Origin of the sequence: Enterobacter cloacae complex sp. 2021EL-01169 (genome assembly GCF_020733125.1) — a bacterium.
Lineage (GTDB): Bacteria > Pseudomonadota > Gammaproteobacteria > Enterobacterales > Enterobacteriaceae > Enterobacter > Enterobacter roggenkampii.
Map to the genome: position 1 here is coordinate 172522 of NZ_JAJFTC010000005.1, position 91023 is coordinate 263544.

Consider the following 91023-nt stretch of genomic DNA (forward strand, 5'->3'; position numbering starts at 1 on the left):
GTGCTCACCAGCATACGGCGCAGCGCTGCCGCACGACGCGGTACGCGAAGCTTGCCCGGCAGAACGCCTTCGGTGGTGATCCCGCGCTCAATACCGCCGCGCATCACTTCCCAGACGTTAGCGAAGTGCTGTTCCAGCTCCTCTTTGCTGTGCAGCGCCAGCTCGTTTTTCATCATCAGACCGGAGAGGGAAAGGCCCGTCTCCTGGCAGTGGCGCTGGAGGTCTGCCGCCGTTTTGTACGGATACGGCACCTCGACAGAAGAGGTACTGGTTTGACCAAAGTGGTCTTCGTCGACGATAAAACCGCCGCCGATAGAGTAGTAAGTCTGGCTGTATACCGCTTTGTCGCCGGCCAGCGCGGTAATGCGCATGCCGTTTTCGTGTAGCGACAGGTTGTCCGCATGGAAATTCATGCAGTGGTCAACCGGGAATTCAACCTCATGCTCGCCGTTCGCCAGCAGCAGGCGCCCGTGGGTGTTCACGTCCTGGATAAAGCCAGGGATCGCATCAATATCAACGGTATCCGGCAGGTTTCCCGCCAGGCCCATGATAATGGCGATATCGGTGTGGTGGCCTTTCCCGGTCAGGGAAAGTGAGCCATATACATCGACAACCACGCGGGTGATGTCGTGCAGGATGCCGCGTGCAATCAAGTCATCCGTGAACTGCTTACCGGCTTTCATCGGTCCGACGGTGTGAGAGCTGGAAGGACCAATACCGATTTTGAAGATATCGAATACGCTAATCATGATGCGTCCATTGCTTTCAGTCAGAGAGGAGGGTGTGCGCCGTCCGGGGACGGCGCGGGTGAGAATCAGAACATGGTGTACAGGGAGTAGAAGATCGCAGAGATAGCGATAAGCCCCATGATAACCACAAAGACGTTGCTGACATGACCGCTGTACTTACGCATAGCCGGGACTTTCTGAATCGCGTACATCGGCATCAGGAACAGAATCATCGCGATGACCGGGCCGCCCAGGGTTTCAATCATGCCCAGGATGCTTGGGTTCAGCGTCGCTACCGCCCAGGTGGTGAGCAGCATGAACAGTGCAGTGATTTTGTTCAGCTTGTTGATTTCAATGCTCTTGCCTTTACCGCGCAGAGATTTAATCACCATACCGTTGAAGCCTTCACGTGCGCCGAGGTAGTGGCCCAGGAAGGATTTGGTGATGGCGATCATCGCGATGATCGGTGCCATCCACGCAATCAGCGGTGCGTTAAAGTGGTTCGCCAGGTAAGACAGAATTGAGATGTTCTGCTCTTTCGCTGCCGCCAGGTCCGCCGGGGAGAGGCTCAGTACGCAGCTGAAGACGAAGAACATAACGGTCAGTACCATCATGATGTGAGCGCGTGCCAGGATACTGGAGCACTTCTTCTCTGCGCCATTACCGTACTCTTCACGTTTCGCCACGGCGAAAGAGGAGATGATTGGGGAGTGGTTGAAGGAGAAGACCATTACCGGGATCGCCAGCCACAGGGTCATCAGCAGGCCGTTACCGGTTGCAGACGCGCTGCTCAGGGACAGGGTTTCCAGCGCTGCGCCGTTCCACTGTGGGATCAGGTAGCAGGCCAGCAGCATCAGTGCGGCTACAAACGGGAACACCAGCACGCTCATCGCTTTCACAATCATCTGCTCACCGAAGCGCACGATGGTCATCATGCCGACAATCAGGATCAGAGACAGGATGGCACGCGGTGGCGGCGTCATGTGCAGCTGGTGCAGCATGAAGCTTTCAACGGTGTTGGTGATCGCCACGCTGTAAACCAGCAGGATAGGGTAAATCGCAAAGAAGTAGAGCAGGGTAATCAGTTTACCTGCGCCCACGCCGAAATGCTCTTCAACCACTTCAGTGATGTCTTCGCCCGGGTTTTTACCGGACAGCACGAAGCGGGTCAGACCGCGGTGTGCAAAGAAGGTCATCGGGAAAGCAATGATAGCCATAATGATCAGCGGAATCAGACCGCCGACGCCTGCGTTGATAGGAAGGAACAGTACACCAGCGCCGATTGCCGTGCCGTAAAGGCCAAGCATCCACATGGTATCCGTTTTGCGCCAACCACTTCGGGATTCAATCGAAGCAACGGTGCTGGTTTGAGTGGTTTCCATCTGTATCTCCTGGAGGAAGCAAATTGTCAGGTTTTTAGTCAAATCCGATGAAAAAGTGCCTGACGGTAATATGAAATTCGTTCAGTGACGGTTTTTTAATAATTTTCGCCCGTAACTATTGGCGGGCGGAAAGATACATTCTCGTTACGAATCTATCAGTGATCGCGATCCCAAATGCAATAATCCACTTATGATGTGGGCATCTTTAGACCATTTATCTGTTAAAAAAACATCAAAGAGAATTTACGCGCGCGAAGGCTACCACCAACGACATGTGCGCTGAAAGACTGGCCCTTGATATAGGTGTCTTTCGCTGTAAAGAAATGGGTTTTTAGTATTTTCTGGCAGGTAATTTGGATTAAGGCTGATAATTTACGGTTGAAAAATACAGGTAATCGTTTGCGTTTGTGGCGATTTTGTAAAAGATATAAGTGATGCCTATGAATTACATCAGGAATAAAAAAAGCCGGAACGCGCGACAGGGCGACCCGGCTTTGATGAGATGCCGCTAAGCGTTATGTGCAGATTTCGTAGCAAGGAATATAGGCGGAGCCTGGCAGCTTCATGCGGTGCTGGGCGACAAAGCCCTGCAGCATGTCATCCATGCGGCGCATCATCTCCGGGTCGCCGTGGATCTTGTACGGACCGTACTGCTCAATGGCGCGGATACCGACCTCTTTGACGTTGCCCGCCACAATCCCGGAGAAGGCGCGACGCAGATCGGCGGCCAGGACTTCCACCGGCTGGTCCGGGTAGAGTTTCAGGTTCGCCATGTTCTCGTGTGAAGGCTCGAACGGGATCTGCAGGTCCGGCGCAATGCGGATTGACCAGTTAAAGCTGTAGGCATCCCCGGTATCGCGACGGTTCTCCTTCACCAGCGGCATCGCTTTTTTCATCTGGCGCGCCACTTCCGCAGCATCGTCGATGATGATGCGATAGTGACGACGCGCGGCTTCACCCAGCGTGTGTACGATAAACTCGTCCAGCACGCGGAAGTAGTCGGCGCTCTCTTTTGGTCCGGTCAGGATCAGCGGCAGGACCTGATCTTTGTTGGCCGGGTTCATCAGAATACCCAGCAGATAGAGCAGCTCTTCCGCTGTCCCCACGCCGCCCGGGAAGATGATGATGCCGTGGGCGATACGAACAAACGCTTCAAGACGTTTTTCGATATCCGGCATGATAATCAGCTCGTTAACCAGCGGGTTAGGTGGCTCAGCGGCGATGATGGACGGCTCGGTCATGCCGATAAACCGTCCCTCTTTGTAGCGTTGCTGCGCGTGACCCACTGCGGCACCTTTCATTGGCGCTTCCATCGCACCCGGACCACATCCGGTACAGATATTCAGCTCGCGCAGGCCAAGCTGGGTGCCCACCCGACGCGCATAAAGGTATTCGGTTTCGTTAATGGAGTGACCGCCCCAGCAGACGACCATGTTCGGCGCTTCACCCACGTGCAGGGCACGGGCGTTGCGCAAAATAGAGAACACCAGGTTGGTGATATGGACCGAACTTTCCAGGTCGAGATGCTGGAAGCGGCCTGCGTTGTGGATCTGCCCGTTAACAAACAGGATGTCACGCAGCACCGCAAACAGGTTAGCCTGAAGTGAACGGATGATGCGTCCGTCGACGAATGCCTCTTCCGGCGGGTTGATGACTTCAAGCTTCACGCCGCGCTCGCGGCGCAGCACGTTGATATCAAAGCTTTCGAAGCGGGACAGCAGTTCTTTACTGTTATCTGTCAGGCTTCCGGAGTTCAGAACGGCAAGTGAACAGTTACGAAACAGTTGATAAAGATCGCTGCTGGCCGTGCGTTTAAGCATGTCCACTTCCAGCTGCGACAACATATCCATTGAGCCAAGCGGGCTAATATGTGTAATCAAGTGAGCTCCTTACGGGACGATTATCGTCTTTCCCTGTTGATTACAATAGCCCTGCCGCGTGACGTTTCACAACCTAAAGCGCGGAAGATACCGCGCATATTGTGAAAATATTTATATTACTGACGCACCAGCCGGCCCGTCGCAGGCACAAAATCGGTGTTGGTACGCCACGGGTTGATGTCCAGGCCGCCGCGGCGGGTGTAGCGCGCGTAAACGCTCAATTTTTCTGGCTGGCAGAAGCGTTGGATATCGCTAAAGATGCGCTCCACGCACTGCTCGTGGAATTCATTGTGATGGCGGAACGACACCAGGTAGCGCAGCAGCTTTTCCCGGTCGATTTTTGGCCCGCGATACTGGATCTGCACCGAGCCCCAGTCCGGCTGGTGGGTAATCAGGCAGTTGGATTTCAGCAGATGGCTCACCAGCGTCTCTTCAACCACCTTGCCGCTCGCCGCGTTTTCGAGGTAATCGGCGCTGAATTCATAATTCTCCACCTCGATATCCTGATCGTCGATGCAGGTCCCGTTGAAGTGGGCGACTGGCTGGCCTTCCAGCTCGTGCAGGCGATACAGTGATACGCTCACCTTTCCCTGCGCGCAGGCGCTTAAATCACGTTCCAGGGTGCGCTGAACGTCGTCCCAGCTGTTGAATTTGGTCTGGTTAAAACTGTTGAGATAGAGCTTAAAGCTTTTGGACTCGACGAGATTCACGCTGGCATAGTCCAGCTCAACGTGTCCCACCGCCACCTGCGGCAGGCCGCGCGCGTTGAGCCACGAGAGTTCGTACAGCGTCCAGATATCGCCACCCACGAACGGCAGCGCGTCCGCGTGCAGTCCCAGAGGGTCGCGGTTCAGGCTACGCGGCACGCCCTGCAGCAGGCTTGCATCGTAGGTATCGCGGTAATCGGTCGATTTACCCAGCGTTAAGCCGGTTAACGCCTGATGATTTTCGTAAGACATGTTTCATAGCCACTTTACAGGTACACTTATGGCCTGAGTTTATCCTGTCTGACAAGAAGAGAGAAATCGGTGGACATCGAAACTGCAAATGCCCTCACTACCTTCACGACCCGCTACTGCGACGTATGGCATGAAAAGCAGGGCACGTGGCCGCAAAGTGCTGATTTATATGGCGTCCCTTCGCCGTGCATTATCTCTTCGCTTGAGGATTACGTGATCTGGCAGCCGAAGCCGAATAACGGTGAGCAGAATGTAAATGCGGTTGAACGGGCAATGGACATTGTGGTACAACCAGCGGTTCATGCGTTTTATGCCACGCAGTTTGCAGGGGATATGCCCGCGCGCTTTGCGGACATGACGCTGACGCTGTTGCAGACCTGGAGCGAAGACGATCTGCAGCGTGTTCAGGAAAACCTGATTGGTCATCTGGTCACGCAAAAACGTCTTAAGCTTTCTCCGACGCTCTTTATTGCCACGCTGGACAGCGAGCTGGACGTTATCTCCGTCTGTAACCTGTCAGGCGAAGTGATTAAAGAGACTATCGGTACCTGCAATCGCGAGACTCTCGCCCCTTCTCTTGCGGATTTCCTCACCCGACTTGAGCCCCTTCTGTAATCCATGCTGCTACAGCGCGTGTGAGAGATCTCTTACAAGGTTTGTGAGAGATCGCTGGAACATTCAGTATTACCTCATTAAATTCAGATTAATATCACTCTATTTTTCAACGAATTAGTTGTTCCTCCTATTATTTTTAGGGAGTCCCCGCGTCTTACAACTCTGGCTGAGTGGGTTGTAAGACGAAGCGGAATAGCGGATTCTATCTCCGTCGACAGGAAGCCGACACGAGAAACGAACATCAGGATGATGGCGTTTCTCACACAGGACTCGTCAGGATGGCGCAGCAGGAAGGCTTCTGGATGAAGCGAAGTGGATAACGCAGGATGCGTAAGGGACACCTCCAGGAAGGAGAACGAGAGCCGGTCAGGATGGTCGGTGGGTCAGGAAGGCCAGGACGTTTCAGGATGAAACAAACACGTCAGGAAGATGTGTGCAGGATGCGAAAGGTAGACGGATGACCAGGCCTTCGGGCTTCAGGAAAAGTTGTCACGGATGAGCAGGGAGCACGAATTGTAGCTGGAATGCTGCGGAACGAACCGGGAGCACTGTTTTTACAGTGCTCCCTTTTTTTATTTCTGCCTTTCGCAATGCTATGCTGCGCGCCGTTCACATTTTCAGTTGAGGTTACTATGACGCAACACGATAGCGTTCGTGCTCAGTTGCACGCCATCGAAGCCCTTTTGCGCCAACATCAGCTGTGGCAGGAGACCGCGCCGCAGCCAGAAGCGTTCGCCAGCACCCAGCCCTTTTGCCTGGATACGCTGGCCCCTTTCGAGTGGCTGCAGTGGGTGTTAATTCCGCGCATGCACGCCCTGCTTGAGGGGGGGCACCCCTTACCCCAGGCGTTTGCTGTCTCTCCCTATTATGAAATGGCGCTCGACGCGACGCACCCTGCGCGCGACGTCATGCTGGTCGAACTGGAAAAACTGGATGCCCTGTTTGCCGGTGAAGATGCATGACGCTTGAGATCCTCTATCAGGACGAGTGGCTGGTGGCGGTGAATAAACCGTCAGGCTGGCTGGTGCACCGCAGCTGGCTGGATCGCGATGAGAAAGTGGTGGTGATGCAGACCGTTCGCGACCAGATTGGTCAGCATGTGTTTACCGCCCATCGCCTCGACAGGCCGACCTCCGGCGTGCTGCTGATGGGGCTTTCCAGCGAAGCTGGCCGTCTGCTGGCCCAGCAGTTCGAACAGCACCAGATCCAGAAGCGCTACCACGCGATCGTGCGTGGCTGGCTGACCGAGTCCGCCACTCTGGATTATCCGCTGGTGGAGGAGCTGGACAAAATCGGCGATAAATTTGCCCGGGATGACAAAGGCCCGCAGCCGGCCGTGACGGATTATCGCGGCATGGCAACCACGGAAATGCCGGTGGCCACCAGCAAATTTCCGACCACACGCTACAGCCTGGTCGAGCTTCTGCCGAAAACCGGGCGCAAGCACCAGCTGCGACGCCATCTGGCGCATCTGCGCCACCCGATTATTGGCGACAGCAAACACGGTGATTTGCGCCAGAACCGCAGCGCGGCCGAACACTTTGGCTGCCATCGTCTGATGTTACACGCAAGCGAGCTGAACTTGATGCACCCGTTTACCGGCGAGCCGCTGACTATCCGCGCGGGGCTGGACGACGTCTGGATGCAGGCGCTGTCACAGTTTGGCTGGCTGGGACAACTCCCCGAAAATGAAAGGGTTGAGTTTGTATCGGGCAACGTTCAGGATAAAGAGTAAGCGCATTCACTATGGGAAAATAGCATGGCTGAAGTAGGCATTTTTGTCGGCACAATGTACGGCAACTCGCTGCTGGTCGCGGAAGAGGCGGAGGCGATTCTGGCAAGCCAGGGTCATAAAGCCACGGTCTATGAAGACCCGGAGCTGGCGGACTGGGAAAAGTATAAAGATAAATACATTCTGGTGGTGACCTCCACTACCGGGCAGGGCGATCTGCCGGACAGCATCGTGCCGCTGTTCCAGGGCATTAAAGACCAGCTTGGCTATCAGCCAGACGTTCACTACGGCATCATCGCCCTCGGCGACAGCGCTTACGCCAACTTCTGCGGCGGCGGCAAGCAGTTCGATGCGCTGTTGCAGGAGCAGAGCGCCCAGCGCGTCGGCGAGATGCTGCTGATTGATGCGGGTGAGCACCCGGAGCCAGAAAGCGAATCAAACCCGTGGGTGGAGAACTGGGCCTCACTTCTCAAATAACACTCTGCCCGGCGGCGCTTCGCTTGCGCGGGCCTGCGGGTTTTACAGGCCGGGTCAGGCGTAGCCGCCACCCGGCATCACACTCCGCACCAAACGCCATTTCCGTGAACCACCTTCCACTCCTCTGGGCTTATGCCCTAAACAACCTCCCTCACGCCCTTTAATACTGTGTTTTTGCACGGTGAGGTGAAGAGGCACTCCTTCATATACTTTTCCGGTCACGATAAAACGGCTTCAGGCCGTACCAAAACGACAAAAACCAATCTCATTCTGCTTACCCTACCGGTGCTGTACAGAATGAACCAGGCGAAAGCTATGTTTCAGGAGTGCAACAATGAGTTCATTAAGCCACGCAGCGAGCAGCGCTGAAAAGCGCACCAATGCCCGCTACTGGATAGTGGTGATGCTGTTTATCGTCACGTCCTTTAACTATGGTGACCGCGCCACGCTGTCGATTGCCGGCTCGGAAATGGCAAAAGATATCGGCCTTGATCCCGTGGGCATGGGTTACGTTTTCTCCGCCTTCTCGTGGGCCTACGTCATCGGGCAAATTCCTGGCGGCTGGCTGCTCGACCGCTTTGGCTCGAAACGGGTCTACTTCTGGTCCATCTTCATCTGGTCTGCCTTTACTCTGCTGCAGGGCTTCGTCGATATCTTCAGCGGCTTCGGCATTATCGTCGCGCTCTTCACGCTGCGCTTCCTGGTGGGCTTAGCGGAAGCGCCTTCCTTCCCGGGCAACAGCCGCATTGTGGCGGCCTGGTTCCCGGCGCAGGAGAGGGGAACGGCGGTGGCGATTTTCAACTCCGCACAGTACTTCGCGACGGTGATCTTTGCGCCCATTATGGGCTGGCTAACCCATGAGGTGGGCTGGTCGCACGTGTTCTTCTTTATGGGCGGACTCGGGATCGTCATCAGCTTTATCTGGCTCAAAGTGATCCACGAACCCAACCAGCACCCTGGCGTAAACAAAAAAGAGCTGGAGTACATCGCTGAAGGCGGCGCGCTGATCAACATGGATCAGAAATCCTCGACGGCGAAAGTGCCGTTCAGCCAGAAATGGGCGCAGATCAGGCAGCTTGTCGGATCGCGCATGATGATCGGGATCTATCTGGGCCAGTACTGTATCAACGCCTTGACCTACTTTTTCATCACCTGGTTCCCGGTGTACCTGGTGCAGGCACGCGGCATGTCGATTCTGAAAGCGGGGTTTGTTGCCTCGGTCCCGGCCATCTGTGGCTTCGTGGGGGGCGTGCTCGGCGGGGTGATTTCCGACTGGCTGATGCGCCGCACGGGTTCACTGAACATCGCGCGTAAAACGCCCATCGTGCTCGGCATGCTGCTCTCCATGACCATGGTGTTCTGTAACTACGTCAATGCCGAGTGGATGATTATCGGCTTTATGGCGATGGCCTTCTTCGGCAAAGGCATTGGCGCGCTGGGCTGGGCGGTAATGGCGGATACGGCCCCGAAAGAGATCAGCGGCCTGAGCGGCGGTCTGTTCAACATGTTCGGCAACATCTCCGGGATTGTGACGCCCATCGCTATCGGCTACATCGTCGGAACCACCGGCTCGTTCAACGGTGCGCTAATCTACGTGGGTGTGCATGCGCTGGTGGCGGTCCTGAGTTACCTGGTGCTGGTGGGGGATATCAAACGCGTCGAACTTAAACCTGTTGCGGAGCGTGGCTGATGACAACGCAATTGAGCCCAACCGTCACCGAGATGAAGGTCATCCCGGTGGCCGGACAGGACAGCATGCTGCTCAATATTGGCGGCGCCCATAACGCCTGGTTTACCCGTAATATCGTCGTGCTAAAAGACAGCGCAGGGAATACCGGCGTGGGCGAGGCCCCTGGCGGAGAGGTGATTTACCAGACGCTGGTCGATGCCATTCCGCTGGTGGTGGGGCAGGAGATTGCCCGTCTGAACAAGGTGGTTCAGCGGGTGCATAAAGGCAACCAGTCGGCAGACTTTGAGACGTTCGGTAAAGGTGCCTGGACGTTTGAACTGCGCGTCAATGCGGTCGCCGCCCTGGAAGCGGCTCTGCTTGATTTACTGGGTAAGGCGCTCAATGTCCCGGTCTGCGAACTGCTGGGGCCCGGCAAACAGCGCGATGCGGTCACCGTGCTGGGCTATCTGTTCTACATTGGCGATCGCAATAAAACCGATCTCCCCTATCTGGCTCGATCCACGGGCGATCACGACTGGTATCGCCTGCGCCACCAGGAAGCGCTCTCCAGCGACGCGGTGGTGCGGCTGGCCGAGGCGGCGCAGGATCGCTACGGCTTTAAGGATTTCAAGCTGAAGGGCGGCGTGCTGCCCGGCGAGCAGGAGATTGAAACGGCTCGGGCGCTGAAAAAGCGCTTCCCGGATGCGCGGATCACCGTTGACCCAAACGGTGCATGGCTGCTGGATGAAGCCATTAGCCTGTGCAAAGAGCAGGGGGATGTCCTGACCTATGCGGAAGATCCCTGCGGCGCGGAACAGGGCTTCTCGGGCCGCGAAGTCATGGCCGAGTTCCGTCGGGCCACCGGGCTGCCTGTCGCGACCAATATGATCGCCACCAACTGGCGCGAAATGGGTCATGCGGTGATGCTGAACGCCGTGGACATTCCGCTGGCGGATCCGCACTTCTGGACGCTCTCAGGCGCGGTCCGCGTGGCGCAGCTGTGCGATGACTGGGGACTCACCTGGGGCTGTCATTCTAACAATCACTTTGATATTTCGCTGGCGATGTTTACCCACGTTGGCGCCGCTGCGCCGGGTAACCCGACCGCCATCGACACGCACTGGATTTGGCAGGAAGGCGAAGCCCGCCTGACGAAAAATCCGCTGGAAATCATCAATGGCAAGATTGCCGTACCGGATGCGCCGGGCCTGGGCGTGGAGCTGGACTGGGATCGGATCCATAAAGCCCATGAGGCGTATAAAAAATTGCCGGGCGGCGCGCGAAACGATGCGGGCCCGATGCAGTACCTTATTCCCGGCTGGACATTTGACCGTAAGCGCCCTGTTTTCGGACGTCACTGATAAAAGGATTACACGATGAGTACTTTTACGACCCCTGTCGTCACTTCCATGCAAATCATTCCGGTTGCGGGCCATGACAGCATGCTGATGAACCTGAGCGGCGCGCACGCGCCGTTCTTCACGCGCAACATTGTCATCATCAAAGACAATGCTGGCCATACGGGCGTGGGCGAAATTCCGGGCGGGGAGAAGATCCGCAAAACGCTGGAGGACGCCATTCCGCTGGTGGTGGGCAAAACGCTGGGTGAGTACAAAAATGTCCTGAACACCGTGCGCAACACCTTTGCCGATCGCGATGCCGGGGGCCGGGGTCTGCAGACCTTCGATCTGCGCACCACTATCCACGTGGTGACCGGCATTGAAGCCGCGATGCTGGATCTGCTGGGCCAGCATCTGGGCGTTAACGTTGCGTCGCTGCTGGGCGAGGGGCAGCAGCGCAGCGAAGTGGAAATGCTGGGCTATCTGTTCTTTGTCGGCGACCGCAAGCTGACGCCACTGCCGTATCAGAGCCAGCCTGATGAACAATGCGACTGGTACCGGCTTCGCCACGACGAGGCAATGACCCCGGATGCGGTGGTGCGCCTGGCGGAAGCGGCATACGAAAAATATGGCTTCAACGATTTCAAACTGAAGGGCGGCGTGCTGGCCGGGGAAGAAGAGGCGGAAGCCGTCACCGCGCTGGCAAAACGTTTCCCGCAGGCGCGCGTGACGCTCGATCCGAACGGGGCCTGGTCCCTTGATGAAGCGATTGCGATCGGCAAGCAGCTGAAAGGCGTGCTGGCCTACGCGGAGGACCCGTGCGGGGCTGAGCAAGGCTTCTCTGGCCGTGAAGTGATGGCGGAATTCCGTCGCGCTACGGGGCTGCCGACCGCGACCAATATGATTGCGACCGACTGGCGTCAGATGGGACACACCTTATCCCTCCAGTCAGTCGATATTCCGCTGGCTGACCCGCACTTCTGGACGATGCAGGGTTCGGTGCGCGTGGCGCAGATGTGCCATGAGTTTGGCCTGACCTGGGGTTCGCACTCCAACAACCACTTCGATATCTCGCTGGCGATGTTCACGCACGTCGCCGCCGCTGCGCCGGGCTCGATCACTGCTATCGACACCCACTGGATCTGGCAGGAAGGTAATCAGCGTCTCACTAAGCAGCCGTTTGAGATCAAAGGTGGCATGGTGCAGGTGCCTTCTACGCCGGGGCTGGGGGTTGAGCTGGATATGGATCAGGTCATGAAGGCCCATGAGCTGTATCAGAAACACGGTCTGGGCGCGCGCGACGATGCGATGGCGATGCAGTATCTGATCCCTGACTGGACATTCGACAATAAACGCCCGTGCATGGTACGATAAACGCATTGGGACCGCTCCCATGAGCGGTCTTTTACGTGGTGTATGCTTAACGTAACGACTATGCGTAAGGATGGCTTATGAAAATTGTTATCGCACCGGACTCGTATAAGGAAAGTTTGAGTGCGCTTGAGGTTGCGACAGCGATAGAACGTGGTTTTCGCGAGATCTTTCCCGAGGCGGTTTACGTGAAGCTGCCGGTCGCGGACGGTGGCGAAGGGACGGTTGAGGCGATGATCGCGGCAACGCAGGGAAGCATTGTGCATGTTCCGGTGACCGGCCCGCTGGGCGAGCGCGTGGAGGGGTTCTATGGCTTGTCCGGAGATAAGCAGAGCGCCTTTATTGAAATGGCGGCGGCAAGCGGCCTGGAGCGGGTTGCGCCTTCGCAGCGTAATCCGCTGAAAACCACCTCCTGGGGCACGGGCGAACTGATTCGTCACGCGCTGGATGTGGGCGTTAAGCATATTATTATTGGCATTGGCGGCAGCGCTACCAACGACGGCGGCGCAGGGATGGTGCAGGCGCTGGGGGCGAAGCTGCTGGACGACAATGAACAGCCTCTTGGGCAGGGCGGGGGCGAGCTGGGAAAACTCGCGCGTATCGACCTGAGCGGGCTGGACAAGCGTCTGGTGGAATGCCGGATTGAGGTGGCCTGCGATGTAACCAATCCGCTTACCGGGAAGGATGGCGCGTCAGCGGTATTCGGCCCGCAGAAGGGCGCCACTCCCGAGATGATCGTCACCCTGGACAACGCGCTTGCGCACTATGCAAGCGTGATTGCCCGGGACCTGGATATCGACGTGCTGAACCTTGCTGGCGGCGGCGCGGCGGGGGGAATGGGCGCGGCGCTCTACGCCTTTTGCGGCGCGCAGCTGCGCCAGGGCATTGAGATCGTGACCGATGCGCTACACCTGGCCGACCAGGTGGCCGATGCGGATCTGGTGATCACGGGGGAAGGCCGCATTGACAGCCAGACGATCCACGGCAAAGTCCCGGTGGGGGTGGCGAAGGTGGCAAAACGCTTTAACAAACCCGTTATTGGCATTGCAGGCAGCCTGACGGCGGACGTTGGCGTGGTACACGATCACGGCATTGATGCCGTGTTTAGCGTGATTTACACCATCTGCACGCTGGAAGACGCGCTGGAAAATGCCGGCGAGAACGTCAGGATGGCCGCAAGGAATATCGCGGCGGTGCTGAAAGTGGGGCAGGCATTTTAGCTGTGATTGCCGGGTGGCGGCTTCGCCTTACCCGGCCTACGTTAGTGCACCTGTAGGCCCGGCAAGCGTAGCGCCACCGGGCTTTTACCTCAGCTCCCCAACACCTTCATCGCTTCCCGCGTCACGTTATCCATTTCATCCAGCAGCTCCAGGAACTCCGGTTCAAGCTCCGATTCCGGCGTACCGGCACGCAGCTGTTGCTCCAGAAGCTGACAGAGGTTTTTCAGCCGCGGTACGCCGCTGTACCCGCAGCTGCCGTGCAGCTTGTGGATTGCGTCCAGCAGATCTTCCGGGTTTTCACCCACCAGCTGCTCTTCCACCTTGTTGCGAATTTCCGGCAGAAACGCGACCAGCATTTGCAGCATGTCGCGGGCCAAATCGGGTTTACCTGCCGCCTGGCGCAGCGCGAGCTGCCAGTCAAAGGTGGCGTTCTGATTAACGCTTATCTCAGCCTGCTCGCTGGAAACCGTGTACGTTCCGCCAATATGACCCGGCTTGTAGCGCAACAGCAGGCTATGAAGTTTCTCTTCATCGATGGGCTTTGCCAGATAGTCATTCATCCCGGCGCTCAGCAGCTTCTCCTTCTGGCCCGCCATCGCGTGCGCGGTGACAGCAATAACCGGCGTTTGCTGCTGATGCGGCAACTGGTGGATCAGCTCGCAGGCCCGAATGCCGTCCATACCCGGCATCTGAATATCCATCAGGATTAAATCGAACTGCATCTGCTTAGCCTGTTCAACCGCCTGCGCGCCGCTGGTGCACAGCTCCACATGCTGAACCTGGTCCTCAAGCAATGCGCCAATGAGCTTCAGGTTGGCCGGATTATCATCCACCGCCATCACGCTCATCGGCAATTTTTGCTCATCGTTAATCAGCGGAAGGGCATGCTGGCTAAGACGGCAATATTCCGTGAGGGCTGGCAGCAAACGGGTTGCGGTCAGTGGTTTCAAAAGGCACGCGGCCGCGCCGTCGTTTTTCAGTTCTTCCGCGTTGAGCTGCCCATGGCACGGTAGCGCCAGCAGCAGGTAGTCGGTCATCGACGCGGCTTTCGCCAGGCGCTCCTGCTGCATGGTCAACTCGCCGGTGAAGGTGACCGGAATGCCCATCAGCAGAATATCGTAATGCTCTACGGCAAGCGCCGAGAAGGTGGGGCTGTAGACCACCTCCAGCGGCGTGGTGCTTAAGATGTCGAGCGTACACTGCGCCGCCGCAGCGTTAGGCTCAACGTAGGCCAGACGCTTGCCTTTCAGGCAGTCCGTCACCGGGCCATCGGTCAGCACGTTCGGATTAAGGTCCAGATTAATGTGGAACCAGAAGGTTGAACCGCGGTTTGGCTGGCTGTGGAAAGAGATATCGCCGCCCATCTCGTTCACCAGACGCTGGGTGATCACCAGCCCCAGACCGGTACCGCCATGACGGCGGGAGATGCTGGCGTCCGCCTGACGGAACGCCTGGAACAGACGCGACTGGTCGCGCTCCGGAATACCGATGCCGGTATCGCGGATCTGGACTTCAATCTGGACCTTATTGCTGCTGATCGAGCGTTTCTCTACCAGGATGTCGATATTACCGCTTTCGGTGAACTTAATGGCATTCCCGACAAGGTTGGTTATGACCTGCTGCAGGCGCAGCGGATCGCCAATAACGTTATCCGGCACGTCGTTTTTAATATTAAGCGTCAGCTCCAGGCCTTTGTCGTGCGACGAGTGCGCGAGCAGCGTCACCACTTCATCCAGCGTGCTGCGCAGCGGGAAGGGGATACTCTCGAGGATTAGCTTGCCCGCTTCCAGCTTGGAGAAGTCCAGCACGTCGTTAATGATCGCCAGCAGGTTGTTGGCCGAGCGTTCAATGGTGTGCAGGTGATCCCGCTGAGTGGGGTTGAGCTCGCTTTTCAGGGTCAGACGGGTAAAGCCGATCACGCCATTGAGCGGCGTGCGCAGCTCGTGCGACATATTGGCAAGGAATTCCGATTTAATACGCGCCGCTTCCTGAGCGCGCTTTTTCGCCAGATCCAGCTCAACGTTCTGGATCTCCATCTGCTCCAGCGTTTCGCGCAGGTCGGACGTCGCCTGGTCAACGTTGTGCTGCATCTCTTCGTGATACGCCGCCAGCGACATCGCCATCGAGTTGATGCCGTTTTTCAGCATATCCAGCTCGCCCAGCATAAACCCTTCCACACGGCTGTCGAGCTGTCCCCGGCGAATGCGGTCAACCGTGTTAACCATGTTGCGGATGGGACCCGTCACGTCGCGCATCAGGCGCCAGCCGAAGATCAGCGCAATGCCGATGCAGAACAGCATCATCACGCCGGAAATGAAGATCTCTTTGTACTGCTGTAGCCGGACCGACTTGAGATCCAGCTCCAGCGCCACATATCCCAGCATATTATTGCTGGATTTGGCGTCGGACTGTGCAGACTCATCGGGGGAATAGCTTTCCGACACGATCGGCGTGCGCAGGATCATGATATCGCCGCGCCGCAATACGGTGAGGTGGCGCGGGAACGGCGTACCGTCCGGGATTTTCAGTGCTGCCGGATCGAGATGAAAGTTTGAGGTCACAAACAGGCGGTTATGTTCGTCGTAAACGGAAATGGCGCGTACGATGTCCGAGTGACGACGGTGGAGTACGCTGATTAACTGCCCAATGGATTCGCGGTTTTGCAGGTTCATGCCGTACTCGCTGGAGACGGCAAGCGGTTCGATAATGCTGGCGCCTGCATCTTCCAGCTGTCGCTGCAAATCGTTATAGCGGTGCACCACAAAGAAGATACTCAGCAGCAAACCGATGAGAACGGTGGGGGCGAGGATCAAAATCATCATGCGCGCGCGCAGGCTGTAGTTGGTCATGGCGTTCCGTTATGGGACAATTAAGATAATTATGGTTATGTGAGAAAAATCTCGGCGATGGCGCAATTCTACTCTGCAAAGCGACGCGTGACGACGCGTCAAATCATCACTGTTGAGGCCACGGAACTCGATCCGTTTGGCCAGGGAGTGGCACGCCACAATGGTAAGGCTCTGTTTATAACAGGTTTACTGCCAGCAGAACGAGCAGAAATTACGCTAACGGAAGATAAACGCCAGTTTGCGCGCGGGCAGGTAAAGCGTCGCCTCAACGATAGCCCGGAGCGTGTGGCACCCCGCTGCCCCCATTTTGGCGTGTGCGGCGGCTGCCAGCAACAGCATGCGAGCACAGAATTACAGCAAAAAAGCAAAAGCAACGCGCTGGCGCGTCTGCTCAAACATGACGTTAACGAAATTGTTGCGGATGAGCCCTGGGGCTATCGTCGTCGCGCGCGCCTGAGCCTCAGCTATCAGCCAAAAACGGAGCGGCTGGAGATGGGGTTTCGCAAGGCCGGCTCCAGCGACATCGTTGACGTGAAGCGGTGCCCCATTTTGGTGCCCCATCTTGAGGCATTGCTTCCGGAAGTGCGCATCTGCCTCTCCGGGCTGGACGGCGTACGCCATCTTGGGCACGTCGAACTGGTCATGGCAAACAATGGCCCGCTGATGGTGCTGCGTCATACCGCGCCGTTGTCGAAGAAAGATCGCGAAAAACTGGAACGCTTTTCGCATTCCCACGACCTGGCGCTTTTCCTTGCACCACAAAGCGAGATACTTGAACAGGTTACCGGTGAGGCGCCCTGGTATGCGTCAAACGGGCTACGCTTAACGTTCAGCCCGCGGGATTTCATTCAGGTGAATGATGGCGTTAATCAGCAGATGGTGGCGAAAGCGCTGGCGTGGCTGGACGTTCAGAAAAGCGACCGGGTGCTCGATCTGTTCTGCGGAATGGGCAACTTCACGCTGCCGCTAGCGCGAGAAGCGGCCAGCGTCGTCGGCGTGGAAGGCGTTGAGGCGCTGGTGGCGAAAGGGCAGGAGAACGCGCGGCAGAACGGCTTGCAAAATGTGACATTCTTTCATCAAAATCTTGAGGACGATGTCACCCAACAACCGTGGGCAAAGCAGGGCTTTGATAAAATTTTGCTCGACCCGGCGCGTGCCGGTGCCCCGGGCGTGATGGCACATATTATTAAACTCGCGCCAAGGCGTGTGGTCTATGTTTCCTGTAACCCGGCAACGCTTGCCCGGGACAGCGAGGCACTGCTCAGCGCGGGTTACCAGATTCAGCGTCTGGCAATGCTGGACATGTTCCCGCACACTGGGCATCTGGAATCGATGGTGTTGTTCGAGCACATCTAATTTGTTTGGCTTGTCGACTTCGACAGGCCCTGGTCCCTAAAGGAGAGGACAATGGTTGCGGTAAGAAGTGCACATCTCAATAAAGCTGGGGAGTTTGACCCACAAAAATGGATCGCAAGTCTGGGAATTTCCAGCCAGCAGTCGTGTGAACGCTTAACCGAAACCTGGGCCTATTGTCTGCGCACCACGCAGGGGCTTCCCGACGCCGATCTTCTCCTGTGGCGCGGCGTGGAGATGGTTGAAATCCTGTCCATGCTGAACATGGACATCGAAACGCTGCAGGCCGCGCTGCTCTTCCCCCTCGCGGATGCGGACGTGGTCAGCGAAGACGTGCTGCGCGACAGCGTCGGAAAATCCGTCGTCGCGCTGATCCACGGTGTGCGCGATATGGCAGCCATTCGTCAGCTCAAAGCCGCGCATACGGATTCCGTCTCCTCAGAGCAGGTCGATAACGTTCGCCGGATGCTGCTGGCCATGGTGGATGATTTCCGCTGCGTGGTCATCAAGCTGGCCGAGCGTATTGCCCACCTGCGAGAGGTGAAGGATGCGCCGGAAGACGAGCGCGTGCTGGCCGCCAAAGAGTGTACAAACATCTATGCGCCGCTGGCGAACCGCTTAGGGATTGGTCAGCTGAAATGGGAGCTGGAAGATTACTGCTTCCGCTATCTGCACCCGGCGGAATACAAACGGATTGCCAAACTCCTGCACGAGCGCCGCATCGACCGCGAGCATTATATCGAGGAGTTTGTCGGCGGCCTGCGCCAGGCGATGAAAGAAGAGAACGTGCGCGCTGAAGTCTACGGTCGACCAAAGCACATCTACAGCATCTGGCGCAAGATGCAGAAGAAACACCTCGCCTTTGACGAGCTGTTTGACGTGCGCGCCGTGCGTATCGTGGCGGAGCGTCTGCAGGACTGCTACGCCGCGCTGGGGATAGTGCACACGCACTTCCGCCATCTGCCCGATGAGTTTGACGACTATGTCGCCAACCCCAAACCGAACGGCTATCAGTCAATCCATACCGTGGTGCTTGGCCCTGGCGGTAAAACGGTCGAGATTCAGATCCGCACCAAACAGATGCACGAGGACGCCGAGCTGGGCGTTGCCGCGCACTGGAAATACAAAGAAGGCACGTCCGGCGGGGCGCGTTCAGGCCACGAAGACCGCATTGCCTGGCTGCGTAAGCTGATTGCGTGGCAGGAAGAGATGGCCGATTCCGGCGAGATGCTCGACGAAGTGCGCAGCCAGGTCTTTGACGATCGCGTCTACGTCTTTACCCCGAAAGGGGACGTTGTCGACCTGCCGGCCGGCTCTACGCCGCTCGATTTTGCCTACCACATCCATAGCGATGTGGGGCACCGCTGCATCGGGGCGAAAATTGGCGGGCGTATCGTACCGTTCACCTATCAGCTGCAGATGGGCGACCAGATTGAAATCATTACCCAGAAGCAGCCGAACCCGAGCCGGGACTGGCTTAACCCGAACCTGGGGTATGTCACCACCAGCCGCGGGCGCTCGAAGATTCACGCCTGGTTCCGTAAACAGGATCGAGACAAGAATATCCTTGCCGGTCGCCAGATCCTTGACGACGAGCTGGAGCATATCGGGATCAGCCTGAAAGAGGCGGAGAAATTCCTGCTGCCGCGCTACAACTTCAACGAGCTTGATGAGCTGTTAGCGGCGATTGGCGGCGGTGATATTCGTCTGAATCAGATGGTGAACTTCCTGCAGGCGCAGTTCAATAAGCCAAGCGCGGAAGAGCAGGACGCGGCGGCGCTGAAGCAGCTGCAGCAGAAAACCTACGCGCCGCAGCAGCGCAGCAAAGACAACGGCCGCGTGGTGGTCGAAGGTGTCGGTAACCTGATGCACCACATTGCCCGCTGCTGTCAGCCAATCCCAGGCGACGATATCGTTGGCTTTATCACCCAGGGGCGCGGAATTTCGATTCACCGTTCCGACTGCGACCAGCTTGCCGAGCTGCAGTCCCATGCGCCGGAGCGCATCGTGGAAGCGGTCTGGGGCGAGAGCTACTCCGCCGGCTACTCGCTGGTGGTGCGCGTCACTGCCAACGACCGCAGCGGCCTGCTGCGCGACATCACGACCATTCTCGCCAACGAGAAGGTCAACGTGCTGGGCGTCGCCAGCCGCAGCGATACCCGCGAGCAGCTTGCCACCATCGATATGACCATCGAAATCTATAACCTGCAGGTGCTGGGCCGCGTGCTCGGCAAGCTGAACCAGGTGCCGGATGTGATTGACGCGCGTCGTCTGCACGGCGGCTAAACATCCTCTTCCGTAGGCCGGGTAAGGCAACGCCGCCACCCGGCATTTTTTCTTCAGGACAGAACTATGACTCAAATCGACCGCCTGCTCGGCATCATGAAACGCCTGCGCGACCCGGAAAACGGCTGCCCGTGGGACAAAGAGCAGACTTTCGCCACCATCGCCCCGTACACCCTTGAAGAGACCTACGAGGTGCTGGACGCCATTTCCCGTGAAGATTTTGACGACCTGCGCGGCGAGCTGGGCGATCTGCTTTTCCAGGTTGTGTTCTACGCGCAGATGGCGCAGGAAGAAGGGCGCTTTAACTTTGACGATATCTGCGCTGCCATCAGCGACAAGCTTGAGCGCCGCCATCCCCATATTTTCGGTGACGCTACCGCAGGAACCAGCACCGAAGTCCTGGCCCGCTGGGAGCAGATCAAAAGCGCCGAGCGGGCAGAAAAATCCCAGCACTCCGCGCTGGACGACATTCCGCTGAGCCTGCCCGCGCTGATGCGCGCGCACAAAATCCAGAAACGCTGCTCCGCCGTGGGGTTTGACTGGACCTCCCTCGGCCCGGTGCTGGATAAAGTGCACGAAGAGATTGACGAGGTGATGCACGAAGCGCAGCAGGCGGTGGTGGATGAAGCAAAGCTTGAGGAAGAGATGGGCGATCTGCTGTTTGCGACCGTCAACCTTTCTCGCCACCTGGGTGTAAAAGCGGAAACGGCGCTGCAAAAAGCCAACCTTAAGTTCGAACGCCGCTTTCGCGAAGTGGAGCGGATTGTCGCCTCGCGAGGCCTGGAAATGAGCGGTATTGACCTCGACGCGATGGAAGAAGTCTGGCAGGAAGTAAAGCGCCAGGAATCTGATCTCTAACGAAATTTTGCGATCAAGCGCAATTTGTGTGATTTTTTAAATGACAAGCGCTTGATTTGCGTCAAAAACATTTACCCAAAAGGGGCTATTTTCTCACTCCTTATGTTTGTCATGGCCTGGAATGGAGACGGAGAATGAAAGTTTGTGGCGCTCGCCGTGTTCGGGTATACTACTTTCCCGTCCTGGTTATTCCATCGTTTCACCCTAACTTCTCAGGTTCAGCATGACAACGAACTATATTTTTGTGACCGGCGGGGTCGTATCCTCTCTGGGTAAAGGCATTGCCGCAGCCTCCCTCGCAGCCATTCTTGAAGCCCGTGGCCTCAATGTGACCATGATGAAACTGGATCCGTACATCAACGTCGATCCTGGCACCATGAGCCCAACCCAACACGGGGAAGTGTTCGTTACTGAAGACGGCGCTGAAACCGATCTGGATCTTGGCCACTACGAGCGTTTCATTCGTACCAAAATGACCCGTCGTAATAACTTCACGACTGGCCGCATCTACTCTGACGTTCTGCGTAAAGAGCGACGTGGTGACTATCTGGGCGCGACCGTGCAGGTTATCCCACACATCACTAACGCCATCAAAGAGCGTGTCCTTGCCGGTGGCGAAGGGCATGACGTTGTGCTGGTTGAAATCGGTGGTACCGTGGGTGATATCGAATCCCTGCCGTTCCTCGAAGCGATTCGTCAGCTGGCGGTAGACATTGGTCGTGAACACGCGCTGTTCATGCACCTGACGCTGGTGCCTTACATGGCGGCGGCAGGTGAAGTGAAAACCAAACCGACCCAGCACTCTGTTAAAGAGCTGCTCTCTATTGGTATTCAGCCTGACATCCTGGTTTGCCGTTCCGATCGCGCCATTCCGGCGAACGAACGTGCGAAAATTGCATTGTTCTGTAACGTGCCTGAAAAAGCCGTTATTTCAATGAAAGATGTCGATTCCATTTATAAAATCCCGGGCCTGTTGAAATCACAGGGTCTGGACGATTATATTTGTAAACGATTCAGCTTGAACTGTCCGGAAGCTAACCTGTCTGAATGGGAACAGGTTATTTACGAAGAAGCCAACCCGGCAGGCGAAGTGACTATCGGTATGGTCGGCAAGTACATTGAGCTGCCGGATGCCTATAAGTCCGTGATCGAAGCGCTGAAACACGGTGGTCTGAAGAACCGTGTCTCCGTGAACATCAAGCTGATTGATTCGCAGGATGTTGAAACGCGTGGCGTTGAAATCCTGAAAGATCTGGATGCTATCCTTATCCCTGGCGGCTTCGGCTACCGTGGTGTAGAAGGCAAGATCGCCACCGCGCGTTATGCGCGTGAAAACAATATTCCATACCTCGGCATCTGTCTGGGTATGCAGGTTGCGCTGATCGAATTTGCGCGCAACGTAGCGGGAATGGAAAACGCGAACTCTACGGAATTTGTGCCAGACTGTAAGTACCCTGTTGTGGCGCTTATCACTGAATGGCGTGATGAAGACGGTAACGTCGAAGTCCGTACCGAGAAGAGCGATCTGGGTGGCACTATGCGTCTCGGCGCACAGGCCTGCCAGCTGACTGACGATAGCGTGGTTCGCAAGCTGTACGGCGAGCCGGTCATCACCGAGCGCCATCGTCACCGCTATGAAGTCAACAACATGCTGTTGAAACAAATTGAAGCTGCGGGTCTGCGTGTTGCGGGCCGCTCCGGGGATGATCAGTTAGTCGAGATCATCGAAGTGCCAAACCATCCGTGGTTTGTCGCCTGCCAGTTCCACCCGGAATTTACTTCAACGCCACGTGACGGGCATCCGCTGTTTGCAGGCTTTGTGAAGGCCGCCAGCGACTACCAGAAGCGTCAGGCGAAGTAAAAAAAGTTAGAACGGCAACGCGTACCTTTGGTACGCGTTGTTTGTCTGGAGTTTTAGTTTAACTTGTACTGAGGAAAATCTAATGTCCAAAATCGTTAAAGTCATCGGTCGTGAAATCATCGACTCCCGTGGTAACCCGACCGTTGAAGCCGAAGTTCATCTGGAAGGTGGTTTCGTCGGTATGGCAGCTGCTCCATCAGGTGCTTCTACCGGTTCCCGCGAAGCGCTGGAACTGCGTGATGGCGACAAATCCCGTTTCATGGGCAAAGGCGTACTGAAAGCGGTTGGCGCTGTTAACGGTCCTATTGCTCAGGCTATCGTTGGCAAAGATGCCAAAGATCAGGCTGGCATCGACAAGATCATGATCGATCTGGACGGTACTGAAAACAAATCTAACTTCGGTGCGAACGCAATCCTGGCCGTTTCCCTGGCGAACGCCAAAGCGGCTGCGGCGGCTAAAGGTATGCCACTGTTCGAGCACATCGCTGAACTGAACGGCACCCCAGGCAAATACTCCATGCCTGTACCAATGATGAACATCATCAACGGTGGTGAGCACGCAGACAACAACGTTGATATTCAGGAATTCATGATTCAGCCAGTTGGCGCGAAATCCCTGAAAGAAGCAGTACGTATGGGTTCTGAAGTGTTCCACAACCTGGCTAAAGTTCTGAAAGCTAAAGGTATGAACACGGCTGTGGGTGACGAAGGTGGCTATGCGCCAAACCTGGGTTCTAACGCAGAAGCACTGGCTGTTATCGCAGAAGCGGTAAAAGCAGCGGGCTACGAGCTGGGCAAAGACATCACCCTGGCGATGGACTGTGCAGCATCTGAATTCTACAAAGACGGTAAATACGTTCTGGCTGGCGAAGGCAACAAAGCGTTCACCTCCGAAGAGTTCACTCACTTCCTGGAAGACCTGACCAAACAGTACCCAATCGTGTCTATCGAAGACGGTCTGGACGAGTCTGACTGGGCTGGCTTCGCATACCAGACTAAAGTACTGGGCGACAAAATCCAGCTGGTGGGTGACGACCTGTTCGTAACCAACACCAAGATCCTGAAAGAAGGTATCGAGAAAGGCATCGTTAACTCCATCCTGATCAAATTCAACCAGATCGGTTCCCTGACCGAAACGCTGGCTGCGATCAAAATGGCGAAAGACGCTGGCTACACCGCGGTTATCTCTCACCGTTCTGGCGAAACTGAAGACGCGACCATTGCTGACCTGGCTGTGGGTACCGCTGCTGGCCAGATCAAAACGGGTTCTATGAGCCGTTCTGACCGTGTTGCTAAATACAACCAGCTGATTCGTATCGAAGAAGCGCTGGGCGAAAAAGCACCATACAACGGTCGTAAAGAGATCAAAGGCCAGGCGTAATCGCCTAAGCCTTAACATGAAAATGCCAGTCGAATGACTGGCATTTTTTTTGGCTATTTAAAATCGACCGCCATTTGCTCCGGAATGGTCAGCCCCCGGGTGGTTTGCACGCAGCGGGCAATATAATCCGTAAACCGGGGTGGCTTCGGCATCCCCATGCTCAGCAGCTTATCGTTGCTGAATCGCACGTTAAGCGTGGCAAACGCACCGTATAACCGCATGGCTCTCAGCATCAGACGTTCGTTGCACGGGCCAAAAATCGTTTTCAGTTCACGGCGCATTCTGACCAGCGTTTCGTAGCTGACCTGTGCGTACTTATCGCCGACGGGTGCTTTCTCCAGCGCCTGCGCCATCGCATTATCAATATCCGCAAAGCGAACGCTGTTCTCTTCTCCGGCCGAAATGTGTACCACTTCCCCCGGACGCGCGTTGCTGTTGAGCAGCATTAACAGCGCGTCGGCGCAATAATCCACCGGGACAACGTCGATCCGGTCCTCCATCGAGCACATAAACTTCTGCAGCATCAGGCCCATGCTGAAGACCCAGAAAATACTGCTCGAGGGCGTGCAGCCGTGGCGGGTATGGCCGACAACGATGGACGGACGCGCGATGAGCAGCGGCAGGTTCGGACATTCCTGGCGCATCAGCTGTTCGATGGTTGACTTCGAAAACGTGTATTCCACCAGGTGTTCAGCATTCTCTCTGAATTCGGCGCTTTCGGCGACCAGGGAATCCTGCTCCGGCGTACATGACATTGCCGTGCCCACGTGGAGGAAGCGTTGTAGCGTTGAAACCTGCTCCATGCGGCGCGCCAGTGCCAGCGTTCCTTCCACGTTGACCTTCCAGATGAGCGGGTTGTTACCAAATGAGGCAACAGCTGCACAGTTCACGACATGCGTGACCTGGTCCAGACGCGGATCGTTCAGGAAGGCTTCAGGCTGGCTGAGATCGCCAATGAGGATATTGTCCACGCTCAGAGTGGCCAGTTTGTCCTCAGGAACGTTGAACTTGCGCATGTTCTCCAACACGCGCTCCAGCCCGCTCTGCGGATCGCTGGCACGCGCGAGCAAAAGCAGTTTTACGGATTGATCGCTGGTCAGAATTTTTTCCAGTACTGCACCGCCCAGAAATCCCGTCACACCTGTAATCATTAACATCTTCATTAATACCGTCTCATTATGATTGATGAGGCGGATTGTAGGCGTGCAAAAGTAAACGGCATTTAAATAATAAAACGCCGAAATAGACAGCATCTTAAGCTTATTTTAAGGAAAGGAATTCAGGTGGAGATATTGGACATTACAGGCAGGGTGAAAATTCAATTTATTAAAATGAATATTTCAACGTGATGATTTTAAAGTCCTTTTTGTGGTGCTTATCGGGTGGTGAATTTAATTCTAAATGTAATAAATATAATACTTTGTTACACCAAACATTTACCGGATAAATGATTTAAACACCACTTAACTTAAATCAGGCGACATTAAGCGCAGGCTATTTTATTTAGCCTGCGAAGGGTTTTTAGAGTAACAGAGGAAGCGTGGCGCTGGCCGTTTGCTGGCTAACGTCGCCGTAACGGCCATCCAGCGCAATCAAGGACGTGGTCAGCAGTTCGACCAGCAGCATGACCCCAACTTTGGCATTGAGCGCGCCCGCGCTAAGCGGCCCCTCTGGCTTGGCGGCCACCAGCTGCATGTCGCTCAGGGACGCCAGCGGGCTACGAGGCGTATTGCTGAGTGCCAGAACCTTAGCGCCGCGCTTGCGGGCAAGCTTCACCACGTGGAGTAGATCCCGCGTTGAGCCGGAACTGGAGATAGCCACCACCAGGGTTTCTGACGAAAGCGTTGTCGCATTCATTGCCGCGCGATGCATATCGCTAAACAGCTGTGCGGGTTTGCCCAGCCGCAACAGCTTGTAGTGCAGATACTCCCCGAGGATCGCGCTGGCCGCAACGCCATAAATCTGCACCGACTGCGCCTGATGCAGCGCCAGCGCGGCCTTTTCAAGCAGCGTGCGGTCAAGGAGCCGGGCGGTGTCCTGCAAAGCCTGCACCGACTCATCCACGACGTTATCAATCTCATCCCCCGCCTGACGCGCGGGCTGGCCCTGCTGAATATCCAGCGCAAGCGCCATTTTAAATTCGTTATAGCCCTTGCAGCCCAGCGTGCGGCAAAGACGCGTCACGCTGGCCTCGCTGGTGTGGCTCTCGCGCGCCAGTTCGGTGATCGTCAGGTAGAGCACCCGGGCAGGATCGCTGAGAACAAACTCACCGAGTTTTTGTTGTGTTGGGCTGTACCCGGAAGCCTCCTGGCGTAGCTTCAGCAGCAGGTTTTCATGGTCTGACATGCTCGATCCTTAATGCGTTTCTCTGCGACTAGTGTGGCGGAAAGCGGGGGAAGGATGCCAGTCATTTCGAAAAAGTATGATCGTTGTCCTGGTTTTTGATGATGATTTTCACTATCTAAAATTAATATGGTAAAAATTTTCATCTATTAATGGGGGGATGAAAAAATGATGCAAATATTCAGTGGGGCTTCTTCAGGGGGATGGTTTGAAAAAGCGCAGCGCTTTGGCAAATCCTTTATGTTGCCGATTGCCGTGCTGCCTGCGGCAGGTCTGCTGCTGGGGATAGGCGGCGCGCTATCCAATCCCAACACGCTGGCGGCCTATCCGTTTTTAGACGTGAGCTGGCTGCAGGCCATTTTCACCATCATGAGCAGCGCAGGATCCATCGTGTTTGCGAACCTCTCGGTGCTGTTTGCGGTTGGGGTCGCCGTCGGGCTGGCAAAAAGCGATAAGGGCACGGCGGGGCTGGCGGCGCTTCTCGCGTTTCTGGTGATGAATGCCACCATCAACGCGCTGCTGATCCTCACCGGCAAACTGGCGCATGAGAACCCGGGTGCGGTGGGGCAGGGCATGACGCTGGGTATTCAGACGCTGGAAACCGGCGTCTTTGGCGGCGTGGTGATTGGGCTGGTAACCTGCGCGCTCCATCATCGGTTTAACAAGATTGCACTTCCGCAGTTCCTGGGCTTTTTTGGCGGCTCGCGCTTTGTTCCTATCATCAGCTCGCTGGCGGCGATACTCGTCGGTGCGCTCATGACCGTGGTCTGGCCACATTTCCAGAAGCTGATTTTTGGTCTCGGCGGGCTGGTGGATGCGACCGGCTATCTGGGTACTTTGCTGTACGGCTTCATTTTACGCATGCTGGGTCCGTTCGGTCTGCACCACATCTTCTATCTGCCTTTCTGGACCACCGCGCTTGGCGGGAGTGAAATCGTCAACGGACACCTCGTGGAAGGCACGCAGCGGATCTTCTTCGCTCAGCTGGCTGACCCGAACACGCAACATTTCTATGAGGGCACGTCACGCTTCATGTCCGGGCGCTTTATTACGATGATGTTTGGCCTGCTCGGGGCGTGCCTGGCGATGTACCACACGGCAAAACCCGAGAACAAAAAACGCGTTGCCGGGCTGCTGCTTTCTGCGGCGTTAACCTCGTTCCTGACCGGGATTACCGAGCCTATCGAATTCTCGTTCCTGTTTATTGCGCCGGTGCTCTACGTCATCCATGCGCTGTTTGACGGGCTGGCATTCATGCTCGCGCACATGCTGCATATCACCATCGGGCAAACCTTCTCCGGCGGTTTCATCGACTTCGTGCTGTTCGGCATTTTGCAGGGAGAAGCCAAAACCAACTGGATGTTCGTTCCGCTGGTCGGCGTACCGTGGTTCTTCCTTTACTACTTTACCTTCCGCTATCTGATTAACCGCTTTGATTTCGCGACGCCAGGTCGGGAAAAGGAGGCGATGGCTGATGAGGTCAGTCTGCCGCAAAACGAACGCGCAGCCGCGGTGATCGCCGGATTAGGCGGAAAAGAGAATCTGGACGAGGTGGACTGCTGCGCCACGCGTCTTCGCGTCACGGTTAAAGACGGCAGCAAAGTGAATGAGTCGGCACTGAAAGCCACCGGGGCGCGCGGCGTTATCGTGCGCGGCAACGGCGTTCAGGTCATTTATGGCCCGCACGTCACGATTATCAAAAACGAAGTGGAAGAGATCTTATCGTAATGAAAACTGTACTGGATACCCTGAAGGGAAAACTGGTCGTCTCCTGTCAGGCGCTGGAAAATGAACCGCTGCACAGCCCGTTTATTATGTCGCGCATGGCGCTGGCTGCGGCACAGGGCGGGGCTGCCGCCATTCGCGCGAACAGCGTGGTGGATATCGAGGCCATCAGGCAGCAGGTGTCTTTGCCGGTCATCGGCATCATCAAACGGGATTATCCCGAAAGCGAGGTGTTTATCACCGCGACAATGAAAGAGGTGGATGAGCTCATGAGCGTCTCGCCGGACATCATTGCGCTTGATGCGACGGCGCGGCCACGTCCCGGCGGAGAATCTCTGGAAACGCTGGTCTCACGCATCCGCGCACGTTATCCCGCGGTGCTGCTGATGGCGGATATCTCCTCCGTGGAGGAAGCCGTGACGGCGCAGGCGCTGGGCTTTGACTGCGTCGGCACCACGCTTTACGGCTACACGGCGGAAACGGCGGGCAATTCTCTTCCGGAAAACGACTGCGCCTTCCTGAAGGCGGTGCTGGCCGCCGTGACGGTGCCCGTGGTTGCCGAAGGCAACGTGGATACCCCCGAGCGTGCGGCCAGGTGTCTGGCGCTGGGCGCGCATACGGTGGTGGTCGGCGGCGCGATCACCCGTCCGCAGCAAATTACCGAACGGTTTATGGCGGCGATTGACGCGCAAAGCACCGATGGAGCATGACCATCCGGCGGGGATCTGCGATACTTATCGTTTATCCCCTTTACTGAGATGACTATGCAGTACCCGATTAACGAGATGTTCCAGACCCTGCAAGGCGAGGGTTACTTTACCGGCGTTCCCGCTATTTTCATTCGTTTACAGGGATGCCCGGTTGGCTGTGCCTGGTGTGATACCAAACATACGTGGGATAAGCTCGCAGATCGGGAAGTGTCGCTGTTTAGCATTCTGGCGAAAACCAAAGAGAGCGATAAGTGGGGGGCAGGCAGTGCTGAGGATCTGCTCGCCATCATTGGTCGTCAGGGCTGGACGGCGCGTCACGTGGTGATCACCGGCGGTGAACCCTGCATCCACGATCTGACGCCGCTGACCGAGCTGCTCGAAAAGAACGGCTACAGCTGCCAGATCGAAACCAGCGGCACCCATGAAGTGCGCTGCTCGCACACCACCTGGGTGACGGTATCGCCAAAAGTGAATATGCGCGGCGGGTATGACGTGCTGTCTCAGGCGCTGGAGCGCGCGGATGAGATTAAGCACCCGGTAGGACGCGTGCGTGATATCGAAGCGCTGGATGAACTGCTGGCCACGCTGACGGACGAAAAGCAGCGGGTCATTGCCCTGCAGCCTATCAGCCAGAAAGACGATGCAACGCGTCTGTGCATTGAAACCTGTATTGCGCGCAACTGGCGCCTGTCGATGCAGACGCATAAGTATCTGAATATCGCCTGAAAAAAGCCCGATGGCGCGAGCGCTTACCGGGCCTGGGTTTCGAGGCTTTTGTAGGCCGGGTAAGGCGAAGCCGCCACCCGGCAAGCATCACTCGCCGCGATAGATGCAGCCCGCGGTGCAGGTCTCTTTGATCATCACCGCGCTCAGCAGCGGTACCCGCGGTTTCATCTGATCCCAAATCCATTTTGCCAGCACTTCGCTGGTCGGGTTTTCAAGGCCCGGGATCTCATTCAGGTAGTAGTGATCCAGACGATCGTAGGTCGGCTTAAACGCCGCCTTCAGCTCGGCAAAATCCATGATCCAACCGGTATGCGGATCAACTTCACCGGTGATCTCAAGACGCACCATGAACGAATGCCCGTGCAGACGGCCACATTTATGCCCTTCAGGGACATGCGGAAGGTGGTGGGCGGCTTCGAAGGTGAAATCTTTAAACAGTGTGGTGGACATGATCGCTCTCAGTAATGCGGAAAAAACCGCCGCATAGTACCGGAAAGCACAATTTTTAGCATTAACTAAAACGGCTCTGAGCGGCAACCGCCTCGTATACGGGGTGTTTATCGCTATTTCTTCTTATATTTCAAATAATTATTTAATCGGTTTTATCGCTAAGCATGACAACCAAAACAGGTTAGTCCATTTGGTTATTTATTATTTCCATCCCTTCTTTAATTGTTATTATCCTCGCCGTTAACCTTATCTTCAGTTTGGATTTATTCGCTTAAAGTCCGCTTGGCTACTGGAACATAACGACGCATGACAACACAGGCCCCACCTTCAAATTTGCTTCCCCTGAACCCGGAGCAACTGGCGCGCCTTCAGGCTGCCACCTCTGATTTTTCTCCCACTCAGCTTGCCTGGGTCTCCGGTTATTTCTGGGGAATGCTTAATCAGCAGCCTGGCGCTGTGGCGGGTGCACCGGCCACGGCCGTAGAAATTCCGGCCATTACCCTGATTTCCGCCTCGCAGACGGGTAACGCCCGCCGCGTGGCCGAAGCGCTGCGTGACGACCTGCTGGCCGCCAGGCTGAACGTGAACCTGGTCAACGCCGGGGATTATAAATTTAAGCAAATCGCGTCAGAAAAACTGCTGGTGGTGGTGGCTTCTACGCAGGGTGAAGGTGAACCCGCAGAAGAAGCGGTGGCGCTGCATAAGTTCCTGTTCTCGAAAAAAGCGCCGAAGCTGGATGGCACGGCGTTTGCCGTCTTTGGCCTGGGCGATACCTCCTATGAATTCTTCTGCCAGTCCGGCAAAGACTTCGACAGCAGGCTGGCGGAGCTGGGCGCAGAGCGCCTGCTGGACCGCGTTGACGCGGATGTCGAATACCAGGCCGCCGCCGCCGAATGGCGTGTCCGCATCGTTGACGTGCTAAAAGCGCGCGTGCCGAAAGAGACGTCGACGCAGGCCGCGTTCACCGCGACGGGTGCTGTTAACGACATCCACACCAGCCCGTACACCAAAGAGGCGCCGCTGGCGGCGAGCCTGTCGGTGAACCAGAAAATTACCGGCCGCGATTCCGAAAAAGATGTGCGCCATATCGAAATCGATCTGGGCGACTCGGGCCTGCGCTATCAGCCTGGCGATGCGCTGGGCGTCTGGTATCAGAACGATCCGGCGCTGGTGAAAGAGCTGGTTGATCTGCTGTGGCTGAAAGGCGACGAGCCCGTCACCGTTGACGGCAAAACGCAGCCGCTTTCTGAAGCGTTGCAGTGGCATTTTGAGCTGACGGTGAATACCCCGAATATCGTCGAAAATTATGCCACCTTAACGCGCAGCGAATCCCTACTGCCGCTGGTGGGCGACAAGGCGAAGCTGCAGCATTACGCCGCGACGACGCCGATTGTCGATATGGTGCGCTTCTCTCCGGCTCAGCTGGATGCCGATGCGCTGATCGGCCTGCTGCGTCCGCTGACCCCACGCCTGTACTCCATTGCCTCGTCTCAGGCCGAGGTGGAGAGCGAAGTGCATATCACCGTCGGCGTGGTGCGCTACGACATCGAAGGTCGCGCCCGTACGGGTGGGGCATCGGGCTTCCTGGCAGACCGCGTGGAAGAAGAGGGCGAAGTGCGCGTCTTTATCGAGCACAACGACAACTTCCGCCTGCCGGCAAACCCGGAAACACCGGTCATCATGATTGGCCCGGGCACCGGCATTGCGCCGTTCCGCGCCTTCATGCAGCAGCGTGCGGCGGATGGCGCACCGGGTAAAAACTGGCTGTTCTTCGGCAACCCGCACTTTACGGAAGATTTCCTCTACCAGGTGGAGTGGCAGCGCTATGTGAAAGAAGGCGTACTGACCCGCATCGATCTGGCCTGGTCCCGCGACCAGAAAGAAAAAGTATACGTACAAGACAAACTGCGCGAACAGGGCGCAGAGCTGTGGCGCTGGATCAATGACGGTGCCCACATTTATGTCTGCGGCGACGCCAATCGCATGGCGAAAGACGTTGAGCAGACTTTGCTGGAAGTGATTGCCGAATTCGGCGGTATGGATGCCGAAGCGGCGGATGAATTTTTAAGTGAGCTGCGCGTTGAGCGCCGTTATCAGCGAGATGTCTACTAATGAGCGAAAAACATCCAGGGCCACTGGTGGTCGAAGGTAAACTGACAGACGCCGAGCGCATGAAGCTGGAAAGCAACTATCTGCGTGGCACCATTGCTGAAGATCTGAATGACGGTCTCACCGGCGGTTTCAAAGGCGATAACTTCCTGCTGATCCGTTTCCACGGCATGTATCAGCAGGACGACCGCGACATCCGCGCCGAGCGTGCAGAGCAGAAGCTGGAGCCGCGTCATGCGATGCTGCTGCGCTGCCGTCTGCCGGGTGGGGTGATTACCACCAAACAGTGGCAGGCGATCGACAAGTTTGCCGGTGAAAACACGATCTACGGCAGCATCCGTCTGACTAACCGTCAGACCTTCCAGTTCCACGGCATTCTGAAGAAGAACGTCAAGCCGGTGCATCAGATGCTGCACTCCGTTGGGCTGGACGCGCTGGCGACCGCCAACGACATGAACCGTAACGTGCTCTGCACCTCGAACCCGTATGAGTCCGAGCTGCATGCCGAAGCGTACGAGTGGGCGAAGAAGATCTCCGAGCACCTGCTGCCGCGCACGCGCGCCTATGCAGAGATCTGGCTCGATCAGGAAAAAGTCGCCACCACCGACGAAGAGCCGATCCTTGGCCAGACCTACCTGCCGCGTAAGTTTAAAACTACGGTGGTGATCCCGCCGCAGAACGATATCGACCTGCACGCCAACGACATGAACTTCGTGGCGATTGCCGAAAACGGCAAGCTGGTGGGCTTTAACCTGCTGGTGGGCGGCGGCCTGTCCATTGAGCACGGTAACAAGAAAACCTACGCCCGTACCGCCAGCGAGTTCGGCTTCCTGCCGCTGGAGCATACGCTGGCCGTGGCGGAAGCGGTGGTGACGACCCAGCGCGACTGGGGTAACCGTACCGACCGTAAAAACGCGAAAACCAAATACACCCTGGAGCGCGTGGGCGTCGAGACGTTCAAAGCGGAAGTGGAGCGTCGCGCGGGCATCAAGTTTGAGCCGATCCGCCCTTACGAATTCACCGGTCGCGGCGATCGCATTGGCTGGGTGAAGGGTATCGATAATAAATGGCACCTGACGCTGTTTATCGAAAACGGCCGTATTCTAGATTATCCGGGGCGTCCGCTGAAAACCGGTCTGCTGGAAATTGCGAAGATCCATAAGGGCGAGTTCCGCATTACCGCTAACCAGAACCTGATCATTGCCGGCGTGCCGGAAAGCCAAAAGGCGAAGATCGAGAAGCTGGCGCGCGATCACGGGTTAATGGATGCGGTCAAACCGCAGCGTGAAAACTCAATGGCCTGCGTGTCGTTCCCGACCTGTCCGCTGGCGATGGCGGAAGCGGAACGTTTCCTGCCGTCATTCACTGACAAGGTAGAAGCGATTCTGGAAAAACACGGCATTCCGGACGAGCATATTGTTATGCGCGTGACGGGCTGCCCGAACGGCTGCGGTCGCGCGATGCTGGCCGAACTGGGGCTGGTGGGGAAAGCGCCGGGGCGCTACAACCTGCACCTGGGCGGTAACCGTATCGGCACGCGCATTCCGCGTATGTTCCGCGAGAACATCACCGAGCCGGAAATTCTTGATTCCATCGACGAGCTTGTCGGGCGCTGGGCGAAAGAGCGCGAAGCGGGTGAAGGCTTCGGTGACTTTACGGTGCGTGCGGGCATCATTCGCCCGGTGCTCGATCCCGCCAGGGATTTCTGGGAGTAACCACGAGAGGTAACTATGTCCGAACTCGATCTAAACGCCCTTAATGACCTGCCAAAAGTCGAACGCATTCTGGCGCTGGCAGAAACCAATGCCCACCTTGAAAAGCTGGACGCCGAAGGGCGCGTGGCGTGGGCCCTGGAAAACCTGCCGGGAGAGTATGTGCTCTCGTCGAGCTTTGGTATTCAGGCGGCGGTCAGCCTGCATCTGGTGAATCAGATCCGTCCGGACATTCCGGTGATCCTCACCGATACCGGCTACCTGTTCCCGGAGACCTACCAGTTTATTGACGAGCTGACGGACAAGCTCAGGCTGAACCTCAAGGTCTACCGCGCGACGGAAAGCGCGGCCTGGCAGGAGGCGCGCTACGGCAAGCTGTGGGAGCAGGGCGTTGAGGGCATTGAGAAATACAATGAGATCAACAAGGTCGAGCCGATGAACCGGGCGCTGAAAGAGCTTAATGCCCAGACGTGGTTCGCGGGCCTGCGCCGCGAGCAGTCCGGCAGCCGGGCAACCTTACCGGTGCTGGCGGTGCAGCGCGGGGTCTTTAAAGTGCTGCCGATTATCGACTGGGACAACCGGACGGTGTATCAGTACCTGCAAAAGCACGGGCTGAAATACCATCCGCTGTGGGACCAGGGCTATCTGTCGGTGGGCGATACCCACACCACGCGTAAGTGGGAACCGGGAATGGCGGAAGAAGAGACGCGATTCTTCGGGCTGAAGCGCGAGTGCGGGTTGCACGAAGGGTGATAACCTTTTTGCCCGGTGGCGCTGCGCTTACCGGGCCTGCTAAGGCTCGTTCCATATGTAGGCCCGGTAAGGCGTAGCCGCCACCGGGCTTAACGGCCTCAGGCTTTCCCCGCTTTCGCCAGCTCCTTCACCAGCGGCAGCATCACCTTCACCACATCACGACTGCGGTGTTCAATCCGCTGCGGCAGCGCGCGATCGATGTGCTGCTGATTGTCCAGCATCACGTTGTGCCAGCTCGTCCCGTCCGGGAAGGCCTTCGATTTAGCCCGCTGCTGGTAGCCATCTTTTTTGCCCAGCGCCCAGTTCGTCGCTTCCACGTACAGCACCGGAATGCCCGCCTTATCGAACACTTCCCCGTCGTTGCAGCAGCCTGTGCCTCGCGGATAATCCGGGTTACCGCCAGGGTTGCTGGTGGCATAAACCCCATGGCTGCGGGCTATCGCCAGCGCCCGGTCGCGCGTCAGTTTCCGCACGGTACCCGGCGTACTCTGCCCGCTGTTGAAATAGAGCTTGTCGCCGACGATCAGGTTGTCGAGGTTGATCACCAGCAGCGTATTTTTCTTCTCCTCAGCGCTCATGCGCTTAAGGAGATTCTCAGCGCCGAGTTTGCCCTCTTCCTCACCGCTGGTGGCAACAAAACGAATGCCATATTGGGTGGGAATATCTTTCATCCGCTCGGCCAGTTCAAGCATCACGCCGAGGCCTGCGGCATTGTCGTCCATGCCCTGCAGCGTCAGCCCGCCAAGATTGTTATCCGTATCGGCGTCACTCATCGGGGCGTAGGTATCAAGGTGCGCCATAATGATAATTTGCTCTTTTGCGCTGCCTTCGTGGGCCGCAATCACCGTACTGCCGGTCACGTTATGCCAGTTTTTCGTTTTATTGCGTGAGGTATAGACGTAGCGGCTGTGAAACGATCGGATATCGCTCTGGTAACCCATGTCGGCAAACTGCTGGCGAAGATAGTCCGCGGAGAGCATTTCCGCAGGCGATCCGGTCATGCGGCCAGGGAAAACGGTGGCAATATGCCGCGCCTGCATAGTGGCGATTTCACCATAAGGTTGGTTTTTTGCCTGGGCAGGAAGAATAAAGCAAACGCCGAGCGCCAGGGCAGCAATACGGTGGCGCGTTGCGGAAAACATAGTGAGTCCTTAAAAACAGAGCAAAATAATAACCCGCCTAGTATGAAACTGTGATCGTCCATACACAATTTGAATCGTTCTTAAATGCCCGAAATTTCGCGCGTTAAGCACTTTTTGGTATTAGCTTTTTCACAGCGTTATTCCATTGAGTAACTACTCATTCCAATTCGTAATTTCATTCGGTCTAAGCCGCCCCCTATAGTCCCTCTATTCCTCGTTGTTAGTGAGTTGTTGCCTGTGGACTATCTGCCCTTATTTGCTGCGATTAAAGAGAAACCGGTGCTGGTGGTTGGCACGGGTGAAATCGCCGATCGCAAAATCGCGTTTCTGCAGCGCGCAGGGGCCCAGGTGAAAGTCGTTGAAGAGGCGGATTTCGACGAGTCACAAATCGACAGCGTCGTGCTGGTAATTGCGGCGACCGACGATCGTGAACTGAACCAGCGGATCTCCGACGCCGCTCAGGCCCGTTACCGCCTGGTGAACGTGGTGGACGACCAGCCTTTATGCTCGTTTATTTTCCCGTCGATCGTTGACCGTTCGCCGCTGCTGGTGGCGATCTCCTCCGGCGGTACCGCACCGGTGCTGGCGCGCGTGCTGCGGGAAAAAATCGAAGCGCTGCTGCCGACCAGCCTCGGGCGCATGGCGGAGAAAGCCAGCTACTGGCGCAACCATTTGAAAACCCGCCTGACCAGCGTGACGGAACGCCGTCGCTTCTGGGAACGCGTGTTTCGCGGCCGCTTTGCCAGCCTGATGCATGCCGGTAATGAGACAGCGGCGCAGAAAATCCTCGAGGACGAACTGGATAACCCCGGCAGTACGGGCGGGGAGATCATTCTGGTGGGCGCGGGGCCGGGCGATGCCGGGCTCCTGACGCTGCGCGGCCTGCAGGTGCTGCAGGATGCGGACGTGGTGTTCTACGACCACCTGGTCACCGACGGCGTGCGCGAGCTGATCCGTCGCGACGCGGAGCAAATCTGCGTCGGCAAACGGGCGGGTGAGCACTCGGTGCCGCAGCACGACACCAACCAGATGCTAATTGACGCCGCGAAAGCGGGCAAAACCGTAGTGCGCCTGAAGGGGGGCGATCCGTTCATTTTCGGTCGCGGCGGCGAAGAGCTGCAGGCGGCAGCTGAAGCGGGCGTTCCGTTCCAGGTGGTGCCCGGCATCACGGCGGCTTCTGCGGTAACGGCCTACGCCGGTATCCCGTTGACCCACCGCGATTACGCCCAGAGCGTCACCTTTGTGACCGGCCACTACAAGGCGGACAGCACGCCGTTCGACTGGTCGCATCTCGCCCAGAGCCGCCAGACGCTGGCGATATACATGGGCACGATGAAAGCGGCGGACATCAGCGAACAGCTTATTCAGCACGGTCGCGAGGCGACGACCCCCGTTGCCGTCATTTCTCGCGGCACGCGCGTCGATCAGCATGTTGCTGTCGGCACACTTCAAGACCTTGCAACCCTGGCGAAAGATGCCCCGATGCCTGCCCTGATCGTGGTGGGGGAAGTGGTGCAGCTGCACAGCACGCTCGCCTGGTTTCAGCACACAACCGATACAGAAGGCTTTGGTTCTTCTGTTGTAAATTTGGCTTAAGGAACGGTTATGGACCAAAAACGTCTTACACACCTGCGGCAGCTCGAAGCGGAAAGTATCCATATTATCCGCGAAGTGGCCGCCGAGTTTTCTAACCCGGTGATGATGTACTCCATCGGTAAAGATTCCAGCGTCATGCTGCATCTGGCGCGTAAAGCGTTTTATCCGGGCACGCTGCCGTTCCCGCTGCTGCACGTGGACACCGGCTGGAAATTCCGCGAGATGTACGAATTCCGCGACCGTACCGCGAAAGCCTACGGCTGCGAGCTGCTGGTGCATAAAAACCCGGAAGGGGTGGCGATGGGCATTAACCCGTTCGTGCACGGCAGCGCCAAACACACCGATATCATGAAGACCGAAGGGCTGAAGCAGGCGCTGAATAAATACGGTTTTGACGCGGCCTTCGGCGGCGCGCGCCGTGACGAAGAGAAGTCCCGCGCCAAAGAGCGTATCTACTCCTTCCGCGATCGCTTCCACCGCTGGGACCCCAAAAACCAGCGTCCGGAGCTGTGGCACAACTACAACGGCCAGATTAACAAGGGCGAAAGCATCCGCGTCTTCCCGCTCTCCAACTGGACCGAGCTGGATATCTGGCAGTACATCTATCTGGAAAACATCGAGATCGTTCCGCTGTATCTGGCCGCCGAGCGCCCGGTGCTGGAGCGTGACGGCATGCTGATGATGATCGACGACGATCGCATCGACCTGCAGCCGGGTGAAGTGATCAAAAAACAGATGGTGCGTTTCCGCACCCTCGGCTGCTGGCCGCTGACCGGCGCGGTGGAATCCAACGCCCAGACGCTGCCGGAGATCATCGAAGAGATGCTGGTGTCGACCACCAGCGAGCGACAGGGGCGCGTGATTGACCGCGACCAGGCAGGCTCCATGGAGCTGAAGAAACGTCAGGGTTATTTCTAAGGAGCCGCCATGAACACCACTATTGCTCAACAAATTGCCAAAGAAGGCGGCGTGGAAGCGTATCTGCACGCGCAACAACACAAAAGCCTGCTGCGTTTTCTGACCTGCGGCAGCGTGGATGACGGGAAAAGTACCCTGATTGGCCGCCTGCTGCACGATACGCGCCAGATTTACGAAGATCAGCTCTCCTCCCTGCATAACGACAGTAAGCGTCACGGTACCCAGGGCGAAAAGCTGGATCTGGCCCTGCTGGTTGACGGCCTGCAGGCGGAGCGCGAGCAGGGCATCACCATCGATGTGGCCTACCGCTATTTCTCTACCGAGAAGCGCAAATTTATTATTGCCGACACCCCGGGGCACGAACAGTACACCCGCAATATGGCGACCGGCGCGTCGACCTGTGACCTGGCGATCCTGCTGATCGACGCCCGTAAAGGCGTGCTGGATCAGACCCGTCGCCACAGCTTTATCTCCACGCTGCTGGGGATCAAACACCTGGTGGTGGCGGTCAACAAGATGGATCTGGTGAACTTCAGCGAAGAGAAGTTCGAGGAGATCCGCCAGAGCTACCTGACCTTTGCCGAACAGCTGCCGGGCAAACTGGATATCCGCTTTGTGCCGCTCTCGGCGCTGGAAGGGGATAACGTCGCCTCCCAGAGCGCGAACATGCCGTGGTACAGCGGCCCGACGCTGCTGGAGGTGCTGGAGACGGTTGAAATTCAGCGCGTGGTCGACACTCAGCCGATGCGCTTCCCGGTGCAATACGTGAACCGTCCTAACCTCGATTTCCGCGGTTTCTCCGGCACCCTTGCGTCAGGCTCCGTAAAGGTCGGTCAGCGCGTCAAGGTGCTGCCATCCGGCGTGGAATCGACCATCGCCCGCATCGTCACCTTTGACGGTGACCTGCAGGACGCAGGCGCCGGTGAAGCGGTTACGCTGGTGCTGAAAGACGAGATTGATATCAGCCGGGGCGATCTGCTGGTGGATGCCCAGGAAACGCTGGCCGCCGTGCAGGGGGCTTCCGTGGATGTGGTGTGGATGGCGGAGCAACCGCTGACGCCGGGCCAGAGCTACGACATCAAAATCGCCGGCAAGAAGACCCGCGCCCGCGTGGACGGTATTCAGTTCCAGGTGGACATCAACAACCTGACCCAGCGCGAGGTCACCGAGCTGCCGCTGAACGGTATTGGTCTGGTCGATCTGACCTTTGACGAACCGCTGGTGCTGGATCCGTATCAGCAAAATCCGGTGACGGGCGGGCTTATCTTTATTGACCGCCTGACGAACGTCACCGTCGGCGCGGGGATGGTCCGTGAGCCAAACGAACAGGCGTCCGCGGCTTCAGAATTCAGCGCCTTTGAGCTGGAACTGAACGCGCTGGTGCGTAAGCACTTCCCGCACTGGGGCGCGCGCGATCTGCTGGGAGGCAAGTAATGGCTGCCCATGATGAGAACGTCGTCTGGCATCCTCATCCGGTCACCGTCGCCCAGCGCGAACAGCTCCACGGTCACCGTGGAGTTGTGCTGTGGTTTACCGGGCTGTCCGGCTCGGGTAAATCGACGGTGGCGGGCGCGCTGGAAGAGGCATTGCATCAGCAGGGCGTCAGCACCTACCTGCTGGATGGCGACAACGTGCGCCATGGCCTGTGCAGCGATTTAGGGTTCAGCGACGACGACCGCAAAGAGAACATCCGCCGGGTCGGGGAGGTCGCCAGCCTGATGGCCGACGCCGGGCTGGTGGTGCTGACCGCATTTATCTCTCCACACCGCGCCGAGCGCCAGATGGTGCGCGAACGCGTGGGCCAGGATCGCTTTATCGAAGTGTTTGTGGATACGCCGCTGGAGGTTTGCGAAGCGCGCGACCCGAAAGGGCTGTACAAAAAAGCGCGTGCCGGAGAATTGCGCAACTTCACCGGCATTGACGCGGTATACGAAGCGCCTGAATCGCCTGAAATTCACCTGGAGGGTCAACAATTGGTAACAAATTTAGTAAGCCAATTATTAGACCTGCTCAGACGGGACGATATTATCAGATCCTGAGACGGTATCGTTCGGGAGCTGTCTTCCCGAACGATGAGTCACGGTCACAGGACTAGCTATGCGCAACAGTGAACATTACATCACCACCACCGGGTCGGAGCCGCTTGCGACCGACGACGAAACGACCTGGTCATTTCCTGGGGCCATCATTGGCTTCGTCTCATGGTTGCTGGCGCTGGGTATCCCGTTTCTTATCTACGGCGGCAACACGCTGTTCTTCTTTCTCTACACCTGGCCTTTCTTTCTGGCGCTGATGCCCGTGGCGGTTGTCGTCGGCATTGCGCTTCACTCGCTGCTCAACGGCAAGCTCCTGTACAGTACCGTGGTCACGATTGTGACGGTGGTGCTGATGTTTGGTCTGTTATTTTTGTGGCTCATGGGCTAACTTCAGCCATAATTCAAACCGTAACCAACTGTGTAACGATATTGAGCAGGACGATTCTGCGGAAAAAATGTGGTACATTTGCCCGCGATGTTGCGGCATCTCTGTTACCCCGGCGTAGTGCTCTGGGGAAGTCTTGGGATGATGATGCCGTTTTTCAGGGGGCAGGATGGGTAAACTAACGCTGCTGTTGCTGGCTTTGCTAATCTGGCTGCAATATTCGCTGTGGTTCGGTAAGAACGGACTACACGACTATAGCCGGGTGAGCGATGACGTCGCGGCTCAGCAGGCAACAAACGCCAAACTTAAGGCGCGAAACGATCAACTCTTCGCTGAAATTGATGACCTCAATGGCGGGCAAGAGGCGATTGAGGAACGCGCACGCAATGAACTCAGTATGACTAAGCCGGGCGAAACCTTTTATCGTCTGGTTCCGGATGCGTCTAAACGCAATCAGGGCTCAGCACAAAACAATCGATAATCAGGCCCAGGATTACGACATGGCAGTAACTTTTTCGGACGTATGCGCCGTGGTGCCGGCCGCAGGTTTTGGCCGGCGCATGCAGACAGAATGTCCCAAGCAATACCTCTCTATTGGCGATAAAACGATCCTCGAGCACGCCGTGGCGGCGCTGCTGGCGCACCCGCGGGTGACGCGGGCGATCATCGCTATCAGCCCCGGCGATGAGCGCTTCGCGCAGCTCCCGCTGGCAAATCATCCACAGATTACCGTTGTCGATGGCGGTGCCGAGCGCGCCGATTCCGTGCTGGCAGGCATTCAGGCGGCCGGTAACGCGCCGTGGGTGCTGGTGCATGACGCGGCGCGTCCGTGCCTGCATCAGGACGATCTCGCTCGCCTGCTGGCATTGAGCGAAACCAGCAAAGTGGGCGGCATTCTGGCCGCCCCCGTGCGCGACACCATGAAGCGTGCCGAGCCGGGCAAACGGGCTATCGCCCACACCGTCGATCGCGTCGATCTCTGGCACGCGCTGACGCCGCAATTTTTCCCCCGCGAACTGCTCCACGACTGCTTAACGCGCGCGCTTAACGAAGGTGCGACCATCACGGACGAAGCCTCTGCGCTGGAGTACTGCGGTTTCCACCCTGAGCTTGTTGAAGGACGTGCTGATAATATTAAAGTGACGCGTCCGGAAGATTTACAGCTCGCGGAATTTTATCTTACCCGTTCGACCCATCAGGAGAAGGCATAATGCGAATTGGACACGGTTTTGATGTACACGCCTTTGGCGGCGAAGGCCCAATTATCATTGGCGGCGTGCGCATTCCTTATGAAAAAGGGCTGCTGGCGCATTCTGATGGCGACGTGGCGCTGCATGCGCTGACCGACGCGCTGCTGGGCGCGGCCGCACTGGGTGATATCGGCAAGCTGTTCCCGGACACCGACCCGGCGTTTAAAGGGGCGGACAGCCGTGAACTGCTGCGCGAAGCGTGGCGCCGCATCCAGGCGAAAGGCTACACCCTTGGCAACGTCGACGTGACGATTATCGCTCAGGCCCCAAAAATGCTGCCGCACATTCCGCAGATGCGCGTATTTATTGCAGAAGATCTGGGCTGCCATATGGACGACGTGAACGTGAAAGCGACGACGACCGAGAAGCTGGGCTTTACCGGTCGCGGCGAAGGGATTGCCTGTGAAGCCGTGGCGCTGCTGGTGAAGGCGAGCAAATGACAGAATTCGACAACCTGACATACCTGCACGGTAAGCCGCAGGGGAGCGGGGTGCTGAAAGCCAGTCCGGAAGATTTCCTCGTGGTGGAGGATCTGGGCTTTGAGCCGGATGGCGAAGGCGAACATATCCTGGTGCGTATTCTGAAAAATGGCTGCAATACCCGCTTTGTGGCCGACGCGCTGGCAAAATTCCTCAAAATTCATGCCCGCGAGGTGAGCTTTGCCGGGCAGAAAGATAAACACGCCGTCACGGAACAGTGGCTCTGCGCGCGCGTTCCCGGCAATGCGATGCCTGATTTAAGCAAATTTGAGCTTGAGGGCTGTAAGGTACTGGAATATGCCCGCCACAAGCGCAAACTGCGTCTGGGCGCGTTAAAAGGCAACGCGTTTACGCTGGTGCTGCGCGAAGTGACTGACCGTGAAGACGTTGAAAAACGCCTGAATGCCATCAGCGACCGCGGCGTACCGAACTACTTTGGCGCGCAGCGCTTTGGCATCGGCGGCAGCAACCTGCAGGGCGCACTGCGCTGGGCGCAAAGCGACGCGCCGGTGCGTGACAGGAATAAACGCAGTTTTTGGTTGTCGGCGGCCCGCAGTGCGTTGTTTAATCAGATTGTGAGCGAAAGGCTGAAAAAACCGGACGCGAATCAAGTTGTTGTTGGCGATGCGCTACAATTAGCGGGACGCGGAAGCTGGTTTGTGGCAACGGCCGAAGAGATGGCCGATGTCCAGTCGCGCGTGGACGCAAAAGGGCTGCTGATCACCGCCGCGTTGCCCGGTACGGGCGACTGGGGAACACAGGGCGACGCGCTGGCCGCCGAGCAGTCAGCCGTGGCGGATGCGCCAGAATTGCAGTCCTTGCTGGTGCGGGAAAAAGTCGACGCGGCACGCCGCGCGATGCTGCTCTATCCGCAGCAGTTAAGCTGGAACTGGTGGGATGACGTGACCGTCGAGTTACGCTTCTGGCTGCCGGCAGGCAGCTTTGCCACCAGTGTTGTCAGGGAACTTATCAACACCTCGGGTGATTATGCGAATATTGCTGAGTAACGATGACGGGATCCACGCGCCAGGCATTCAGACCCTGGCGAAACACCTCCGTGAGTTTGCGGATGTGCAGGTCGTGGCGCCCGATCGTAACCGCAGTGGAGCGTCTAACTCGCTGACGCTGGAGTCGTCGCTTCGCACCTTTACCTTTGAAAATGGCGATATTGCCGTACAGATGGGCACGCCAACCGACTGTGTTTTTCTGGGCGTGAACGCGCTGATGCGGCCGCGTCCGGATATCGTCGTCTCCGGCATTAACGCCGGGCCTAACCTCGGCGATGACGTGATTTACTCCGGCACCGTGGCGGCCGCAATGGAAGGCCGCCATCTGGGGTTCCCGGCGCTGGCGGTCTCGTTGAACGGCTACACGCACTACGACACCGCCGCCGCGGTGACCTGTTCGATCCTGCGGGCGCTTGGCCGCGAGCCGTTGCGTACCGGGCGCATCCTCAACATCAACGTGCCGGATCTTCCTCTCGATGAAATTAAAGGCATCCGCGTCACGCGTTGCGGGAGCCGACATCCGGCCGATCAGGTGATCCCGCAGCAGGATCCGCGCGGCAACACGCTTTACTGGATCGGCCCTCCTGGCGATAAGTGCGATGCGGGTCCGGATACTGACTTTGCCGCCGTGGAGGAAGGCTATGTTTCGGTTACCCCGCTGCACGTAGATTTAACCGCGTATAGCGCGCATGATGTGGTGTCGGGCTGGCTGGATCGCGCAGGAGTGAACGCGCAATGGTAAACAAACGTGTACAAACTCTTCTGGAACAACTACGCGCGCAGGGGATCCGCGACGAGCACGTGCTTGAAGCGCTCGCCCTGGTTCCGCGTGAGAAATTTGTAGACGAGGCGTTTGAACACAAAGCGTGGGAAAACGTGGCGCTGCCCATCGGGCAGGGCCAGACGATTTCGCAGCCTTACATGGTGGCTCGCATGACGGAGCTGCTGGAGCTGACGCCCGATTCGCGCGTGCTGGAGATTGGCACCGGGTCGGGGTATCAGACCGCGATCCTGGCGCATCTCGTTCATCACGTATGCTCCGTTGAGCGGATCAAAGGTTTACAGTGGCAGGCGCGTCGTCGCCTGAAACAACTTGATTTACATAATGTTTCGACACGACACGGTGATGGATGGCAGGGTTGGAAGGCTCGTGCCCCGTTTGACGCGATCATCGTGACGGCGGCCCCGCCAGAAATTCCAGCTGCCCTGTTGTCGCAGCTGGATGAGGGGGGCATTCTGGTTCTGCCTGTCGGGGACGAGCAGCAGCTGTTGAAGCGCGTTCGTCGGCGCGGCGGCGAGTTTATTATCGACACCGTGGAAGCCGTGCGCTTTGTGCCTCTGGTGAAGGGGGAGTTGGCCTGAGACTCGGAATTATCCAGGGTTATTAAGGCAAATTCAGCGTATGGTGTGGCGCGAAAGATTCGTGCCATCACGGTAAATTTTAAGTCACTGGTAGTTAACACATTCCTGGGGGATAAATGAGCGCGGGAAGCCCTAAATTCACCATCAGCCGTGTTGCGGCATTATCACTGGTTTCGCTCTGGCTGGCAGGCTGTACAAGTTCTAGCAACGCGCCTGCGCCCGTCAGTTCCGTCGGCGGAAACAGCGGCTCCGGTAACACGTCCAGCGGAATGTTAATCACGCCGCCACCTAAAATGGGGACGGCTGCGCCGCAGCAAACACCACAAATTCAGCCTGTGCAACATCCTGTTACACAGCCAGTGCAGGTTCAGCCAGTTGAACAGCCTGTTCAGACCCAAAACGGCCGCATAGTCTATAACCGCCAGTATGGGAACATTCCGAAAGGCAGCTACACCGGTGGCAGCACCTATACCGTGAAACGCGGCGATACGCTGTTCTACATTGCGTGGATCACCGGGAACGATTTCCGTGACCTCGCGCAGCGCAACAACGTCCAGGCCCCATATGGTCTGGAAGTCGGGCAAACGCTCCAGGTGGGCAACGCGACGGGTACGCCGCTTACGCCTGGCAACACGGTTTCAGCGGCCGATGTGACGGCTCAAAATAACAGCGTTAAGCCTGCACAAAAATCCACCACGGTGGTTGCTTCACAACCTGTAATTACGTATTCTGAGGATTCAGGTGATCAGACTGCTAACAAAATGTTGCCGAATAATAAAGGGACTGCGACTGCTGTCACAGCACCGGTTACGGCACCTGTGGTTAGCTCTACTGAACCGACTGCCAGCAGTATGACCTCCAGTTCGCCGATTTCTGCATGGCGCTGGCCGACTGACGGCAAGGTTATCGAGAACTTCTCTTCCTCCGAAGGGGGAAATAAAGGGATCGATATCGCAGGGAGTAAAGGACAGGCTATCATCGCGACCGCAGATGGACGCGTTGTTTATGCCGGTAACGCTCTGCGCGGTTACGGTAATCTTATCATCATCAAACACAACGATGATTACCTGAGTGCCTACGCCCATAACGACACAATGCTGGTCCGGGAACAACAAGAAGTTAAGGCGGGGCAAAAAATCGCTACCATGGGTAGCACCGGAACCAGTTCTACACGCTTGCATTTTGAAATTCGTTACAAGGGGAAATCCGTAAACCCGCTGCAGTACTTGCCGCAGCGATAATTTGACGGGGCATGCCAGCCAGGGTGTCTCGTTCAGGGATCACGGGTAGGAGCCACCTTATGAGTCAGAATACGCTGAAAGTTCATGATTTAAATGAAGACGCGGAATTTGATGAGAACGGAGTAGAGGCTTTTGACGAAAAAGCCTTAGTAGAAGAGGAACCCAGTGATAACGATTTGGCTGAAGAAGAGCTGTTATCGCAGGGCGCCACACAGCGTGTACTGGACGCGACTCAGCTTTACCTTGGGGAGATTGGTTACTCCCCACTGCTAACGGCCGAAGAAGAAGTCTATTTCGCACGTCGTGCTTTGCGTGGTGATGTTGCCTCGCGTCGTCGCATGATTGAAAGTAACCTGCGACTGGTCGTGAAAATTGCCCGCCGTTACGGCAATCGTGGTCTGGCTCTGCTGGATCTGATTGAAGAGGGCAACTTAGGTCTCATCCGCGCAGTTGAGAAGTTTGACCCGGAACGCGGGTTCCGTTTCTCAACCTACGCGACCTGGTGGATTCGTCAGACCATCGAACGGGCTATTATGAACCAGACCCGTACGATTCGCCTGCCGATTCACATCGTCAAAGAGTTGAACGTGTATCTGCGTACCGCGCGCGAGTTGTCCCATAAGTTGGACCACGAGCCAAGCGCAGAAGAAATTGCCGAACAACTCGATAAACCGGTTGATGACGTAAGCCGTATGCTGCGTCTCAACGAGCGCATTACCTCCGTTGACACCCCGCTGGGTGGCGACTCCGAAAAAGCGCTGCTGGACATCCTGGCCGATGAAAAAGATAACGGTCCGGAAGACACCACGCAGGACGATGACATGAAGCAGAGCATCGTCAAATGGCTGTTCGAACTGAACGCCAAACAGCGTGAAGTGCTGGCGCGTCGCTTCGGTTTACTGGGGTATGAAGCTGCGACACTGGAAGACGTCGGCCGCGAAATTGGCCTGACCCGTGAACGTGTTCGTCAGATTCAGGTTGAAGGTCTGCGTCGCCTGCGTGAAATCCTGCAGGGGCAAGGTCTGAATATCGAAGCGCTGTTCCGCGAATAAGCAACCTTTCGTCAAAAAAGGCCCGTCGTGAGACGGGCCTTTTTCTTTTGTGTTACGGCTGCGTCGCCGTCTCGTGCAGCAGACGCCAGGTTATTTTGTCACCTTCCTGATTAAGCACCGCGGTTGACCAGCGCACGTTAACGGGCAGGTCTGGCCGGGTTTGCGTCTCCCGGTAGTGAAGCACTGCACCCCGTTCGCCGCTCTGGATCGTGGTTAATTCGTCAATGACGATTTTCAGCCCGGGACGGCTTCCGCGCTGTTTTTCCAGAAAACTGGCCAGGCCGTTATAGTCGACCTGCACACCGCCCGGCGGGATCATCAGAAAATCGCGCTGGAAACGGGAGAGCAGCGCGTCGGCCTCGCCTTCACCTTTGCCTAACCATGCTTCAAGCGCAATGTGGAGGTCGATAATGTCGTGTTCGAAAGGCGTCATGAATTCTCCTGTCGCAGCGGGTTTAGCACCTGCGTATTGTTAAGACGAAAAACGTACGGTACAGGCAGCAAGGTCATGCCTGCGGCAAAAATAAACATCCCGTGCCAGGCGGCGTGTGGCGTCAGCCACGCCTGCGCCAGGTTCAGCACCTGCGCCAGCAGCAGGGCACCGGCAAAAAAGCTCAATTGACGATTGAGATTCCACAGCGCGCTGGCATCCGGCATCTCGTCCCGGCGCGTTGTCAGAAACGCGCTGCTCTGAGCCGTGCTGCTGCACAGGCTTCCCCCGGCGCCCATCAGGGCAAACGCGACGGCAGGCAACAGCGTAGCCGAACTGACGTCAATCAAAAGCAGAATGCCCGTCGCCTGCAACAGGCAGCCGATGACGATCAGGGGGCGGGGGCCGATACGGTTAAAATAACGTCCCGTTGCCGTGATGGCGATAAACGATGCCACAGACCACGGCAGCATGAGCATGCCCGTAGCGGCTGGGCTCATGTTCGCCACGTTCTGAAGATAAAACATGCCCGTGACGTTCACCCCAATAAATACGCCAGGAACGCAGATATAGACAAGCATGGAAAAACGCAAAAGCGGGTCCGCGAGCAATGACAGGTTTAGCAGTCTGGCCGCGTTCATCGCAGGCATTTCGTGTTTAAGCCACAGGCAGGCCAGAACAAAGGTCACGATAGCGACCGGTAGCGTGGCGAAAAAGATCCATCGCCAGCTTAGCGTCTGTACCAGCAGTCCCCCGATAGCCGGGGAGCAGGCCGGGGCAAGCAGCGCGACCAGCATCACCGCCGAGGAGAGTCTGGCACGCTCGTGAGGCTTATACTGTTGCCAGGTCAGCGCCTGTCCAACGGGGATCAGTAAGCCTCCTCCCACGCCCTGAAGCACTCGCCAGGCGATCAGACTTTCAAGCGTTGCAGACAGGCCCGCCGCTGCGGAGGCTGCGCTGAACAGAAAAAGCGAAAGCAGGATGACGCGCTTTGGTCCGATGCGGCGCGAGAGCAGGCTGCTGAACGGGATCGCCAGCGTCAGGCCGGCAATGTAGCCGTTACTGACCCAGGCAAGGGCAGAAGGCGTGGTGTTAAAGGCGTGAGCCATCGCCGGAAAGGCGACGCTGGCAATAAACATGTTGATCAAATCAAGAAAAAAGCCCAGCAGATAGACAACGGCAACTTGGCTGCGATACGTCATGGTGGATCCTCCGGTGAGGTGGCGTATCGTATCGGCTCGGGAAGCACGGATAAACCTGACAAAGCGCGATATACTGTCAAAAATATTTTGACAGTAAAGGGTGTGATGATGATTAACCTGCAGCGGACGCAGATGTTTGTCGCGGTGGCCGACACCGGCAGTTTTACGGCGGCCGCCGAGGCGATGGGGCTGACAAAAGCGGTGGTTAGCTTCAATATCCGCCAGCTTGAAGATGAGCTGGGCGTTACGCTGCTGCTGCGCTCCACCCGCCGCCTGACGCTAACCGAGGCGGGCGTGCTTTTTCATCAGCGCAGCGTCGCGCTTCTGAAGGAGGCCGAACGGCTGCAGGATGATGTCCGTGCGAACCATGCGGGGCTCACCGGCGAGCTGCGGATCACGACCACGCCTGAATATGGCGCCCGGGTCGTGGTGCCGCTGCTGGCCAGGTTTAGCCAGCAGCACACGGATCTTCGCGTCCGACATGTTTCGTCGTCACTGCACGCAGACCTTATCTCGGAGCGCTTTGACGTGGCCATCCGGCTGGGGACGCTTGTTGATTCGCGCAACCACGCCGCACTGATTTCTCACTTTTCTATTCTCCCCGTCGCGACGCCCGAGTGGCTTGCGAGAAACCCGATCGAATCGCTTGCGCAGCTGGCGCAGGCCGACTGGATTATCCACGAGCGCTTAGCCTCGCCGCTGCGCTGGCAGGTGAAAGATGCCCGCGGTGCGCCTGACATGCTGGAGATAAAAAAGGCGCCGCGTTTGTTTGCCGACAGCGCTCAGGCCCTTATGGCTTTTGCGCTCGCAGGCGGTGGGGTGGCGTTACTGCCGGAATGGCTGGTGCGCGATTCGCTTGATGCGGGAACGCTGGTGACGATTTTACCGGAGTATACCTTTGCGCGGCAGGGGATCTATGCGGTCTATCCTGATGCCCGGCATGTGCCCGCAAAAGTGCGCACCTTTATCGATTTTATGCGCACCAGCGTGAGTTAATCGTGCATCATCTTTTTGATGAGCGCAGAGAACTGCTCCCGCTCGGCCTTGTTAAGGCGTCCTAAAAAGGCCTCATCAACCTCATTGCCTACCGGCTTACAGTCTGCAAGCAGGGCCTCACCTTCTGGCGTGAGGAAGACAAAGCGACGGCGCTTATCCGCAGGGTCGTGCTCGCGTTTGACCAGCCCGCGCGCCTCCATGCGGCTCAGCATTTCCGCCAGGGTCGCTTTCGTGCTGACCGCGACTTCAGTCAATGCCACCTGTTCAATGCCCGGATGCTCGGCAATCGAGCGCATCACCGCATACTGCGGCTTGGTCAGTTCCGGCAGGACATGTTGCCACTTCGCGGTATGCTGTTGAAAAAGCTGACGTAACAGGTGGAACGCCTCTTGTCTTAGTTCCATGAACACTCCGACAGAAAAAATCACCCCCTATGATAGCCGCTAAAGTCCAGGATGATAATGCGGCATTTTTTAGCATTTTGTGTGATCGTGTACGAACAATCTTGTCAGAAAAACAATCCGGGAGTAGTTTACCTCTAATGTTCGTACACGAACAAATTGATTGAGGTGATGAATGAGATTGATCGTGGGAATGACCGGGGCGACGGGTGCTCCGCTGGGCGTGGCGCTGCTGCAGGCGCTGCGGGAAATGCCGGAAGTAGAGACGCATCTGGTGATGTCGAAGTGGGCAAAAACCACCATTGAGCTGGAAACGCCTTACACCGCCCAGGACGTTGCTGCCCTGGCTGACGTCGTCCACAGCCCGGCTGACCAGGCCGCCACCATCTCCTCCGGCTCGTTTCGTACCGACGGCATGATCGTCATTCCCTGCAGCATGAAAACGCTGGCCGGGATCCGCGCGGGCTATGCCGAAGGGCTGGTGGGCCGTGCGGCGGATGTCGTGCTGAAAGAGGGGCGTAAGCTGGTACTGGTGCCCCGTGAAACGCCGCTCAGCACCATTCATCTGGAGAACATGCTGGCGCTCTCCCGCATGGGCGTGGCGATGGTGCCGCCCATGCCTGCGTACTACAACCACCCGCAAACCGCCGATGACATTACCCAGCATATTGTGACCCGCGTGCTCGACCAGTTTGGCCTGGAGCATAAAAAGGCGCGCCGCTGGAACGGGTTGCGGGAGGCGAAACATTTTTCACAGGAGAATAAAGATGGCATTTGATGATCTGAGAAGCTTCCTGCAGACGCTCGATGAGCAAGGGCAACTGCTGAAAATTGAGGAAGAGGTAAACGCCGAGCCGGATCTGGCGGCGGCAGCCAACGCGACCGGCCGCATCGGTGACGGCGCACCCGCGCTGTGGTTCGACAACATTCGCGGCTTTACCGATGCCCGCGTGGTGATGAACACCATCGGCTCCTGGCAAAATCACGCTATTTCGATGGGGCTGCCTGCGAACACGCCGGTGAAAAAGCAGATCGACGAGTTTATTCGCCGCTGGGATAAATTCCCGATTGCGCCAGAGCGCCGCGCCAACCCGGCCTGGGCGCAGAATACGGTGGACGGTGAAGACATTAACCTGTTCGACATCCTGCCGCTGTTCCGCCTGAACGACGGGGACGGTGGTTTTTATCTCGACAAAGCGTGCGTTGTCTCGCGCGATCCGCTCGACCCGGATAACTTCGGCAAGCAGAACGTTGGCATCTACCGCATGGAAGTGAAGGGCAAGCGCAAGCTCGGCCTGCAGCCGGTGCCGATGCACGATATCGCCCTGCATCTGCACAAAGCGGAAGAGCGCGGCGAAGACCTGCCGATTGCGATTACGCTGGGCAACGACCCGATCATTACCCTGATGGGCGCGACGCCGCTGAAATACGATCAGTCGGAATATGAAATGGCCGGTGCGCTCCGTGAAAGCCCGTACCCGATTGCCACCGCGCCGCTGACCGGCTTTGATGTGCCGTGGGGTTCTGAAGTGATCCTGGAAGGGGTGATTGAAGGCCGTAAGCGCGAAATTGAAGGGCCGTTCGGCGAGTTTACCGGCCACTACTCCGGTGGCCGTAACATGACGGTTGTCCGTATCGACAAAGTTTCTTACCGCACCAAACCGATTTTCGAATCCCTTTACCTCGGCATGCCGTGGACCGAGATTGATTATCTGATGGGGCCAGCCACCTGCGTGCCGCTCTACCAGCAGCTGAAAGCGGAGTTCCCGGAAGTGCAGGCGGTAAACGCGATGTACACCCACGGTCTGCTGGCGATCATCTCCACCAAAAAGCGTTACGGCGGCTTCGCCCGCGCGGTTGGCTTGCGCGCCATGACCACGCCGCACGGCCTGGGCTACGTGAAGATGGTGATCATGGTGGATGAGGATGTCGACCCGTTCAACCTCCCGCAGGTGATGTGGGCGCTGTCATCGAAGGTCAACCCGGCAGGCGATCTGGTGCAGCTGCCGAACATGTCGGTGCTTGAACTCGATCCGGGATCCAGTCCGGCGGGCATTACCGACAAACTGATTATTGATGCGACCACGCCTGTCGCACCGGACACCCGGGGCCACTATAGCCAGCCGGTTCAGGATCTTCCCGAAACCAAAGCCTGGGCTGAAAAACTGACCGCGATGCTGGCTGCACGCCAATAAGGAGGAAAAGATGATTTGTCCACGTTGTGCCGATGAGCATATTGAAGTGATGGCGACGTCACCGGTGAAAGGGGTCTGGACCGTTTACCAGTGCCAGCATTGTCTGTATACCTGGCGCGATACCGAACCGCTGCGCCGTACCAGCCGCGAGCACTACCCGGAAGCGTTCCGCATGACGCAGAAGGATATTGACGAGGCGCCGCAGGTGCCGACAATCCCGCCGCTGCTCTAAAAAAAAGCCCGGTGACGCTGCGCTTACCGGGCGATAATATTGTGCGGCCTTTTGCCCGGTGGCGCTGCGCTTACCGGGCCTACGGTTTTGTAGGTCGGGTAAGGCGAAGCCGCCACCCGACAAAACAGACCGCAGAGAACTAAACCAGACTCTTCAACCGATAAATCCACTCCAGCGCCTGACGCGGCGTCAGGGAATCAGGATCGAGATTCTCCAGCGCTTCCACGGCAGGCGATGTCTCTTCCGCTGGCACCAGCAGCGACATCTGCGTACCATCGATCTGCGTCGCCGCCGCATTCGGTGACAGGCTTTCCAGTTCACGCAGTTTCTGACGCGCGCGCTTGATCACCTCTTTCGGTACACCGGCCAGCGCCGCAACGGCCAGACCATAGCTCTTGCTTGCCGCGCCATCCTGCACCGTGTGCATAAAGGCGATGGTGTCGCCGTGCTCCAGCGCATCAAGGTGGACGTTAGCCACGCCTTCCATTTTCTCCGGCAACTGCGTCAACTCGAAGTAGTGGGTGGCGAACAGCGTCATGGCCTTGATTTTATTCGCGAGGCTTTCCGCACAGGCCCAGGCCAGCGACAGACCATCGTAGGTTGACGTTCCGCGTCCGACTTCGTCCATCAGCACCAGGCTGTGCTCCGTCGCATTATGCAGAATGTTAGCCGTTTCGGTCATCTCGACCATGAAGGTTGAGCGGCCGCTCGCCAGATCGTCCGCAGCCCCGACGCGGGTAAAGATACGGTCGATGGGGCCAATCTCCACGTTTTGCGCCGGAACGTAGCTGCCGATATAGGCAAGCAGGGCAATCAGCGCCGTCTGACGCATATAGGTACTCTTACCGCCCATGTTCGGACCGGTAATGATCAGCATTCTTCGCTGGGGCGACAGGCTCAGCGGGTTGGCGATGAACGGTTCGTTCAGCACCCGCTCGACCACCGGGTGACGCCCTTCAGTGATGCGAATGCCGGGCTTGTCGGTAAAGGTCGGGCAGGTGTAGTTCAGCGTTTCCGCGCGTTCGGCCAGGTTCACCAGCACGTCCAGTTCCGCCAGCGCGCTGGCGCTCAGCTGCAGGTCGGCCAGGTGTGGCATCAGCATGTCAAACAGCTCTTCATAGAGCTGTTTTTCCAGCGCCAACGCTTTGCCTTTCGAGGTGAGAACTTTGTCCTCGTACTCTTTCAGCTCGGGAATGATGTAGCGTTCAGCGTTTTTCAACGTCTGGCGGCGCACGTAGTGAATCGGCGCCAGGTGGCTCTGCCCGCGGCTGATTTGAATGTAGTAACCGTGAACCGCGTTATACCCTACCTTCAGGGTGTCGAGCCCAAGACGCTCGCGCTCGCGGATTTCCAGCTTATCAAGGTAGTCCGTCGCGCCGTCGGCCAGCGCGCGCCATTCGTCCAGCTCCTCGTTGTAGCCAGGGGCAATCACGCCGCCATCACGCACGAGAACCGGAGGCGCATCAATAATGGCGCGTTCAAGCAGCTCGCGGAGTTCGGTAAATTCGCCCATGGTTTCGCGGAGTTTCTGTACCGGCGCGCTGTCAACGTCGCTCAGCTGCGCACGCAGTTCCGGCAGCTGCTGGAAAGCATGACGCATCCGCGCCAGATCGCGCGGTCGCGCCGTGCGCAGCGCCAGACGGGCCAGGATACGTTCCAGATCGCCCACCTGACGCAGGACCGGCTGCAGCTCGGTATAGCGATCCTGCAGGGCGGCAATCGTCTGCTGACGGCAAACCAGCGTAGCGGTATCGCGAATCGGCATATGCAGCCAGCGTTTCAGCATACGGCTGCCCATTGGCGTTACCGTATTGTCGAGGACCGACGCGAGCGTATTTTCTACGCCGCCCGCCAGGTTCTGCGTGATCTCCAGGTTACGGCGCGTGGCGGCATCCATGATGATGCTGTCCTGCTGGCGCTCCATGGTGATAGAGCGGATATGCGGCAGGGCGGTGCGCTGGGTATCTTTTACGTACTGCAGGAGGCAACCTGCCGCACACAGCCCGCGCGGGGCATTTTCAACGCCAAAGCCAATCAGATCGCGGGTGCCAAACTGCAGATTCAGCTGCTGGCGCGCGGTATCAATTTCGAATTCCCAGAGCGGACGGCGGCGCAGCCCGCGACGACCTTCAATCAGCGCCATTTCGGCGAAATCTTCGGCGTAGAGCAGTTCTGCCGGGTTGGTGCGCTGCAGTTCGGCAGCCATCGTTTCACGATCGGCCGGTTCACTCAGACGAAAACGCCCGGAGCTGATGTCCAGCGTCGCGTAGCCAAAGCCTTTGCCGTCCTGCCACAGCGCGGCCAGCAGGTTATCCTGGCGCTCCTGAAGCAGGGCTTCATCACTGATGGTGCCCGGCGTGACGATGCGCACGACCTTGCGTTCCACCGGACCTTTTGAGGTCGCGGGGTCGCCGATCTGTTCGCAGATGGCAACAGACTCACCCTGATTCACCAGTTTCGCCAGGTAGTTTTCTACCGCGTGGTGGGGTATACCGGCCATTGGAATGGGTTCACCAGCCGATGCGCCACGTTTGGTCAGCGAGATGTCGAGCAGCTGCGATGCGCGTTTGGCATCGTCATAAAACAGCTCGTAAAAATCGCCCATACGATAGAACAGCAGGATTTCCGGATGCTGTGCCTTCAGCTTCAGATACTGCTGCATCATCGGCGTATGTGCGTCGAAATTGTCGAGTGTGCTCATGGAGTTATGATGTCCATTTCTTTGAATATAAACCGTTTTGAGCGGCTCAGTGGCCGTTTGTTCCTTCTATTGTCGCATGAAAAAAAGGTACGGCGCAGAAAAATGTCGCCGCTTTACGAGGCATCTTCCGACATGAGCTCAATGACGATTTTTCCATGCTCTACGCCCACTCGCACCCGGGAGTGGGTGGTAAACCCTGCCTTTTCAAGCCAGTCTCCTTTTAAGCTCAGCGCCGCATGCACGCTGTAGCGCTTCGGTATCTTGGTATTGCGGTCTTCATGGCGCTTTCTGAAATATCCCACTTTTAAATGGCGATAGGGTTTGTTGATAGCGAGTTCTTGCATAGGGTCTCCCGACAACACGGATAAAAGTCATTACTGATGCCTGTATAAAATACCAGTGATGGTTGGGCCTTGCAGGGCTAAAACTGGAATCAGGCTTCAGAAAACGACATGCAATAACTGAAATCCCGCATTGAAAGGTGTATTATTTTTGCACTTTATTGTTCGGTAAGTCGCTATGTCCGGTAAACGAATTTCACGCGAAAAAGAGACCATCGCGAAAATGATCGCGCTGTATCAGAAGCAGTGTCCTCAGGCCTCTGTGGAAGAGGGGCACTATCAGGCGCTAAATGCCTATGCCGATAAGCGTCTGGATAAATGCGTTTTCGGGGAGGAAAAGCCCGCCTGTAAACAGTGTCCGGTCCACTGCTACCAGCCTGCAAAACGCGAAGAGATGAAGCAGATTATGCGCTGGGCAGGCCCGCGAATGCTCTGGCGTCACCCCATTCTCACCGTCCGCCATCTGATGGATGACCGTCGTCCCGTACCGGAACTGCCGGAAAAGTATCGTCCGAAAAAGTGACCGGTTCAGCTTCTGAGCGGGCGGCAAATCACGTTAAGGGCCAGCGCGCTGCAGAGCGGGAAGAGGGCCAGCAGCAGCCAGGGGAGCATCGCCTGCGTTGAAGGCACCAGCGCGCGATCCAGAAGGCTGCCAAACAGCAAATTCCCGGCCAGTACCGCAATGCCTCCGGCGGTGGCGAGTGCGCCGTAGTGCGCCCCCAGCGTGGACTCCTCGGCAAACCGGGGGACCAGGTCCTTAGCTGAGGGTACCAGCAGCATCTGTCCCAGCGTCAACAGCGTCACGAAACAGACCGACGGCAGCAGGCGCAGCCAGCCCTCAGGCGGTGCCGTCGGCGCAAACATTGCCACGCTTGCAAAGGCGGCGGAGAGGAATAAAAAGCCCACCGGCAGGATCCTCACCGCGCCCACGCGCCGGGCGAAACGCGCCAGCGGCAGCTGTAAAGCAACAATCAGTACAGAGGCCAGCATAAAAAGCGGGCCGAGATCTTTCTCGTTACCGCCGGAGCGCTGGATCTCTACCGGCAGCGCCAGATAGAGCTGGTTATAGCTTAAAAGCCACGAGCTATAGGCAATGATAAAGGCGACAAAGCGGGGCTGGCGGAACGTCGTCCACCAGGGAACGAGCTTTAGCGTCCGCGCGGCGTGGCGTGACGCGGGCAGGCAAAAGTAGAGAACCACCAGCGCAACGAGAAAGACTCCAGCGCCCGCCAGCGCCACCTGGCGAAAGCCCAGGCCGGTGAGCAGGGCGCCGGCAACCGGGCCCAGTACCGCACCGAGTTCCCCGCAGACCGCAAACAGCGCGAACCACTCCGCCCGGCTTCGTTTACCTTTCGCCTCGCTATCCGTGCCTGCTTTCGCCAGCAATGCCTCAATAGAAGGAGAAAACAGCGCGCCGCCCACCCCCGTCAGGCACGCGCCCAGAATAATCGGCCACAGCGATTCACCAAGCGCCAGCAGCAGATACCCCGTGACGCGAATAATGCACCCGCTCAGGATAACGATTTTCGCGCCAAACCGGTCCGAGAGCGCGCCGCCGACGATAAACATCCCCTGCTGAGAGAACGTGCGCAGGCCGAGGATCAGCCCGATCAGCCCGCCGGAGAGCAGCATATCGTCGCGCAGGAATATCGCCAGGAAGGGGACAACGGCGTAAAAGCCGATGTTAAAAACAAACTGGCTACCCAGTAAAACGGGGGGCCAGAGCGTGGTGGCAGGGCGAAGGGGCATCGTTGGTCACTCGCCCCTAAACGATAAAGTGAATGTGTTTTTTGCCATGGAACGGCGAGATCTCGATTTTGGTTTTGACCCGGAAGACGTCCCAGAGCAACGACTCGGACAGGATGTCCTGTGGTGTCCCCGTCGCCACAATTTGCCCTTTCTGCATCACAATCAGCGAGTCGCAGAACATCGAGGCGTGGTTGAGATCGTGGATAGCGACAATGCTGGTGACCGGTAATTCGCTGATCAACTGCATCAGCTGCATCTGATGATGAATGTCCAGGTGGTTTGTTGGTTCATCCAGCAGGATTTCCGTCGGGGTCTGGGCCAGCGCGCGGGCAATGTGGACGCGCTGGCGCTCACCGCCGGAGAGACTCAGCCACCCCTGGTCGCTTTTATCCAGCATATCCACGCGCTGCAGAGCGGCGGTGACGGTTTCGTCATCGTGCGTGCTCCAGTTGGAAAAGGCGGAGTGGTGCGGAATCCGCCCGAGTTTGACCACGTCGCGCACGCGCATGTTGGCGTCAGTCATGCCGTGCTGCTCCACGAAGGCGACCCGGCGGGCCAGCTGCTTTTTGGCAATACGAGAGATGTCCTGGCCGTCCAGCGTCACACAGCCCGCATCCGGGCGACGCAGCCCCGCGAGGATACGTAAAAGAGACGATTTACCGCAGCCGTTAGGGCCAAGCAGTCCTACCGTTTCGCCCCGTGAAACCTTCAGCGAGACGTCATTAACGATGACTTTTTTGTCGACCTTCCAGGTAATATTTTCAGCGCAGATGCTCATCACTTATTCCTTGAGCGGTAGATAATCACGGCAAAGAACGGAACGCCAACCAGCGCGGTGACCACGCCGACGGGCAGGCTTTGCGGCGCAATCAGCATGCGCGAGGCAATGTCTGCCAGCACCATCAGGATCGCGCCTGCCAGCGCGCTGGCAATCAGCAGCGTGCGGTGGAGCGGCCCGAACAGGAAACGCATGACGTGCGGCACCACCAGCCCGACAAAGCCGATTGACCCCGCCATGCTGACGATGGTTGCGGTAATCAGCGCGGTGGTGGTAAAGAGCGCCAGGCGCACCCAGGGGACAGCAATGCCCAGCGACGCCGCGGCGTCATCACCGAACGTAAAGGCATCCAGCGCCCGGGAATAGTAGAGGCACACGGCTAACCCAATCAGCACCACGACCAGTGCCAGCTGGAATTCAGGCCAGCGTACGCCGCTGAAGCTGCCCAGCAGCCAGAACATCACGTCGCGCGCCTGCTGGGCACTGGCGGAGGTGCTAATGGTGTAGGCGGTAATGGCGTTAAAAAGCTGCGAGGCGGCGACGCCTGCCAGAATCGTACGTTCATTCCCGCCGCGCGCGCCGTTCGTCAGAAACGCGACAAACGCAAACGCGGCGAACGCCCCGGCAAAGGCCCCGGCAGAGAGCGACACCGCACCGGTGCCGATCCCCAACACGACGACAGAAACCGCCCCGGTCGATGCGCCCGCGGATACGCCGAGCACGTAGGGTTCCGCCAGCGCGTTCTTCAGCAGGCTCTGCAATACGGCCCCGCAGATGGCCAGACCTGCGCCGCAGCAGGCCGCCACCAGCGCGCGGCTCAGGCGGAAGTCCCAGATCACGCTCTCATAGATGCGAGTGAGCGGAACATTGGTGAGCCCCATTTTATTGCTGATGGCGTAAAACACGTTATCCAGCGGGATGGACAGCTCGCCGACGCTGACGCTCAGCGCGATAACCAGAAATAGCAGGACAAAGGCGAGCAAACACGAGGTCGTCAGAACCAGGCTCTGCCTGGCCTGAAGGACAGCGGTGGTCATCAGTTCAGCCCCAGTTTTCTGAGCTGTTCGCCAACCTGCTCAGCCCCGTAAATCGTGCGAATTGTCGGGTTCATGGCCTGACCGTCCATCACCACGATATGGCCTTTTTTCACCGCGTCCAGCTGGCTGACGGCCGGATCGCTTTTCAGGAATTTGATTTTCTCTTCCGCGTTATCCAGCGCCCAGCGGTTGCGATCCAGGCTCGAGACCACAATCACATCCGGATTGGCGGCAATAATGCTTTCCCAGCCCACAGTTGGCCATTCGGTCTCGGAGGTGATGGCGTTATGCCCGCCCATCAGGCTGGCGATAAACCCGGAGGGGCTATTTTTACCGCCTACGTAGGCGTCCGCAGAAGGGGAGGAGCTGGAGAACCAGAAAACAAAGGAGAGATCTTTTTTGTTCTTGCCGAATTCCTTACGCAAGTCGGCCTCACGTTTTTTGAAATCGGCAATCACGGCCTGACCGCGGTCTTCAACGTTAAAGATTTTGGCGAAATCCTCAATCTCCTGATAGAGATACGTCATATCCCACAGTTTCTGGCGGCTGCCGTACATATCGCCGGTGGCTTTTTTGGTCGCACACATGCCCGGGGACACGTAGCTGTTCACGCCCAGGGTCATCAGATCGTCGCGTTTTGCGACCTTGCTTTCTGGCCCCAGCAGCAGCGGTGACTGCGCGGGGACAAAGTCGGGATTTTGCGCAAGCACGGATTCAAGGGTAGGGATTTCGACCGTCAGGGTTTTGATTTTTGCGTTCTGTTCCGCCAGCTGCGGCAGCACTTTCGTCGGCCAGAAGGCGCTGGCCTTCACCTTATCTTCCAGCCCCAGCAGGAGCAGAATTTCGACGGTATTCTGACCCAGAGCCACGACGCGTTCCGGCGCTTTGGTGAATGTCTCTTTATAGCCACAGTTTTCAATCGTCAGAGGATATGTGGTTGCCAGAGCAGAACTGACCGACGCAACCGCCAGGCCTAACGCGCAGATGACCTTCTTCATGAAACGCTACCCTTGATTAATATTATTATTGATGCAAATGAAACTCATTATTAAGGCGGAATTTTATACAGAGGAAACGATTTTGTGTCAATGAGGGACAATTGCGCAGGGTAACGAAAGGCGGTGCCAGAAAAACACCGCCGGATTGGGGGCTTAAACCAGGCTCTCTTTGTCGATCCCGAGACGCTTCATGCGCGACAGCAGGGTAGTGCGTTTTAACCCTAAACGCTGGGCGGCACCTTTTGGCCCGGCGACCACGCCGTTGGTCTCTTTGAGTACGCGCATAATGAGCTGATATTCATCTTCTCCCTCTTTCGCCGTCTCGGCGGCGGGCACGGTCACGTCAGGCAGCGTCACTTCAGGCAGGGAGAGCTGCAGGACATTTCCGCGCGTCAGCAGCACCGCACGCTCGATGACGTTTTCCAGCTCGCGCACGTTGCCGGGCCACTCCATCGATGAAAGGGTACGTAACGTCTCGGCAGGAATGCTGTCGATGTTTCGCCCCATCCGACGCGCGATCTTGGCGGTAAACGCTTTGACCAGCAGGGGAATATCTTCCGGGCGCTCGCGCAGCGGCGGCAGGAAGATCGGGAAGACGTTCAGGCGATAGTAGAGATCGCTGCGAAACTCGCGGTCGGCGACCATTTTTTTCAGGTCGCGGTTGGTGGCGGCAATCAGCCGCACGTCAGTCTGGATAAGCTTGTTGCTGCCAAGACGTTCAAACTCCTGCTCCTGCAGGACGCGCAGCAGTTTTGGCTGTAGCTCCAGCGGCATATCGCCCACTTCGTCGAGAAACAGCGAGCTCTTGTCCGCCAGCTCAAAACGGCCCAGCCGCTGGCTGCTGGCCCCGGTGAATGCACCGCGCTCGTGGCCGAACAGGTCGCTTTCCAGCAGGCCTGCGGGCATCGCCGCGCAGTTCATCTTCACCATCCGACGGCTGTTGCGGTTGCTCAGGTTGTGGATGGCGCGGGCAATCAGCTCTTTACCCGTACCGGTTTCGCCCAGGATCAGCACCGTGCTGTCGCTTTGCGCCACCATCTCAACCTGCTTGAGCACGCTGTACATGGCGTCGCTGCGCCCGATGATTTCACCAAACTCGCTGTCCACGTTGTTGAGCTGTTCGGTCAGGGCCAGGTTCTCATCCACCAGCCGCTCTTTCAGGCGGTGGATCTCCTGATAGGCGAGGGCGTTATCCAGCGCGATGGAGATACGCTCGGCGATCTGGCGCAGCAGCTTCAGGTTGGCGGTGGTAAACACGGCTTCATCACACTGCGCCAGCTTCAGCACACCCAGCATGGTGTTGCCGGACATCAGGGGAAGCAGGCACAGGGTCTGAATCTTGTTGCCCCAGGTGTTAAACAGCATCCGCTCGTACGGTGCCACCGGGTCCTGCTCGCTCAGGTTGAGCAGCAGGATCTCTTTGCTCTTAAACACCCGCTCAGACAGGGTGCCCGCTTCGTCCACTTCGCTCTGCTCGTGCGCCGGGTTGGCTTCATCCAGATAATGCGTGGAGTAGATGTTCAGCTTGCCCTTGCGATGGCCGCGCAGCGCGATGCTGATGGCATCGATTTTGAAATAGTGGTGGATCTCCTTCGAGACTTCGCTGACCAGCTCGTCCATATCAAGGCGCGACAGCACGGCGTTGGTGATGGCGACCAGAATGCGGAAGTTGTCGCGCTCGCGGCTCAGCAGGTCGTAATCCACGTTATTGGTCACGCGGCTTTGGATCTGCTCCGCGACGACGGCCACAATCTGGGTAAAGGTGTGCAGACGCTCGTATTCCGCCTCGCTCCAGGGCTGGTCGGTCGTGCGAATAAACTCGCAGCCACCAAAAATATGTCCCTCCGCCGCGAGCGGCAGCATGCTGTAGTGGCCGAACGGCTGGTAGAGGTTGCTCTCCGCGAGCCGCGGCCACGCCGTGCGGAACTCCTCAAAGTTGCAGTGCAGCGCTTCCGGACGGGAGAGAATACGGCGCACCGGGCCATGCGCGAGATACGTTTCGTCTTCGTACTCAAACGTTTTGCCATTATCGCGCGTTGAATAGTAGCTCGCGCGGTGCGTTCCGCTATGCCACAGTACAATCGCCGCGCTGTCGGCCAGCGCTGATTGCCTGACCAGCCGCGTCAGGGCATCGCTCAGCGCGCCGAGATCGGGCTGCTGTAAAAGTGTGCGCGTGATATCAAACAGGCCCTGCTGTCCAAGATCGCTCATCGGTGTATACGGCATTATTGCTTTCCAATAGAAACTGGCAAAAAAGAGACATTCAGTGCTGACCGCTTATGGCGCGGCTCTAGCAAATTCGGGGTAACGGTTCCGCGTGCGGCAGGTCCAGCGTGCGCTTCACGCCGTAAAGTCCGGTCAGGCGCACCCCCTTGCGCTCAACCACTTCGCCAATGATGGCGGCCTCTTTCCCTAATGGATGCGCGCGCAGCTCAGCAAGAACGGCTTCTGCCGCCGCGCGTTCCACGCCGATCACCAGCTTGCCTTCGTTAGCAAAGTTCAGTGGGTCAAGTCCCAATAGTTCGCACAGCCCCCGCACGGCAGCTTTTACAGGCAGGCCACGCTCGGTCAGTTCAATTCCGCACCCGCTGCTTGCGGCGAATTCGTGAACCACGGCATTCACCCCGCCGCGGGTGGCATCACGCAAGGCCTTCACGCCGGGAATAGCACACAGCGTCTGAATCAGCGGGGTGAGCACCGCGCAGTCGCTGCGCAGTTCACCGTCCAGCCCTAAGCCTTCGCGCAGGTTAAGGATAGTCGCTCCGTGGCAGCCCAGCGTGCCGGTTACCAGCAGCACGTCGCCCGCGCTAAGCCGCTGTGCGCCCCAGTGAATGTTGGCGGGGATAGCCCCCATTCCGGCGGTGTTGATAAACAGCTTATCGGCTGCACCGCGCTGGACCACTTTGGTGTCCCCGGTGACGATAGCGATACCCGCCTCGCGCGCGGTGTGTGCCATGCTGTTCACCACCGCCGTGAGCGTCTCCATCGGCAGACCCTCTTCGAGGATGAATCCGCAGGAGAGGTAGCGGGGAATGGCGCCGCTGACGGCCACGTCGTTGGCCGTGCCGCAGACGGCGAGCTTGCCGATATCGCCGCCGGGAAAGAACAGCGGATCGATGACGTAGCTGTCGGTGGAGAAGGCCAGCTGGTCGCCCAGGGCGGTGAGGGTGGCGAGGTCAATGCGCGCCTGGTCTTCCTGCTCGGCGAGCCAGGGGTTGTTAAAGGCCTCCATGAACAGCCGGTTAATCAGCTGCTGCATCGCCTGTCCACCGCTTCCGTGCGCCATTTCCACCGTGTTCATGCTTCACACTCCTGGTTGCGATATTGATACCACGCGGCGCATGCCCCTTCGGAGGAGACCATCAGCGCGCCAAACGCCGTTTGCGGGTTACAGGTTTTGCCAAATAACGGGCACTGATGCGGTTTGCATTTGCCGGTGAGCACCTCGCCACAGCGGGCCCGGGGATCGTCGCAAACCTGCTGCGGCTGCGGGCGGAAATGCGCTTCGGCGTCGAACGCGCGATAGGCTGGCGTCAGGCGCACGCCGGATTCGGTAATCAGCCCCAGTCCTCGCCACTCGCTGTCGCCTTCGACGCTGAACACCTCCGCAATGGCACGCTGAGCCCGTTCATTGCCGGCATCCGGCACCACGCGGCGGTACTGGTTTTCGACCGCGCTCAGGGCCGCTATTTTCTGCTCAACCAGCATGGTGACACCTTGCAGTAGATCAAGTGGTTCGAAACCAGCCACCACTAACGGACGATTGTACTGTTCAGCGATAAAACCGTAGGCGTCTGTGCCAATCACCATGCTGACGTGGCCCGGTGCCAGAAAGGCGTCAATGCCGTTGCCTGGCGCTTCCAGCAGGCTGCGCAGGGTGGGGATAAGCGTAATGTGCTGGCAGAAGAAGAAAAAGTTATCGACGCCGCGCGCTTTCGCCTGCTGCAGCGTGATGGCGGTGGCGGGCATGGTGGTTTCAAACCCCAGGCCAAAAAATACCACCTTGCGCGCGGGGTTATCCGCTGCCAGCGTCAGGGCATCCATCGGCGAATAGACGATCCGGATGTCCGCCCCGCGCGCTTTCGCCTGCAGCAGCGAGCCGTTTTTCCCCGGCACGCGCATCGCGTCGCCAAAGGTGCAGAATATGACGTCGGGCCGGCTGGCAATCTCGATACAGCTGTCGATGCGTCCCATTGGCAGCACGCAGACCGGGCAGCCGGGGCCGTGGATAAACTCAATGTTCTCCGGCAGCAGCTGGTCGAGGCCAAATTTGAAGATCGCGTGCGTGTGCCCGCCGCACACCTCCATGATCCGCAGCGGCCTTTCTTTGGTGTAGTCCAGCCGCGCCGCGCGCGTTTTGAGGTGTCCGATAAGCTGCAGCACCTGCTCCGGCGCGCGGTATTCATCAACGTAACGCATGATTACCGCTCCTCGCCGTACAGCAGCGCGCCGACGTCCGGCTCCACGTCGAACATGTTTTGCAACGCATCCAGCGTGTCGCGGGCTTCCGCTTCGTTAATCACGCTCATGGCAAACCCCACGTGGACCAGCACCCACTGGCCGAGACGCGACGCGCCCGTTTCATCGGTGCTGCCCACCAGCGTCAGGTCTACATCACGCAGGATGCCGCAAACCTCGACTTTGGCCTGATTACCGTTGAGGGAATGGATTTGTCCCGGTACGCCTATGCACATCGTTCGTTCTCCAGCCAGCGTAACCAGCCGTCCATGCCGTCGCCGCGCGTGGCGGAGACCATCATGATCTCAATCTCCGGGTTCACCTCGCGGGCATACGCCAGGCACTTATCCACGTCGAAATTCAGGTACGGCAGCAGGTCGACTTTGTTCAGCAGCATCAGGGATGCCGCGGCGAACATGTGGGGGTATTTCAGCGGCTTGTCTTCGCCCTCGGTCACCGAAAGCACCGCCACCTTGTGTCGTTCACCCAGATCGAAGCTCGCCGGGCAGACCAGGTTGCCGACGTTTTCAATAAACAGGATGCCGTTATCCGCCAGCGGCAGGCGCGGGGCGGCGTCGGCAATCATCTGCGCATCCAGATGGCACCCTTTGCCGGTGTTGACCTGTATTGCCGGGGTGCCGGTCTCGCGGATGCGCGCCGCGTCGTTTACCGTTTGCTGGTCGCCCTCGATCACCGCGCAGGAGACGCGCCCGTTGAGGCGTTTGAGCGTTTCGGTCAGCAGCGTGGTTTTGCCGGAACCGGGGCTGGAGACCAGGTTCAGCGCCAGCTGTTTGCGGGCGGCGAAGCGGGCGCGGTTGCGGGTGGCGATCTGGTTATTTTTGTCCAGCACGTTGATTTCCACGTCCAGCATCTGGCGCTGGCTCATGCCCGGCGCGTGGGTACCCGCTTCGCCGTGGCCGTAATGCAGGTCGCCCGCGTCGGAACGCTGCGGCGCAAAGGTAATGCCGGTCAGGGCTGCCGCAGGGCGCGGGGCAGGGGAAAAGGGCGCGGAGCGAAACGCGGAGTGGGGACGGTGCTCATCCCCTTCTATATACAGGTTGCCTTCGGCGCAACCGCAGGTACTACACATACTTTACTCCTTCTCGATTTCGAGGCGTTGGATCTGCATGCCGTCATCCGCCACGATGCGCAGCCCGGAGCTCTGACACTGCGGACAGCGCTGTACCTTTGATGAGAGCAGGGTGACGTACTGCTGACACTGTTCGCACCAGCACTCCGCCTGCTGCTCCTCAATATGCAGTTCGCAGCCTTCCGCCAGCGTGCCGCGGCACACCAGCTCAAAACAGAAGGTCAGGGCGCTGGTCTCGACGCAGGAAAACGCCCCGACCTTCAGCCAGACGCCGGTGACGCGTTTCGCGTGGTTTTGCACAGCCTGCTGTTCGATAAGTTCCAGAGCCCGCTGGCAGAGGGTGATTTCGTGCATGACGCCTCCTCAATGAATTGCCCCGGTAATGCAATAACAGTGCCAGCTTGATTTTTGTTAAGGCGTGTCGATGTCACCGCTGTCGAAATGACACGTCGACACCGCGATGTTGACAGCGAATTTTTAATTAAATCCATTGAAAATCATAAGCATAAAAACTGGCATGGAATCTGCTTAACAGCCGCTATCTCCATTAAACGGATACCTTTTATGACTATTTGGGAAATCAGCGAAAAAGCGGAATACATCGCGCAGCGTCATCAGCAGTTACAGGACCAGTGGCACCTTTACTGCAACTCTCTGGTTCAGGGCATTACCTTGTCGAAAGCGCGTCTTCACCACGCGATGAGCTGTGCGGCGCAGGGCGATATGCGCTTTGTCCTCTTCGGCCATTTCATCATCAACGTCACCCTGGCGGATAACTTCAACAGCCACACCATCGAGTACCACCTCGAGACAAAAGACGGTGAAAAACAGTGTATTGCAAAGGCGCAGCTGATGGCTGACGGCATGGTGGACGGCCACGTCAGCAACCGCGATCGCCAGCAGGTACTGGAGCACTATCTGGAAAAAATCGCCCCGGTTTATAACGGCCTGTACACCGCCGTTGAACACGATCTCCCGGTCAACCTGAAGCAGCTGATGGACGGAAATACCTCAGCGAACGTGGCCTGACCCATGCGTGTCGAGAAGTGTCGACAAGACAGTTTTTCGACAAAAATGACTATCACCAGAGGATAACCCGGTGAACCGTTTTGTAATTGCTGACTCGACGGTCTGCATTGGCTGTCGAACCTGTGAGGCGGCGTGTTCGGAAACGCATCGCCTGCATGGGCTGCAGTCCATGCCGCGCCTGCACGTCATGCGTAATGAAAAAGAGTCTGCCCCGCAGCTCTGCCATCACTGTGAAGATGCCCCGTGCGCGGGTGTCTGTCCTGTAAATGCCATCACCCGCGTGGATGGCGCAGTCCAGCTGAATGAAAGCCTGTGCGTAAGCTGCAAGCTGTGCGGCATTGCCTGCCCGTTCGGCGCGATTGAATTTTCCGGCAGCCGCCCGCTGCATATTCCGGCCAATGCCAACTCGCCTAAAGCCCCGCCCGCGCCGCCGGCGCCTGCACGCGTCAGCACGCTGCTGGACTGGGTGCCCGGCATCCGTGCCGTGGCGGTGAAGTGCGACCTGTGCAGCTTCGATGAACAGGGCCCGGCCTGCGTACGGACCTGTCCGACGAAAGCGCTGATTCTGGTTAACATTCGCGACATCGCCCGTACCAGCAAGCGCAAGCGCGAGCTGACCATTAATACCGACGTCGGCGATCTTTCGCTTCTGCAGGCGCTCAACGAGGGGGTGAAATGAACGCGATTACGATGATTACCAGCGCCGTGGCGTACTTTGCCGCCGCCGCCGTGCTGGCGTGGCTTCTGTCATTCCATAAAACCCTGAGCGGCTGGATCGCCGGGATCGGCGGGGCGGTCGGCAGCCTGATGACGCTGGCGGCGGGTGGGGTTGTTCTGCTCGGCGGGCAGTCCGCTGAGGCCGTGATGCCGCTGATTCGCCACACCGTTGCGATTACGCCGCTGAACGCCATCTGGCTGGTGACCTTTGGCCTGTGCGGGCTGTTTATCAGCCTGTTCAATATCGACTGGCACCGCCATCCGCACGCCAAAGCCAACGGCCTGCTGGTGAACCTGCTGATGGCGACGGCGGTCTGCACCGTGATCGCCAGCAACCTCGGCGCGCTGGTGGTGATGGCGGAGATCATGGCGCTCTGCGGCGTGTTCCTGACCGGCTGCAGCGCCTCCGGGAAAGTGTGGTTTGCGCTGGGACGCCTCGGGACGCTGCTGCTGGCGCTGGCCTGCTGGCGGGTGTGGCAGCGTTTCGGCACGCTGGAGTTCGCTGCACTTAACGGGCATCCGCTGGGCAATGACGTCTGGCTGCTGGGCGTGATCGGCTTTGGCCTGCTGGCCGGGATTATCCCGCTGCACGGCTGGGTGCCGCAGGCGCATGCGAATGCCTCCGCGCCCGCTGCCGCGCTGTTTTCTGTGGTGGTGATGAAGGTCGGTCTGTTCGGGATTCTGGCGATTACGCTGACCAGCGGCCAGCCGCCGCTGTGGTGGGGCGTGGTGCTGCTGATTGCGGGCATGATCACCGCCTTCATCGGCGGCCTGTACGCGCTGATGGAGCACAATATCCAGCGCCTGCTGGCGTACCACACGCTGGAGAATATCGGCATCATCCTGCTCGGCATGGGCGCGGGCGTGACCGGGCTGGCGCTGAATCAACCGGCGCTGATTGCCGCCGGCTTTATCGGCGGTCTGTATCACCTGATTAACCACAGCCTGTTTAAAAGCACCCTGTTCCTCGGGGCGGGCAGCGTCTGGTTCCGCACCGGCCATCGGGATATCGAAAAGCTCGGTGGGATTGGCAAAAAAATGCCGGTGATTTCGCTGGCGATGCTGGTCGGGCTGATGGCGATGGCCGCGCTGCCGCCGCTGAACGGCTTTGCCGGGGAGTGGGTGATCTATCAGTCCTTCTTCGCCCTCGGTCAGAGCGAGGCGTTTATCGCCCGCCTGCTGGGGCCGCTGCTGGCGGTCGGGCTGGCGATTACCGGGGCGCTGGCCGTGATGTGCATGGCGAAAGTCTACGGCGTGACCTTCCTTGGTGCGCCGCGTACGCGTGAGGCTGAGAACGCCTGCTGCGCACCGGTACTGATGGGCGTAAGCGTGGTCGCGCTGGCGCTGTGCTGCATCGCGGGCGGGGTTGCCGCGCCGTGGCTGCTGCCGCTGCTGGGCCACGCCATTCCGCTGCCGCTTGAGACGGCGCACACCGTCGTTTCCCAGCCGATGATTGCACTGCTGCTGATTGCCGCGCCGCTGCTGCCGTTCGTGCTGATGCTGTTCTTCAAACGCGACCGGCTCACCTCCCGCTCGCGCGGTGCCGCGTGGGCCTGCGGTTATGAACACGAACAGTCGATGGTCATCACCGCCCACGGTTTTGCTATGCCGGTGAAAGAGAACTTCGCCGCCATGCTGAAGCTGCGCCACTGGCTGAACCCGGTGGGCTGGGTACCCGGCTGGCAGAACGCTGCCGCGCCCGCGCTGTTCCGCCGTCTGGCGTTGATCGAGCTGGCGGTGCTGGTAGTGATTGTGATTTCACGAGGAGCCTGACATGAGTCTGTTACTGGCAATTCTTCAGGCGCTGGTGCTGTTCGCCGCCGCGCCGCTGCTGTCGGGCATCACGCGCGTGGCGCGCGCCCGGATGCACAACCGTCGCGGGCCTGGCGTACTGCAGGAGTACCGCGATCTCTTCAAGCTGCTTTCTCGCCAGAGCGTGGCCCCGGATGCCGCAGGCTGGGTCTTCCGCCTGACGCCGTTCGTGATGGTCGGCGTGATGCTCACCATCGCCACCGCGCTGCCGGTGGTAACGGTGGCTTCGCCCCTGCCCGTGCTTGGCGATCTGATTACCCTTATCTACCTCTTCGCCATCGCCCGCTTCTTCTTTGCGATTGCGGGCCTGGACACCGGTAGCCCGTTTACCGGCATCGGTGCCAGCCGCGAGGCGATGCTCGGCGTGCTGGTTGAGCCGATCCTGCTGCTGGGGCTGTGGGTCGCCGCGCAGGTTGCGGGTTCCACGCACATCAGCTTTATCACCGACACCGTTTACCACTGGCCAGTTGCCCGCTCCCTTCCGCTGGTGCTGGCGCTGTGCGCCTGCGCGTTCGCCACGTTTATCGAGATGGGCAAGCTGCCGTTCGATCTGGCCGAAGCCGAGCAGGAGCTGCAGGAAGGGCCGCTCACCGAATACAGCGGCTACGGCTTTGCGGTGCTGAAGTGGGGCATCAGCCTCAAACAGCTGGTGGTGCTGCAGATGTTTGTCGGCGTCTTCTTCCCGTGGGGGCAGATGACGCACTTCTCCGCGGGCGGTCTGCTGCTGGCCGTCGTGGTTGCCGCCCTCAAGCTGCTGGTCGGCGTGCTGGTGATTGCCCTGTTCGAAAACAGCATGGCGCGCCTGCGTTTTGTGGAAACGTCCCGCATCACCTGGGCCGGGTTTGGTTTTGCATTTTTAGCGTTCGTCTCCTTGCTGGTGGCGTGATTAAAGAGAGTATTTATGTCTGAAGAAAAGAAAGGTCAGCAGTATCTCGCCGCGTTGCATCAGGCTTTCCCGGGCGTGGTGCTGGAGGAGTCCTGGCAAACCAAAGACCAGATCACCGTCACCATTAAGGTGAACTATCTGCCGGAAGTGGTGGAGTTTCTCTACTACCGGCAGGGCGGCTGGCTGTCGGTGCTGTTCGGTAACGACGAGCGCCAGCTGTGCGGCAGTTACGCGGTGTACTACGTGATGTCGATGGAGCAGGGCGAGAAGTGCTGGATCACCGTGCGCGTCGAGGTCGACCCGAATAAACCGGAATACCCGTCCGTCACGCCGCGCGTGCCCGCCGCCGTCTGGGGCGAGCGCGAAGTGCGCGACATGTATGGCCTGGTGCCGGTTGGCCTGCCGGACGAGCGCCGTCTGGTGCTGCCGGACGACTGGCCGGACGAACTCTATCCGCTGCGCAAAGGCAGCATGGACTACCGCCAGCGTCCGGCGCCGACTACCGACAGCGAAACCTACGAGTTCATCAACGAGCTGGGCAGCAAGAAGAATAACGTGGTGCCGATCGGCCCGCTGCACGTCACCTCTGACGAACCGGGCCACTTCCGCCTGTTCGTTGACGGCGAAAACATTATCGACGCCGACTACCGCCTGTTCTACGTCCACCGCGGCATGGAGAAGCTGGCGGAGACCCGCATGGGCTACAACGAAGTGACGTTTCTTTCTGACCGCGTGTGCGGCATCTGCGGCTTCGCCCACAGCACCGCCTACACCACCTCGGTAGAGAACGGCATGGGGATCGTGGTGCCGGAACGCGCGCAGATGATCCGCGCCATCCTGCTGGAGGTGGAGCGCCTGCACTCGCACCTGCTGAACCTCGGCCTGGCCTGCCACTTCGTCGGCTTTGACTCCGGGTTTATGCAGTTCTTCCGCGTGCGCGAAGCGTCGATGAAGATGGCGGAGATCCTCACCGGGGCGCGCAAAACCTACGGTCTGAACCTGATCGGCGGGATCCGCCGCGACCTGCTGAAAAACGACATGATCCAGACCCGCCAGCTGGCGCAGCAGATGCGCCGGGACGTGCAGGAGCTGGTGGATATGCTGCTCAGCACCCCCAACATCGAGCAGCGCACCGTGGGCATTGGCCGTCTTGACCCGGAGATTGCCCGCGACTTCAGCAACGTCGGCCCGATGGTGCGCGCCAGCGGCCACGCCCGCGACACCCGCGCCGATCACCCGTTCGTCGGCTACGGCCTGCTGCCGATGACCGTGCACAGCGAGCAGGGCTGCGACGTCATCTCCCGCCTGAAGGTGCGCATCAACGAGGTGTTCACCGCGCTGAACATGATCGACTTCGGTCTGGACAACCTGCCGGGCGGCCCGCTGATGGTGGAAGGCTTCACCTACATTCCAAACCGCTTTGCCCTCGGCTTTGCCGAAGCGCCGCGCGGGGACGACATCCACTGGAGCATGACCGGCGACAACCAGAAGCTCTACCGCTGGCGCTGCCGTGCGGCGACCTACGCCAACTGGCCAACCCTGCGCTATATGCTGCGCGGCAACACGGTCTCCGACGCGCCGCTGATCATCGGCAGCCTCGACCCGTGCTACTCCTGCACCGACCGCATGACCGTCGTGGACGTGCGCAAGAAGAAAAGCCAGGTGGTGCCGTACAAAGAGCTTGAGCGCTACAGCATCGAGCGTAAGAACTCGCCGCTGAAATAAGGACTCGCCATGTTTACCTTTATCAAAAAAGTGATCAAAACCGGCACGCAGACCAGCCGCTATCCGCTGGAGCCGATGCCGGTCGACAAAAACTTTCGCGGCAAGCCGGAGCACAACCCGCAGCAGTGCATCGGCTGCGCGGCCTGCGTCAACGCCTGTCCGTCGAATGCCCTGACGGTGGAAACGGATCTCAAAACCGGCGAGCTGGCCTGGCAGTTTAACCTTGGACGCTGCATCTTCTGCGGCCGCTGTGAGGAGGTCTGCCCGACGGTCGCCATTCGCCTGTCTCAGGAGTACGAGCTGGCGGTGTGGAAGAAAGAGGATTTCCTGCAGCAGTCGCGCTTTGACCTGTGCCACTGCCGGGTCTGCCAGCGCCCGTTCGCCGTGCAAAAAGAGATCGATTACGCCATCGCGCTGCTGCAGCACAACGGCGACGCGCGCGCGGAACACCACCGCGAAAGCTTCGAAACCTGCCCGGCGTGCAAGCGTCAGAAATGCCTGCTGCCGTCCGACCGCATTGATATCACCCGCCACATGAGAGAGGCCAGCTGATGGAAAACCTACTGGGCCCGCGCGACGCGAACGGCATTCCGGTGCCGATGACGGTGGACGAATCCATCGCCAGCATGAAGGCGTCGCTGCTGAAAAAAATCAAACGCTCGGCCTACGTCTACCGCGTGGACTGCGGCGGCTGCAACGGCTGCGAGATTGAGATCTTCGCTACGCTGTCGCCGCTGTTTGACGCCGAGCGCTTCGGCATCAAGGTGGTGCCGTCCCCGCGTCATGCGGACATCCTGCTGTTCACCGGGGCCGTCACCCGCGCCATGCGCTCGCCCGCGCTGCGCGCCTGGCAGTCCACGCCGGACCCGAAAATCTGCATCTCGTACGGCGCCTGCGGCAACAGCGGCGGCATCTTCCATGACCTCTACTGCGTCTGGGGCGGCACCGACAAAATCGTGCCGGTGGACGTCTACATTCCGGGCTGCCCACCGACGCCCGCCGCCACGCTGTACGGCTTTGCGATGGCGCTCGGCCTGCTGGAGCAGAAAATCCACGCCCGCGAGCCGGGCGAACTCGACAACCAGCCGGCCGCCATTCTGCACCCGGACATGGTGCAGCCGCTGCGGGTGAAGGTTGACCGCACGGCGCGCAGGCTGGCGGGGTACCGCTACGGGCGCCAGATTGCCGATGATTATCTGCGCCTGCTGAGCCAGGGTGACCACCAGGTCGCACGCTGGCTGGAGGCGGAAAAAGATCCGCGCCTCAATGAGATTGTGGCGAACCTGAACAGCATCGTCGATGAGGCGCGTATCCGATGAGTGAAACGGTGGTGTTCAGCCAGCTGAGCCGTAAGTTTATTGATGAGAACGATGCCACGCCGGATGCGGCGCAGCAGGTGGTCTATTACAGCCTGGCGATTGGGCATCACCTCGGGGTGATTGACTGCCTGGAGGCCGCGCTGAGCTGTCCGTGGCCGGAATACCTGGCGTGGATTGCCACGCTGGAGGAGGGCAGCACGGCGCGGCGCAAAATGGAAGGCGTGCCGAAGTACGGCGAGATCGTGATCGATGTGAACCACATTGCCATGCTCGCCAACGCCTTTGACGCGGCGCTGGGCAGGCAAACCCCCGAGCAGCAGACTTGGAGCAAAACGCTGCGCGGCATGCTGCATGATATTCATCAGGAGAGCGCCATCTACCTGATGGTGAGGAGATTACGTGACTGACGTTTTACTGTGTGTCGGCAACAGCATGATGGGCGACGACGGCGCGGGTCCGCTGCTCGCAGAGATGTGTGCCGCCAACCCGCAGGGCGACTGGGTGGTGATTGACGGCGGCAGCGCGCCGGAAAACGACGTGGTGGCCATCCGTGAACTGCATCCGGACAGGCTGTTAATCGTCGATGCCACCGATATGGGGCTCAACCCCGGCGAGATCCGCCTGATTGACCCGGACGACATCGCCGAGATGTTTATGATGACCACCCACAATATGCCGCTGAACTACCTCGTGGATCAGATCAAAGGTGACGTGGGCGAGGTGCTGTTTTTGGGCATTCAGCCGGACATTGTCGGGTTTTATTACCCGATGACGCCGCCGGTGAAAGAGGCGGTGGACGTGGTGTATTCACGGCTAGCGGGATGGGTTGGGGATGGAGGTTTTTCTCAGCTCTGAGCAGCGCCCGGTGGCGCTACGCTTACCGGGCCTACGGTTTTGTAGGCCGGGTAAGGCGAAGCCGCCACCCGGCAAAACAGGCTACTCGAGATCCGCCCCGTTACTCGCAATCACCTTCTTATACCATCCGAACGATTTCTTGCGTTTCCGTTCCAGCGTGCCGTTTCCGGCGTCGTCGCGGTCAACGTACACAAACCCGTAGCGCTTGCTCATCTCACCGGTTGAGGCCGAGACCAGGTCAATGCAGCCCCAGGTGGTGTAGCCCATCAGCGGCACGCCGTCCTCAATCGCGTCGCCCATTGCGCGGATGTGCTCGCGCAGGTAGCTGATGCGGTAGTCGTCGTTAATCTCGCCGTTTTCATCAACGACGTCTTTCGCTCCCAGGCCGTTCTCCACCAGGAACAGCGGCTTCTGATAGCGGTCGTACATCATGTTCATGGTGATGCGCAGCCCGAGCGGGTCGATGCCCCAGCCCCATTCGCTCACCTGAATGTGCGGGTTGCGCAGGGACTTCACGATGTTCGCCGCGCTGGTGTTGCCCGCGTTCATGTCCGCCGAGGCGCAGCGCGAGGCGTAGTAGCTAAACGAGACAAAATCGACGGTATTTTTCAGCAGTTCGTCATCGCCCGGGTCTTTAACAATCACCACGCCTTTCTCGCGGAACACGCGGGCAGAATAGGCAGGATAGCGGCCGCGCGCCTGCACGTCGATAAAGAACAGGTTCTCGCGGTCTTTCTCCAGCGCCATCCACACGTCTTCCGGCTTGCAGGAGTAGGGGTAGAAGTTACCGCCCGCCAGCATGCAGCCCACCTGGTTTTCCGGGTTTACCTCGTGGGCAATTTTGGTCGCCAGCGCGCTCGCCACCAGCTCGTGGTGCGCGGCCTGGTATTTCACCTGGTCTTCGTTTTCGCCTTCCTCAAACACCAGTCCCGCGCCGGAAAACGGGCTGTGCAGCATGATGTTGATTTCGTTGAAGGTCAGCCAGTATTTCACCAACCCGTTAAATTCTTCGAAGCAGGTGCGGGCGTAGCGGGCGAAGAAATCGACCATCTTGCGGTTGCGCCAGGAGCCGTATTCCGTCACCAGGTGCATCGGCACGTCAAAGTGGCAGAGGGTCACCAGCGGCTCGATGTTGTATTTTTTGCACTCCTCGAACACCGCGCGGTAAAAGGCAATGCCTTCTTTGTTCGGCAGCGGCTCGTCGCCGTTCGGATAGAGGCGGCTCCAGGCGATCGAGGTGCGGAACACCGTAAAGCCCATCTCCGCCATCAGGGCGATGTCCTCTTTATAGCGATGGTAAAAATCAATCGCCTCGTGGCTCGGGTAGAACTCGTCGTCACGCAGCGAGAAACGCTTTTCCTTACCGAGCTTCACTGCCAGGCGATTCGCGCCGTGGGGGATCATATCGACCGTCGTCAACCCTTTGCCGCCTTCACGGTAAGCCCCTTCGCTCTGGTTGGCGGCAAGCGCGCCGCCCCATAAAAATCCTTGTGGAAAAACAGACATTCTTACCTCGCTTTCAATTTATGCTTTTGCTGCGTTGTTCTGTACCGGTGCGGTCTGCAGGGCGCGCGCTTTTTCAGCCTCGTCTTCGACCGGAATATCCTCAAAGCCCAGTATCAGGGTCAGAATAAACGACAGCACCACTGCCAGACCCATCACGCCAAACACCCAGACGATGGTCATCGGGTTGGCCGGGTCGAAGAACTGCACGCTGGTGAACAGCCCCGGTGCCGCCATCGAATGGCTGGCAAGACCGGCTATGCCCGCCACCGCGCCGCAGATAAAGCCGCTGATCAGGCTGGCAATCAGCGGGCGTTTCAGACGGATCGCGACGCCGTACAGGGCCGGTTCAGAGATCCCCGCCATGATGGCGGAGGCCGCCGCCGCCAGCGCCGTCTGGCGCAGCTCCGGGTTTTTCGTTTTCCACGCCACCGCCAGCGACGAACCGCCGAGCGACAGGTTGGCGCCAATTTCCGACGGCATCACCATCCCTTCCTTGCCCGTTTCGGCAATGGTCTGAATGATGGTCGGCGTAAAGACGCGGTGCATCCCGGTCATCACCAGCAGCGGCCACAATGCGCCCATGATCGCCACGGAGAGCCAGCCCAGGTAGCCGTGAATGGTGTAGACCAGCGCGGAGATGGCGCTACCGATCCAGATCCCCAGCGGGCCAATCAGCACGATGGCGAGCGGGGCGGCAATCAGCACGATCAGCATCGGCTTGAGGAAGTTTTTCGTCACCGCCGGGGTGATGCGATCCACCCAGCGTTCGATGTACGACAGGCACCAGGTCATCACCAGCGCGGGGATGACGGTGTAGGTGTATTTCACCGCCGTCACCGGGATAAAGGCGAACTCAACGTGCTCGCCCTGCGCGGCTTTCGCCATCAGCTCGATAAAGCTCGGGTGCACCAGCACGCCCGCAATGGCTATCGCCAGCGACATGTTGGTTTTGAATTTCACCGCCGCCGAGGCCGCCACCATCAGCGGCAGGAAGAAGAACGCGCCGTCGCCGATGACGGTCAAAATGGTGAGCGTCGGTGCGCCTTTGGGCAGCACGCCGGTCATCTCGAGGATCATCGCCAGCAGCTTGACCATCGAGCCGCCGATGATCGCCGGGATCAGCGGGGACATGGTGCCGATCAGCGCGTCGAGGATCCCGGCGCCAATGCGGCGTAACGTCAGCTTTTGCGGGCCTTCCGGCACCGCGGGCTGCAGGTCAGCGGGCAGCAGGCTTACCACCTCGCGGTACGCCTGAGAGACGGTATTGCCAATAATCACCTGGCACTGGTTGTCGTTACGCACCACGCCGAGCACGCCGCTGATGCTTTTCAGGCGCGCGGCGTCGGTGAGGGTTTCGTCTTTCAGAACGAAACGCAGTCGCGTCATGCAGTGGGTGACGGCGACGATGTTCTCTTTGCCGCCCAGCGCGCTGATAACGTCGTTCGCCAGCGCAGCGTAATTTTTGGCCATCGGATGTGATCCTGTTATCGTTGTGTGAAATGTAGGAAACCGGTTCCACATAATCATCATGAGTTTTTATGAATGAAACAAGATCGCTTTTTGACCATTTTTTCGTTTCGTGATGAATGTCGCAATGAGGTGCCGAAAGCGTGATGTCGCCGCTGCGACAATTTTTCTGCAGTGCAGTACACTGCCCGCATGAGTTTCGGATGGAAAAAAAACATGACCACGATGCTGGAAGTGGCGAAGCGGGCAGGCGTTTCGAAAGCGACGGTGTCCCGGGTGCTGTCGGGTAATGGCTACGTCAGCCAGGAGACCAAAGACCGGGTGTTTCAGGCCATTGAAGAGAGCGGCTATCGCCCAAATTTGCTGGCGCGCAACCTGGCGACCAAACGCACCCAGACGCTGGGCCTGGTGGTGACGAACACCCTTTATCACGGCGTCTACTTTAGCGAACTGCTGTTTCACGCCGCGCGCATGACCGAAGAGAAAGGGCGACAGCTGATCCTCGCGGACGGCAAGCACAGCGCCGATGAGGAGCGCGAGGCGATCCAGTATCTGCTGGATATGCGCTGCGACGCGGTGATCATCTATCCGCGTTTTCTGAGCGTGGATGAGATGGATGCGATCGTCGAGAAGTGCGAGCAGCCCATTATGGTGCTCAACCGCCGCCTGCGGAAAAACAGCAGCCACAGCGTCTGGTCCGATCATAAAGCCTCCAGCCAGGACGCGGTGTCACAGCTGATTGCGAAAGGGCATCGGGAGATCGCCTTTATCACCGGCTCGATGGATTCTCCCACCGGGGTCGAGCGTCTCTCCGGCTACAAGGATGCGCTGGCGCAGCACGGTATTCCGCTGCGCGAGGGGCTGATCGCGCAGGGGAAGTGGAACCCCGCCAGCGGCGCGGCGGCGGTGTCCGACCTGCTTGCGCGCGGTGAGCGCTTTACGGCGCTGGTGGCGAGCAATGACGATATGGCCATCGGTGCCCTGAAGCAGCTGCACGACAGCGGCGTGGCCACGCCCGACGCGGTGTCGGTGATCGGTTTCGACGATGTGGCCATCGCACCCTACATCGTGCCGTCGCTCTCCAGCGTACGCATTCCGGTAACGGAGATGATTCAGGAGACCATCAGCCGCCTGATCTTCATGCTCGACGGCGGCGAGTTTAAATATCAGCAAACCTTCTCCGGCGAGCTTGTCCTGCGCGACTCGGTTATTGACGGCCCACACCGCTGATGTCGACAGCTGTCATCGTCATAAGTGACGATGACAGCGCCGCTGCGATTTTTAAAGTTCTATAAAATCAATATGTTAATTATTGGCACGGTTTATGAATATCTCCGCGCATAACTGTAATGCTGGAGAAGCAGATGAACCGTTTTATTATGGCCGATGCCAGTAAGTGTATTGGTTGCCGTACCTGTGAAGTGGCGTGCGTGGTTTCCCATCAGGCGGAGCAGGACTGTGCGTCGCTCACCCCTGACACCTTCCTGCCGCGCATCCACGTCATCAAAGGCGTGAATATCTCCACCGCCGCCATCTGTCGCCAGTGCGAAGACGCTCCGTGCGCGAACGTCTGCCCGAACGGGGCGATTAAACGCGAGAAAGGCTTTGTGCACGTGATGCAGGAGCGCTGCATTGGCTGCAAAACCTGCGTGGTTGCCTGCCCGTATGGCGCGATGGAGGTGGTGGTCCGTCCGGTGGTGCGCAACAGCGGCATGGGGCTGAGCGTGCGGGCGGAGAAAGCCGAAGCCAACAAGTGCGACCTGTGCTACCACCGTGAGGCCGGCCCGGCCTGTATGGAAGCCTGCCCGACGCACGCGCTGGTCTGCGTGGATCGCGACAAGCTTGAGCAGATGAGCGCCGAAAAGCGCCGTCGCGCGGCGTTCGACACCTCGTCATCACTGCTGTTCTGAGCCGTATGAGCAGCAACGGCGTTCAGCTGCGGGTGCGCGGCAAGGTGCAGGGCGTGGGGTTTCGTCCCTTCGTCTGGCAGCTGGCGCAGGCGCTTCAGCTGACCGGTGACGTCTGCAATGACGGAGAGGGCGTGCTGGTGCGCCTCGCGGGTAATGGGGGGGCCTTTACCGCGAGGCTGCATCAGGACTGCCCGCCGCTGGCACGCATTGATCGCGTGGAAACGCAGCCGTTTACCTGGGCGCACGTGCCGGAGGACTTTACCATCCGCCACAGCGGGGCCGGGACGATGGACACCCAGATTGTCCCCGATGCCGCGACCTGCCCGGCGTGTCTGGCTGAGATGTGCGACCCACGCGAACGCCGCTATCGCTATCCGTTTATCAACTGCACCCACTGCGGGCCGCGGTTTACCATTATCCGCGCGATGCCCTATGACCGTCCGGCCACGGCAATGGCGCCGTTCCCGCTCTGCGGGCCGTGTGAAGCCGAGTACCGTAATCCTGCCGACCGCCGTTTTCACGCCCAGCCGGTCGCCTGCCCGGACTGCGGACCCGCGCTGGCGTGGCGTGCGGGCGACATGACCGCTGAGCGCGAGGCTGCGCTGCGCGCGGCGGTGGCGATGATGAAAAGCGGCGGTATTGTTGCGGTTAAAGGTCTGGGCGGCTTTCACCTTGTCTGCGATGCGCGTAACCCGCAGGCGGTCGCGACGCTTCGGTCACGCAAGCAGCGCCCGTCGAAGCCGCTGGCGGTAATGATCCCGCATGCGGATGACCTGCCGGAGACGGTTCAGGCGCTGCTACGCTCACCCGCCGCACCCATTGTGCTCACGCCAAAAGCCTGGCTGCCCGCCTTCCCGGAAGGTATCGCGCCCGGTCTGGATACCGTGGGCATCATGCTTCCTGCGAACCCGCTGCAGCACCTTCTGATGATGGACTGTCAGCGCCCGCTGGTGATGACCTCCGGCAACCTCAGCGGCAGACCGCCTGCCGTCACCAACCGGCAGGCGCTGGATGAGCTCAGCGGCATCGCGGACGGCTTCCTGCTGCATAACCGCGATATCCTGCAGCGGATGGACGATTCGGTGATGGATCGGGACGGTGCGATGCTGCGCCGCGCGCGCGGTTTTGTGCCGGATGCCATCACGCTGCCTGCCGGGTTCGACAATATTCCCGCCATGCTGTGCACCGGGGCGGAGATGAAAAACACCTTCTGCCTGGTGCGTGGGAACCAGGCGGTGCTGAGCCAGCATTTTGGCGATCTCGGTGACGAGGGTGTGGAAGCGCAGTGGCGTTCCGCGCTGTCGGTGATGCAGGACATTTACGCCTTTCAGCCGACGCGCGTGGTGTGCGATGCCCATCCGGGGTATCGCGCTCGCCAGTGGGCGCAGGCGCAGGCGTTGCCCCTTGAAGAGGTACACCACCATCACGCTCACGCGGCGGCGTGCATGGCCGAAAACGGCTGGCCGCGCGAGGGCGGAGACGTTATCGCCCTGACGTTGGACGGGATCGGCATGGGGGAAAACGGCGCGCTGTGGGGTGGAGAGTGCCTGCGGGTCAGCTATCTCGACTATGCGCATCTGGGTGGCCTGCCTGCCGTTGCGCTGCCGGGTGGCGATCTGGCGGCGCGGCAGCCGTGGCGCAATCTGCTCGCCCACTGTCTGGCGTTTGTGCCTGACTGGCAGCAGTACCCGGAAACCCACGCGGTACAGCGCCAGAACTTGCCGCTGCTGGCGACGGCGATCCAGCGTGGCCTCAACGCGCCGCGGGCCTCGTCCTGCGGTCGCCTGTTTGATGCAGTCGCCTGCGCGCTGGGTATCGAAACCCAATCCTGGGAAGGTGAGGCCGCCTGCCGGCTGGAAGCCCTGGCATCGCAGTGCGCGGGTGTCGACCATCCGGTGACGCTGATAGTGGATAACCTCGCGCTTTTCTGGCAGCAGTGGCTGAGCTGGCAGGCGGAGCCCTGCGCGCGCGCCTGGGCGTTTCACGATGCGCTGGCAAAAGGGCTGGCGGAGCTCGCCGCGTTTCATGCCCGGCGCCTGTCGCTGTCGACAATCTGCCTCAGCGGCGGGGTATTGCACAACCGTCTGCTGCGCGCGCGTCTGCGTCATTATCTTTCTGACTTTACGCTTCTTTTTCCTTCGCGCCTGCCCGCAGGTGACGGAGCGATCTCCTTCGGGCAGGCGGTGGTCGCCGCTGCCCGGTCATGTTTACAAAGGACTTAAAATGTTACGACTGTTACGCAATGAACCTCGCGCCGCGCTCCTGCTGCTGGCTCTGGTAATGGCAAACCTGCTGGCCTGGGGATGGGCATGGCACACCTTTAGCGGCAGCACGGCGCTGATGGCGGCAAGCCTGCTGGCGTGGTGCTACGGACTGCGTCATGCGGTGGACGCTGACCACATTGCCGCCATTGATACCGTGACGCGTAAGATGATGCAGCAGGGCAAACGCCCGTCCGGCGTGGGGGCGTGGTTCTCGCTGGGCCACTCCACCATCGTGGTGCTGGCCTCCATTGCCATCGCCGCTACCGCCACGGCGTTTCAGAAGAACATGGCGTGGTTCCACGAAACCGGCAGCCTGATAGGCACCGCCGTTTCCGCGACTTTCCTGCTGGCGATGGCGCTGGTGAATATGGTGATCCTGCGCGGCGTCTGGCGCAGTTTTCAGGCGCTAAAACGCGGCAGGCCCGTGCAGGACGACATCACGCTACCGGCTCAGGGCGGGGTGATGAACTGGCTGTTCGGCAAGACCTTCCGCCTCGTCAATAAAAGCTGGCAGATGTACCTGGTCGGTTTCCTGTTTGGTCTCGGCTTTGACACGGCCACCGAGATCGGCGTGCTGGGGATCTCTGCCGCCAGCGCGTCCAGCGGAATGTCGGTGTGGTCAATCATGATCTTCCCGGCACTCTTCGCCAGCGGCATGGCGCTGGTGGATACCCTCGACAACCTGCTGATGGTGGGGGCCTACGGCTGGGCGTTTAACAAACCGCAGCGCAAGCTTTACTACAACATGACCATCACCGGCACCTCCGTGGTGGTGGCGCTGTTTATCGGCGGGCTGGAAGCGCTGGGTCTGCTGATGGATAAATTTGCCCTCAGCGGCGGCCTCTGGGATCTGATTGGCGCGGTAAACGACAATCTGGGCAACGCCGGGTTTGTCGTCGTGGGTCTGTTTGTCGCCTGCTGGCTGATCTCCATGGCGAATTACCGCTGGCGCGGCTACGACGCGCTGGTGGTACGTTCCTGAACGACCCAGTCCGGTGGCGCTACGCTTGCACGGGTCTGCATGTAGGCCGGGTAAGCGGAGCGCCACCCGGCAACAGGAGGGTTAAGCAGGGAGCGATTTCAGCAGGGCGAAGGCCTCCTTCATCCTGTCCTCACTGACGACAAAGGCGCGCATCTGACCGTCGGTATCGGTGCCGCGCGCCACCATGCCCTGCGGCGAAAGGGCAATCTGCCAGTCCAGATCCTGACGCTGCGTTTCACCTGCGAGATGCAGCGGTAATTCCGGCGTTTTCACTTTGACCAGCATGGCGGGTAATTTCACCGGAGCGTTGCCGCCGAGCAGGTTTTTCGCCAGGCACATGGCGCTTAACTGAATCGGCTGCAGGAACGGCAGCACCTGGCCGTTAATTTCCGCGCAGTCGCCCAGGGCATACATGTCCGGCTGCGTGGTTTGCAGGTAGCTGTTAACCTTCACGCCGCGGTTGATTTCGGCCCCTGCGCGATGCGCCAGCGCCGTTTCCGGGCGCAGCCCCGTCGCCGCAATCACCACATCCACCTCCACGCTGCGGCTGCGGTCGAGCGTTGCACGTATGCCGCTGCCGGTTTTGCTCAGGCTCTGCAGTTGCGATTTCAGCAGCAGATGGACGCCCATGTCGGTCAGACGATGCTGTAAGCGGCTGCTCACTTCAGCGGGCATCAGCGCCGACAGAATGCTCGCCGCGTGGTCGACCAAGGTCACGGATTTACCCGCACGGCAGAAATCCATCGCCAGCTCGGTGCCGATCAGCCCGCCACCGACAATCATCACCCGCGTGGCGTCGCGAAGCTCCGTTTCGCTGGCCTGATACGCCTGCTGGCTGTTGAGCGTGACCATCAGCTCGCGGCCCTCAACCGGCGGCACAAACGCAGAGGCACCCGTGGCCAGCACCAGCTTGTCGTAGTGCCAGGTTTTATCTTTCGCTTTCACCAGACGGGCGTTGGCGTCGATATCGGTAACCCAGGTGTACGGAAACAGACGCAGGTTAAACTGTTCTGCGAACGCCCCCGCCGTCTGGCGGGTGAGATCGTCTGCGCGCTGGTTCTGGCTAATGACGTGGCTTAAATCAGGCTTGTTGTACTCGTCCATGCTGTCGGCGGCGATCAGCGTCAACGGCACGTTAGCGTCCTGCTTGCGGATATTTTTCACCAGCTGGCGGGCGGCAAAGCCCGAGCCGATAATGACGATACCGTGGCTCATTTTGCCTCCGTTGCCAGTTCATCAAAGACGTCTTTCCCGAGGGAACATTCCGGGCAGAGGAAGCTGTCCGGCACCTCACTCCACGGCGTGCCCGGAGCGACATCCTGCAGCTGCTCGCCCCGTTCCGGGTCGTAAATCCACTGGCACACGCTGCACTGCATGCAAGGACCGAGGTCAGTAGCGGCGGCTTCAGCTATGGCTTCCGGCGCAACCGCCGCGGCGGGGGCGGTTTCCGGCAGCGGTGCGAGCGCCCACTGACGGGCAATGTCGCGGCCGTGCTGGCGGCAGATTTCCAGGGCGTCGATATCCGGCCGCCATTTCGCTTTCAGGCTCATCGACATCTCAAACCCTGCATCCTGTAAACGGGTGGAAAGGCGGTCGACCGCACCGCCGCTCCAGCCGTGGGAGCCAAAGGCGCTGGCGCGCTTGTTGCGAAAACGCAGGCCGGTCATCTCTTCGACCAGACCGGCAATCTTCGGCATCATCACGTTGTTCATGGTGGAGGTGCCCACCAGCACGCCCTTGGAGCGGAAGACGTTGGTGAGGATCTCGTTTTTATCGCTGCGCGCCACGTTGAAGATCTTCACCGCTACGTTCGGGTCCACTTCGTTGATGCCCTGGGCAATGGCGTCCGCCATCATGCGGGTGTTGTTGGACATGGTGTCGTAGAAGATCGTGATGCGATCTTCCTGATAATCCGCCGCCCACTTCAGGTACAGCTCCACGATCTGGGTGGGGTTTTCACGCCACACCACGCCGTGGGAGGTGGCAATCATCTCCACCGGCAGGTTAAAGCCCAGGATTTCAGTAATTTTTGGCGTCACCAGGCGGCTGAACGGGGTGAGGATGTTGGCGTAGTAGCGCTGGCACTGTTCGAACAGCTCGGTCTGATCCACCTCGTCGTTGAACAGACGTTCGTCGCAGTAGTGCTGGCCGAAGGCGTCGTTGCTGAACAGCACCGCGTCACCGGTCATGTAGGTCATCATGCTGTCCGGCCAGTGCAGCATCGGCGTTTCCACGAAGATCAGCTGCTTGCCGTTGCCGATATCCAGCGCGTCGCCCGTTTTCACGGTGTGGAAGTTCCACTCCGGATGGTGGTGGTGGCCGTTGATCGAGTCGATGGCGTTGGTGGTGCAGTAGATCGGGGTGTCCGGAATATACGACATCAGCTCGGTCAGGGCCCCGGCGTGATCCTCCTCCGCGTGGTTGATGATGATGTAGTCGATGGCGTTCAGATCGATTTCGCCGCGCAGGTTCTGCACGAACTCGCGGCTGAACTTGTGATCGACGGTATCGATCAGCACATTTTTACCTTCACGAATGAGATAGCTGTTGTAGCTGCTGCCGCGCAGCGTTTTATATTCCGTCCCGTGGAAATCGCGCACTTCCCAGTCACGTTGACCCACCCAATGAATGTTATTTTTAACCAGAATAGACATAGCAAACCTCAGCGTAATATCGCGTTTTTCAAATAGGATGGTTTGCTTATATCAAGCCGCGTGCCAACTTTTAATCTATTGATTTTTATAGGTTAATACTTTGATGATCCGAAATGGGTAGTCATTATGACTATTAAAAACAGTGTCACTATGACAACATGCATTGTCAAAATGACAGCGAGGCAGAGATGAGCTTTTCCGTAGACGTGCTGGCGAAAATCGCCATTGAACTGCAAACCGGTATTGGTCATCAGGACCGCTTCCAGCGGCTGATCTCCACGCTGCGCCACGTGCTGGCGTGCGACGCCTCGGCGCTGCTGCGCTACGAAGGACGGCAGTTTATTCCGCTGGCCATCGACGGCCTGGCGAAGGACGTGCTCGGGCGGCGCTTTACCCTTGAAGGCCATCCGCGTCTGGAAACTATCGCCCGCGCGGGTGACGTGGTGCGTTTCCCGGCGGACAGCGATCTGCCCGACCCGTACGACGGGCTGATTCCAGGCCAGGAGAGCCTGAAGGTGCACGCCTGTATTGGCTTGCCGCTGTTTGCAGGGCAGAATCTGATTGGGGCGCTGACCCTCGACGGCCTGTCGCCGGACCAGTTCGATACCTTCAGCGATGAGGAGCTTCGCCTGATTGCCGCCCTGGCCGCCGGGGCGCTGAACAATGCGCTGCTGATTGAACAGCTGGAGAGTCAGAATATTTCTCCCGGCAGCCCGGCGGCGTTTGAGCAGGTGAGGCACACGGAGATGATTGGCCTCTCGCCAGGCATGGCGCAGCTCAAAAAAGAGATTGAGATTGTTGCCGCGTCCGATTTGAACGTGCTGATCTTCGGGGAGACCGGCACCGGCAAGGAGCTGGTAGCGAAGTCGATTCACGAAGCGTCGCCGCGCGCGGTCAATCCGCTGGTGTACCTCAACTGCGCCGCGCTGCCGGAAAGCGTGGCGGAAAGCGAATTGTTTGGCCACGTCAAAGGGGCGTTTACCGGCGCCATCAGCAACCGCAGCGGCAAGTTCGAAATGGCCGATAACGGCACGCTGTTTCTGGATGAAATAGGTGAGCTCTCTCTGTCGCTCCAGGCCAAACTCCTGCGCGTATTGCAGTACGGCGATATCCAGCGCGTGGGGGACGACCGCAGTCACAGAGTGGACGTTCGCGTGCTGGCGGCGACGAACCGCGACCTGCGTGAGGCGGTGCTTGCCGGGCAGTTCCGCGCCGACCTGTTCCACCGCCTGAGCGTGTTTCCGCTTACCGTGCCGCCGCTGCGCGAGCGCGGGGACGACGTGGTGCTGCTGGCGGGCTATTTCTGCGAGCAGTGCCGTCTCAGGATGGGGCTTTCCCGCGTGGTGTTAAGCCCGGGGGCGAGGGCGCATCTGCTGAGCTACGCCTGGCCGGGCAACGTGCGCGAGCTGGAACACGCGATTCACCGCGCGGTGGTGCTGGCGCGAGCGACGCGTTCGGGTGATGAAGTGGTTATACATGCCCGGCATTTTGCGCAGCATGATGAAATTGCGTCTATTGCGCAGGCTGTACCAGAGAGAGCGAATGAAAATCTGCGTGACGCGACAGAGGCGTTTCAGCGTCAGATGATTACCCGCGCGCTGGAGCAGAACAACCGCAACTGGGCGGCGTGCGCCCGGGCGCTGGAGATGGACGTCGCCAACCTGCACCGGCTGGCGAAGCGTCTCGGGCTGAAGGGTTAGATAATCCCGGCCTGATAGAAATCCTGCAGGTTGATGGCACCGCACAGCCTGCCGGTGTCATCCACCACCGGTGCGGCGGTGATTTTGCGCTTCATCAGCACCTCTTTGGCTTCAATGGCGCGGCTCTCGGCGTTCAGCGTCAGCCCGCCCTGGGTCATGGCGTCCGACACGTCTGTTTCCAGCTTACCGCCGCTCACCAGCCAGCGGCGCAGGTCGCCGTCGGTGAACACGCCTTTGACGTATCCGTCGTCATCGCACACCGCCACCAGCCCCAGACCGGTACGGCTCAGCTCCAGCATCGCGTCCATGACGCTGGTATTGAGTTTGACCTGTGGAATCGCATCTTCTGTGCGCATCAGGTGGTGAACCTTGTTGAGCAGGCGCGCTCCGAGCGCACCCGCCGGATGCGAACGGGCGAAATCTTCTTCGTTAAACCCGCGCGCCTGCATTACCGCCATCGCCAGCGCGTCGCCCATCATCAGGGTATTTACGGTGCTGGAGGTGGGGGCGAGGTGCATCGGACAGGCTTCACGCTCAACGGAAATATCCAGCGTTGCTTTGGCGGCCAGCGCCAGGGGCGAGCGGGATTTCCCGGTCATCGCCAGCAGGGCGACCGATTTTTCCTGCAGGCGCGGAATAATGAGATCCAGCTCTTTCGCCGAACCGGAGTAGGAGATAAACAGCATCACGTCGCGGCTTTCAATCATTCCCAGATCGCCGTGCAGCGCTTCGGCAGGGTGCACGAAGAAGGCCGGGGTGCCGGTGCTGGCCAGCGTCGCGGCAATCTTTTTGCCGATATGGCCGGATTTACCGATGCCCGCCACGATCACTTTGCCTTCGCAGTGGATAATGGTGTTGGCCGCGCGGACAAAATCCTCGCCCAGACGTTCCGGCAGGCGGCTGGCTTCCTGCAGCTCCAGCATCAGCGTCTGGCGGCCCGTTTCTAACAGAAAATCACTCATCTCTCTCTCCGGTTACGATCACGTCGATGCCTTTCTCTTCCAGCGCTTTTTTGAACGCCGGGTCGATACCCGCGTCGGTAATCAGCTTATCAACGCTTTCAAGGCTACAGACAATGTTGGGGCTTTTGCGGCCAAACTTCGACGAGTCCGCCATCAAAATCACTTCCCGCGCGGCGTTGCACATGGCTTTACTGACGCTGAACACCTCGTTAAACGTCGTGACGCCCGCGTTCAGGTCGATGCCGTCGGTACCCATAAACAGTTTATCGAAGCTGAAGTGGTCGAAGGCGTTCTCCGCCAGCTGCCCGTGGAACGACGCGGATTTTTTACGGAAGGTGCCGCCGGGCATCAGGATGGTCTGCTCGCAGTCGTTCTCCGACAGGGCGTTGACGATGTGCAGGCTGTTGGTCATCACCGTGATGTTGTTAAAGCGGCTGAGCAGGGGGATCATCTGCAGGACGGTACTGCCTGCATCCAGAATGATCGAGTCGCCATCGTGGATAAATTTTACGGCGGCTTCGGCAATCAGCGCTTTCTGGTGGGTATTGATCAGCGTTTTGTGGTCGATAGGCGGGTCCGCTTCGTCTTTATTGAGCACCACGCCGCCGTAGGTTCGAATGACGGCGCCAGAGTTTTCGAGCAATACGAGGTCCTTGCGTATCGTCGTGCCGGTGGTGTCAAAGTAGTGGGCCAGATCCTCTACCGAGCATTTTCCCTGCTTTTGCAGATGCTCGAGAATGGCCGCCTGCCGCTGACGAGGTTTCATAGGCGCTTCGTTCCTTAGGTTGCGAAATGATAATTTCGCAAGTCTATATCTTTCACAACGAAATTATCCATGTTTCAGATTAAGCGCTAATGATAGTGCATTATGACAAAGTGGATCATGGGGAAAGATCACATCGGGCTGCAATTCCTGCAGCGAAATGCCGTTGATTGCCTGGATTTTCACCGGACGGGCAAAGACGGTCATGCCGCGCATGATGAGGGAATCGCAGACCTTGTTGTTTTCATCCAGCGCAACAGCCACGACGACCCGCGGCTTGAAACGTCCACCGGAACGCCCGACGCCCACGCGGCCTTTCTGGCACAGGGCGTCAAACGCGCGGTTAAACCGATGGATTTGCCAGCCGCCAAACGCCATCTGGCAGATCCAGGCGAGGGCGGCGACGGTAATGAGTGCGGTGACCATATCGGCTCCTTTAATTGCCGGGTGGCGGCTGCGCCTTACCCGGCCTACGGGGATTGTAGCCCCGGTAAGCGCAGCGCCACCGGGGAATGAACTCAGAACATCACCTGCCCACCGGTGACGTTAATCGACTGTCCGGTGCAGTACGAGGCTTTCGGGCTGGCGTAAAACAGCAGCATGTTCAGCACGTCCTGATAGTCGCACCCGCGCTTGAGCGGCACTTTATCGATGTAGTACTGCTCCACTTCTTCCGCTTTAATACCGAGCTTGGTGGCGTACTGCGGCAGCAGGGACTGGAACATCGGCGATTTCAGCAGATTGCCCAGCATCAGCGAGTGGACGGTAATGCCGTATTCGGCCAGATCCAGCGCCAGAGACTGCGTCAGCCCCACGCCGCCAAACTTCGCCGCGCTGTAGCCGGAATTGTGCTTGCTGCCCACTTTCCCCGATTTTGAGTTGATCTGAATGATGCGCCCCTGAATGCCGTCGCGGATCATCAGACGGGAAAACTCGCGGGCGCAGAGGAAATAGCCCACCAGATTGACCTGCAGCGAGCGGTCAAAATCCCCCAGCTCGAAGTCGCTGATAAAGGCCGCTTTCGCAATGCCGGCGCTGTAAACCAGCAGGTCGGTACGCCCAAAAATGTCGTCCACGCCGCGCGCGAGCGCCATCACGCTCTGCTCGCTGGTGGCGTCGGCGCCAAACCCGTACGCCATTCCTTCACCAAACTCGGTGTTGATGGTGTCCGCCACGCGGGCGGCCTTTTCACTCTGAATATCCACTACCGCCACGCGGTAACCCTCTGCGGCAAGCCCACGGCAGAGGAACTCGCCTAAGGTTTGTCCCCCACCAATGACAACGGCAACCTGACTCATGTCTATCTCCTTAATTACGCAACAAATTTTAACGTGCAGCCTGGGGTGACAGCCTGCGGAACCGGGCCCGCTACGTGAACCGTGCCGGGATATTCCGCCTGCGGCTGGCCGTCGAAACGCAGGGTGATGTGGCCCAGCTCGCGCAGGTTTTGTTCAGCGACGTCGCCGACGGCGGTCACGGCATAGCGCGCCTCGCCCAGCTGTAGCTGGCTCCCGGCCTTTAGCTCACCGTTCAACTCGCCGTGGCAATGGATAAAGCAAAACTCTTCGATATCCGCAGGCGCCCCTTCGCGAAAGGTGATCAGCATCTGGTCGCTCAGCGCATCCGCCGCGCTCTGGCCGATGCGGGTAATGGTGGTCTGGTAAATCACGGTCATGGCAGGAACCTCTTATTGATAAATAAAGCCGGAGACAAACCAGGCAATCAGCACCGTCGGCGCTCCCGTCAGGAAGCGGCTGACCAGCACGGACGGCACGCCCACGCGCACGGTGTCCTGGCGTGCTTCCGCCAGCGACAGCCCCACGGGGATAAAGTCGCACGCTGCCTGGGCGTTAATGGCAAACAGGGCGGGCAGGGCGAGGTGCGGAGGAATATTCCCCAGACCAATCTGCACGCCAATCAGCACGCCGATAACCTGAGCAATCACCGCGCCCGGGCCGAGGAACGGCGACAGCAGCGGGAAGGAGCAGATCAGCGCCAGCGTGACCAGCCCGAGCGGGTGGCTGGCGAGCGGGGCGAGGCCGTGGGCAATCCAGTCGCCCAGGCCGGAAGCCATGATGATGCCGATCAGCGCCGAGACGAACGCCATAAACGGCAGAATGGTCTTCAGCACCGTGTCGATGGTGTCGCGCCCGGACTGGAACAGCACCGCCACGGCGGAACCCATTCCCATCCCGACCTTTGCCAGCAGGCCATCGCTCTGCTCGGTAATTTTCTTGCTGGTGTCGTACTCGCGCGGGGCCGCTTTTTGCGGCGCAGACGTCCCCTTCACCAGGGTGATGTTGTCTTCCTTCACGCCTGAGACATAAATGTCTTCGAGGATGTACTGCGCCAGCGGGCCGGATTTCCCGGTGGAGTGAATATTTACCGTCGGAATGCGGCGCTTCGGATAGATGCCGCAGCGCAGCGTGCCGCCGCAGTCGATCACCGCCACGCCGATTTCCGCCTCCGGCGGTTCGCCTTCCTTGAAGCCGTCGACCGCTTCCCAGCCCGTCAGCTCGCGCAGCCTGTCGACGATCGCCGGGCGGGTACCCGCGGTGATGTACACAATCTTTTTGCCTTCGGTGGCGTCGAACTCCAGCGGGCCGCCCCAGCCGCCCGTGCCTTTCTCAATGCGGATCCGGTTCATGCTGTGGCTCCTGAAAGATGGACTTTCTGTTCAAGCTGGATGCCCATTTTTTTCTCGAAAATAGCGGTGGTGAGGTCGGTCACCCAGCCGCGGAAGAAGTTGGTGACCAGACCGACCAGCAGGTAGCTCACCGCCAGCGGGCCGCCCCAGCCGCCCGTGCCTTTCTCAATGCGGATCCGGTTCATGCTGTGGCTCCTGAAAGATGGACTTTCTGTTCAAGCTGGATGCCCATTTTTTTCTCGAAAATAGCGGTGGTGAGG

86 protein-coding genes and 1 pseudogene (1 of these 87 only partly in view) are annotated in these 91023 nt (G+C 58.6%); 51 read left to right on the forward strand and 36 right to left on the reverse strand.

Annotated elements, in window-relative coordinates; genetic code table 11:
* From sdaB to queF, 4 genes are all read right to left on the reverse strand, one after another.
* Nucleotides 1-749, reverse strand: partial view of an L-serine ammonia-lyase II gene (sdaB, locus tag LLF79_RS15170; protein ID WP_023294463.1) — the 5' portion only. 619 nt of this gene lie to the left of the window's left edge; only the first 749 of its 1368 coding nucleotides appear in the window; the start codon lies at nt 747-749; its stop codon lies beyond the left edge, outside the window.
* Nucleotides 750-814: 65 nt separating this feature from the next.
* The gene (locus LLF79_RS15175) at nt 815-2110 is read right to left on the reverse strand and encodes an HAAAP family serine/threonine permease (protein ID WP_008499642.1); all 1296 of its coding nucleotides are present in this window, start codon (nt 2108-2110) and stop codon (nt 815-817) included.
* Between the two features lie 515 nt (nt 2111-2625).
* Entirely contained in the window at nt 2626-3990 is a 1365-nt protein-coding gene (gene ppnN / locus LLF79_RS15180; RefSeq protein ID WP_008499641.1) for a nucleotide 5'-monophosphate nucleosidase PpnN, read from the reverse strand.
* A gap of 116 nt (nt 3991-4106) precedes the next feature.
* A complete protein-coding gene (gene queF, locus LLF79_RS15185) occupies nt 4107-4949 on the reverse strand; it encodes an NADPH-dependent 7-cyano-7-deazaguanine reductase QueF (protein WP_023294462.1) in 843 nt (280 codons plus the stop codon).
* Nucleotides 4950-5018: 69 nt separating this feature from the next.
* Between queF and syd the strand changes: the two genes are divergently transcribed.
* The 8 genes from syd to LLF79_RS15225 all read left to right on the forward strand — a co-directional run bounded on the left by syd (nt 5019) and on the right by LLF79_RS15225 (nt 13373).
* Entirely contained in the window at nt 5019-5564 is a 546-nt protein-coding gene (gene syd / locus LLF79_RS15190) for a SecY-interacting protein (RefSeq protein WP_227879798.1), read from the forward strand.
* 632 nt (nt 5565-6196) lie between these two features.
* A complete protein-coding gene (locus LLF79_RS15195) occupies nt 6197-6526 on the forward strand; it encodes a YqcC family protein (RefSeq protein WP_023294461.1) in 330 nt (109 codons plus the stop codon).
* The gene (truC, locus tag LLF79_RS15200) at nt 6523-7299 is read left to right on the forward strand and encodes a tRNA pseudouridine(65) synthase TruC (protein ID WP_227879799.1); all 777 of its coding nucleotides are present in this window, start codon (nt 6523-6525) and stop codon (nt 7297-7299) included. Before LLF79_RS15195 ends, truC begins: the two co-directional genes overlap by 4 nt.
* Nucleotides 7300-7323: 24 nt before the next feature.
* Nucleotides 7324-7773 carry a flavodoxin gene (locus LLF79_RS15205; RefSeq protein WP_023325989.1) on the forward strand — a complete coding sequence of 150 codons (450 nt, stop codon included), beginning with the start codon at nt 7324-7326 and terminating at the stop codon, nt 7771-7773.
* A 334-nt stretch (nt 7774-8107) separates the two neighbouring features.
* Nucleotides 8108-9463 (forward strand): galactarate/glucarate/glycerate transporter GudP, encoded by a 1356-nt coding sequence (gene gudP, locus LLF79_RS15210; RefSeq protein WP_032675441.1) that lies wholly within the window; start codon nt 8108-8110, stop codon nt 9461-9463.
* The gene (locus LLF79_RS15215) at nt 9463-10803 is read left to right on the forward strand and encodes a glucarate dehydratase family protein (RefSeq protein ID WP_227879800.1); all 1341 of its coding nucleotides are present in this window, start codon (nt 9463-9465) and stop codon (nt 10801-10803) included. The genes gudP and LLF79_RS15215 overlap by 1 nt, the downstream gene beginning before the upstream one ends.
* A 15-nt stretch (nt 10804-10818) precedes the next feature.
* Nucleotides 10819-12156: a glucarate dehydratase gene (gene gudD, locus LLF79_RS15220; protein WP_227879802.1), complete on the forward strand. Its 1338-nt coding sequence runs from the start codon at nt 10819-10821 to the stop codon at nt 12154-12156.
* Nucleotides 12157-12233: 77 nt separating this feature from the next.
* Nucleotides 12234-13373 (forward strand): glycerate kinase, encoded by a 1140-nt coding sequence (locus LLF79_RS15225; protein WP_063618213.1) that lies wholly within the window; start codon nt 12234-12236, stop codon nt 13371-13373.
* Nucleotides 13374-13462: 89 nt separating this feature from the next.
* Here the strand turns inward: LLF79_RS15225 and barA are convergent, their stop codons facing one another.
* Nucleotides 13463-16222: a two-component sensor histidine kinase BarA gene (gene barA, locus LLF79_RS15230; protein ID WP_021241900.1), complete on the reverse strand. Its 2760-nt coding sequence runs from the start codon at nt 16220-16222 to the stop codon at nt 13463-13465.
* A gap of 57 nt (nt 16223-16279) precedes the next feature.
* Here barA and rlmD point away from each other — a divergent pair, with 57 nt between their 5' ends.
* From rlmD to eno, 5 genes are all read left to right on the forward strand, one after another.
* Nucleotides 16280-17578 carry a 23S rRNA (uracil(1939)-C(5))-methyltransferase RlmD gene (gene rlmD / locus LLF79_RS15235; protein ID WP_227879804.1) on the forward strand — a complete coding sequence of 433 codons (1299 nt, stop codon included), beginning with the start codon at nt 16280-16282 and terminating at the stop codon, nt 17576-17578.
* A gap of 51 nt (nt 17579-17629) precedes the next feature.
* Nucleotides 17630-19861, forward strand: a complete 2232-nt coding sequence (relA, locus tag LLF79_RS15240) for a GTP diphosphokinase (RefSeq protein ID WP_227879806.1) — start codon at nt 17630-17632, stop codon at nt 19859-19861.
* Between the two features lie 66 nt (nt 19862-19927).
* On the forward strand, nt 19928-20719 hold the full coding sequence (mazG, locus tag LLF79_RS15245) for a nucleoside triphosphate pyrophosphohydrolase (protein ID WP_008499627.1): 792 nt from the start codon (nt 19928-19930) through the stop codon (nt 20717-20719).
* A gap of 223 nt (nt 20720-20942) precedes the next feature.
* The gene (gene pyrG / locus LLF79_RS15250; RefSeq protein ID WP_008499626.1) at nt 20943-22580 is read left to right on the forward strand and encodes a glutamine hydrolyzing CTP synthase; all 1638 of its coding nucleotides are present in this window, start codon (nt 20943-20945) and stop codon (nt 22578-22580) included.
* Between the two features lie 82 nt (nt 22581-22662).
* On the forward strand, nt 22663-23961 hold the full coding sequence (eno, locus tag LLF79_RS15255) for a phosphopyruvate hydratase (protein ID WP_003862715.1): 1299 nt from the start codon (nt 22663-22665) through the stop codon (nt 23959-23961).
* Between the two features lie 53 nt (nt 23962-24014).
* On the opposite strand, the gene LLF79_RS15260 is transcribed toward eno, so the two are convergent.
* The gene (locus tag LLF79_RS15260) at nt 24015-25124 is read right to left on the reverse strand and encodes an SDR family oxidoreductase (protein ID WP_008499625.1); all 1110 of its coding nucleotides are present in this window, start codon (nt 25122-25124) and stop codon (nt 24015-24017) included.
* Between the two features lie 358 nt (nt 25125-25482).
* Entirely contained in the window at nt 25483-26307 is an 825-nt protein-coding gene (locus tag LLF79_RS15265) for a MurR/RpiR family transcriptional regulator (RefSeq protein ID WP_227879808.1), read from the reverse strand.
* A 165-nt stretch (nt 26308-26472) separates the two neighbouring features.
* Between LLF79_RS15265 and LLF79_RS15270 the strand changes: the two genes are divergently transcribed.
* Genes LLF79_RS15270 through queE form a run of 3 tightly spaced genes read left to right on the forward strand, consistent with a single transcriptional unit; the run spans nt 26473 to nt 29465 of the window.
* Nucleotides 26473-28032 carry a PTS transporter subunit EIIC gene (locus tag LLF79_RS15270; RefSeq protein WP_023294452.1) on the forward strand — a complete coding sequence of 520 codons (1560 nt, stop codon included), beginning with the start codon at nt 26473-26475 and terminating at the stop codon, nt 28030-28032.
* Nucleotides 28032-28739, forward strand: coding sequence for an N-acetylmannosamine-6-phosphate 2-epimerase (locus LLF79_RS15275; RefSeq protein ID WP_181368231.1), 708 nt, complete (start codon nt 28032-28034; stop codon nt 28737-28739). Before LLF79_RS15270 ends, LLF79_RS15275 begins: the two co-directional genes overlap by 1 nt.
* 54 nt (nt 28740-28793) lie before the next feature.
* On the forward strand, nt 28794-29465 hold the full coding sequence (gene queE, locus LLF79_RS15280) for a 7-carboxy-7-deazaguanine synthase QueE (RefSeq protein ID WP_021241905.1): 672 nt from the start codon (nt 28794-28796) through the stop codon (nt 29463-29465).
* An 87-nt stretch (nt 29466-29552) separates the two neighbouring features.
* Here the strand turns inward: queE and queD are convergent, their stop codons facing one another.
* Complete coding sequence (gene queD, locus LLF79_RS15285; RefSeq protein ID WP_023294450.1) at nt 29553-29915, reverse strand: 6-carboxytetrahydropterin synthase QueD; 363 nt, start codon at nt 29913-29915, stop codon at nt 29553-29555.
* Between the two features lie 306 nt (nt 29916-30221).
* On the opposite strand from queD, the gene cysJ reads away from it, so the two are divergent.
* Genes cysJ through cysH form a run of 3 tightly spaced genes read left to right on the forward strand, consistent with a single transcriptional unit; the run spans nt 30222 to nt 34489 of the window.
* Nucleotides 30222-32027 (forward strand): NADPH-dependent assimilatory sulfite reductase flavoprotein subunit, encoded by a 1806-nt coding sequence (gene cysJ, locus LLF79_RS15290; protein ID WP_227879812.1) that lies wholly within the window; start codon nt 30222-30224, stop codon nt 32025-32027.
* Nucleotides 32027-33739: an assimilatory sulfite reductase (NADPH) hemoprotein subunit gene (gene cysI / locus LLF79_RS15295; RefSeq protein WP_023325980.1), complete on the forward strand. Its 1713-nt coding sequence runs from the start codon at nt 32027-32029 to the stop codon at nt 33737-33739. Before cysJ ends, cysI begins: the two co-directional genes overlap by 1 nt.
* 15 nt (nt 33740-33754) lie before the next feature.
* Nucleotides 33755-34489: a phosphoadenosine phosphosulfate reductase gene (gene cysH, locus LLF79_RS15300; RefSeq protein WP_023344813.1), complete on the forward strand. Its 735-nt coding sequence runs from the start codon at nt 33755-33757 to the stop codon at nt 34487-34489.
* A gap of 98 nt (nt 34490-34587) precedes the next feature.
* Here cysH and LLF79_RS15305 read toward each other — a convergent pair whose 3' ends face one another.
* Entirely contained in the window at nt 34588-35631 is a 1044-nt protein-coding gene (locus LLF79_RS15305; protein ID WP_008499615.1) for an aminopeptidase, read from the reverse strand.
* Nucleotides 35632-35868: 237 nt separating this feature from the next.
* Between LLF79_RS15305 and cysG the strand changes: the two genes are divergently transcribed.
* The 11 genes from cysG (at nt 35869) to LLF79_RS15360 (ending at nt 44664) form a co-directional block, all read left to right on the forward strand.
* Nucleotides 35869-37227, forward strand: a complete 1359-nt coding sequence (gene cysG, locus LLF79_RS15310) for a siroheme synthase CysG (protein ID WP_025912399.1) — start codon at nt 35869-35871, stop codon at nt 37225-37227.
* A 9-nt stretch (nt 37228-37236) separates the two neighbouring features.
* Entirely contained in the window at nt 37237-38145 is a 909-nt protein-coding gene (gene cysD / locus LLF79_RS15315; RefSeq protein WP_008499613.1) for a sulfate adenylyltransferase subunit CysD, read from the forward strand.
* A gap of 9 nt (nt 38146-38154) precedes the next feature.
* Entirely contained in the window at nt 38155-39579 is a 1425-nt protein-coding gene (cysN, locus tag LLF79_RS15320) for a sulfate adenylyltransferase subunit CysN (RefSeq protein ID WP_227879813.1), read from the forward strand.
* Complete coding sequence (cysC, locus tag LLF79_RS15325; RefSeq protein ID WP_021241908.1) at nt 39579-40184, forward strand: adenylyl-sulfate kinase; 606 nt, start codon at nt 39579-39581, stop codon at nt 40182-40184. Before cysN ends, cysC begins: the two co-directional genes overlap by 1 nt.
* A gap of 58 nt (nt 40185-40242) precedes the next feature.
* On the forward strand, nt 40243-40569 hold the full coding sequence (locus tag LLF79_RS15330; protein ID WP_008499610.1) for a DUF3561 family protein: 327 nt from the start codon (nt 40243-40245) through the stop codon (nt 40567-40569).
* 166 nt (nt 40570-40735) lie between these two features.
* Nucleotides 40736-41047, forward strand: a complete 312-nt coding sequence (gene ftsB, locus LLF79_RS15335; RefSeq protein ID WP_008499609.1) for a cell division protein FtsB — start codon at nt 40736-40738, stop codon at nt 41045-41047.
* Nucleotides 41048-41066: 19 nt separating this feature from the next.
* Nucleotides 41067-41777 carry a 2-C-methyl-D-erythritol 4-phosphate cytidylyltransferase gene (gene ispD / locus LLF79_RS15340; protein ID WP_023344811.1) on the forward strand — a complete coding sequence of 237 codons (711 nt, stop codon included), beginning with the start codon at nt 41067-41069 and terminating at the stop codon, nt 41775-41777.
* Nucleotides 41777-42256, forward strand: coding sequence for a 2-C-methyl-D-erythritol 2,4-cyclodiphosphate synthase (gene ispF / locus LLF79_RS15345; protein WP_008499607.1), 480 nt, complete (start codon nt 41777-41779; stop codon nt 42254-42256). Before ispD ends, ispF begins: the two co-directional genes overlap by 1 nt.
* The gene (gene truD, locus LLF79_RS15350; RefSeq protein WP_227879816.1) at nt 42253-43302 is read left to right on the forward strand and encodes a tRNA pseudouridine(13) synthase TruD; all 1050 of its coding nucleotides are present in this window, start codon (nt 42253-42255) and stop codon (nt 43300-43302) included. The genes ispF and truD overlap by 4 nt, the downstream gene beginning before the upstream one ends.
* Complete coding sequence (surE, locus tag LLF79_RS15355; RefSeq protein WP_021241911.1) at nt 43283-44044, forward strand: 5'/3'-nucleotidase SurE; 762 nt, start codon at nt 43283-43285, stop codon at nt 44042-44044. Before truD ends, surE begins: the two co-directional genes overlap by 20 nt.
* On the forward strand, nt 44038-44664 hold the full coding sequence (locus LLF79_RS15360; RefSeq protein WP_008499604.1) for a protein-L-isoaspartate(D-aspartate) O-methyltransferase: 627 nt from the start codon (nt 44038-44040) through the stop codon (nt 44662-44664). Before surE ends, LLF79_RS15360 begins: the two co-directional genes overlap by 7 nt.
* A gap of 94 nt (nt 44665-44758) precedes the next feature.
* On the opposite strand, the gene LLF79_RS27070 is transcribed toward LLF79_RS15360, so the two are convergent.
* A complete protein-coding gene (locus LLF79_RS27070) occupies nt 44759-44890 on the reverse strand; it encodes a peptidase (RefSeq protein WP_369751013.1) in 132 nt (43 codons plus the stop codon).
* Between LLF79_RS27070 and nlpD the strand changes: the two genes are divergently transcribed.
* Together nlpD and rpoS are read left to right on the forward strand one after the other, a co-directional pair.
* Nucleotides 44832-45905, forward strand: coding sequence for a murein hydrolase activator NlpD (nlpD, locus tag LLF79_RS15365; RefSeq protein WP_375542346.1), 1074 nt, complete (start codon nt 44832-44834; stop codon nt 45903-45905). The genes LLF79_RS27070 and nlpD overlap by 59 nt on opposite strands.
* Nucleotides 45906-45964: 59 nt before the next feature.
* Entirely contained in the window at nt 45965-46957 is a 993-nt protein-coding gene (gene rpoS, locus LLF79_RS15370) for an RNA polymerase sigma factor RpoS (protein ID WP_008499600.1), read from the forward strand.
* Nucleotides 46958-47009: 52 nt separating this feature from the next.
* Here the strand turns inward: rpoS and LLF79_RS15375 are convergent, their stop codons facing one another.
* Together LLF79_RS15375 and LLF79_RS15380 are read right to left on the reverse strand one after the other, a co-directional pair.
* Nucleotides 47010-47390 (reverse strand): DUF4440 domain-containing protein, encoded by a 381-nt coding sequence (locus LLF79_RS15375; RefSeq protein ID WP_039024139.1) that lies wholly within the window; start codon nt 47388-47390, stop codon nt 47010-47012.
* On the reverse strand, nt 47387-48589 hold the full coding sequence (locus LLF79_RS15380) for an MFS transporter (protein ID WP_025912395.1): 1203 nt from the start codon (nt 48587-48589) through the stop codon (nt 47387-47389). Before LLF79_RS15380 ends, LLF79_RS15375 begins: the two co-directional genes overlap by 4 nt.
* 108 nt (nt 48590-48697) lie before the next feature.
* On the opposite strand from LLF79_RS15380, the gene LLF79_RS15385 reads away from it, so the two are divergent.
* On the forward strand, nt 48698-49585 hold the full coding sequence (locus LLF79_RS15385; RefSeq protein ID WP_032664263.1) for a LysR family transcriptional regulator: 888 nt from the start codon (nt 48698-48700) through the stop codon (nt 49583-49585).
* On the opposite strand, the gene LLF79_RS15390 is transcribed toward LLF79_RS15385, so the two are convergent.
* On the reverse strand, nt 49582-49989 hold the full coding sequence (locus tag LLF79_RS15390) for a MarR family winged helix-turn-helix transcriptional regulator (RefSeq protein WP_227879819.1): 408 nt from the start codon (nt 49987-49989) through the stop codon (nt 49582-49584). The genes LLF79_RS15385 and LLF79_RS15390 overlap by 4 nt on opposite strands.
* 172 nt (nt 49990-50161) lie before the next feature.
* On the opposite strand from LLF79_RS15390, the gene LLF79_RS15395 reads away from it, so the two are divergent.
* From LLF79_RS15395 to LLF79_RS15405, 3 genes are read left to right on the forward strand one after another with little or no spacing between them, the layout of a single operon-like run.
* Entirely contained in the window at nt 50162-50764 is a 603-nt protein-coding gene (locus LLF79_RS15395) for a non-oxidative hydroxyarylic acid decarboxylases subunit B (RefSeq protein ID WP_008499595.1), read from the forward strand.
* A complete protein-coding gene (locus tag LLF79_RS15400; RefSeq protein WP_227879820.1) occupies nt 50754-52181 on the forward strand; it encodes a non-oxidative hydroxyarylic acid decarboxylases subunit C in 1428 nt (475 codons plus the stop codon). The genes LLF79_RS15395 and LLF79_RS15400 overlap by 11 nt, the downstream gene beginning before the upstream one ends.
* A gap of 10 nt (nt 52182-52191) precedes the next feature.
* On the forward strand, nt 52192-52413 hold the full coding sequence (locus LLF79_RS15405) for a non-oxidative hydroxyarylic acid decarboxylases subunit D (protein WP_003862116.1): 222 nt from the start codon (nt 52192-52194) through the stop codon (nt 52411-52413).
* A gap of 139 nt (nt 52414-52552) precedes the next feature.
* On the opposite strand, the gene mutS is transcribed toward LLF79_RS15405, so the two are convergent.
* Nucleotides 52553-55114 (reverse strand): DNA mismatch repair protein MutS, encoded by a 2562-nt coding sequence (mutS, locus tag LLF79_RS15410; protein WP_047748599.1) that lies wholly within the window; start codon nt 55112-55114, stop codon nt 52553-52555.
* Nucleotides 55115-55227: 113 nt separating this feature from the next.
* Nucleotides 55228-55458: a SymE family type I addiction module toxin gene (locus tag LLF79_RS15415; protein WP_126785864.1), complete on the reverse strand. Its 231-nt coding sequence runs from the start codon at nt 55456-55458 to the stop codon at nt 55228-55230.
* Nucleotides 55459-55633: 175 nt separating this feature from the next.
* On the opposite strand from LLF79_RS15415, the gene LLF79_RS15420 reads away from it, so the two are divergent.
* A complete protein-coding gene (locus LLF79_RS15420) occupies nt 55634-55978 on the forward strand; it encodes a nitrous oxide-stimulated promoter family protein (RefSeq protein ID WP_008499590.1) in 345 nt (114 codons plus the stop codon).
* A gap of 5 nt (nt 55979-55983) precedes the next feature.
* Here the strand turns inward: LLF79_RS15420 and LLF79_RS15425 are convergent, their stop codons facing one another.
* The 10 genes from LLF79_RS15425 to hypA all read right to left on the reverse strand — a co-directional run bounded on the left by LLF79_RS15425 (nt 55984) and on the right by hypA (nt 65919).
* Nucleotides 55984-57204 (reverse strand): MFS transporter, encoded by a 1221-nt coding sequence (locus tag LLF79_RS15425; protein WP_227879823.1) that lies wholly within the window; start codon nt 57202-57204, stop codon nt 55984-55986.
* Nucleotides 57205-57220: 16 nt separating this feature from the next.
* Entirely contained in the window at nt 57221-57982 is a 762-nt protein-coding gene (locus LLF79_RS15430; protein WP_227879825.1) for an ABC transporter ATP-binding protein, read from the reverse strand.
* Nucleotides 57982-59019: an iron ABC transporter permease gene (locus tag LLF79_RS15435; RefSeq protein WP_025912391.1), complete on the reverse strand. Its 1038-nt coding sequence runs from the start codon at nt 59017-59019 to the stop codon at nt 57982-57984. The genes LLF79_RS15430 and LLF79_RS15435 overlap by 1 nt, the downstream gene beginning before the upstream one ends.
* Nucleotides 59019-60017, reverse strand: coding sequence for an ABC transporter substrate-binding protein (locus LLF79_RS15440; protein WP_023325969.1), 999 nt, complete (start codon nt 60015-60017; stop codon nt 59019-59021). The genes LLF79_RS15435 and LLF79_RS15440 overlap by 1 nt, the downstream gene beginning before the upstream one ends.
* A 153-nt stretch (nt 60018-60170) precedes the next feature.
* Complete coding sequence (gene flhA / locus LLF79_RS15445) at nt 60171-62243, reverse strand: formate hydrogenlyase transcriptional activator FlhA (RefSeq protein WP_021241929.1); 2073 nt, start codon at nt 62241-62243, stop codon at nt 60171-60173.
* Between the two features lie 64 nt (nt 62244-62307).
* Entirely contained in the window at nt 62308-63318 is a 1011-nt protein-coding gene (gene hypE / locus LLF79_RS15450) for a hydrogenase expression/formation protein HypE (protein ID WP_227879827.1), read from the reverse strand.
* Nucleotides 63315-64436 carry a hydrogenase formation protein HypD gene (hypD, locus tag LLF79_RS15455; RefSeq protein WP_227879829.1) on the reverse strand — a complete coding sequence of 374 codons (1122 nt, stop codon included), beginning with the start codon at nt 64434-64436 and terminating at the stop codon, nt 63315-63317. The genes hypE and hypD overlap by 4 nt, the downstream gene beginning before the upstream one ends.
* Nucleotides 64437-64438: 2 nt before the next feature.
* Nucleotides 64439-64711, reverse strand: a complete 273-nt coding sequence (locus LLF79_RS15460) for a HypC/HybG/HupF family hydrogenase formation chaperone (RefSeq protein ID WP_008499582.1) — start codon at nt 64709-64711, stop codon at nt 64439-64441.
* Nucleotides 64702-65565, reverse strand: a complete 864-nt coding sequence (hypB, locus tag LLF79_RS15465) for a hydrogenase nickel incorporation protein HypB (RefSeq protein WP_008499581.1) — start codon at nt 65563-65565, stop codon at nt 64702-64704. Before hypB ends, LLF79_RS15460 begins: the two co-directional genes overlap by 10 nt.
* A gap of 3 nt (nt 65566-65568) precedes the next feature.
* Nucleotides 65569-65919, reverse strand: a complete 351-nt coding sequence (gene hypA, locus LLF79_RS15470) for a hydrogenase maturation nickel metallochaperone HypA (protein ID WP_023294429.1) — start codon at nt 65917-65919, stop codon at nt 65569-65571.
* Nucleotides 65920-66129: 210 nt separating this feature from the next.
* Between hypA and hycA the strand changes: the two genes are divergently transcribed.
* From hycA to hycI, 9 genes are all read left to right on the forward strand, one after another.
* A complete protein-coding gene (gene hycA, locus LLF79_RS15475; RefSeq protein ID WP_023294428.1) occupies nt 66130-66594 on the forward strand; it encodes a formate hydrogenlyase regulator HycA in 465 nt (154 codons plus the stop codon).
* Nucleotides 66595-66664: 70 nt separating this feature from the next.
* On the forward strand, nt 66665-67273 hold the full coding sequence (locus LLF79_RS15480; protein WP_023294427.1) for a 4Fe-4S dicluster domain-containing protein: 609 nt from the start codon (nt 66665-66667) through the stop codon (nt 67271-67273).
* Complete coding sequence (gene hycC, locus LLF79_RS15485; RefSeq protein ID WP_227879830.1) at nt 67270-69084, forward strand: formate hydrogenlyase subunit 3; 1815 nt, start codon at nt 67270-67272, stop codon at nt 69082-69084. Before LLF79_RS15480 ends, hycC begins: the two co-directional genes overlap by 4 nt.
* Before the next feature lies 1 nt (nt 69085).
* Nucleotides 69086-70009 carry a respiratory chain complex I subunit 1 family protein gene (locus LLF79_RS15490; RefSeq protein ID WP_135345446.1) on the forward strand — a complete coding sequence of 308 codons (924 nt, stop codon included), beginning with the start codon at nt 69086-69088 and terminating at the stop codon, nt 70007-70009.
* Nucleotides 70010-70024: 15 nt separating this feature from the next.
* A complete protein-coding gene (hycE, locus tag LLF79_RS15495; RefSeq protein WP_227879831.1) occupies nt 70025-71734 on the forward strand; it encodes a formate hydrogenlyase subunit HycE in 1710 nt (569 codons plus the stop codon).
* 9 nt (nt 71735-71743) lie between these two features.
* On the forward strand, nt 71744-72286 hold the full coding sequence (locus tag LLF79_RS15500; protein WP_008499573.1) for a formate hydrogenlyase complex iron-sulfur subunit: 543 nt from the start codon (nt 71744-71746) through the stop codon (nt 72284-72286).
* On the forward strand, nt 72286-73053 hold the full coding sequence (locus tag LLF79_RS15505) for an NADH-quinone oxidoreductase subunit B family protein (RefSeq protein ID WP_227879833.1): 768 nt from the start codon (nt 72286-72288) through the stop codon (nt 73051-73053). Before LLF79_RS15500 ends, LLF79_RS15505 begins: the two co-directional genes overlap by 1 nt.
* Entirely contained in the window at nt 73050-73460 is a 411-nt protein-coding gene (locus LLF79_RS15510) for a formate hydrogenlyase maturation HycH family protein (protein WP_227879835.1), read from the forward strand. Before LLF79_RS15505 ends, LLF79_RS15510 begins: the two co-directional genes overlap by 4 nt.
* Nucleotides 73453-73908 (forward strand): hydrogenase maturation peptidase HycI, encoded by a 456-nt coding sequence (gene hycI, locus LLF79_RS15515; protein ID WP_046091884.1) that lies wholly within the window; start codon nt 73453-73455, stop codon nt 73906-73908. The genes LLF79_RS15510 and hycI overlap by 8 nt, the downstream gene beginning before the upstream one ends.
* An 81-nt stretch (nt 73909-73989) precedes the next feature.
* Here hycI and LLF79_RS15520 read toward each other — a convergent pair whose 3' ends face one another.
* Together LLF79_RS15520 and ascF are read right to left on the reverse strand one after the other, a co-directional pair.
* Entirely contained in the window at nt 73990-75414 is a 1425-nt protein-coding gene (locus LLF79_RS15520) for a 6-phospho-beta-glucosidase (RefSeq protein WP_045354360.1), read from the reverse strand.
* Nucleotides 75415-75432: 18 nt separating this feature from the next.
* Nucleotides 75433-76884, reverse strand: coding sequence for a PTS cellobiose/arbutin/salicin transporter subunit IIBC (gene ascF, locus LLF79_RS15525; RefSeq protein ID WP_008499568.1), 1452 nt, complete (start codon nt 76882-76884; stop codon nt 75433-75435).
* Between the two features lie 213 nt (nt 76885-77097).
* Between ascF and LLF79_RS15530 the strand changes: the two genes are divergently transcribed.
* The 4 genes from LLF79_RS15530 (at nt 77098) to LLF79_RS15545 (ending at nt 82037) form a co-directional block, all read left to right on the forward strand.
* Nucleotides 77098-78111: a LacI family DNA-binding transcriptional regulator gene (locus LLF79_RS15530; RefSeq protein ID WP_023325960.1), complete on the forward strand. Its 1014-nt coding sequence runs from the start codon at nt 77098-77100 to the stop codon at nt 78109-78111.
* A gap of 134 nt (nt 78112-78245) precedes the next feature.
* A complete protein-coding gene (hydN, locus tag LLF79_RS15535; protein ID WP_008499565.1) occupies nt 78246-78791 on the forward strand; it encodes an electron transport protein HydN in 546 nt (181 codons plus the stop codon).
* A gap of 5 nt (nt 78792-78796) precedes the next feature.
* Complete coding sequence (gene hypF / locus LLF79_RS15540; RefSeq protein ID WP_227879836.1) at nt 78797-81013, forward strand: carbamoyltransferase HypF; 2217 nt, start codon at nt 78797-78799, stop codon at nt 81011-81013.
* Nucleotide 81014: 1 nt separating this feature from the next.
* Nucleotides 81015-82037, forward strand: coding sequence for a HoxN/HupN/NixA family nickel/cobalt transporter (locus tag LLF79_RS15545; protein ID WP_021241944.1), 1023 nt, complete (start codon nt 81015-81017; stop codon nt 82035-82037).
* Nucleotides 82038-82118: 81 nt separating this feature from the next.
* Here LLF79_RS15545 and norW read toward each other — a convergent pair whose 3' ends face one another.
* Entirely contained in the window at nt 82119-83252 is a 1134-nt protein-coding gene (gene norW / locus LLF79_RS15550; protein WP_025912378.1) for an NADH:flavorubredoxin reductase NorW, read from the reverse strand.
* Nucleotides 83249-84691 carry an anaerobic nitric oxide reductase flavorubredoxin gene (norV, locus tag LLF79_RS15555; RefSeq protein ID WP_095429295.1) on the reverse strand — a complete coding sequence of 481 codons (1443 nt, stop codon included), beginning with the start codon at nt 84689-84691 and terminating at the stop codon, nt 83249-83251. Before norV ends, norW begins: the two co-directional genes overlap by 4 nt.
* A gap of 188 nt (nt 84692-84879) precedes the next feature.
* Between norV and norR the strand changes: the two genes are divergently transcribed.
* Nucleotides 84880-86391: a nitric oxide reductase transcriptional regulator NorR gene (norR, locus tag LLF79_RS15560; protein ID WP_095429294.1), complete on the forward strand. Its 1512-nt coding sequence runs from the start codon at nt 84880-84882 to the stop codon at nt 86389-86391.
* On the opposite strand, the gene gutQ is transcribed toward norR, so the two are convergent.
* The 7 genes and pseudogenes from gutQ to LLF79_RS15595 all read right to left on the reverse strand — a co-directional run.
* Entirely contained in the window at nt 86388-87353 is a 966-nt protein-coding gene (gene gutQ / locus LLF79_RS15565; protein WP_045418125.1) for an arabinose-5-phosphate isomerase GutQ, read from the reverse strand. The two genes, norR and gutQ, sit on opposite strands and share 4 nt — an antisense overlap.
* Entirely contained in the window at nt 87346-88119 is a 774-nt protein-coding gene (locus tag LLF79_RS15570; RefSeq protein ID WP_008499558.1) for a DNA-binding transcriptional repressor, read from the reverse strand. Before LLF79_RS15570 ends, gutQ begins: the two co-directional genes overlap by 8 nt.
* Nucleotides 88120-88182: 63 nt before the next feature.
* Nucleotides 88183-88542, reverse strand: coding sequence for a transcriptional regulator GutM (gene gutM, locus LLF79_RS15575; protein ID WP_227879838.1), 360 nt, complete (start codon nt 88540-88542; stop codon nt 88183-88185).
* 92 nt (nt 88543-88634) lie between these two features.
* Complete coding sequence (gene srlD, locus LLF79_RS15580; protein ID WP_008499555.1) at nt 88635-89414, reverse strand: sorbitol-6-phosphate dehydrogenase; 780 nt, start codon at nt 89412-89414, stop codon at nt 88635-88637.
* Between the two features lie 14 nt (nt 89415-89428).
* Nucleotides 89429-89791: a PTS glucitol/sorbitol transporter subunit IIA gene (gene srlB / locus LLF79_RS15585; RefSeq protein ID WP_047072071.1), complete on the reverse strand. Its 363-nt coding sequence runs from the start codon at nt 89789-89791 to the stop codon at nt 89429-89431.
* A 12-nt stretch (nt 89792-89803) separates the two neighbouring features.
* A complete protein-coding gene (locus tag LLF79_RS15590; RefSeq protein WP_039025237.1) occupies nt 89804-90763 on the reverse strand; it encodes a PTS glucitol/sorbitol transporter subunit IIB in 960 nt (319 codons plus the stop codon).
* Nucleotides 90760-90906, reverse strand: a pseudogene (locus LLF79_RS15595) (PTS glucitol/sorbitol transporter subunit IIC); the annotation flags it as partial. The gene LLF79_RS15590 and the pseudogene LLF79_RS15595, both read right to left, overlap by 4 nt.
* Between the last annotated feature and the right edge of the window lie 117 nt (nt 90907-91023).

Coding starts and splice junctions, on each gene's coding strand:
- LLF79_RS15175 (WP_008499642.1), bottom strand. CDS start 2,110: ATGGAAACCACTCAAACCAGCACCGTTGCTTCGATTGAATCCCGAAGT.
- queF (WP_023294462.1), bottom strand. CDS start 4,949: ATGTCTTACGAAAATCATCAGGCGTTAACCGGCTTAACGCTGGGTAAA.
- LLF79_RS15195 (WP_023294461.1), top strand. CDS start 6,197: ATGACGCAACACGATAGCGTTCGTGCTCAGTTGCACGCCATCGAAGCC.
- truC (WP_227879799.1), top strand. CDS start 6,523: ATGACGCTTGAGATCCTCTATCAGGACGAGTGGCTGGTGGCGGTGAAT.
- LLF79_RS15205 (WP_023325989.1), top strand. CDS start 7,324: ATGGCTGAAGTAGGCATTTTTGTCGGCACAATGTACGGCAACTCGCTG.
- gudP (WP_032675441.1), top strand. CDS start 8,108: ATGAGTTCATTAAGCCACGCAGCGAGCAGCGCTGAAAAGCGCACCAAT.
- LLF79_RS15215 (WP_227879800.1), top strand. CDS start 9,463: ATGACAACGCAATTGAGCCCAACCGTCACCGAGATGAAGGTCATCCCG.
- gudD (WP_227879802.1), top strand. CDS start 10,819: ATGAGTACTTTTACGACCCCTGTCGTCACTTCCATGCAAATCATTCCG.
- LLF79_RS15225 (WP_063618213.1), top strand. CDS start 12,234: ATGAAAATTGTTATCGCACCGGACTCGTATAAGGAAAGTTTGAGTGCG.
- barA (WP_021241900.1), bottom strand. CDS start 16,222: ATGACCAACTACAGCCTGCGCGCGCGCATGATGATTTTGATCCTCGCC.
- rlmD (WP_227879804.1), top strand. CDS start 16,280: ATGGCGCAATTCTACTCTGCAAAGCGACGCGTGACGACGCGTCAAATC.
- relA (WP_227879806.1), top strand. CDS start 17,630: ATGGTTGCGGTAAGAAGTGCACATCTCAATAAAGCTGGGGAGTTTGAC.
- mazG (WP_008499627.1), top strand. CDS start 19,928: ATGACTCAAATCGACCGCCTGCTCGGCATCATGAAACGCCTGCGCGAC.
- pyrG (WP_008499626.1), top strand. CDS start 20,943: ATGACAACGAACTATATTTTTGTGACCGGCGGGGTCGTATCCTCTCTG.
- eno (WP_003862715.1), top strand. CDS start 22,663: ATGTCCAAAATCGTTAAAGTCATCGGTCGTGAAATCATCGACTCCCGT.
- LLF79_RS15260 (WP_008499625.1), bottom strand. CDS start 25,124: ATGAAGATGTTAATGATTACAGGTGTGACGGGATTTCTGGGCGGTGCA.
- LLF79_RS15265 (WP_227879808.1), bottom strand. CDS start 26,307: ATGTCAGACCATGAAAACCTGCTGCTGAAGCTACGCCAGGAGGCTTCC.
- LLF79_RS15270 (WP_023294452.1), top strand. CDS start 26,473: ATGATGCAAATATTCAGTGGGGCTTCTTCAGGGGGATGGTTTGAAAAA.
- LLF79_RS15275 (WP_181368231.1), top strand. CDS start 28,032: ATGAAAACTGTACTGGATACCCTGAAGGGAAAACTGGTCGTCTCCTGT.
- queE (WP_021241905.1), top strand. CDS start 28,794: ATGCAGTACCCGATTAACGAGATGTTCCAGACCCTGCAAGGCGAGGGT.
- queD (WP_023294450.1), bottom strand. CDS start 29,915: ATGTCCACCACACTGTTTAAAGATTTCACCTTCGAAGCCGCCCACCAC.
- cysJ (WP_227879812.1), top strand. CDS start 30,222: ATGACAACACAGGCCCCACCTTCAAATTTGCTTCCCCTGAACCCGGAG.
- cysI (WP_023325980.1), top strand. CDS start 32,027: ATGAGCGAAAAACATCCAGGGCCACTGGTGGTCGAAGGTAAACTGACA.
- cysH (WP_023344813.1), top strand. CDS start 33,755: ATGTCCGAACTCGATCTAAACGCCCTTAATGACCTGCCAAAAGTCGAA.
- LLF79_RS15305 (WP_008499615.1), bottom strand. CDS start 35,631: ATGTTTTCCGCAACGCGCCACCGTATTGCTGCCCTGGCGCTCGGCGTT.
- cysD (WP_008499613.1), top strand. CDS start 37,237: ATGGACCAAAAACGTCTTACACACCTGCGGCAGCTCGAAGCGGAAAGT.
- cysN (WP_227879813.1), top strand. CDS start 38,155: ATGAACACCACTATTGCTCAACAAATTGCCAAAGAAGGCGGCGTGGAA.
- cysC (WP_021241908.1), top strand. CDS start 39,579: ATGGCTGCCCATGATGAGAACGTCGTCTGGCATCCTCATCCGGTCACC.
- LLF79_RS15330 (WP_008499610.1), top strand. CDS start 40,243: ATGCGCAACAGTGAACATTACATCACCACCACCGGGTCGGAGCCGCTT.
- ftsB (WP_008499609.1), top strand. CDS start 40,736: ATGGGTAAACTAACGCTGCTGTTGCTGGCTTTGCTAATCTGGCTGCAA.
- ispD (WP_023344811.1), top strand. CDS start 41,067: ATGGCAGTAACTTTTTCGGACGTATGCGCCGTGGTGCCGGCCGCAGGT.
- ispF (WP_008499607.1), top strand. CDS start 41,777: ATGCGAATTGGACACGGTTTTGATGTACACGCCTTTGGCGGCGAAGGC.
- truD (WP_227879816.1), top strand. CDS start 42,253: ATGACAGAATTCGACAACCTGACATACCTGCACGGTAAGCCGCAGGGG.
- surE (WP_021241911.1), top strand. CDS start 43,283: ATGCGAATATTGCTGAGTAACGATGACGGGATCCACGCGCCAGGCATT.
- LLF79_RS15360 (WP_008499604.1), top strand. CDS start 44,038: ATGGTAAACAAACGTGTACAAACTCTTCTGGAACAACTACGCGCGCAG.
- rpoS (WP_008499600.1), top strand. CDS start 45,965: ATGAGTCAGAATACGCTGAAAGTTCATGATTTAAATGAAGACGCGGAA.
- LLF79_RS15375 (WP_039024139.1), bottom strand. CDS start 47,390: ATGACGCCTTTCGAACACGACATTATCGACCTCCACATTGCGCTTGAA.
- LLF79_RS15380 (WP_025912395.1), bottom strand. CDS start 48,589: ATGACGTATCGCAGCCAAGTTGCCGTTGTCTATCTGCTGGGCTTTTTT.
- LLF79_RS15385 (WP_032664263.1), top strand. CDS start 48,698: ATGATTAACCTGCAGCGGACGCAGATGTTTGTCGCGGTGGCCGACACC.
- LLF79_RS15390 (WP_227879819.1), bottom strand. CDS start 49,989: ATGGAACTAAGACAAGAGGCGTTCCACCTGTTACGTCAGCTTTTTCAA.
- LLF79_RS15395 (WP_008499595.1), top strand. CDS start 50,162: ATGAGATTGATCGTGGGAATGACCGGGGCGACGGGTGCTCCGCTGGGC.
- LLF79_RS15400 (WP_227879820.1), top strand. CDS start 50,754: ATGGCATTTGATGATCTGAGAAGCTTCCTGCAGACGCTCGATGAGCAA.
- LLF79_RS15405 (WP_003862116.1), top strand. CDS start 52,192: ATGATTTGTCCACGTTGTGCCGATGAGCATATTGAAGTGATGGCGACG.
- mutS (WP_047748599.1), bottom strand. CDS start 55,114: ATGAGCACACTCGACAATTTCGACGCACATACGCCGATGATGCAGCAG.
- LLF79_RS15415 (WP_126785864.1), bottom strand. CDS start 55,458: ATGCAAGAACTCGCTATCAACAAACCCTATCGCCATTTAAAAGTGGGA.
- LLF79_RS15420 (WP_008499590.1), top strand. CDS start 55,634: ATGTCCGGTAAACGAATTTCACGCGAAAAAGAGACCATCGCGAAAATG.
- LLF79_RS15425 (WP_227879823.1), bottom strand. CDS start 57,204: ATGCCCCTTCGCCCTGCCACCACGCTCTGGCCCCCCGTTTTACTGGGT.
- LLF79_RS15430 (WP_227879825.1), bottom strand. CDS start 57,982: ATGAGCATCTGCGCTGAAAATATTACCTGGAAGGTCGACAAAAAAGTC.
- LLF79_RS15435 (WP_025912391.1), bottom strand. CDS start 59,019: ATGACCACCGCTGTCCTTCAGGCCAGGCAGAGCCTGGTTCTGACGACC.
- LLF79_RS15440 (WP_023325969.1), bottom strand. CDS start 60,017: ATGAAGAAGGTCATCTGCGCGTTAGGCCTGGCGGTTGCGTCGGTCAGT.
- flhA (WP_021241929.1), bottom strand. CDS start 62,243: ATGCCGTATACACCGATGAGCGATCTTGGACAGCAGGGCCTGTTTGAT.
- hypE (WP_227879827.1), bottom strand. CDS start 63,318: ATGAACACGGTGGAAATGGCGCACGGAAGCGGTGGACAGGCGATGCAG.
- hypD (WP_227879829.1), bottom strand. CDS start 64,436: ATGCGTTACGTTGATGAATACCGCGCGCCGGAGCAGGTGCTGCAGCTT.
- LLF79_RS15460 (WP_008499582.1), bottom strand. CDS start 64,711: ATGTGCATAGGCGTACCGGGACAAATCCATTCCCTCAACGGTAATCAG.
- hypB (WP_008499581.1), bottom strand. CDS start 65,565: ATGTGTAGTACCTGCGGTTGCGCCGAAGGCAACCTGTATATAGAAGGG.
- hypA (WP_023294429.1), bottom strand. CDS start 65,919: ATGCACGAAATCACCCTCTGCCAGCGGGCTCTGGAACTTATCGAACAG.
- hycA (WP_023294428.1), top strand. CDS start 66,130: ATGACTATTTGGGAAATCAGCGAAAAAGCGGAATACATCGCGCAGCGT.
- hycC (WP_227879830.1), top strand. CDS start 67,270: ATGAACGCGATTACGATGATTACCAGCGCCGTGGCGTACTTTGCCGCC.
- LLF79_RS15490 (WP_135345446.1), top strand. CDS start 69,086: ATGAGTCTGTTACTGGCAATTCTTCAGGCGCTGGTGCTGTTCGCCGCC.
- hycE (WP_227879831.1), top strand. CDS start 70,025: ATGTCTGAAGAAAAGAAAGGTCAGCAGTATCTCGCCGCGTTGCATCAG.
- LLF79_RS15500 (WP_008499573.1), top strand. CDS start 71,744: ATGTTTACCTTTATCAAAAAAGTGATCAAAACCGGCACGCAGACCAGC.
- LLF79_RS15505 (WP_227879833.1), top strand. CDS start 72,286: ATGGAAAACCTACTGGGCCCGCGCGACGCGAACGGCATTCCGGTGCCG.
- LLF79_RS15510 (WP_227879835.1), top strand. CDS start 73,050: ATGAGTGAAACGGTGGTGTTCAGCCAGCTGAGCCGTAAGTTTATTGAT.
- LLF79_RS15520 (WP_045354360.1), bottom strand. CDS start 75,414: ATGTCTGTTTTTCCACAAGGATTTTTATGGGGCGGCGCGCTTGCCGCC.
- ascF (WP_008499568.1), bottom strand. CDS start 76,884: ATGGCCAAAAATTACGCTGCGCTGGCGAACGACGTTATCAGCGCGCTG.
- LLF79_RS15530 (WP_023325960.1), top strand. CDS start 77,098: ATGACCACGATGCTGGAAGTGGCGAAGCGGGCAGGCGTTTCGAAAGCG.
- hydN (WP_008499565.1), top strand. CDS start 78,246: ATGAACCGTTTTATTATGGCCGATGCCAGTAAGTGTATTGGTTGCCGT.
- hypF (WP_227879836.1), top strand. CDS start 78,797: ATGAGCAGCAACGGCGTTCAGCTGCGGGTGCGCGGCAAGGTGCAGGGC.
- LLF79_RS15545 (WP_021241944.1), top strand. CDS start 81,015: ATGTTACGACTGTTACGCAATGAACCTCGCGCCGCGCTCCTGCTGCTG.
- norW (WP_025912378.1), bottom strand. CDS start 83,252: ATGAGCCACGGTATCGTCATTATCGGCTCGGGCTTTGCCGCCCGCCAG.
- norV (WP_095429295.1), bottom strand. CDS start 84,691: ATGTCTATTCTGGTTAAAAATAACATTCATTGGGTGGGTCAACGTGAC.
- norR (WP_095429294.1), top strand. CDS start 84,880: ATGAGCTTTTCCGTAGACGTGCTGGCGAAAATCGCCATTGAACTGCAA.
- gutQ (WP_045418125.1), bottom strand. CDS start 87,353: ATGAGTGATTTTCTGTTAGAAACGGGCCGCCAGACGCTGATGCTGGAG.
- LLF79_RS15570 (WP_008499558.1), bottom strand. CDS start 88,119: ATGAAACCTCGTCAGCGGCAGGCGGCCATTCTCGAGCATCTGCAAAAG.
- gutM (WP_227879838.1), bottom strand. CDS start 88,542: ATGGTCACCGCACTCATTACCGTCGCCGCCCTCGCCTGGATCTGCCAG.
- srlD (WP_008499555.1), bottom strand. CDS start 89,414: ATGAGTCAGGTTGCCGTTGTCATTGGTGGGGGACAAACCTTAGGCGAG.
- srlB (WP_047072071.1), bottom strand. CDS start 89,791: ATGACCGTGATTTACCAGACCACCATTACCCGCATCGGCCAGAGCGCG.
- LLF79_RS15590 (WP_039025237.1), bottom strand. CDS start 90,763: ATGAACCGGATCCGCATTGAGAAAGGCACGGGCGGCTGGGGCGGCCCG.